At 73.6% G+C, this 111,766-nt stretch carries 116 protein-coding genes (2 of these 116 only partly in view); 61 read left to right on the forward strand and 55 right to left on the reverse strand.

What is annotated here, in order from left to right; all coding sequences use genetic code 11:
- Positions 1-385, forward strand: partial view of a crotonase/enoyl-CoA hydratase family protein gene (locus Ae717Ps2_RS22000; protein WP_075310374.1) — the 3' portion only. It extends 440 nt beyond the left edge of the window; the window shows 385 of its 825 coding nt (coding positions 441-825); its start codon lies off the left edge, out of view; its stop codon occupies positions 383-385.
- 14 nt (positions 386-399) lie between these two features.
- Here Ae717Ps2_RS22000 and Ae717Ps2_RS22005 read toward each other — a convergent pair whose 3' ends face one another.
- Together Ae717Ps2_RS22005 and Ae717Ps2_RS22010 are read right to left on the reverse strand one after the other, a co-directional pair.
- The gene (locus tag Ae717Ps2_RS22005; RefSeq protein ID WP_043276975.1) at positions 400-906 is read right to left on the reverse strand and encodes a hypothetical protein; all 507 of its coding nucleotides are present in this window, start codon (positions 904-906) and stop codon (positions 400-402) included.
- Between the two features lie 22 nt (positions 907-928).
- The gene (locus Ae717Ps2_RS22010; RefSeq protein WP_020622724.1) at positions 929-2,365 is read right to left on the reverse strand and encodes a wax ester/triacylglycerol synthase family O-acyltransferase; all 1,437 of its coding nucleotides are present in this window, start codon (positions 2,363-2,365) and stop codon (positions 929-931) included.
- On the opposite strand from Ae717Ps2_RS22010, the gene Ae717Ps2_RS22015 reads away from it, so the two are divergent.
- From Ae717Ps2_RS22015 to Ae717Ps2_RS22025, 3 genes are read left to right on the forward strand one after another with little or no spacing between them, the layout of a single operon-like run.
- Entirely contained in the window at positions 2,364-3,158 is a 795-nt protein-coding gene (locus Ae717Ps2_RS22015) for an RNA methyltransferase (RefSeq protein WP_075310372.1), read from the forward strand. The genes Ae717Ps2_RS22010 and Ae717Ps2_RS22015 overlap by 2 nt on opposite strands.
- A 22-nt stretch (positions 3,159-3,180) precedes the next feature.
- Positions 3,181-4,452 carry an alpha-hydroxy acid oxidase gene (locus tag Ae717Ps2_RS22020; RefSeq protein WP_075310370.1) on the forward strand — a complete coding sequence of 424 codons (1,272 nt, stop codon included), beginning with the start codon at positions 3,181-3,183 and terminating at the stop codon, positions 4,450-4,452.
- An 18-nt stretch (positions 4,453-4,470) separates the two neighbouring features.
- Positions 4,471-4,722, forward strand: a complete 252-nt coding sequence (locus Ae717Ps2_RS22025; protein ID WP_020622727.1) for an antitoxin — start codon at positions 4,471-4,473, stop codon at positions 4,720-4,722.
- A 126-nt stretch (positions 4,723-4,848) separates the two neighbouring features.
- Here Ae717Ps2_RS22025 and Ae717Ps2_RS22030 read toward each other — a convergent pair whose 3' ends face one another.
- The 4 genes from Ae717Ps2_RS22030 to Ae717Ps2_RS22045 form a co-directional block, all read right to left on the reverse strand.
- Positions 4,849-5,253, reverse strand: a complete 405-nt coding sequence (locus Ae717Ps2_RS22030; protein ID WP_020622728.1) for an HAD-IA family hydrolase — start codon at positions 5,251-5,253, stop codon at positions 4,849-4,851.
- Between the two features lie 183 nt (positions 5,254-5,436).
- Positions 5,437-6,201: an ABC transporter permease gene (locus tag Ae717Ps2_RS22035; protein WP_020622729.1), complete on the reverse strand. Its 765-nt coding sequence runs from the start codon at positions 6,199-6,201 to the stop codon at positions 5,437-5,439.
- Positions 6,198-7,184, reverse strand: coding sequence for an ABC transporter ATP-binding protein (locus Ae717Ps2_RS22040; RefSeq protein WP_075333849.1), 987 nt, complete (start codon positions 7,182-7,184; stop codon positions 6,198-6,200). The genes Ae717Ps2_RS22035 and Ae717Ps2_RS22040 overlap by 4 nt, the downstream gene beginning before the upstream one ends.
- Positions 7,185-7,200: 16 nt before the next feature.
- Entirely contained in the window at positions 7,201-7,704 is a 504-nt protein-coding gene (locus Ae717Ps2_RS22045) for a MarR family winged helix-turn-helix transcriptional regulator (protein WP_075333850.1), read from the reverse strand.
- 267 nt (positions 7,705-7,971) lie between these two features.
- On the opposite strand from Ae717Ps2_RS22045, the gene Ae717Ps2_RS22050 reads away from it, so the two are divergent.
- Complete coding sequence (locus tag Ae717Ps2_RS22050; protein WP_139318936.1) at positions 7,972-8,742, forward strand: Rv3235 family protein; 771 nt, start codon at positions 7,972-7,974, stop codon at positions 8,740-8,742.
- A gap of 140 nt (positions 8,743-8,882) precedes the next feature.
- Here the strand turns inward: Ae717Ps2_RS22050 and secA are convergent, their stop codons facing one another.
- From secA to ald, 14 genes are all read right to left on the reverse strand, one after another.
- Positions 8,883-11,708 carry a preprotein translocase subunit SecA gene (secA, locus tag Ae717Ps2_RS22055; RefSeq protein ID WP_139318935.1) on the reverse strand — a complete coding sequence of 942 codons (2,826 nt, stop codon included), beginning with the start codon at positions 11,706-11,708 and terminating at the stop codon, positions 8,883-8,885.
- A 211-nt stretch (positions 11,709-11,919) separates the two neighbouring features.
- Positions 11,920-12,579, reverse strand: a complete 660-nt coding sequence (hpf, locus tag Ae717Ps2_RS22060) for a ribosome hibernation-promoting factor, HPF/YfiA family (RefSeq protein WP_020622735.1) — start codon at positions 12,577-12,579, stop codon at positions 11,920-11,922.
- A gap of 324 nt (positions 12,580-12,903) precedes the next feature.
- On the reverse strand, positions 12,904-13,632 hold the full coding sequence (locus Ae717Ps2_RS40090; protein WP_075334345.1) for a ComF family protein: 729 nt from the start codon (positions 13,630-13,632) through the stop codon (positions 12,904-12,906).
- A 117-nt stretch (positions 13,633-13,749) separates the two neighbouring features.
- Entirely contained in the window at positions 13,750-15,474 is a 1,725-nt protein-coding gene (locus tag Ae717Ps2_RS22070; RefSeq protein WP_075310362.1) for an LpqB family beta-propeller domain-containing protein, read from the reverse strand.
- Complete coding sequence (mtrB, locus tag Ae717Ps2_RS22075) at positions 15,471-17,252, reverse strand: MtrAB system histidine kinase MtrB (protein WP_075312826.1); 1,782 nt, start codon at positions 17,250-17,252, stop codon at positions 15,471-15,473. The genes Ae717Ps2_RS22070 and mtrB overlap by 4 nt, the downstream gene beginning before the upstream one ends.
- Positions 17,253-17,283: 31 nt before the next feature.
- A complete protein-coding gene (gene mtrA / locus Ae717Ps2_RS22080) occupies positions 17,284-17,961 on the reverse strand; it encodes an MtrAB system response regulator MtrA (protein ID WP_020622190.1) in 678 nt (225 codons plus the stop codon).
- 25 nt (positions 17,962-17,986) lie between these two features.
- On the reverse strand, positions 17,987-18,631 hold the full coding sequence (locus Ae717Ps2_RS22085) for a dTMP kinase (protein WP_075310360.1): 645 nt from the start codon (positions 18,629-18,631) through the stop codon (positions 17,987-17,989).
- 18 nt (positions 18,632-18,649) lie between these two features.
- Complete coding sequence (locus Ae717Ps2_RS22090; RefSeq protein WP_075310358.1) at positions 18,650-19,129, reverse strand: NUDIX hydrolase; 480 nt, start codon at positions 19,127-19,129, stop codon at positions 18,650-18,652.
- Between the two features lie 176 nt (positions 19,130-19,305).
- A complete protein-coding gene (gene ahcY / locus Ae717Ps2_RS22095; protein WP_020622194.1) occupies positions 19,306-20,793 on the reverse strand; it encodes an adenosylhomocysteinase in 1,488 nt (495 codons plus the stop codon).
- Between the two features lie 264 nt (positions 20,794-21,057).
- On the reverse strand, positions 21,058-22,395 hold the full coding sequence (locus tag Ae717Ps2_RS22100; RefSeq protein WP_075333851.1) for a glutamate mutase L: 1,338 nt from the start codon (positions 22,393-22,395) through the stop codon (positions 21,058-21,060).
- Positions 22,396-22,581: 186 nt separating this feature from the next.
- Complete coding sequence (locus Ae717Ps2_RS22105) at positions 22,582-24,051, reverse strand: amino acid permease (protein ID WP_075333852.1); 1,470 nt, start codon at positions 24,049-24,051, stop codon at positions 22,582-22,584.
- A gap of 10 nt (positions 24,052-24,061) precedes the next feature.
- Positions 24,062-24,904: an IS5 family transposase gene (locus Ae717Ps2_RS22110; protein ID WP_075329730.1), complete on the reverse strand. Its 843-nt coding sequence runs from the start codon at positions 24,902-24,904 to the stop codon at positions 24,062-24,064.
- Positions 24,905-25,193: 289 nt separating this feature from the next.
- Positions 25,194-26,729 carry an amino acid permease gene (locus Ae717Ps2_RS22115; protein WP_075333853.1) on the reverse strand — a complete coding sequence of 512 codons (1,536 nt, stop codon included), beginning with the start codon at positions 26,727-26,729 and terminating at the stop codon, positions 25,194-25,196.
- Positions 26,730-26,823: 94 nt separating this feature from the next.
- Positions 26,824-27,924: an alanine dehydrogenase gene (gene ald, locus Ae717Ps2_RS22120; protein ID WP_075310350.1), complete on the reverse strand. Its 1,101-nt coding sequence runs from the start codon at positions 27,922-27,924 to the stop codon at positions 26,824-26,826.
- A 96-nt stretch (positions 27,925-28,020) separates the two neighbouring features.
- On the opposite strand from ald, the gene Ae717Ps2_RS22125 reads away from it, so the two are divergent.
- Positions 28,021-28,524 carry an Lrp/AsnC family transcriptional regulator gene (locus Ae717Ps2_RS22125; RefSeq protein ID WP_020623597.1) on the forward strand — a complete coding sequence of 168 codons (504 nt, stop codon included), beginning with the start codon at positions 28,021-28,023 and terminating at the stop codon, positions 28,522-28,524.
- 61 nt (positions 28,525-28,585) lie between these two features.
- On the opposite strand, the gene Ae717Ps2_RS22130 is transcribed toward Ae717Ps2_RS22125, so the two are convergent.
- A complete protein-coding gene (locus Ae717Ps2_RS22130) occupies positions 28,586-29,176 on the reverse strand; it encodes a TetR/AcrR family transcriptional regulator (protein ID WP_020623596.1) in 591 nt (196 codons plus the stop codon).
- Between the two features lie 75 nt (positions 29,177-29,251).
- Here Ae717Ps2_RS22130 and Ae717Ps2_RS22135 point away from each other — a divergent pair, with 75 nt between their 5' ends.
- On the forward strand, positions 29,252-30,481 hold the full coding sequence (locus Ae717Ps2_RS22135; RefSeq protein ID WP_075310348.1) for an NAD(P)/FAD-dependent oxidoreductase: 1,230 nt from the start codon (positions 29,252-29,254) through the stop codon (positions 30,479-30,481).
- Positions 30,482-30,521: 40 nt separating this feature from the next.
- Here the strand turns inward: Ae717Ps2_RS22135 and manA are convergent, their stop codons facing one another.
- The 5 genes from manA to Ae717Ps2_RS22160 all read right to left on the reverse strand — a co-directional run bounded on the left by manA (position 30,522) and on the right by Ae717Ps2_RS22160 (position 35,018).
- Complete coding sequence (manA, locus tag Ae717Ps2_RS22140) at positions 30,522-31,733, reverse strand: mannose-6-phosphate isomerase, class I (RefSeq protein ID WP_075329695.1); 1,212 nt, start codon at positions 31,731-31,733, stop codon at positions 30,522-30,524.
- Between the two features lie 28 nt (positions 31,734-31,761).
- Entirely contained in the window at positions 31,762-32,880 is a 1,119-nt protein-coding gene (locus Ae717Ps2_RS22145; RefSeq protein ID WP_139318934.1) for an SIS domain-containing protein, read from the reverse strand.
- Entirely contained in the window at positions 32,877-33,080 is a 204-nt protein-coding gene (locus Ae717Ps2_RS22150) for a Trm112 family protein (protein ID WP_020627721.1), read from the reverse strand. The genes Ae717Ps2_RS22145 and Ae717Ps2_RS22150 overlap by 4 nt, the downstream gene beginning before the upstream one ends.
- A gap of 110 nt (positions 33,081-33,190) precedes the next feature.
- On the reverse strand, positions 33,191-34,603 hold the full coding sequence (locus Ae717Ps2_RS22155; protein ID WP_075329696.1) for a phosphomannomutase/phosphoglucomutase: 1,413 nt from the start codon (positions 34,601-34,603) through the stop codon (positions 33,191-33,193).
- 64 nt (positions 34,604-34,667) lie between these two features.
- Complete coding sequence (locus Ae717Ps2_RS22160; protein WP_020627719.1) at positions 34,668-35,018, reverse strand: DUF3499 domain-containing protein; 351 nt, start codon at positions 35,016-35,018, stop codon at positions 34,668-34,670.
- 134 nt (positions 35,019-35,152) lie between these two features.
- Here Ae717Ps2_RS22160 and Ae717Ps2_RS22165 point away from each other — a divergent pair, with 134 nt between their 5' ends.
- Positions 35,153-35,638, forward strand: a complete 486-nt coding sequence (locus tag Ae717Ps2_RS22165; protein WP_170917003.1) for a metallopeptidase family protein — start codon at positions 35,153-35,155, stop codon at positions 35,636-35,638.
- 168 nt (positions 35,639-35,806) lie between these two features.
- Here Ae717Ps2_RS22165 and Ae717Ps2_RS22170 read toward each other — a convergent pair whose 3' ends face one another.
- A complete protein-coding gene (locus Ae717Ps2_RS22170) occupies positions 35,807-36,097 on the reverse strand; it encodes a WhiB family transcriptional regulator (RefSeq protein ID WP_043282017.1) in 291 nt (96 codons plus the stop codon).
- Positions 36,098-36,318: 221 nt separating this feature from the next.
- Between Ae717Ps2_RS22170 and Ae717Ps2_RS22175 the strand changes: the two genes are divergently transcribed.
- Entirely contained in the window at positions 36,319-37,086 is a 768-nt protein-coding gene (locus Ae717Ps2_RS22175; protein WP_139318933.1) for a site-2 protease family protein, read from the forward strand.
- A gap of 173 nt (positions 37,087-37,259) precedes the next feature.
- On the opposite strand, the gene Ae717Ps2_RS22180 is transcribed toward Ae717Ps2_RS22175, so the two are convergent.
- Genes Ae717Ps2_RS22180 through Ae717Ps2_RS22205 form a run of 6 tightly spaced genes read right to left on the reverse strand, consistent with a single transcriptional unit; the run spans position 37,260 to position 43,128 of the window.
- Entirely contained in the window at positions 37,260-37,790 is a 531-nt protein-coding gene (locus Ae717Ps2_RS22180; protein ID WP_020627715.1) for an NUDIX hydrolase, read from the reverse strand.
- Between the two features lie 4 nt (positions 37,791-37,794).
- Positions 37,795-39,171, reverse strand: a complete 1,377-nt coding sequence (locus Ae717Ps2_RS22185) for a coenzyme F420-0:L-glutamate ligase (RefSeq protein WP_075333854.1) — start codon at positions 39,169-39,171, stop codon at positions 37,795-37,797.
- A complete protein-coding gene (cofD, locus tag Ae717Ps2_RS22190) occupies positions 39,164-40,162 on the reverse strand; it encodes a 2-phospho-L-lactate transferase (protein ID WP_075333855.1) in 999 nt (332 codons plus the stop codon). Before cofD ends, Ae717Ps2_RS22185 begins: the two co-directional genes overlap by 8 nt.
- Before the next feature lie 19 nt (positions 40,163-40,181).
- On the reverse strand, positions 40,182-41,129 hold the full coding sequence (locus Ae717Ps2_RS22195) for a DNA-3-methyladenine glycosylase (RefSeq protein ID WP_233147656.1): 948 nt from the start codon (positions 41,127-41,129) through the stop codon (positions 40,182-40,184).
- A gap of 11 nt (positions 41,130-41,140) precedes the next feature.
- Entirely contained in the window at positions 41,141-42,211 is a 1,071-nt protein-coding gene (locus Ae717Ps2_RS22200) for a sugar phosphate nucleotidyltransferase (protein WP_020625544.1), read from the reverse strand.
- A gap of 38 nt (positions 42,212-42,249) precedes the next feature.
- On the reverse strand, positions 42,250-43,128 hold the full coding sequence (locus Ae717Ps2_RS22205; protein ID WP_233147657.1) for a glycosyltransferase family 2 protein: 879 nt from the start codon (positions 43,126-43,128) through the stop codon (positions 42,250-42,252).
- Positions 43,129-43,532: 404 nt separating this feature from the next.
- Between Ae717Ps2_RS22205 and Ae717Ps2_RS22210 the strand changes: the two genes are divergently transcribed.
- Genes Ae717Ps2_RS22210 through Ae717Ps2_RS22225 form a run of 4 tightly spaced genes read left to right on the forward strand, consistent with a single transcriptional unit; the run spans position 43,533 to position 47,574 of the window.
- The gene (locus Ae717Ps2_RS22210) at positions 43,533-45,191 is read left to right on the forward strand and encodes an LCP family protein (protein WP_083702467.1); all 1,659 of its coding nucleotides are present in this window, start codon (positions 43,533-43,535) and stop codon (positions 45,189-45,191) included.
- 17 nt (positions 45,192-45,208) lie between these two features.
- The gene (locus Ae717Ps2_RS22215) at positions 45,209-45,955 is read left to right on the forward strand and encodes a TIGR03089 family protein (RefSeq protein ID WP_083695264.1); all 747 of its coding nucleotides are present in this window, start codon (positions 45,209-45,211) and stop codon (positions 45,953-45,955) included.
- Positions 45,956-45,977: 22 nt separating this feature from the next.
- Positions 45,978-47,243 carry a threonine ammonia-lyase IlvA gene (gene ilvA, locus Ae717Ps2_RS22220; RefSeq protein ID WP_051050468.1) on the forward strand — a complete coding sequence of 422 codons (1,266 nt, stop codon included), beginning with the start codon at positions 45,978-45,980 and terminating at the stop codon, positions 47,241-47,243.
- Positions 47,244-47,301: 58 nt separating this feature from the next.
- Complete coding sequence (locus Ae717Ps2_RS22225; RefSeq protein WP_226360665.1) at positions 47,302-47,574, forward strand: MSMEG_0570 family nitrogen starvation response protein; 273 nt, start codon at positions 47,302-47,304, stop codon at positions 47,572-47,574.
- 9 nt (positions 47,575-47,583) lie between these two features.
- Here Ae717Ps2_RS22225 and Ae717Ps2_RS22230 read toward each other — a convergent pair whose 3' ends face one another.
- On the reverse strand, positions 47,584-48,762 hold the full coding sequence (locus Ae717Ps2_RS22230) for a benzoate/H(+) symporter BenE family transporter (protein ID WP_075310334.1): 1,179 nt from the start codon (positions 48,760-48,762) through the stop codon (positions 47,584-47,586).
- 234 nt (positions 48,763-48,996) lie between these two features.
- Between Ae717Ps2_RS22230 and Ae717Ps2_RS22235 the strand changes: the two genes are divergently transcribed.
- The 3 genes from Ae717Ps2_RS22235 to Ae717Ps2_RS22245 are packed head-to-tail and all read left to right on the forward strand — an operon-like array spanning position 48,997 to position 50,362.
- On the forward strand, positions 48,997-49,515 hold the full coding sequence (locus Ae717Ps2_RS22235; protein ID WP_075333856.1) for a DUF1097 domain-containing protein: 519 nt from the start codon (positions 48,997-48,999) through the stop codon (positions 49,513-49,515).
- Between the two features lie 25 nt (positions 49,516-49,540).
- Positions 49,541-49,780, forward strand: coding sequence for a MerR family DNA-binding transcriptional regulator (locus Ae717Ps2_RS22240; protein WP_083695266.1), 240 nt, complete (start codon positions 49,541-49,543; stop codon positions 49,778-49,780).
- A gap of 48 nt (positions 49,781-49,828) precedes the next feature.
- Positions 49,829-50,362, forward strand: a complete 534-nt coding sequence (locus Ae717Ps2_RS22245; protein ID WP_075312816.1) for a helix-turn-helix transcriptional regulator — start codon at positions 49,829-49,831, stop codon at positions 50,360-50,362.
- A gap of 17 nt (positions 50,363-50,379) precedes the next feature.
- Here Ae717Ps2_RS22245 and Ae717Ps2_RS22250 read toward each other — a convergent pair whose 3' ends face one another.
- Both Ae717Ps2_RS22250 and Ae717Ps2_RS39890 read right to left on the reverse strand, forming a co-directional pair.
- Positions 50,380-51,201: a squalene cyclase gene (locus tag Ae717Ps2_RS22250; RefSeq protein ID WP_233147658.1), complete on the reverse strand. Its 822-nt coding sequence runs from the start codon at positions 51,199-51,201 to the stop codon at positions 50,380-50,382.
- A 157-nt stretch (positions 51,202-51,358) separates the two neighbouring features.
- On the reverse strand, positions 51,359-51,508 hold the full coding sequence (locus tag Ae717Ps2_RS39890) for an acyl-CoA dehydrogenase family protein (protein ID WP_249265207.1): 150 nt from the start codon (positions 51,506-51,508) through the stop codon (positions 51,359-51,361).
- A gap of 134 nt (positions 51,509-51,642) precedes the next feature.
- Between Ae717Ps2_RS39890 and Ae717Ps2_RS22255 the strand changes: the two genes are divergently transcribed.
- The 3 genes from Ae717Ps2_RS22255 (at position 51,643) to Ae717Ps2_RS22265 (ending at position 55,512) form a co-directional block, all read left to right on the forward strand.
- Positions 51,643-52,800: a restriction endonuclease gene (locus Ae717Ps2_RS22255; RefSeq protein ID WP_143510442.1), complete on the forward strand. Its 1,158-nt coding sequence runs from the start codon at positions 51,643-51,645 to the stop codon at positions 52,798-52,800.
- Between the two features lie 246 nt (positions 52,801-53,046).
- Positions 53,047-54,390: a hypothetical protein gene (locus Ae717Ps2_RS36300; protein WP_143510444.1), complete on the forward strand. Its 1,344-nt coding sequence runs from the start codon at positions 53,047-53,049 to the stop codon at positions 54,388-54,390.
- Positions 54,391-55,008: 618 nt separating this feature from the next.
- A complete protein-coding gene (locus Ae717Ps2_RS22265; protein ID WP_233147659.1) occupies positions 55,009-55,512 on the forward strand; it encodes an NUDIX hydrolase in 504 nt (167 codons plus the stop codon).
- On the opposite strand, the gene Ae717Ps2_RS22270 is transcribed toward Ae717Ps2_RS22265, so the two are convergent.
- Positions 55,493-56,620 carry a helix-turn-helix transcriptional regulator gene (locus Ae717Ps2_RS22270; protein WP_075334348.1) on the reverse strand — a complete coding sequence of 376 codons (1,128 nt, stop codon included), beginning with the start codon at positions 56,618-56,620 and terminating at the stop codon, positions 55,493-55,495. The two genes, Ae717Ps2_RS22265 and Ae717Ps2_RS22270, sit on opposite strands and share 20 nt — an antisense overlap.
- A gap of 192 nt (positions 56,621-56,812) precedes the next feature.
- On the opposite strand from Ae717Ps2_RS22270, the gene Ae717Ps2_RS22275 reads away from it, so the two are divergent.
- The 13 genes from Ae717Ps2_RS22275 to Ae717Ps2_RS22330 all read left to right on the forward strand — a co-directional run bounded on the left by Ae717Ps2_RS22275 (position 56,813) and on the right by Ae717Ps2_RS22330 (position 65,221).
- Positions 56,813-57,142, forward strand: coding sequence for a hypothetical protein (locus Ae717Ps2_RS22275; protein WP_075298844.1), 330 nt, complete (start codon positions 56,813-56,815; stop codon positions 57,140-57,142).
- 44 nt (positions 57,143-57,186) lie between these two features.
- A complete protein-coding gene (locus Ae717Ps2_RS22280) occupies positions 57,187-57,513 on the forward strand; it encodes a hypothetical protein (RefSeq protein ID WP_075333860.1) in 327 nt (108 codons plus the stop codon).
- Between the two features lie 64 nt (positions 57,514-57,577).
- Positions 57,578-58,777 carry an IS701 family transposase gene (locus tag Ae717Ps2_RS22285; RefSeq protein ID WP_075332982.1) on the forward strand — a complete coding sequence of 400 codons (1,200 nt, stop codon included), beginning with the start codon at positions 57,578-57,580 and terminating at the stop codon, positions 58,775-58,777.
- On the forward strand, positions 58,774-58,941 hold the full coding sequence (locus tag Ae717Ps2_RS38410) for a hypothetical protein (protein ID WP_170917006.1): 168 nt from the start codon (positions 58,774-58,776) through the stop codon (positions 58,939-58,941). Before Ae717Ps2_RS22285 ends, Ae717Ps2_RS38410 begins: the two co-directional genes overlap by 4 nt.
- A 163-nt stretch (positions 58,942-59,104) precedes the next feature.
- Positions 59,105-59,920, forward strand: a complete 816-nt coding sequence (locus Ae717Ps2_RS22290; protein WP_075333861.1) for a hypothetical protein — start codon at positions 59,105-59,107, stop codon at positions 59,918-59,920.
- Positions 59,921-60,010: 90 nt separating this feature from the next.
- Positions 60,011-60,850, forward strand: coding sequence for an FtsK/SpoIIIE domain-containing protein (locus Ae717Ps2_RS22295; RefSeq protein WP_075333862.1), 840 nt, complete (start codon positions 60,011-60,013; stop codon positions 60,848-60,850).
- Between the two features lie 46 nt (positions 60,851-60,896).
- Positions 60,897-61,184: a hypothetical protein gene (locus tag Ae717Ps2_RS22300; RefSeq protein WP_139318930.1), complete on the forward strand. Its 288-nt coding sequence runs from the start codon at positions 60,897-60,899 to the stop codon at positions 61,182-61,184.
- On the forward strand, positions 61,181-61,504 hold the full coding sequence (locus Ae717Ps2_RS22305) for a hypothetical protein (RefSeq protein ID WP_198932224.1): 324 nt from the start codon (positions 61,181-61,183) through the stop codon (positions 61,502-61,504). The genes Ae717Ps2_RS22300 and Ae717Ps2_RS22305 overlap by 4 nt, the downstream gene beginning before the upstream one ends.
- Positions 61,501-61,878, forward strand: coding sequence for a hypothetical protein (locus Ae717Ps2_RS22310; protein ID WP_075310323.1), 378 nt, complete (start codon positions 61,501-61,503; stop codon positions 61,876-61,878). The genes Ae717Ps2_RS22305 and Ae717Ps2_RS22310 overlap by 4 nt, the downstream gene beginning before the upstream one ends.
- A gap of 80 nt (positions 61,879-61,958) precedes the next feature.
- Positions 61,959-62,279 (forward strand): hypothetical protein, encoded by a 321-nt coding sequence (locus tag Ae717Ps2_RS22315; protein WP_075310322.1) that lies wholly within the window; start codon positions 61,959-61,961, stop codon positions 62,277-62,279.
- A gap of 6 nt (positions 62,280-62,285) precedes the next feature.
- Positions 62,286-63,785 (forward strand): replication initiator, encoded by a 1,500-nt coding sequence (locus tag Ae717Ps2_RS22320; RefSeq protein WP_075310321.1) that lies wholly within the window; start codon positions 62,286-62,288, stop codon positions 63,783-63,785.
- A 20-nt stretch (positions 63,786-63,805) separates the two neighbouring features.
- Entirely contained in the window at positions 63,806-63,988 is a 183-nt protein-coding gene (locus Ae717Ps2_RS22325) for a helix-turn-helix domain-containing protein (protein ID WP_369804851.1), read from the forward strand.
- A 3-nt stretch (positions 63,989-63,991) separates the two neighbouring features.
- Positions 63,992-65,221 carry a site-specific integrase gene (locus Ae717Ps2_RS22330; protein WP_075333864.1) on the forward strand — a complete coding sequence of 410 codons (1,230 nt, stop codon included), beginning with the start codon at positions 63,992-63,994 and terminating at the stop codon, positions 65,219-65,221.
- Between the two features lie 47 nt (positions 65,222-65,268).
- Here Ae717Ps2_RS22330 and Ae717Ps2_RS22335 read toward each other — a convergent pair whose 3' ends face one another.
- Positions 65,269-66,423: an acyl-CoA dehydrogenase gene (locus Ae717Ps2_RS22335; protein ID WP_075310318.1), complete on the reverse strand. Its 1,155-nt coding sequence runs from the start codon at positions 66,421-66,423 to the stop codon at positions 65,269-65,271.
- Between the two features lie 60 nt (positions 66,424-66,483).
- Here Ae717Ps2_RS22335 and Ae717Ps2_RS22340 point away from each other — a divergent pair, with 60 nt between their 5' ends.
- Positions 66,484-67,191 carry a TetR family transcriptional regulator gene (locus Ae717Ps2_RS22340; protein ID WP_075310316.1) on the forward strand — a complete coding sequence of 236 codons (708 nt, stop codon included), beginning with the start codon at positions 66,484-66,486 and terminating at the stop codon, positions 67,189-67,191.
- A 127-nt stretch (positions 67,192-67,318) separates the two neighbouring features.
- Here the strand turns inward: Ae717Ps2_RS22340 and Ae717Ps2_RS22345 are convergent, their stop codons facing one another.
- From Ae717Ps2_RS22345 to Ae717Ps2_RS22355, 3 genes are all read right to left on the reverse strand, one after another.
- Positions 67,319-68,242 (reverse strand): hypothetical protein, encoded by a 924-nt coding sequence (locus Ae717Ps2_RS22345; protein ID WP_075334349.1) that lies wholly within the window; start codon positions 68,240-68,242, stop codon positions 67,319-67,321.
- Between the two features lie 462 nt (positions 68,243-68,704).
- Positions 68,705-69,220: a 5-(carboxyamino)imidazole ribonucleotide mutase gene (gene purE / locus Ae717Ps2_RS22350; protein WP_020625222.1), complete on the reverse strand. Its 516-nt coding sequence runs from the start codon at positions 69,218-69,220 to the stop codon at positions 68,705-68,707.
- On the reverse strand, positions 69,217-70,461 hold the full coding sequence (locus Ae717Ps2_RS22355; protein ID WP_255407942.1) for a 5-(carboxyamino)imidazole ribonucleotide synthase: 1,245 nt from the start codon (positions 70,459-70,461) through the stop codon (positions 69,217-69,219). The genes purE and Ae717Ps2_RS22355 overlap by 4 nt, the downstream gene beginning before the upstream one ends.
- A gap of 34 nt (positions 70,462-70,495) precedes the next feature.
- Between Ae717Ps2_RS22355 and Ae717Ps2_RS22360 the strand changes: the two genes are divergently transcribed.
- Positions 70,496-71,029 (forward strand): GtrA family protein, encoded by a 534-nt coding sequence (locus tag Ae717Ps2_RS22360; RefSeq protein WP_020625224.1) that lies wholly within the window; start codon positions 70,496-70,498, stop codon positions 71,027-71,029.
- Here the strand turns inward: Ae717Ps2_RS22360 and Ae717Ps2_RS22365 are convergent.
- The gene (locus tag Ae717Ps2_RS22365; protein ID WP_020625225.1) at positions 71,026-72,300 is read right to left on the reverse strand and encodes a HAMP domain-containing sensor histidine kinase; all 1,275 of its coding nucleotides are present in this window, start codon (positions 72,298-72,300) and stop codon (positions 71,026-71,028) included. The genes Ae717Ps2_RS22360 and Ae717Ps2_RS22365 overlap by 4 nt on opposite strands.
- Before the next feature lie 7 nt (positions 72,301-72,307).
- Entirely contained in the window at positions 72,308-72,964 is a 657-nt protein-coding gene (locus tag Ae717Ps2_RS22370) for a response regulator transcription factor (protein WP_043279754.1), read from the reverse strand.
- 65 nt (positions 72,965-73,029) lie between these two features.
- Here Ae717Ps2_RS22370 and Ae717Ps2_RS22375 point away from each other — a divergent pair, with 65 nt between their 5' ends.
- Entirely contained in the window at positions 73,030-73,848 is an 819-nt protein-coding gene (locus Ae717Ps2_RS22375; protein ID WP_051050249.1) for an inositol monophosphatase family protein, read from the forward strand.
- Positions 73,849-73,868: 20 nt separating this feature from the next.
- On the opposite strand, the gene Ae717Ps2_RS22380 is transcribed toward Ae717Ps2_RS22375, so the two are convergent.
- The 3 genes from Ae717Ps2_RS22380 to Ae717Ps2_RS22390 form a co-directional block, all read right to left on the reverse strand.
- Positions 73,869-74,777, reverse strand: a complete 909-nt coding sequence (locus tag Ae717Ps2_RS22380; RefSeq protein ID WP_233147660.1) for a hydroxymethylglutaryl-CoA lyase — start codon at positions 74,775-74,777, stop codon at positions 73,869-73,871.
- Positions 74,778-74,797: 20 nt separating this feature from the next.
- Complete coding sequence (locus Ae717Ps2_RS39895; protein ID WP_083702469.1) at positions 74,798-75,274, reverse strand: PH domain-containing protein; 477 nt, start codon at positions 75,272-75,274, stop codon at positions 74,798-74,800.
- A gap of 236 nt (positions 75,275-75,510) precedes the next feature.
- Entirely contained in the window at positions 75,511-76,359 is an 849-nt protein-coding gene (locus Ae717Ps2_RS22390; protein WP_075310308.1) for a biotin--[acetyl-CoA-carboxylase] ligase, read from the reverse strand.
- A gap of 145 nt (positions 76,360-76,504) precedes the next feature.
- On the opposite strand from Ae717Ps2_RS22390, the gene Ae717Ps2_RS22395 reads away from it, so the two are divergent.
- The 5 genes from Ae717Ps2_RS22395 (at position 76,505) to Ae717Ps2_RS22415 (ending at position 80,913) form a co-directional block, all read left to right on the forward strand.
- Entirely contained in the window at positions 76,505-78,145 is a 1,641-nt protein-coding gene (locus tag Ae717Ps2_RS22395; RefSeq protein ID WP_043280731.1) for an acyl-CoA carboxylase subunit beta, read from the forward strand.
- Positions 78,145-78,402 carry an acyl-CoA carboxylase epsilon subunit gene (locus Ae717Ps2_RS22400; protein WP_075310306.1) on the forward strand — a complete coding sequence of 86 codons (258 nt, stop codon included), beginning with the start codon at positions 78,145-78,147 and terminating at the stop codon, positions 78,400-78,402. Before Ae717Ps2_RS22395 ends, Ae717Ps2_RS22400 begins: the two co-directional genes overlap by 1 nt.
- Before the next feature lie 154 nt (positions 78,403-78,556).
- Positions 78,557-79,054 carry a hypothetical protein gene (locus Ae717Ps2_RS22405; RefSeq protein WP_075310304.1) on the forward strand — a complete coding sequence of 166 codons (498 nt, stop codon included), beginning with the start codon at positions 78,557-78,559 and terminating at the stop codon, positions 79,052-79,054.
- 39 nt (positions 79,055-79,093) lie between these two features.
- A complete protein-coding gene (locus Ae717Ps2_RS22410; RefSeq protein WP_075333866.1) occupies positions 79,094-80,266 on the forward strand; it encodes a sensor histidine kinase in 1,173 nt (390 codons plus the stop codon).
- Positions 80,263-80,913 (forward strand): response regulator transcription factor, encoded by a 651-nt coding sequence (locus tag Ae717Ps2_RS22415; protein ID WP_075333867.1) that lies wholly within the window; start codon positions 80,263-80,265, stop codon positions 80,911-80,913. The genes Ae717Ps2_RS22410 and Ae717Ps2_RS22415 overlap by 4 nt, the downstream gene beginning before the upstream one ends.
- A gap of 100 nt (positions 80,914-81,013) precedes the next feature.
- On the opposite strand, the gene Ae717Ps2_RS22420 is transcribed toward Ae717Ps2_RS22415, so the two are convergent.
- The 3 genes from Ae717Ps2_RS22420 to Ae717Ps2_RS22430 all read right to left on the reverse strand — a co-directional run bounded on the left by Ae717Ps2_RS22420 (position 81,014) and on the right by Ae717Ps2_RS22430 (position 83,621).
- Positions 81,014-81,493 carry a zinc ribbon domain-containing protein gene (locus Ae717Ps2_RS22420; protein WP_075312806.1) on the reverse strand — a complete coding sequence of 160 codons (480 nt, stop codon included), beginning with the start codon at positions 81,491-81,493 and terminating at the stop codon, positions 81,014-81,016.
- 62 nt (positions 81,494-81,555) lie between these two features.
- The gene (locus Ae717Ps2_RS22425) at positions 81,556-82,851 is read right to left on the reverse strand and encodes a hydroxyacid-oxoacid transhydrogenase (RefSeq protein WP_075310298.1); all 1,296 of its coding nucleotides are present in this window, start codon (positions 82,849-82,851) and stop codon (positions 81,556-81,558) included.
- Complete coding sequence (locus Ae717Ps2_RS22430; protein ID WP_233147661.1) at positions 82,851-83,621, reverse strand: N-acyl homoserine lactonase family protein; 771 nt, start codon at positions 83,619-83,621, stop codon at positions 82,851-82,853. The genes Ae717Ps2_RS22425 and Ae717Ps2_RS22430 overlap by 1 nt, the downstream gene beginning before the upstream one ends.
- Positions 83,622-83,800: 179 nt before the next feature.
- Between Ae717Ps2_RS22430 and Ae717Ps2_RS22435 the strand changes: the two genes are divergently transcribed.
- From Ae717Ps2_RS22435 to Ae717Ps2_RS22495, 13 genes are all read left to right on the forward strand, one after another.
- Positions 83,801-85,615: a helix-turn-helix domain-containing protein gene (locus Ae717Ps2_RS22435; RefSeq protein WP_075333868.1), complete on the forward strand. Its 1,815-nt coding sequence runs from the start codon at positions 83,801-83,803 to the stop codon at positions 85,613-85,615.
- A gap of 11 nt (positions 85,616-85,626) precedes the next feature.
- Complete coding sequence (locus Ae717Ps2_RS22440; RefSeq protein ID WP_075310292.1) at positions 85,627-86,244, forward strand: nucleoside triphosphate pyrophosphatase; 618 nt, start codon at positions 85,627-85,629, stop codon at positions 86,242-86,244.
- Between the two features lie 40 nt (positions 86,245-86,284).
- Positions 86,285-87,175 carry a sulfurtransferase gene (locus Ae717Ps2_RS22445; RefSeq protein ID WP_075310290.1) on the forward strand — a complete coding sequence of 297 codons (891 nt, stop codon included), beginning with the start codon at positions 86,285-86,287 and terminating at the stop codon, positions 87,173-87,175.
- Positions 87,172-87,636: a SufE family protein gene (locus tag Ae717Ps2_RS22450; RefSeq protein WP_020622450.1), complete on the forward strand. Its 465-nt coding sequence runs from the start codon at positions 87,172-87,174 to the stop codon at positions 87,634-87,636. The genes Ae717Ps2_RS22445 and Ae717Ps2_RS22450 overlap by 4 nt, the downstream gene beginning before the upstream one ends.
- Positions 87,637-87,804: 168 nt before the next feature.
- A complete protein-coding gene (locus tag Ae717Ps2_RS22455; protein ID WP_075312804.1) occupies positions 87,805-88,755 on the forward strand; it encodes a TIGR04222 domain-containing membrane protein in 951 nt (316 codons plus the stop codon).
- A gap of 93 nt (positions 88,756-88,848) precedes the next feature.
- Positions 88,849-89,742: a DUF692 family multinuclear iron-containing protein gene (locus tag Ae717Ps2_RS22460; protein WP_075333869.1), complete on the forward strand. Its 894-nt coding sequence runs from the start codon at positions 88,849-88,851 to the stop codon at positions 89,740-89,742.
- Positions 89,739-90,173, forward strand: a complete 435-nt coding sequence (locus Ae717Ps2_RS22465; RefSeq protein ID WP_139318929.1) for a hypothetical protein — start codon at positions 89,739-89,741, stop codon at positions 90,171-90,173. Before Ae717Ps2_RS22460 ends, Ae717Ps2_RS22465 begins: the two co-directional genes overlap by 4 nt.
- A 115-nt stretch (positions 90,174-90,288) precedes the next feature.
- Positions 90,289-92,067 carry an acetyl/propionyl/methylcrotonyl-CoA carboxylase subunit alpha gene (locus Ae717Ps2_RS22470; RefSeq protein WP_075333870.1) on the forward strand — a complete coding sequence of 593 codons (1,779 nt, stop codon included), beginning with the start codon at positions 90,289-90,291 and terminating at the stop codon, positions 92,065-92,067.
- Between the two features lie 4 nt (positions 92,068-92,071).
- Positions 92,072-92,656 (forward strand): GNAT family N-acetyltransferase, encoded by a 585-nt coding sequence (locus Ae717Ps2_RS22475; RefSeq protein WP_139318928.1) that lies wholly within the window; start codon positions 92,072-92,074, stop codon positions 92,654-92,656.
- A 312-nt stretch (positions 92,657-92,968) separates the two neighbouring features.
- The gene (locus Ae717Ps2_RS22480; RefSeq protein ID WP_051050033.1) at positions 92,969-93,475 is read left to right on the forward strand and encodes a hypothetical protein; all 507 of its coding nucleotides are present in this window, start codon (positions 92,969-92,971) and stop codon (positions 93,473-93,475) included.
- Positions 93,476-93,614: 139 nt separating this feature from the next.
- Positions 93,615-93,980: a hypothetical protein gene (locus Ae717Ps2_RS22485; protein ID WP_075310284.1), complete on the forward strand. Its 366-nt coding sequence runs from the start codon at positions 93,615-93,617 to the stop codon at positions 93,978-93,980.
- Positions 93,977-95,941 (forward strand): PPE domain-containing protein, encoded by a 1,965-nt coding sequence (locus Ae717Ps2_RS22490; RefSeq protein WP_075333872.1) that lies wholly within the window; start codon positions 93,977-93,979, stop codon positions 95,939-95,941. Before Ae717Ps2_RS22485 ends, Ae717Ps2_RS22490 begins: the two co-directional genes overlap by 4 nt.
- Positions 95,934-96,713 carry an ESX secretion-associated protein EspG gene (locus Ae717Ps2_RS22495; RefSeq protein ID WP_158071536.1) on the forward strand — a complete coding sequence of 260 codons (780 nt, stop codon included), beginning with the start codon at positions 95,934-95,936 and terminating at the stop codon, positions 96,711-96,713. Before Ae717Ps2_RS22490 ends, Ae717Ps2_RS22495 begins: the two co-directional genes overlap by 8 nt.
- Here Ae717Ps2_RS22495 and Ae717Ps2_RS22500 read toward each other — a convergent pair.
- Entirely contained in the window at positions 96,688-98,091 is a 1,404-nt protein-coding gene (locus tag Ae717Ps2_RS22500) for an NAD(P)H-quinone dehydrogenase (protein WP_020624004.1), read from the reverse strand. The two genes, Ae717Ps2_RS22495 and Ae717Ps2_RS22500, sit on opposite strands and share 26 nt — an antisense overlap.
- 143 nt (positions 98,092-98,234) lie before the next feature.
- On the opposite strand from Ae717Ps2_RS22500, the gene Ae717Ps2_RS22505 reads away from it, so the two are divergent.
- Positions 98,235-98,699 (forward strand): gamma-glutamylcyclotransferase, encoded by a 465-nt coding sequence (locus Ae717Ps2_RS22505; RefSeq protein WP_020624005.1) that lies wholly within the window; start codon positions 98,235-98,237, stop codon positions 98,697-98,699.
- Positions 98,700-98,803: 104 nt separating this feature from the next.
- On the opposite strand, the gene Ae717Ps2_RS22510 is transcribed toward Ae717Ps2_RS22505, so the two are convergent.
- Positions 98,804-100,051, reverse strand: a complete 1,248-nt coding sequence (locus Ae717Ps2_RS22510) for an amidohydrolase (protein ID WP_075312800.1) — start codon at positions 100,049-100,051, stop codon at positions 98,804-98,806.
- A 481-nt stretch (positions 100,052-100,532) separates the two neighbouring features.
- Here Ae717Ps2_RS22510 and Ae717Ps2_RS22515 point away from each other — a divergent pair, with 481 nt between their 5' ends.
- Genes Ae717Ps2_RS22515 through Ae717Ps2_RS22530 form a run of 4 tightly spaced genes read left to right on the forward strand, consistent with a single transcriptional unit; the run spans position 100,533 to position 105,127 of the window.
- The gene (locus tag Ae717Ps2_RS22515) at positions 100,533-102,209 is read left to right on the forward strand and encodes a serine/threonine-protein kinase (RefSeq protein ID WP_233147662.1); all 1,677 of its coding nucleotides are present in this window, start codon (positions 100,533-100,535) and stop codon (positions 102,207-102,209) included.
- A 37-nt stretch (positions 102,210-102,246) separates the two neighbouring features.
- Positions 102,247-103,050, forward strand: coding sequence for a purine-nucleoside phosphorylase (locus Ae717Ps2_RS22520; protein ID WP_075310278.1), 804 nt, complete (start codon positions 102,247-102,249; stop codon positions 103,048-103,050).
- The gene (locus Ae717Ps2_RS22525; protein ID WP_075310276.1) at positions 103,050-104,669 is read left to right on the forward strand and encodes a phospho-sugar mutase; all 1,620 of its coding nucleotides are present in this window, start codon (positions 103,050-103,052) and stop codon (positions 104,667-104,669) included. The genes Ae717Ps2_RS22520 and Ae717Ps2_RS22525 overlap by 1 nt, the downstream gene beginning before the upstream one ends.
- Positions 104,666-105,127, forward strand: a complete 462-nt coding sequence (locus Ae717Ps2_RS22530) for a flavodoxin family protein (protein ID WP_075310274.1) — start codon at positions 104,666-104,668, stop codon at positions 105,125-105,127. Before Ae717Ps2_RS22525 ends, Ae717Ps2_RS22530 begins: the two co-directional genes overlap by 4 nt.
- Positions 105,128-105,133: 6 nt before the next feature.
- Here Ae717Ps2_RS22530 and Ae717Ps2_RS22535 read toward each other — a convergent pair whose 3' ends face one another.
- Positions 105,134-105,883: a GDSL-type esterase/lipase family protein gene (locus tag Ae717Ps2_RS22535; RefSeq protein WP_075310272.1), complete on the reverse strand. Its 750-nt coding sequence runs from the start codon at positions 105,881-105,883 to the stop codon at positions 105,134-105,136.
- A gap of 7 nt (positions 105,884-105,890) precedes the next feature.
- Entirely contained in the window at positions 105,891-106,514 is a 624-nt protein-coding gene (gene upp, locus Ae717Ps2_RS22540) for a uracil phosphoribosyltransferase (RefSeq protein WP_020625437.1), read from the reverse strand.
- A 523-nt stretch (positions 106,515-107,037) separates the two neighbouring features.
- On the opposite strand from upp, the gene Ae717Ps2_RS22545 reads away from it, so the two are divergent.
- Both Ae717Ps2_RS22545 and Ae717Ps2_RS22550 read left to right on the forward strand, forming a co-directional pair.
- Positions 107,038-107,274, forward strand: coding sequence for a hypothetical protein (locus Ae717Ps2_RS22545; RefSeq protein ID WP_010230125.1), 237 nt, complete (start codon positions 107,038-107,040; stop codon positions 107,272-107,274).
- 85 nt (positions 107,275-107,359) lie between these two features.
- Complete coding sequence (locus Ae717Ps2_RS22550) at positions 107,360-108,622, forward strand: primosomal protein (RefSeq protein WP_075310270.1); 1,263 nt, start codon at positions 107,360-107,362, stop codon at positions 108,620-108,622.
- On the opposite strand, the gene Ae717Ps2_RS22555 is transcribed toward Ae717Ps2_RS22550, so the two are convergent.
- Positions 108,619-109,722, reverse strand: coding sequence for an adenosine deaminase (locus tag Ae717Ps2_RS22555; protein WP_020625439.1), 1,104 nt, complete (start codon positions 109,720-109,722; stop codon positions 108,619-108,621). The two genes, Ae717Ps2_RS22550 and Ae717Ps2_RS22555, sit on opposite strands and share 4 nt — an antisense overlap.
- A gap of 186 nt (positions 109,723-109,908) precedes the next feature.
- On the opposite strand from Ae717Ps2_RS22555, the gene Ae717Ps2_RS22560 reads away from it, so the two are divergent.
- Positions 109,909-111,234, forward strand: a complete 1,326-nt coding sequence (locus Ae717Ps2_RS22560) for a hypothetical protein (protein WP_075310268.1) — start codon at positions 109,909-109,911, stop codon at positions 111,232-111,234.
- A 273-nt stretch (positions 111,235-111,507) separates the two neighbouring features.
- On the opposite strand, the gene murJ is transcribed toward Ae717Ps2_RS22560, so the two are convergent.
- A protein-coding gene (gene murJ / locus Ae717Ps2_RS22565) for a murein biosynthesis integral membrane protein MurJ (RefSeq protein ID WP_075333873.1) crosses the window boundary here: on the reverse strand, positions 111,508-111,766 show its 3' end. Its footprint extends 1,727 nt past the window's final position; 259 of the gene's 1,986 nt are visible here — the last part of the coding sequence; its start codon lies beyond the right edge, outside the window; it ends in the stop codon at positions 111,508-111,510.

The following is a 111,766-nucleotide window of genomic DNA, read 5'->3' on the forward strand; positions in this document are numbered from 1 at the left end:
CTGGGGCCTGGTGCCCGACATGGGCGGCACGCTGCTGCTGCCGCAGCTGGTCGGGCGCGACGTCGCCCGCGACCTGACCTTCACCGGGCGCACGGTGTCCGGCACCGAGGCCGTCGCGCTGGGGCTCGCGACCCGCACCGCCGAGGACCCGCGGGCCGCCGCGCTGGCGACCGCGCGGCAGATCGCCGCCCGCAACCCGCACGCGGTCCGCGCGGCGAAGCGGCTGCTCACGACGCCCCGTCCGCCCGCCGAGCAGCTCGCCGCCGAGCAGGCCGAGATCGGTGCGCTGATCGCGAGCCCGAACCAGCGCGAGGCCGTCGCCGCGCGGCTGGAGGGCCGCGACCCGGTGTTCCACGACCCCGCGCCGGGGGCCGGAGCGGGCTGAGGGCCCGTCGGGGCTCAGCCCAGCTCGACCAGGAACGGCAGCTCGGTGCCGTCGTACCAGGCCAGCTCGTGGTCCTCGGCCTCGCCGACGAGGAACTCGGCGTCCATGTCGCCCAGGTCGGCCTTGTCGACCGCACCGGCCGCCTCCCGGACGGCGTGCTCGGCCTCCGGCAGGTCGACGTGCACGGCGGCGATCTTCGACAGCGGCACCGGGCCGGTCACCCGGACCGCGCCGTCGTCGAGGTCGGGGCGCAGGGTGACGTCGTCGGTGTCGGCGGACACCACGACCCGGCGGGCGGGGGTGTCGTTCTCGCCCAGGCCGAACTCGACCGCGAGCAGCCGCAGCGACGCCCGCGCTGCCTCGTTCATCGCGGCGTACTCGAGCTCCTCGTCGTCACCCGCGGTGTAGGACTCGCGCAGCTTCGGGGTGAGCGCGAAGGCGGTGCCGCCGAGCGGCTCGAAGTTCCCGGTCTTCACGGCGCGGGCCAGCATCGGCCAGGTTGCGGGGAGGTAGATCCTCAACGGTGTTCTCCTCTGACGGGGCTCACCCCGACTGTCGCAGTGTCTCGAGGAGCTCCTCGAGCGACTCGTCCACCATCCCGGCCAGCACGTCCAGGTCGCCCATGGCGTCCCGGTCCCCGTTCAGGCCGTAGTAGACACCGCCGTCGTAGCTGGTCAGGCCGATGGAGACGGCCTGGCCCTTCGCCAGCGGGACCACCGGGAACATCTCCAGCATCCGCGCCCCGGCCGCGTAGAGCGGGAACTGCGGCCCGGGGACGTTGGTGACGACCAGGTTGAAGAAGTGCCGTGCCATGCCGTTCGCGGCGCGGGCACCGACGGCGTGCAGCGTCGGCGGGGCGAACCCACCGATCCGGACCAGGGTGTCGGCACCGACGGCGTCGCCGGTGTCGGTGTGCTCGCGCATCTGGTGGGTGACCTGGTGCAGCCGCACCAGCGGGCTCGGCTCGCCGACGGGCAGGTCCACCAGGAACGAGGCCACCCGGTTCCCGAGCGACCCGCCGGCCGCCGAGCTGGGCACGTCGCCCTCGCCGCGCACCGACAACGGCACCAGCGCCCGCACCGACGACGACCCGGCGACCGGCTCGCCGCGTGACATCAGCCAGGTCCGCAGGGCACCGGCGATCACGGCGAGCACCACGTCGTTGACGTCGCAGCCGTAGGCGGCGCGGACCTTGCGGTAGTCCTCCAGGTCGGTGCGGGCAAGCGCGAACCGGCGCTGGGTGGAGATCTCGGCGTTCAGTGGCAGCCCCGGCGCGCGACGACCCGCGGTCCGGGCCATGTTCAGGACCTTGCCCGCGGCCCCGGCGAGCTTGCCGACGGTGGCCAGCGCGTCCCCCGCGGCGACCCGCACGTTGTCCACGATCTCGGTGGGGCGGGTGACGGCCTCGGAGATCGCGTCGAGCACGAGCTGCCCGTCGGTCGGCTCGGGGCGCGGCATCCACAGCTCGTCCGGGGTGGCCCGCGGCTCGGCGGAGACGTCGAGGATGACCTGGCCGATGTCGATCGCGGAGATCCCGTCGACCATCGCCTGGTGGGTCTTGGTGAGGATCGCGACCCGGCCGGTGTCGCCGTCCCCGGCGGGGCCGAGCCCCTCGATGAGGTACATCTCCCACAGCGGACGGGTGTGGTCCAGCGGCCGGGACATCAGCCGTCCGACCAGGTCGGTCAGCTGGTCCTCGCTGCCCGGACGGGGCAGCGCCGAGCGCCGCACGTGGTAGGCGATGTCGAACTCCGGGTCGTCCACCCACACCGGACGCGCGAGGTTGGCCGGGACGTGGCGCACCTTCTGCCGGTAGCGCGGCACCAGCGCGATCCGCTGCTCGATCAGCTCGACCAGGCGGTCGTAGTCGAACCCGTCGTCCGCGCGCTCGAAGACGGCGACCCCGCCGACGTGCATCGGGGTGGTCGCCTCCTCCAGGTACAGGAAGGACGCGTCGAGTGCGGAGAGCCGGGACGGCATGGCCGCGATCCTACGTGCGACGCTTCTCCCCGTGAGCGATGCAGGTGCGGTCTCCCCGAAGGACCGGTTCATCACGGTCTACGGCCGCAAGCCCGTCCTGGAGGCGCTGGCCGACCCCGACCTGGAGGTCGACAAGGTCGTGCTGGCCGACACGGTGCGCGGTGGCGGCGAACGCGAGATCACCGCGGCCGCCCGAGACCGCGGGGTGCCGGTGCAGCGTGCGACCGCGCAGCGGGTGAAGGTGCTGGCCGGCAACGGGCGCCACGACCAGGGCGTGCTGGCCGACGTCGTCGCCCCGCGGATGTCGCCGCTGGAGCACTTCCTGTCCGACCTGGGCACCCGGCGGCCGGCGTCGGTGCTGGTCCTCGACGCCGTCACCAACCCGTCGAACGTCGGGATGATCCTGCGCAGCGCGACGGCCGCCGGTCTGGACGGCGTACTCCTGCCCCGCCGCGGGGTGCCCGCCATCGACCCACTGGTGATCAAGGCCTCGGCCGGGGTGGCGTTCGCCGCGCCCGTGCTGCGCTGTGCCACCGCCGCCGAGGGCGTCGACCTCATGCACGCGGCCGGGTTCGGCGTGTTCGGGCTCGACGCCGGCGGCGACTCGCTGCTGGAGGCGTCGCTCCCGCCCCGGGTCGCCCTGGTGCTGGGCAACGAGACCGACGGCCTGACCGAGGACGTCCGCTCCCGGCTCGACGGGATCCTCTCGCTGCCGATGTACGGCGGGGTCGAGTCGCTCAACGTCGCCTCCGCCGGTGCCGTCGCCGCCTACGAACTGCTGCGCCGACGCTGAGCGGTCACCTAGTGTCGGGGCGATGGTGCGCCGTCGCATTCCCCGCCCGTCCGAGCTCGCGCCGCTGCTGCGGCCCGCCCCGTTCACCCTGGACCGCACGGCGGCCCGGCTGGCTCGCGCGTCGAGCATCGGGGACCTGCGCGAGCTGGCCCGCCGGCGGGCGCCGCGGGCGGTGTTCGACTACACCGACGGGGCCGCCGAGGACGAGGTGAGCCTGCGCCGGGCCCGCGAGGTGTGGGCCTCGGTGGAGTTCTCGCCGACCGTGCTCACCGACGTCTCCCGGGTGGACACCGGCCGGGACGTCCTCGGCGGACGCTCGTCGCTGCCGTTCGCGCTGGCCCCGACCGGCTTCACCCGCATGATGCACACCGAGGGCGAGCGCGCGGTCGCCGCCGTCGCCGCCCGGGCCGGGATCCCCTACGCCCTCTCGACCATGGGCTCCACGACGATCGAGGGCGTCGCCGAGGCGGGGCGCGGCGGGCGGCACTGGTTCCAGCTCTACCTGTGGCGCGACCGCTCGGTCGCCCACGAGCTCGTCTCCCGGGCACGGGAGGCCGGCTACGACACGCTGCTGCTCACCGTGGACACCCCGGTCGGCGGCAACCGGCGCCGCGACGCGCGCAACGGCCTGTCCATCCCACCGGCGCTGTCGCTGCGGACCTTCGTCGACGGCGCCCGCCACCCCCGCTGGTGGTTCGACCTGCTCACCACCGAACCGCTGACGTTCGAGTCGCTCGCCGCGGGCGGCGGCAGCCCGTACGAGGTGATCAACCGGGTGTTCGACCCGGCCCTCACCCTCGACGACGTCACGTGGCTGCGCGGCGCCTGGCCCGGGAAGCTGGTGGTCAAGGGCGTCCAGTCGGTCACCGACGCCCGCCGCGTCACCGACGCGGGCGCCGACGGCGTGCTGCTGTCCAACCACGGCGGACGCCAGCTGGACCGCGCCCCGGTGCCCGCCGAGCTGATCGAGCCGGTGGTGCAGGAGCTGGGCGACGACGCGGAGGTCCTGGTGGACACCGGGATCACCCACGGCGGCGACGTCGTCGCGGCGGTCGCGCTCGGCGCCCGCGCGGCGCTGGTCGGCCGCGCTTACCTGTACGGGCTGATGGCCGGGGGCGAGGCCGGGGTGGCGCGCGCCGTGGAGATCCTGCGGGCCGAGGTGGAGCGCACGATGCAGCTGCTCGGCGTCACCCGGGTCGACGACCTCCGCCCGGAGCACGCACGGCTCCGCTCGTCGACCAGCGGCCACCATCACCCGAACGAGCGACGTCCCGGCGCTGCGCCCCGGCGCTGACCGGGCCAGCATGGGCGCATGGGTTTCCTGGACAAGGCCAAGGAACTGCTCGGCCAGCACGACGACAAGGTCGACCAGGCGCTGAACAAGGCCGGTGACGCGGCGAAGCAGAAGTACGCCGGTCACGACGGCCAGATCGACGCGGCGACGAAGTTCGCCCGGGAGAAGACCGGCACCGGCGACACCACCGCCCAGCAGCCGGGCCCGGACGGGCAGGCCCCGCCGCCGCCCGCGCCGGGTGAGGCCCCGCCGCCGCCTCCGCAGCAGTAAGCCTTCGCAGCAGTAGGCAGAGCACGACCGACCCGGCCGACCGCCGGGCCGCCCACGAGGCGCCGTCCGCTCACCGCGGGCGGCGCCTCCGCACGTCACGCCCCCCCCGGCCCGGTCCCCGGCGGCTCAGCCCCGGGCGGGGACCCCGAGCAGGACCTCCAGCTCGCCGAGGGTGGTCTCGGCGCCGGTGTGCCGCACCCCGACCGCCCCGGCCGCGGCGGCGCCGCGCACACACGCCCCCATGTCGTCGACGACGACGCAGTCCCCCGCGGGCAGGCCCAGCTCCGCCGCGACGGCGGCGAAGGAGTCGGGACTCGGCTTGCGGGCGCCGCGGACCGCGCCGAGGAGCACCGTGCCGAACGCCGCGGCGACCTCGTCGGGCACCGCGTGCGCGCCGGAGAACAGCGCGGTGCGGATTCCCGCGGCCGCGGCGCGACGGGCGTAGGCGAGCAGCAGGGCGCCGTCGGCGGGGTCGTCGAGGACACCGCCGTAGTCGACGATCAGGCCGCGCAGGGTCCGGGTGTCCGCCACGCGACCGACGGTACCGAGTGTCGCGGCCGCCCGGGGCCCTCGCTCAGCACTGCCGCCTCGCCGCTCGACCGCCGCGGCTCAGTGCTGCTGCCTCGCCGCTCGACCGCCGCGGCTCAGTGCTGCTGCCTCGCCGCTCGACCGCCGCGGCTCAGTGCTGCTGCTTCGCCGCTCGACCGCCGCGGCTCAGTCCAGCGCGCGGCGCAGGAAACCGCGGATCCCCAGCAGGGTGAACAGCACGATCGCCGCCACCGGGACGAGCACGCACACCCACAGCGGGATGTGCGGGACCTGCGGCACCAGCGACGCGCGGATCCCCTCACTGACGTAGGTCAGCGGGTTGAGCGCCGACAGCACCTGGAACCAGCGCAGGTCCGCCAGTGTGAGCCACGGGTACTGCACCGAGCCGGTGAACAGCAGCGGCGTGAAGATCACCGCGAACAGGATGTTGATCCGCCGCGGCGGCACCGCGGTGCCGAGCGTGAGCCCCATCGCCGCACCGAGCAGGCTCCCCAGCACCACCATCAGCAGCGCGGGCGCCAGCCCCTCGACCGGCCACCGGATGTCGATCATCAGGAAGCCGATGGGCACCATCAGCAGGCTGGCGATCAGGCCGCGCAGCCCCGCGAAGACGACCTTCTCGACGGCGACGGCCCACACCGGCATCGGCGCGAGCAGCCGGTCGTCGATCTCCCGGGTCCAGGACAGCTCGAACACCAGCGGCAGCGTCACCGCCTGCAAGGCGCCGAACATCGCGTTCAGCGCGATCAGACCCGGCAGCATGATCTGCCCGTACTCGGGCGCGACGAAGCCGCCGCGGCCGAGTACCACGACGAACACCAGCAGGAAGAAGAACGGCTGCACCAGCGTCTGGGCGAGGAACGACGGCAGCTCCCGGCCGGTGACGAACAGGTCGCGGCGCAGCACCGCCAGGAAGGCGCGCCCGGTCATCGGAGGTCCCTCCCGGTCAGGTCGATGAACACGTCCTCCAGCGTCGCCTGCCCCAGGCTGACGTCGCGCACCGTGGCGCCGTGCCGCCCGAGCAGGTCGACGGCCGGTGCGAGCAACGCCGCCGGCTCTCCGGTGACCGACAGCCGGAACGCCGTCGCGGTGCCGCTCTCCCCCGGGCCGCGGCCCGGCGGGGTCTCGGCGCGGGCGACACCGCCCAGCCCGGCCAACGCCGCCCGCAGCGTCTCCGCCGCACCGGGGCCGTGGTCGGCGACGATCTCCACCGTCGCGCTCCCCGGCAGCGACCGGACCAGCGCGTCCGGGGTGTCCAGGGCGAGCAGCCTGCCGTGGTCGACGATCCCGATCCGGTCCGACAGCTTGTGCGCCTCGTCCATGTCGTGGGTGGTCAGCACGACGGTCACGCCCTCGTCGCGCAGGCCACCGATCTGGTCGTGGACGAACAGCCGGGCCTGCGGGTCCAGGCCGGTGGAAGGCTCGTCGAGGAACAGCACCTCCGGCCGGTGCATGAGCCCGCGGGCGATCATGACGCGTTGGGCCTGACCGCCGGAGAGGTCGTCGGCGACCGCCTTCGCCTTGTCGGTCAGCCCCATCCGCTCCAGCAGCTCGTCGGCGCGGCGGTTGCGCTCGGCCCGACCGACACCGTGGTAGGCGGCGTGGAAGATCAGGTTGTCGCGGACGCCGAGGGACCGGTCCAGGTTCTGGCGCTGCGGGACGACGGCCAGCTTCGCGCAGACGGCGACGGCGTCGGTGCGCACGTCGAGACCGGCGACCCGGGCCGTGCCCGAGGTCGGCACCACGCGGGTCGTGAGCACGCCGACGGTCGTGGTCTTCCCCGCGCCGTTGGGGCCGAGCAGCCCGAACACCTCGCCCTCGGCCACCGAGAACGACAGGCCGTCGACGGCGTTGCCCTTCGCCTTCAGATACCGCTTCACCAGGTCGACCACCTCGACCGCGGTCCGCCCCATCGCACTCCCCTGCCGATCACGTCGCGTCGGACCGATCCTGCTCCAGGTCGACGATCACCGCGACCAGATAGTCGCGGACGGCGGCGTCGAGTCCGTCCGGTGGTTCCCGCAGCCACGGCCCGCGACCGTCCGGACGGGCGGCGCGCCACCGGTCCCGTCCGGCGTCGGTGAGCGCGACGAGCCGGACCCGCCGGTCGGCCGGGTCGCCGCGGCGGGCCACCAACCCGGCCGCTTCCAGCGCGTCGACGACCGGGGTCAGGCTGGTCGGGGCGACCCGGACCCGGGCCACGAGCTCGCGCTGGGCGAGCCCGCCGCACCGCTGCAGCACGTCGAGGACGGCGAACCCGGTGACGCCGAGGCCGTGCGCCCCGGTCCGCCGGCGACGTTCGGCGAGCACCGCCGCCCCGGCCCGGACGACGAGGTCGGCCATCGACTCCGCGGGGCCCTCCACCGGGTCGGGCGCGGCGACGAGACGGGGCGGGGTGAGATCGATCCGTCCCGGTGGGCGGGGTGCGGGCATCGCGGGAGGGTAGGACGGGGCCGGGCCCGGCGGGCGCGGTCGGGCGCGGTCGGGCGGAGCCGGTCGCGTTCGCGAACACCGGCCGCCGTCGCCGTGGTGGGCCACACACGGCCACCCACGCCGATGGATCAGCCGCGGCCCGACCCGCCTCCCCCGGGTCGTGCTGGTCCGGATCATGCGGAGCCGGACCATGCGGAGCCGGACGGTCCGGTGGCGGACGCGGGCCGGTTCCCGCCGTGGCGTCGGGGCGCGCCGCAGTCTGACGCCGTGACCACGACGACGACCGACGCCGACCCGGATGCCGGTGCCCGCACCCGGACCGGTACCGCTCCGGGGAGCGGTACCCACGTGCGGGCCGACACCGCCCCGGATGCCGGAGGCCGGACGCGGACCGGAGCGGACTCCGGGGCCGGATCCGGTCCACGCACCGACACCGCCCGCCCCGGGGCCGCCGAGGAGCCGGCGCCGGCCCTGCCGTCCGGACCTGCACCGCTCCTGGCCCGGACCCCCGCCGACGTGCCCGAACCGCTCGCGCCGGGGGTGGTCGTCGTGCTGCCCGGTGGCTTCCGGATGTCCTCCGGACCGGCGCCCGCACCGCGCGAGGCGGTCCACCCCGTCCCGGTGCCGACGGTGCCCGAGGACGTCTCCCCGGCCGACCTCGCCCGGGTACGGGCCCCGGCCACCGGGATCGTCCGGCTGCTGACCGAGGTGCTCGCCGGGCGTCGCCCGCCGGAGGGGGTCGCGGCCGTCACCACCCCGGCGGTGCGTCGCTACCTGACCGCGGCCCGGTTCGTGCACTCGGGCCACCGGTCCCGTGGCCTCTCGGGCGTCGGAGGACGGGCCGGTGCCCCCGGCTGCGGGCGTCCGGGCGGACCGACCGCGCGCCGGGCGCCGCGGGTGCACGTGGGCCTGCCCCGGCCGGACGTGGCCGAGGTCTGTGCGACCGTCACCGTCGGCGGGCGGGTACGTGCCCTGGCGCTGCGGCTGGACCGCACCCCGGACGGCCGGTGGCTCGCGACCGCCGTCCGGCTCGTGTGAGACCCGCGTCCGGGTGCCCGCTCGTGCACGTCCTGCCGGTGGGATCGAGGGAGGCCTGCCGTCGGGCCTCCGCTCGTGAGGGCGTCGCGACCGCGGGAGCGGCGCCGCCGGCGGGAGGCCCCACCGGACGGCGCACGGTCTCAGCGCCGCCGGCGCGCCTTCTCCGCGCGGCGCCGCTCGGCGCGGTTGACGCCCTCGTCGCCGGTCGGGGAGGCCCCGTTGCCACGGGCCGGCACCTGGTGGCGGCCGGTACGACCGGTGCCCGGGGCGGCCGCCCCGCCGTCACCGCGACGCGCGACCCCGCCGTCCTCACCCGGACCGCTGTACTGCAGGTTCTGCGGCGGGCTGGTGCGGAACAGGTTGGGCAGGACCACGGTGGACTCGGCGGGGTCCTCGGCCGGGACCCGGCGCACGACCGGGATCTCGGTCGTCTCCGGCTCGGCCTCCTGGACGGGCGCGGCCGGCTGCTGCACCTGGACGACGACGTTGAACAGGTGTCCGATCGTCTCCTCCTTGATGCCCTCGAGCATCGCGGAGAACATGTCGAATCCCTCGCGCTGGTACTCGATCACCGGGTCGCGCTGGGCCATCGCCCGCAGCCCGATGCCCTCCTTGAGGTAGTCCATCTCATAGAGGTGCTCGCGCCACTTGCGGTCGATGACCTGCATCAGGACCTGGCGCTCGAGCTCGCGCATGCCGCCCTGCGGGCCGATGAGCGCGTCGATCTCGGCCTCACGCCGGGCGTAGGCGGCCTCGGCGTCGGCGAGGATGACCCGCTCGAGCTCCTCGGCCGACAGGTCGTCGATGTCCTCGGCGACGGTGCGCCAGTCGAGCTGGATCGGGTACAGACCCTTGACCGCCGTCCACAGCTTCTCGAGGTCCCAGTCCTCGGAGTAGCCCTCGGCGGTGGCCCCGACGACGTAGGCGTGGATCACGTCCTCGAGCATGTTGCGGGTCTGACGCTGCACGTCCTCGCCGTCGAGGACCCGGCGGCGCTCGTCGTAGATGACCTTGCGCTGCTGGTTGAGGACCTCGTCGTACTTGAGGACGTTCTTGCGGATCTCGAAGTTCTGCTGCTCGACCTGGGTCTGCGCGCTGCGGATCGCGCGGGTGACCATCCCCGCCTCGATCGGCACGTCGTCCGGCAGGTTGAACCGGTTCATGATCGACTCGACGACCTGGCCGTTGAAGCGGCGCATCAGCTCGTCGCCCAGGGACAGGTAGAAGCGGGACTCACCCGGGTCGCCCTGGCGGCCGGAGCGGCCGCGCAGCTGGTTGTCGATGCGCCGGGACTCGTGGCGCTCGGTGCCGAGCACGTAGAGACCGCCCGCGGCGCGGACCTCGTCGGCCTCGGCCTTGACCTGCTTGCGCATGCGGTCGAGGACCGCGTCCCACGCGGCCTCGTACTGCTCACGGGTCTCGACCGGGTCCAGCCCCTGGCTGCGCAGCTCCAGGTCGGCGAGGAACTCGGGGTTGCCACCGAGCATGATGTCGGTGCCGCGACCGGCCATGTTCGTCGCGACGGTGACGGCGCCCGCGTGCCCCGCCTGGGCGATGATCTGCGCCTCACGCGCGTGGTTCTTGGCGTTGAGCACCTCGTGCGGCACGCCGCGGCGCAGCAGCAGCTTCGACAGGTACTCGGACTTCTCGACGCTCGTCGTGCCGATCAGGACCGGCTGGCCCTTCTCGTGCTTCTCGGCGATGTCGTCGGCGACCGCCTCGAACTTCGCGGGCTCGGTCTTGTAGATCAGGTCGGACTGGTCGACGCGCACCCGCGGGCGGTTCGGCGGAATCGAGACGACCGACATCTTGTAGATCTCGTGCAGCTCGGCGGCCTCGGTCTGGGCCGTACCGGTCATGCCGGCGAGCTTGTCGTAGAGCCGGAAGAAGTTCTGCAGCGTGATCGTCGCCAGGGTCTGGTTCTCCGGCTTGATCTCGACGCCTTCCTTGGCCTCGATCGCCTGGTGCATGCCCTCGTTGTAGCGACGACCGGCGAGCACCCGGCCGGTGAACTCGTCGACGATCAGGACCTCACCGTCGTTGACGATGTAGTCCTTGTCCTTCTTGAACAGCTCCTTGGCCTTGACCGCGTTGTTGAGGTAGCCGACCAGCGGGGTGTTCGCGGACTCGTAGAGGTTGTCGATGCCGAGCTGGTCCTCGATCAGCGCGACACCCTCCTCGGTGATGCCGACGGTGCGCTTGCGCTCGTCGACCTCGTAGTGGATGTCCTTGGACAGCATCGGCGCGAGCCGCGCGAACTCCTGGTACCAGCGGGCGCTCTGCTCGGCCGGACCGGAGATGATCAGCGGGGTGCGGGCCTCGTCGATGAGGATCGAGTCCGCCTCGTCGACGATGGCGAAGTTGTGCCCGCGCTGGACCATGTCGGCGGTGTTCCACGCCATGTTGTCGCGCAGGTAGTCGAAGCCGAACTCGTTGTTCGTGCCGTAGGTGACGTCGCAGGCGTACTGCTCGCGCCGCTGCGCCGGGGTCATCTCCGACAGGATCACGCCGACGGTGAGACCCAGCCAGCGGTGGATGCGGCCCATGGTCTCGGAGTCGCGCTTGGCGAGGTAGTCGTTCGTGGTGACCACGTGCACGCCGTCGCCGGGCAGCGCGTTGAGGTAGACGGCCAGCGTCGAGGTCAGGGTCTTGCCCTCACCGGTGCCCATCTCGGCCACGTTGCCCATGTGCAGCGCGCCGGCACCCATCAGCTGCACGGTGAACGGGCGCTGGCCCAGCGTGCGCTGCGCGGCCTCGCGCACCGTGGCGAAGGCCTCGGGCAGCAGGTCGTCGAGCGACTCGCCGTCGGCGTGGCGACGACGGAACTCGTCGGTCTTGGCGCGCAGCTGGGTGTCGGTGAGGCCCTCGAACTCGGGCTCCAGTCCGTCGATGTGCGCGGCGATCTTCGCGAGCCGCTTCACCAGCTTGGTCTCGCCGGCCCGGAGGAGTCGACTCAGGAAGGGCACTGCCGACCTCATTCACGTCGCGGTCAGGACACGGGGCCTCCCACCACGGTCTCCGCGCCGCGTCCCGACGCCTCGGACGGCATCGGCGCGGCGCCGGCGCCGCGCGGCGGACCGACCCCGCCGACCATGGTACGGGCACCCGGGCGATGACCCGCGCCGCGGCGGGGAGGCGTTCCCCGCCGCGGTTCGGGGCACCGTCGGGCGCGGGTGCTCAGCCGTCGAGCCGGATCACGCCGTAGTCGTAGCCGCGGCGGCGGTAGACGACCGAGGCACGGCCGGTCTCGCTGCAGGAGAACATGTAGAAGTCGTGGCCGACGAGCTCCATCCGCGACAGCGCCTCGTCGACGCTCATCGGCGTGGCCGGGTGGGACTTCTCGCGGACGATGCGGCCGGGCCGGTACTCGGCCTCCCACTGCTCCTCGAGGCGGGCCAGCTCGTCGTCGGTCAGGGACTCGTCGTGGCTGCGCGGTGCGGGAATGGTGTCGGTCATCGGAGGAGCCGCTTCCATCAGCGCGACGGCCGAGGCGTCGGCGGCGGCGCGGGAGGCGGCGACGCGGTCGCGGCGGCTGGGCTTGCGACGGTCGTGGGAGCGGCGCAGCCGTTCGGCGAGCTTGCCGACGGCCAGGTCGAGTGCGGCGTAGAAGTCGGCGGCGGAGGCCTCGGCGCGGGCGACCGCTCCGCAGCCGCCACGTCCGGTGATCTCGACGCGCTGGCAGGACTTCTGCTGACGGCGGTTCGGCTCGTGGAAGAGCTCCACCTCCATTCCGACGATCTTGTGGTCGTGGCGCTCCAGACGGCTCAGCTTGTCCTGGACCAGGCCACGGAAGTGCTCCGGCACCTCGACGTTGCGGCCGGTGACGACGATCTCCACTCGAACATCCCTCGCTTCAGTCGTGCTGAACCCGGGACCCGACGACGGCCCCAGGGGGTGGGCTCGCGGTCGTTCCTCCTGATGTGGTAGCGGTCGGAGTTCGGCCGACGTTATCGGGAAATCTGCCTCCGGGACAGGTCGTTCGCCGACCCGTCGGGTGGACGGCCTGGCGCCGACGGACGCGGTGTGCGACGACTCCGCGGCACCCGGGTGATCCACCGCCCCGGACTGGCGCGCCGACCTCCGGATCGCGCGCCCGACGACCACAGTGGACCCCCGACAGGACCGGCACGCGACCGCCTCCCTATGTGACAGCCGTCACAATCAGTGGTTCGGTCGACGTCGCCGCGCCGAGGCGTCGGCGAGCACCACGGCGCCCACCGCGGGCAACCCGGCCCCGGCGAGCACAGCCCCGCAGGCGCGCAGCGTCGCCCCGGAGGTCACGACGTCGTCGACCAGCAGCACCGCCTCCCCCAGGGCCGCCGGAACCGGCTCGCGGGCGCGGGCCGGGTGCAGCGCCGAGGCCAGGTTCGCCGCCCGGCCCGCGCCGTCGAGCCCCACCGAGTCCCGGGCGCGGCGGTGCAGGGCCAGTACCGCGTCCGTGCGGGCCGGTAGCCCGGCCGCGGTCAGCAGCGGCGCCAGCGCCCGGCACAGCCGCACCACGTGGTCGCCGCCGCGGACCCGGGCCGCCGACGGCCGGGACGGGACGGGCACCAGGCGCACCGCGGTCGGGTCCGGCGTCCCGTCGGCCCGCGGCGCGAGCACCGCCGACACCGGTCCGACCAGCAGCCGGGCCAGGTCCGGCGCCAGGTCCCGCCGGCCGCGTTCCTTGTAGGCCAGCACCGCGCGGCGCAGCGGCCCGCGGTAGCGCCCGGCCGCCGCGACCCGGCCGGCGCGGGATACCCGGACCGGCACCGGACCCGGGGTGTCCTGCGCGCAGGCCGGGCACCAGCCCCCGCCACCGGGCGGCCCGGCACCGCAGCCGCCGCAGGTCCGGGGCAGCAGGAGGTCCAGCAGGGCGGCGGCCGGGGACGGGGCTCGAGTGGGGGTCACGACACCGATACTCGCCCCGGCCACCGTCACCGCGGCGCCGTCGGAGCCCGCCGAAGGCGGGTTGTCCACATGCTCCGGAGTTGTCCACAGGCCGGCGGTCCGGTCACCGGGACGGCGTCAGCCGGGGTAGAACGGCTGGGTGGCCGCCCCGGTCCCGCCCACCTGCTGCCAGGCGTCGAACTCGCTGCCGGTGTAGCTCCACAGGCCGGTCCGGTCGGTCACGTACAGCGGGCGCCCCTCGGCGGCGGCCAGTGCCCGCAGCGGCGCGGTCAGGTTCGTCCCGGGGATCTGGTCCAGACGGAGCCCGTCGGCGCTCACCTCGGACATGGGGCGGTCGGAGTCGGAGGCGACCACGATCCGGTCCGCCGAATGCCAGTCGACCGACACCACGTCGTCGAGGTCGCCGGGGCGCAGCCGGCGCAGCGGCCCGACGGCGACCTCGCCGGCCTCCAGCGGGACGATCGGGCCGACGAGCAGCGCACCGTCGGCGACGACGGCGATCCGGCCGCCCTCACGCGCCAGCGCGATGTCCCCGATCCGGCCCAGCGGCGCCAGCCTGCCCGCGTCCACCGCGCCCTCGACCGGTGGCCCGGTCCGCGGGACGAGGACCCGGCGCAGCCTGCCGTCCACGACCGCCCAGATCTCGTCGCCGGGCCCGTTCCAGCTCAGCGAGCGGACGTCCGCTCCGGACACCGGGGTGGCGGTCAGCTCGCCGCCCAGCGGGCCGGTGAGCAGCCGCTGGGTGCCCGTCGACTCCCGGGACACGACGGCGATCCGCCCGCTGCGCGCGGACGCGGCGGCCTCGGTGATGTCGAACGAGCCGTTCCCGGCCTGCCCGGCGACCGGCGAGCTGACGCCGGTCGCGCTGAGCTGGTGCACCCGGCCACCGTCGACGACGTAGGGGAAGGCGGGGGCCCGGCCCGGGCCAGCGACGAGGTCGGCCTGGTCCGCGGCGGCCACCGTCGGCCTGCCGGGGACCAGTGGTCCGCCGTCGGTCAGCAGCTCCACCCGCGGGACGCCCACCCCGCCGAGGGTCTGCGCGACCTGCGCGGCGAGCAGCTCCCGGTCCTGCACGGACAGCCCCGACACCCCGGTCAGGTCGATCGACGCGGTACCCGCCGCGGGGTCGGTGGTGGCCGACCGGATCCGGGCGGTCGCCGGGAACATCGTCACCGCGGCCCCGGCCAGACCGGTGGACGGCCCGCGCAGCAGGACGTCGACGGCGTCCATCGCGAGCTCGCCGGGACGCCCGCTGCGGATGTAGTGCCCGTCGGGGAGCAACATCCGGCGGACCGGGTCGACGAACCAGGCCTGCAGCTCCCTGTAGTACAGGCGGAAGTCCGCCAGCCGGACCATCACCCCGGGCGGCGGCCGGTCGATCCGCCAGTGCTCACCCTCCCGGACGACCCCGACGTCGACCTCGACCCGCTGCGGCGAGGACTCGAACGCCCCGCCGGGCCCGACCGTCCCCAACCGGGTACCCCGCACCCGCACCGTCATCCGGTCCGGGCCCGGGGTGCCGCCGTCCGGGGACACCACGGTGTCGAACCGGTCGTCCAGGACGGTCAGCGACGCCGCGTCGTCCCATCCCGACGCCGACGCCGTCAGGTAGCGGCGGGCCTGCGCGTGCCGGTCGTCGGGCGAGCCGGAACGGTAGACGAACCCGCGGACCAGGCCGAGCGGCTCGTCGTCCTCGATCGGGCCGCTCAGGTCCCGCTCGGCCGCCTGTTCGCCCTGGCGCAGCACCTGCACGTCGGACTGCTGGGGCACCGTCGCGCACCCGGCGACGACGGCGGCGACGACCGCCACGACCAGGGCCGCCCACGCGGGCCGGGCGGTCACCGGTCGCCACCCGGGTCGATGATGGCGCGCTCGGCGGGCTGCATCGGCGCGTGCTCCTCGGCCCGCAGCCGCCACAGGTCCTCCTCACGCAGCTCGCGGCCGATCCCCTGCGGCGGGGTCGGCACCGAGCTGCCGTTGCGCCGTTCCCCGGCGTCCGCGGCCGGTGGGCCGAGCGGCAGCGGCGAGGCGGTGATGTGCCCGCCGACCTCGCGCGGCAGGGTCAGCCGGAACGCCGAGCCGTTGCCCGGCTCCCCCCAGGCCTGCAGCCAGCCGCCGTGCAGCCGGGCGTCCTCGATGCTGATCGACAGCCCGAGGCCGGTGCCGCCGCTGCGCCGGGCCCGCGACTCCTCGGCCCGCCAGAACCGGTTGAACACCAGGTCGGCCTCGCCGGGGCGCAGCCCGACGCCGTGGTCGCGCACGACCACGGCGACCGCGGCGTGGTCACCGGCCACCGTCACCTCCACCGGGCGGCCCTCGCCGTGGTCGATCGCGTTCGCGACGAGGTTGCGCACGATGCGCTCCACCCGGCGCGGGTCGGCCTCGATCAGCTCGCCGGCCGGCAGGTCCAGGACGAGGTCGGTGCCGGCGTCGGCGGCGATGCCGCGCACCGCGTCGGTCGCCCGCCGCACCACCGCGGACAGGTCGACCCGTTCGGCACCCAGCTCGGCCACGCCGGCGTCGAGCCGGGAGATCTCCAGCAGGTCGGCGAGCAGCTCCTCGAACCGGTCCAGCTCGGTGACCAGCAGCTCGGAGCTGCGGCGCAGCGCCGGGAGCAGCTCGTCGCGGGAGGCGTAGAGGACGTCGGCGGCCATCCGCACGGTGGTCAGCGGCGTGCGCAGCTCGTGGCTCACGTCGGAGGTGAACCGCCGCTGCAACGCACCGAACTCCTCGAGCTGGGCGATCTGCGCGGCGAGGCTGCCCGCCATCTCGTTGTAGGACTCGGCGAGCCGGGCGACCTCGTCCTCGCCGCGGACGGCCATCCGCTCGTCGAGGTGTCCCCCCGCGAAGCGTTCGGCGACGTCGGCGGCGTGCCGGATCGGACGAACGACCTGCCGGGTGACGAGGCTGGCGATCGCGGCCAGCAGCACCAGCAGCACCAGCCCACCGACGATCAGCGTGCTCTGCACCAGCCCGAGCGTCAGCTGCTCACCGTTGAGCGGGAACAGCAGGTAGAACTGCATCTCCCGGCCCGCGGTGGCGATCTTCTGCCCGATGACGAGGTTCGGGACGCCGTCGACGGTCGTGTACTGGCGGTTCAGGCTGTCCAGCGACCCGCGGGCGGTGATGTCCTGCTGGCGCGCGGTGATCTGGCCGACGTCGCCCGCCGACACCTCCGGCCCGTTCGCCGACCCCGTGGTCAGCGCGGCGCTGAACTCCCCGGCCGACCCGGCCCGCCCGGGGCCGGTGGTGTCGGTCAGCCGCTCCAGGGCGCTGTCCAGGGTCTCCTGCACGCCCTCCCGGTCCGGGTCGACGCTCGCCAGCTGCCCCTCCAGGACCTGCCGGTTCGCGTCCGACTGGGAGATCGCGGCGTCGAGCTTGCTCTGCAGCAGCCGTTCGGCGATCTCGCTCTGCAGCACCAGACCGAGCACCAGCACCACCGCCGACGACAGCGCCAGCGTCGAGGTGACCACCCGCAGCTGCAGCGACCGCCGCCAGGCCGCGGCGGTGAGCGCGCCCAGCTCGCGCGCCTGCACCCGCAGCGGGCCCAGCACGCGGGCGACCCGCCGGGCGCCGGGCAGCCGGGCCAGCCGGGTGCGGAGTCCGCGGCGGCCGGTCACCACGGCCGGTGCACCACCCACGGCGCGCCGGTCACGGAGGACCGGCCTTGTACCCCACCCCGCGGACGGTCAGGACCACCTCGGGGCGCTCCGGGTCGCGCTCGACCTTCGACCGGAGCCGCTGCACGTGCACGTTCACCAGCCGGGTGTCCGCCGCGTGCCGGTAGCCCCACACCTGCTCCAGCAGGACCTCGCGGGTGAACACCTGGCGCGGCTTGCGGGCCAGCGCCACCAGCAGGTCGAACTCCAGCGGGGTCAGCGCGATCGGCCGGCCCTCCCGGGTGACCTGGTGCGCGGGCACGTCGATGTCGATCTCGCCGATGGACAGCTGCTCGGCGGGCTCGGCGTCGTTGCGGCGGACCCTCGCCCGGATCCGTGCGACGAGCTCCTTGGGCTTGAACGGCTTCACGACGTAGTCGTCGGCACCGGACTCCAGGCCGAGCACGACGTCGACGGTGTCGCTCTTGGCCGTCAGCATGACGATCGGGACGCCGGATTCCGCCCGGATCGCCCGGCACACGTCGATGCCGTTCATGCCGGGCAGCATCAGGTCGAGCAGCACCACGTCCGGCTGGGTGTCCCGGACGGCGGGCAGCGCCCGCGTGCCGTCGGACACGACCGCTGTCTCGAACCCCTCGCCCCGCAGCACGATGGTGAGCATCTCGGCCAGGGCCGGGTCGTCGTCGACCACCAGTACGCGCGACTTCATGGGCCCCACTATCCCAGTCGTCCGGTCAGGCCCCGTGCAGCAGGGCGGGAACCAGCGCCGATGGGGTGACGGCGGGGTCGTCGAGCACCGTCCACGGGCTCAGCCACGACCCGGCCGCGAGGGCCCGGTAGACGGCGTCGGTGCGGGTCTGCAGGCCGTCGTCGCTCTCGTAGGCGTCGCGGGCGCGGGCGGCGTCGGCGGCCGCCCGGGACCGTGCGCGCTCGGCCGCGACCTCGCGCGGCGGGGCGAGCAGCAGCTGGTGGTCCGGGACCGGCAGGCCGAACCGGTCCATCTCCAGCGCCCGGATCCAGGCGACGACCTCGCCCGCGGCGTCCTGCCCGAGCCGGGCGGCGCTGTAGGCCGCGTTGGAGGCGACGTAGCGGTCGACGAGCAGCACGTCGTGGGCGGCGAGCGCCTCGCGCAGGCCGGGGGCGGCCGCCCGCCGGTCGAGTGCGAACAGCACGGCCATCGCGTGCACCGAGGAGGCCAGGTCGCCCATCCGCCCGTAGAGCGCGTCGCGGGCCAGCTCCGCGTGCACGTCGTCGTCGTACCGGGGGAAGGCCAGCGTGGCGACCGAGGCGCCGCGCCCGCCCAGCTCGGCGACCAGCGCCGTGGTGAACGTGTGCTTGCCCGCGCCGTCGAGCCCCTCGACGACCACCAGTCTCCCCACGGCGGTCGAGCCTAGGGGTCAGGCGCCCAGGGTCGAGACCGTGGGCCAGCTCGTCGCGAAACCGGGGTGCAGCTCCAGCTCGCCCAGCCGGTCGGTACGCACCCAGCGCAGCTCGGTGCTCTCCGCGCCCCGCACCCGGACCGGCGGCGCGTCCGGTGTCCGCACGACGACGGTGGTGTAGCTCCAGCCGCCGTGGTCGTCGACGAACTCCCGCACCGGTGCCAGCCCGGCGACGTCGAGCGTGCTCTCCTCGGCCGCCTCGCGCAGCGCCGCCTGCACCGCGGACTCCCCCCGGTCCCGGGCACCGCCGGGGATCCCCCAGGTGCCTCCGTGGTGGCTCCAGGACGCCCGGTGCTGCAGCAGCACCCGGTCGACGCCCACCGGGTCGGCGTCGTCGTGGTGCCGCACGAGCAGCCCGGCCGCGCCGAACAGGCCCCAGTGCCGGTGCCCCAGGGCGCAGTGGACCCAGCCGTCACCCGACCCGGCCTCGATCGTCATCTCGACGGTGACCTCCTGGTACGCCGACGGCGCGGCGGCCCGGGAAGGGGCCGCCGCGCCGTCGGAGCGAGAAAACTGTACCGATGCGCGATCCGCGAGCTACTCGCTCGGTACCGATGCGCGATCCGCGAGCTACTCGCTCAGTACCGATGATGCGCGATCCGCGAGCTACTCGCTCAGTACCGGTAGTGCTCGGGCTTGTACGGACCCTCGACGTCCACGCCGATGTACTCGGCCTGGTCCTTGCTGAGCTTGGTCAGCTCGCCACCGAGGGCCTGCACGTGGATCCGCGCGACCTTCTCGTCCAGGTGCTTCGGCAGCCGGTAGACGTCGTTGTTGTACTCCTCATGCTTGGTGAACAGCTCGATCTGGGCGATCACCTGGTTGGAGAAGCTGTTGGACATCACGAACGACGGGTGACCGGTCGCGTTGCCCAGGTTCATCAGCCGGCCCTCGGACAGCACGATGATGGAGTGCCCGTCGGGGAAGATCCACTCGTCGACCTGGGGCTTGATGTTGATCTTCTTGATGCCCTCGACGCGGGACAGGCCCGCCATGTCGATCTCGTTGTCGAAGTGACCGACGTTGGCGACGATCGCCTGGTGCTTCATGCGCTTCATCAGGTCGACCGTGACGATGTCCTTGTTGCCCGTCGCGGTCACCACGATGTCGGCCTTCTCGATGACGTTCTCGAGGGTGTTGACCTCGTGGCCCTCGAGCAGCGCCTGCAGCGCGCAGATCGGGTCGACCTCGGCGACGATGACGCGCGCGCCCTGGCCGGCGAGCGCCTCGACCGAGCCCTTGCCGGTGTCGCCGTAGGCCGCGACGACCGCGACCTTGCCGCCGAGCAGCACGTCGGTGGCCCGGTTGAGGCCGTCGACCAGCGAGTGGCGGATGCCGTACTTGTTGTCGAACTTCGACTTGGTGACCGAGTCGTTGACGTTGATCGCCGGGAAGAGCAGCTCGCCGCGCTCGGCCAGCTGGTACAGCCGGTTGACGCCGGTGGTGGTCTCCTCGGTGACGCCGCGGATGTCGGAGTTGATCGTCGTCCAGCGCTGCGGGTCCTCGGCGAGGCTGCGGCGCAGGGTGTCGAACACGACCCGCTCCTCGTCGGAGACCGACAGGTCGTCGTCGGCGAAGCTCGGCACGACGCCGGTCTTCTCGAACTCGACGCCCTTGTGCACGAGCAGGGTGGCGTCGCCGCCGTCGTCGAGGATCATGTTCGGGCCGACGACGTTGCCGTCGGCGTCACGGAACTTGAACAGCTGCTCGGTGCACCACCAGTAGTCCTCCAGCGACTCGCCCTTCCAGGCGAACACCGGGACGCCCTTGGGCTCCTCGGGGGTGCCGTGCGGGCCGACGACGGTCGCGGCGGCCGCGTAGTCCTGGGTGGAGAAGATGTTGCAGGACACCCAGCGGACGTCGGCGCCGAGCGCGACGAGGGTCTCGATGAGGACCGCGGTCTGGGTGGTCATGTGCAGGGACCCGGCGATCCGGGCGCCCGACAGCGGCTTCGACTCGCCGTACTCCCGGCGCAGGTCCATCAGGCCCGGCATCTCGTTCTCGGCGAGCCGGATGTCCTTGCGGCCGTACTCCGCCTCGGAGATGTCGGCGATCGCGAAGTCCAGGCCGCCGGCGTGCTGCAGCTTCGGGTGATCGGTCATGGGGTGGGTGCGCCTCCTCAGGCGATCGAGTCGTACTCGTCGGCACGACGGGTGCGGTCCGACGGCGAGGAGGAGCGACGTGCACGGGGCACGGCGTCCTCCCTCCTCGTCGGAGACAGGCGCCCTTTCTCGTCCGTGCCGGCCGGGCCCGAGCGTGGCGGACGGACCGGTGACGGTCACGGCCGCTGCAGCGCCTCTCGGCGCCCGGCGATGTCGCGACCTCCATGGTCGCGAGCCGGTGCGGGGGTGTCAACTCATGCGTGATCAGCCCGTCAGGTGCTCGGCGAGCAGCCCGCTCGCCGCGACCTCGCGGCCGTGGGCGGCCAGCAGCCCGGCCGGGGCCAGCACGGACTCGCTGTCGACCCGCACCTCCGCCCGGGCCAGCAACGGGGCCAGGACGGCGTCGTGGCGCACCGTGCGGGCCGCGGCGGCCAGCCCGGCCGCGTCGCGCTGGCGGAACACGCCCCCGGTGAGGACGACGAGACCGATCTCACCTGCGTCGACGGGGGTGCCCGGGCCGGGCTCGGGCTGCGCGGGGTCGGCGAGGACGCCGGTGTGGCGCAGGTGCCTGCGCAGCGCGACCACCGCGGCGATCGCTGCCAGCCTGCGGTCCTCGGCCGCCGCGCCCCGGTCGGCGGGCACGGTGGCCCGCGACTCCTGCAGCGTGGCGACGGCCGGGCCGAGCAGATCGGCCTCGACCGGGTCGACGATGCCCTCGGTCTGGGCCTCCGTCAGGACGCCGACGGCGCCGTCGCGCACCCCGAGGTCGCCCTCCACGGTCGCGGCCGCCGGACCGGAGCCGGGGCCGTGGCGGTGCACGTCGGTGGTCGCCGACCCGACGTCGACGACGAGCACCCCGGTCCCGGTCAGCCGGGCCAGCACCCCGGCCCCGTCGCCGACGGCGGCGTGCGTGCCGGAGCGGACCAGCGCGCCGAACCGGCCGGTGCCCGCCCCGAGGACGTGCCGGGCGTAGAGCGCGGCGACGGCGTCCCGCGCGGGTCCGGCGACGATCCGGCCCGGCTGCGGCGTGACGTTGGGGCAGGTCGTCACGGCCCGCCCGCCGGCCAGCAGCAGGCCGAGCGCGTCGGCGCGGGCGTCCTCGCCGACCGAGAGCAGCACCGGCCAGTGCCCTCGGGTGCGGGCCAGCCTGCCCGCGTTGTGCAGCAGCACCGCCGGGTCGGCCCCGTCGGCCCCGCCGAGCAGCAGCACCGCGCCGGGACGACGGCTCGACAGCTCCAGCACCGCGTCGGGCTCCAGCGGACCGGGGTGCACCCCGACCACCCGGGCCCCCGCGGAGCGGCAGACCCGGTGCCCGGCCTCGGTCGCGGTCAACGTCTCGGCCCCGACCACGGCCAGGCGCAGGGCCCCGCCGGCCGAGGAGCAGGCCAGCACCCGCGGCGCGGCACGCCTGCGCCGGCCCGCGGCGGCCGCAGCGGCGGCGACCGCCGCGTCGACCCCGGTGAGCACGTCGGGGGTGGTGGGGTGCTCGGCGAACCCGGCCGGGGTCCCGTCGGGCAGCACCAGCACGGCCTTGGTCCAGCAGGAGCCGACGTCGAGGCAGACCGCAGGCGTGTGCGGGTCGTCCGGCGACGCGGCGGTCATGGAGGGCGAGCGTACTGCGGCCGGGCGGTTACAGGGAGTGGTCCGGGAAAGATCGGTTGCGACGCGCACCTGGCCGAGAGGTGGGTGCCCCGGCTCCACCATCGACCCCGTGATCAGCAGTACCTGAGCGCTGCCGCGGACCGGCCGGACAGCGCTCAGGTACTGATCGACTGCGTCTCGGATCGACTACTGCTCGGACTGCTGCGGGGCCTTGCGTCCGCGGGACTCGGCGGCGATCTCGGCCAGGGACTGGCCGGTGGCCAGCCGCGAGCGCCTGCGGCCGTAGACGAAGTACAGGACCGCGCCCAGCGCCATCCAGCCGAAGAACCGGATCCAGGTGTCGGCGGGCAGGAACAGTGCCACGCCGAAGCAGGCCACCGCCGACACGATCGGCAGCACCGGCATGAACGGCACCCTGAACGTGCGGGGCAGGTCCGGACGGCGCTTGCGGAGCACGATCACGCCGATCGAGACGAGCACGAACGCGGCCAGGGTGCCGATGTTGACCAGCTGGCCCAGCTCGGTGAGCTCCAGGAAGCCGCCCATCAGGGCCGCCGAGACACCGGTGATGATCGTCAGCCGGTACGGGGTGCGGAACCGCGGGTGCACCCGGGCCAGCCACGGCGGCAGCAGCCGGTCGCGGCTCATCGCGAACGCGACGCGGGTCTGGCCGAGCATCAGCGTCATGATCACGACGGTGAGGCCGATCAGGATGCCGAAGGAGATGATGAACTCCGCCGCGGGCAGCCCGGTCGCGGCCATCGCCGCCGCGGCCGGCGCCTCCACCCCGAGCTGCTCGTAGGGCAGGATCCCGGTGTAGACCAGCGACACGATGATGTAGAGCAGGGTCGCGATGGTCAGCGAGGCGATGATGCCGATCGGCATCGTGCGCTGCGGCTCCCGCACCTCCTCCGACAGCGTCGCGACGATGTCGAAGCCCAGGTAGGCGAAGAAGACCAGCGCGGCGGCGGTGAAGACGCCGGTCAGGCCGAACGCCGTGTCGATGCCGAACAGGTCCATGATCAGCGGGGTGCCCGCCGCGGTGGAGTAGTCGGCCGGCCGGGACTCGGGGACGAACGGGATCCAGTTCTCGCCCGAGACGAAGAAGACACCGATGCCGATGATCCCGGCGACGATGACGAGCTTGAGCGTGGTGACCGTGGCGTTGACCCAGGCCGACAGCTTGATGCCGACGATCAGCACGGCCATCATCAGCAGCGCGATGAACACCGCGGGCAGGTCGACGATCCCGCCGCCGCCGGGCCCGGCCGAGACGGCGTCGGGCACCGGGAGCCCGATGCTCGCCATCACCGTGTCGAAGTAGCCGCCCCAGCCCTTCGACACCGTGGCCGCGCCGAGGGTGAACTCCAGGACGAGGTCCCAGCCGATCATCCAGGCGATGAACTCGCCCATCGAGGCGTAGGAGAACGTGTACGCGCTGCCCGCCACCGGGACGCTGGAGGCGAACTCGGCGTAGCAGAGCGCCGCGAGCGCGCACACGATCCCGCTGATGAGGAACGAGAGCGACACCTCGGGGCCCGAGTAGAGCGCCGCCGCCTCCCCTGCCAGCACGAACACGCCGGTGCCGATCAGGACACCGATCCCCATGATCGTCAGCTGGACCGGGCCGAGGGCCTTCTTAGAGGTCGCGCGGATTGATGGATGATCATGGGCGGCGGTGTGGTCGGCTGTCCCAGCGGTGCGTGGTCCAGGCCTGCCGGATCAGGCTACGGAGTGTGATGATGGTGTCGGCGAGGTCGAAGAACGCGTCGACGACGGTTTCGCGGCGTTCGTAGCAGCGCTGCAGCCGGTTGAAGCTGTTGTGCCAGGCGTTGGTGCGCTCGATGTGCCAGCGTTGGGTGGCCTGGATCGGTGCTTTCTCGCCCTTGCGCGCGATCTCGCTGTGCAGGCCCCGTTCGGTGAGTGTGTCGCGGGTCTTACCGGAGTCATAGCCGGCGTCGAGGTGCACGGTGATGTCGTCGGGCAGCGGGCCGAGAGCGTCGAGGTGGTCGAGAGTGGGGCCCAGTAGCGGGGAGTCGTGGCGGTGTGCCCCGGCCAGGACCCGGCCCAGTGGGATGCCATGGCCCTCGACGAGCACCGATCGCTTCATGCCCTGTTTACGCCGGTCAACCGGTGACGGTCCGGCGACCTCACCGCCGCCGGGGGCCTTGGTGATGGCGCCGTCGACGGCAACGTCGTCAAGCAACAGGCCGACGATGCGGTCGTAGGCGTCCAGGGCGATCCGGCGTAGCTGGGCGAAGACCCCGAGCCGGATCCACTCGTCACGGCGATCGCGGATGGTGGTCGCCGAGCAGGTGCTGTCGGAGACGCCCTGATACGGGCAGCCGAACCGCAGCACCTGCAGGAGCTTGTCGAACACGACCCGATCCGCGATCCGGCGGCGGTGACAGCCCCACGGATGAGTGGGATCGAACTCGACCCGGGGCGGCAGCAGCGCGGCGAACTGGTCCCACAACGGCTCGGTCAACCATGATGGCAGGGCGGGCACGCGGCCTCCAGACGATCACGAAGAGTCAACAACTTCATGATCGACAGGCCCGTGCCCGCCCCTCACCATCGACACCCGGCCGCGACCCAGCTGTGATCAATCCGCGCGACCTCTTAAGCTGGAACTCCGGTTCCTCGGTGTCCCGGATCGCCTGCTCGACCGATTTCGTACGAAAGATACCACTGTTCGGGCTTCTGGCCGTCATGGCGGGAAAGATACGGAAAGTCCGTTTGATGCGGAACGGCGGCGCCCCCGGTCCAGGTGCGCCGCCGTCGTGGAGCGGGTCGGGTCAGTCCGAGGACGACGCCTGGGCGGGCAGGTCGCCGCGCTCGCGACGACCGAGGATCGAGTTCTTCCGCGAGTAGGCGAAGTACACGACCACACCGATGACCATCCAGATGATGAACCGCAGCCAGGTCTCGACCGACAGGTTCAGCATCAGCCAGACGCAGGCGAGCACGGCCAGGATCGGCACGAGCGGCACCAGCGGGGTGCGGAAGCCGCGCGGCAGGTCCGGCCGGGTCCGGCGCAGGACCACCACGCCGATCGAGACCAGCACGAACGCGAACAGCGTGCCGATGTTGACCATCTGCTCGAGGTCCTGGGCCGGGAAGAACGTCGCGACCAGGGCGATGACGACGCCGATCAGCCAGGTGGCACGGCCCGGGGTGCCGAAGCGGTTCGTCTTCGCCAGCGCGGTCGGCAGCAGCCCGTCGCGCGACATCGCGAAGATGACGCGGATCTGGCCGAGCATCAGCACCATGACGACCGTGGTGAGACCGAGCAGCGCACCGATGGCGATGATCGTCGCCGCCCAGTTGATGCCCAGCGAGGCGAAGGCGGTGGCCAGCGTGGCGCGGGTGCCGTCGGGCTTCGTGGCCAGGTCGGTGTAGGGCACCATGCCGGTGATCACGAGCGCGACGGCGACGTAGAGCACGGTGACGATCGCGAGCGAGCCGAGGATGCCGCGCGGCAGCGCCTTGGACGGGTTCTTCGTCTCCTCCGCGGTCGTGGCGACGGCGTCGAAGCCGATGAAGGCGAAGAACACGATCGCGGCGGCGGCGAACACCCCGTAGACGCCGAAGACGCTCGACGAGGCGCCCCCGAAGAACGACAGCAGCGACTGCTGGATGCCGGTTCCGGTGTCGACGCTGCCGGGCGTGGGCTCCGGGACGAACGGGGTGTAGTTCGCCGCGTTGATGAAGAACGCACCCAGGATGATCACGAACAGCACGATCGCGACCTTGATCGTGGTGATCACCAGGCTGACCCGGCTGGACAGCTTCGTGCCGCGGTAGAGCAGGAACGCCAGGACGACCACGAGCAGCAGCGCGCCCCAGTCGAAGGAGAAGAAGCTCCCCAGCTCGAACGAGGTCGACACCTCGATGCCGAGCAGGCCGAGGGTCTGGGCCAGGTACTCCGACCAGCCCTTCGAGACGTAGGCCGAGCCGACAGCGAACTCCAGCACCAGGTCCCAGCCGATGATCCAGGCGATGAACTCGCCCAGGGTGGCGCAGGAGAAGGTGTAGGCGCTGCCGGCGACCGGCACCGTCGAGGCGAACTCCGCGTAGCAGAGCGCGGCCAGACCGCAGGCGACCGCCGCCAGCACGAACGACAGCGACACCGCGGGTCCTGCGATGTTGCCGGCCGTGCTGGCGGCCAGGGTGAAGATGCCGGCGCCGATGACCACCGCGACCCCGAAGACGATCAGGTCGATCGTCCCGAGGTCCTTTTTCAGCCGGGTGTCCGGTTCGTCGGTGTCCCGGATGGATTGCTCGACCGTCTTGGTGCGGAACATGCCGCCACCACGGCTCGTGACCGTCATGGCCGGTGAAACTACGACCGCGGTGCGGCCTGCGTCACGAATCCGGGGCCGGATTTAAGGTCACGATGGTGTTGCGCCGTCGAACCGGTCCCGGTCAGACGGTGCCGTGCGGCAGTCCGTGGGCCTGCGCGACCTCGTGCGACAGCAGCGTCCCGGCGTGGGTCGACAGGCCGGCGGCCAGGTGCGGGTCGGCCTCGGTCGCGGCCCGCCAGCCCCGGTCGGCCAGGCGCAGCACGTGCGGCATCGTGGCGTTGGTCAGCGCGCGGGTCGAGGTGTGCGGCACGGCGCCGGGCATGTTCGCGACGCAGTAGAAGATCGTGTCGTGCACCTGGTAGGTCGGGTCGGCGTGGGTGGTCGGCCGCGAGTCCTCGAAGCATCCGCCCTGGTCGATCGCGATGTCGACGAGCACGGCGCCGGGCCGCATCTGGGAGACGAGCTCGTTCGACACCAGGGTCGGCGCCTTGGCCCCGGGCAGCAGGACCGCGCCGATCACGAGGTCGGCGGTGGTCACCGCCTCGCGCACGGACAGCGCGGTGGAGTACTGGGTGCGCACGGCCCCGCCGTACTGCTCGTCGATCGCGCGGAGCTTGTCGACGTCGACGTCGAGCACGGTCACCTTCGCCCGCATGCCGGCGGCGATGGCGATGGCGTTCGCCCCCGCGACACCGGCCCCGAGCACGACGACCTCGGCACCCGGGGCGCCCGGGACGCCGCCCAGGAGCATGCCGCGCCCGCCGGCCGAGCGCATGAGGTGGTAGCCGCCGGCCTGCGGGGCGAGCCGGCCCGCGACCTCGCTCATCGGGGCGAGCAGCGGCAGCCGGCCGCGGGAGTCGGTGACGGTCTCGTAGGCGATGGAGGTCGTCCCCGCCGAGAGCAGAGCGTCGGTGCAGGCGCGCGACGCGGCCAGGTGCAGGTAGGTGAACAGCGTCAGGTCGGGCCGGAGGAAGCCGTACTCGGACTCGATGGGCTCCTTCACCTTGAGCAGCAGCTCGGCCGAGCCCCACACCTCGGCGGTGTCGGACACGATGTGCGCCCCGGCCTCCTTGAAGTCGGCGTCGGAGATCGCGGACCCGGCGCCGGCGTCGTGCTCGACGAGGACCTCGTGCCCCCGTCCGACGAGCTCGTGCACCCCGGCGGGCGTGAGCGCCACCCGGAACTCGTTGTCCTTGGTCTCCTTCGGCACTGCGACGCGCATGTCCTTCTCCTCCGCTCGGGGCCCTGTCCTGCATCAATGGTGAAGAAACATCGATAAGCTGCCAACAGAACTGAACAAGATTCTCTGAGGTGACTCATGAACGACGATCCTTCGTCGACGCCACGGAAGAGGCCGCCGTCGTCGAACCCTGTTCGGCTCGACGGGGTCGACCGCGCCCTGCTGCGCCAGCTGGAGCGGGATGCCCGGACGCCGAACAACTCACTCGCGGCGGGGGCGGGAATCGCCCCGTCGACGTGCCTGGGCCGGGTCCGGGCACTGCGCGAGAGCGGGGTGATCCGCGGGTACCACGCCGACGTCGACCCGGCGGCGACCGGCCACCCCCTGCAGGCGATGATCTCGGTCCGCCTGCAGTCCGACGCCCGCGACCGGCTCGCCGAGTTCGTGACCCGGGTGTCCCGCCGCCCCGAGGTCCGCGACGTGTACTTCCTCGCCGGCGAGGACGACTACATGATCCGGGTCGCGACCGCCGACACCGTGGCACTGCGCGACCTGGTCGGCACGCTCAACGCGTGGGCCGAGGTCGCGGGCACCCGCACGTCACTGATCTTCGAACACCACCGGGCGCCCGACACCTACTGAGCAGCGTCACCACCTGAGCCGCGTCTCCTGCTGAGCTGCGTCTCCTACTGAGCCGCGTCTCCTACTGAGCGGCGTCGTAGCCGTGGCGGATCAACGCGAACGCGGCGTCGAGGTGCTCGCGGGCCCGACCGGCCTGCTCACGCAGCAGCGGCGGGATCCCGACGACGACGTGCGCGAGCACCCGGTCCGCCGGTGACGGTTCGTCCCGGCCTGCGTCGCGGGCCAGCTCCGCCGCGAGTGCGGCCTCGTGGCGGGCCCACATCCGTCGTGCGTGGTCGCGCAGGCTCGGCGCCGCGTCGGTGAGCCTGCGGAAGCGCTCCAGGTCCTCCGCGCTCGGCCGCCGGTCCGAGGGCGGCCCGTCGACGCGCCGGAGCAGCCAGGCCTGCAGCCCGTCGACGACGTCGGTCCCCGGCGCACGGTCGCGCACCGCGGCGACCAGCTCGGCCTCCTGCGCCCCGTCCTCGTCGAACAGCAACGCCTCCTTGCTGCCGAAGTGCTTGAACAGCGTGGTGACCGAGACGTCCGCGGCCTCGGCGACCTCGGCGACGGTCACCTCGTCGAAGCCCCGGTCGAGGAACAGCCGCAGTGCGGCGTCCGCGATGCCCTGGCGGGTGGCGGCCTTCTTGCGTTCGCGGCGTCCGGGCGTGGTCACGGCGACAGGTTAGCGCAGTCACTCTGAAAGTGAAGTTACTACATTTTTGTAGTCGCTTCATCTACAGTCGGCGTCATGACCGACACCACCAGCACCGCACCGCACGTCCTCGTCGCCGGGGCCGGCCCCGGCGGCCTGACCCTCGCCCGCGTCCTGCAGCGCCACGACATCGCCGTCACCGTCCTCGAGCGCGAGACCGACATCGCCACCCGCGACCAGGGCGGCACCCTGGACATGCAGCGCGACAGCGGACAGATCGCGCTCGACGCCGCCGGCCTGCTCGAGGAGTTCCTGCGCATCTCCCGGCCCGAGGGTCAAGACATGCGGATGCTCGCCCTCGACGGGACCGTCCTGCTCGACGAGCGCGCCGCGCCCGGCGAGACGTTCAACCCCGAGATCGACCGCGGCGACCTGCGCACCCTGCTCCTCGGGTCGCTCGGCCCCGGCACGGTGCGCTGGGGCGCCCGGCTCGACCACGTCGAGCACCGCGACGACGGACGACTCGACGCCGTACTCGACGGGGCACCCGACGGGGCCTCCGACGGCGACCGGATCACCGCGGACCTCGTCGTCGGGGCGGACGGGGCACGTTCCCGGGTCCGCCCGCTGCTGTCGGACGCGATGCCGTCCTACGCCGGGGTCACGTTCGTCGAGCTGCGGGTCACGCCGTCGGCGTTCCCCGGGCTCGACGACCTGGTCGGCCGCGGCTCCATGAGCGCCCGCGCCACCGGCCGGGCGCTGTTCTGCCAGCGGCTCGCCGACGGCTCCGCCCGCGTGTACGCCGGGTTCCGCCGGGAGCGCGGGTGGGCCGCCGCGCACGGGCTCGGCAGCACCGGCGGGGTGCTCGACGACCCGGCGGCCGCCCGCGCCGTGCTGCTCGACGCGTTCGGCGACGCCGCCCCCGAGCTGCGGGAGCTCATCGTCCGCTGCGACGACCGGATCATCGACCGGCCGCTGGAGATGCTGCCGGTCGGGCACCGGTGGGAGCCGGTCCCGGGCATCACCCTGATCGGCGACGCCGCCCACCTGATGTCGCCGTTCTCCGGGCAGGGCGCCAACTCCGCCATGCTCGACGCCGCCGACCTGGCCCGGGAGATCGCCGCCACCCCGGACGACCTCGTCGCGGCGGTCGCCCGCTACGAGGCGACCATGTTCCCGCGGGCCGAGGCCAACGCCGCCGCTGCGGCACAGGGGCTGGAGCGCTTCTTCTCGGCGGCCGCCGCCGCGGACCCGGTGGCGGCGTTCGCCGAGGTGGCGGCGGCCGTCGCCGCGGCAGCCGAGGGAGACCGGGCCCGCCGCGGATGAGCCGCCGGTGCGACAGCGCTGCGCGCGAGTGCGGGCGCGGTTACAGGGCGTCGCCCGCCAGGAAGACGGTGGCGCCGTGCTCGCCGGTGGTCAGGACGGCGCCGCTGTCGGTCGCGGAGAGGAACACCGCGCGGCCGCGGGGCAGCTCGACGCTGCCACCGTCGGCGTCGACCGCGGCGTCACCGTCGACGCACAGCAGGATGCGGGCGCCGGTGCCGGGCACGTCGAGCTTGTCCCGGCCGTCGGTGACCGCACGGCGGAGCAGGAACTCCTCCACCGGCACGTCGTAGCGCTGCCAGCCGTCGGCGCCCGGGTCGGGGACCGGGGTGCGGACCGGAGGCGGCGGGGCGGTGAAGTCGAGGACCCGCAGCAGCTCCGGCACGTCGACGTGCTTCGGCGTCAGGCCGCCGCGCAGCACGTTGTCGGAGTTGGCCATCACCTCGATGCCCGCCCCGGACAGGTAGGCGTGCAGGTTCCCGGCCGGCAGGTACAGCGCCTCGCCGGGGGCCAGGGTGATCCGGTTGAGCAGCAACGCGGCGAGCACGCCCGCGTCGTCGGGGTAGCGCTCGGACAGGTCGAGCGTGGTCTTCGCCTCGCCGGTCCACTCCGGGGCCGTACCGCGCTCCAGCAGCCTGATCGCGCCGTCCTGCAGGGCCGGGACGAGCCCGTCGAGCACCGACTGGGGCAGCGTGATCCAGGTGGTGAACAGTGCGCGCAGCCCGTCCGGGCACGGCTGACCGGCGAGCAGCTCGGTGTAGGTGGCGAGCTCGGGGACGTCGAGGGCGCGCAGCAGCTCCACCGTGCGGGCCGGCTCACGGAACCCGACCAGCGCGACGAACTCGGTCAGCGCGCAGATCAGCTCCGGCTTGTGGTGGGCGTCGCGGTAGTTGCGGTCCGGCGCGTCCACCGCGATCCCCGCGGCGTTCTCCCGCTCCCAGCCCTCGCGGGCCTGCTCCAGGCTCGGGTGGGCCTGCAGGCTCAGCGGCTCCTCGGCCGCCAGCACCTTCAGCAGGAACGGCAGCCGCCCTTCCCAGCGGTCGCGTCCCGGGCCGAGCGCAGCGACCGGGTCCGCGGCGATGAGCTCGTGCAGCGGGCAGGTGCCCCCGGCGACCGTCGACGGGGCGGCCGGGTGCGCGCCCAGCCACAGCTCCGCCTGCGGGTGCGGTGACGGGACGGGCTCGCCGAGCAGCTCGGCGATGACCGTCCGCGAACCCCAGGCGTAGGTGCGGATCGGGTTCTCCAGCAGTTCCACGGGTCTCCCGGTGTCAGGTGCGCGGGGGTCAGGTGATCAGGGTGGCGCCGGTCGCCAGGCCGAGGTACACGGCGGCGATGTCGGCACGCAGGGCGAGGACGCCGGCACGCAGCAGCGCCGCGTCGCGGGTGCCCCGCGGGATCTCGTCGACCGGGTGCGCCAGGTCGGCGTTCGGCCACTCCCGGCCGAGCACCCGGCGGCTCACCGCCTGCGGGTCCTCCTCACCCGTGCCGAGCAGCACCAGGCGCGGCGGCGGCGCGTCGCCACCGGGGGCCGGGTCGTCGAACGGGTCGTGGAAGATGTCGCCCCCGCCCCGCTCGGACAGGTCGACGGCGACGCGCAGCCCGGCCAGGGTGCCGGCCTGCGCGAGCCCGTCGGCGTGCGCGACGACACCGGCGTGGGTGGCCAGTGCCAGCGCGCCGTGCCGGGCCACCGCGGCGGCGGCCGGGTCCACCCCCCACAGCAGCGGGGTCCGCTCGGCCAGCCGCAGCGCGAGCGCCTTCGCCGGGTTCACGAACGGCTCGTGCGCGGGCTGGCAGCGCTCGGCCTCGGCGTCGAGCGCGTCGGCCAGCGCCTCGAGCCGGGCCGGGACCTCCTCGCTGCGCATCCCGGGCAGCAGGTCCAGCTCGGCGACGGCGACCAGCGCGACCGTCAGCGCCTGGGCGAACCCGAGGCCCTCGGGCAGCGGGATGCGCGGCTCGACCAGCCGGGCGCGCCCGGCGCCCGCCTGGGCGACCGGCCCGGAGTCCGGCGCGGAGAGCACGACCTCGGCGCCGCGGTGCACCGCGACGGAGACCGACTCGGCCAGCTCGGGGTCGGTGGGGTCGGTGGAGTGCGCGACGACGACGTCCAGCGGCCCGATCCAGCCCGGCATCCGCTCGGCGACCACGACCGGAACCGGACAGCGGTCGGTGAGCAGGGCCGTGACGAGGTCGGCCACCGCCCCGGAGACGCCGGGCCGGCGCAGCAGCACCAGCGCGCGGGGACGGTGCCCGCGCAGCCGGTCCAGACCGGCCTGGCCCGCGGTGTACAACGCGGACCGGACCTGGGCGCCCGCGGTCGCGGCGGCCCGCAGGACACCCGTGGTGTCCCGCGCCGCCAGCTCCTCGGGATCGGCCAGCAGCGTGTCGTCGAGCACCCCGTTCACCCGTCGTCCCGTCCGTCCCCCGCCGGCCCGGTACCGGGCAGCGCCTCGTCGAGGAGCAGCACCGGGATCCCGTCGGTCACCGGGAACGCGCGACCGCACGCCGTGCAGGTCAGCCGGTCCTCACCCGGGGTCAGGACCGCGTGCGCGTCGCACGGGCAGGCCAGGATCTCCAGCAGCTGGGGGTCGAGCTGTAGGGCCACGGTTCTCCTCGTCGTCATCTCGCGCTCTCGATGCTGCCACCCGGTACCGACACTCCGCGGCAGCCGACCGGGTACGGACGCCGTCACCGCAGGTGTGCGGGGTCGTGCGATCAGGCGCGCACGACCGCCAGCACCTCGTCGACCAGGGCACGGACGGCCGCGGCGTCCGCCGCCTCGACGTTGAGCCGCAGCAGCGGCTCGGTGTTCGAGGCCCGCAGGTTGAACCACGAGCCGTCCGGCAGCGAGACGGTCAGCCCGTCCAGCCGGTCGAGCTCGACCCCGTCGCGCGCGCCGAAGACGCGCTCGATCTCGGCGACCCGCCCCGCCTGGTCCTCGACCGTCGAGTTGATCTCGCCGGAGGCCGCGTAGCGGTCGTAGTCGGCCATCAGCCCGGACACCGTCGCGCCGTCGGCCGCCGCCCGGTGCTCGCCGAGCGCGGCCAGCAGGTGCAGCGCCGCGAGCATCCCGGAGTCGGCCTTCCAGAAGTCGCGGAAGTAGTAGTGCGCGGAGTGCTCGCCGCCGAACACCGCGCCGGTCTCGGCCATCGTCTGCTTGATGAACGAGTGCCCCACCCGGGTGCGGACCGCGCGGCCGCCGTGCTCGGCGACCAGCTCGGGGACCGCCCGCGAGGTGATCAGGTTGTGGATCACGACGACGTCGGACTCCCCCGCCGCGTGCGCCCTGGCGAGCTCACGGGCCGCGACCAGACCGGTGATCGCGCTCGGGCTCACCGCCTCGCCCTGCTCGTCGACGGCGAAGCAGCGGTCGGCGTCGCCGTCGAAGGCCAGACCGAGGTCCGCGCCCTCGGCGACGACCCGCTTCTGCAGGTCCACCAGGTTCGCCGGGTCCAGCGGGTTCGCCTCGTGGTTCGGGAAGTTCCCGTCGAGCTCGAAGTACAGCGGGACGACGCGCACGTTCAGGCCGTCGAACACGGTCGGGACGGTGTGCCCGCCCATCCCGTTCCCGGCGTCGACGACGACGGTCAGCTCCGGGGACGCGTCCAGCGAGGTCAGGTCGACCAGGCCGCGGAGGTGACGCGCGTAGCCGTCGAGCATGTCCTCGGTGCGCACCGCCCCCCGGGACGGGACCTCGGGGACCCCGGAGTCGAGGAAGCGGGCCGCCTCGTCGCGGATCGTCGCGAGACCCGAGTCCTGACCGACCGGGACGGCGCCGGCACGGCACAGCTTGATGCCGTTGTAGGCGGCCGGGTTGTGGCTCGCGGTGAACATCGCGCCGGGCAGGTCCAGCGAGCCGGACGCGTAGTAGAGCATGTCGGTGCTCGCGAGCCCGATGTCGACGACGTCGAGCCCCTGCCCGGTCACCCCGTCCGCGAACGCCGCCGCCAACGCGGGCGAGCTGTCCCGCATGTCCCGCCCGACGACCACCGCCGACGGCGCCGGGTCGTCGCCCGCCACGAGCCGCGCCGTCGCCGCACCCAGTGCACGCGCGGTGGGCTCATCCAGTTGGTCGCCGACGACACCGCGGATGTCGTAGGCCTTCACGATCGCCGAGAGGTCGGGCACGACGCACGACCCTAGCGCAGTCGTGTCACCCGTCCGCGCAGGTCTCCTCACCCCGTGGGGCGGCTCAGCCGTCCTCGGGCTTCGGGAGCACCCGCAGGTGCCCGCGCCGCCCCGTGCCACCCGGCCGTGCGACGACCTCGACCGGGCGGTCCACCCGGCCCGCCTCGCGGACGGCGTCGGCGAGCGCGGTGAGGTCCTCACCGCTGTGCTGGGGCTGGGCGAACTCGCCCTCGAACCGGACGACCTCCCACCCGCGGGGGGCCGTGAGGTTGTGCGCGTGCCCGGTGCAGAGGTCGTAGGAGTGCGGCTCGGCCTGCGTGGCCAGCGGGCCGACGACGGCGGTCGAGTCGGCGTAGACGTAGGTGAGCGTGGCGACGGCGAGCTCGGTGCAGCCCGTCCGTGAACATCTCCGCACACTCAACACGTCGTCGACGATAGCCCGTCGCAGGCCCGCCGCCGTACTGCGACGCGCACCCCGCTCGGCGGACGGTCCGCCCGCCGCGGTCGCGGGTCGCCCCTCGACGGGGCACGGGGTCCTAGAATGCCCTGGTGCCCACCGCTCGCCCCGAGAAAGACCGCCGGCCGCCGCGCAGCCCGCGCCGGCGGGACCGGCGCGGACGCGGCCTGCGCGGCCTGATGTACCCGGTGTCGACGCCGGCCTTCCGCACCCGCGCCGAACGCTTCGACGCGAAGGTGCTGGAGGCGCTCGAGCCGATCGAGGCGCGCTGGGGCCCGGAGCTGGTCGACCTCGACCTCGCCGTCGACGACGTGCCGTCGGTCGACCGCACCTCGCCCGACGAGATCGTGTGGGGCACCGGGGTGCTGGCCGACGTCGGCGTCCCGCTGGCGCACCTCGTCCCGGCCGGGGTCGACTCCGCCGGGATGCCGACCCGGGCGCGGATCGTGCTCTACCGCCGCCCGCTCGAGGCCAGGGCGCGCAACGGCGAGGACCTCGCCGACCTCGTGCACGAGGTGCTCGTCGAACAGGTCGCGGAGTACCTCAACATCGAGCCCGACGCCGTCGACGGCGGCTGAGCGGCGCGGTACGGCTGCCCGGCGACCACCGACACCGGGTACGACGACAGGCCGGTCACCGTGACGGCGACCGGCCCCGTGCTCGTTCCCCCGCAGGCGGATCTCAGACTGCGGTGCTGTCTGCGCTCTTCGCTCCGCTCAGACGGCGGTGCTGCCTGCGCTCTCCGCTCAGACGGCGGCCCGGCGGAGGCGACGACGCTCCCGCTCGCTCAGCCCGCCCCAGATGCCGAAGCGCTCGTCCTGGGCCAGCGCGTACTCCAGGCACTCGGCGCGGACCTCGCAGCCGGAGCAGATGCGCTTGGCCTCCCGGGTGGAGCCGCCCTTCTCGGGGAAGAACGCCTCCGGATCGGTCTGGGCGCACAGCGCGCGCTCCTGCCAGTCCGGGACCTCCTCGGCGGAGCCGTCGTCCAGCAGGCCCCTCAGGTCCAGGATCTGGGCGACCTGGTCGTAGTCGGCCATCTCCTGGCCGGGTCGTTCGACCGCCCCCACCGGCTCGGCTTCCACCGGCCGCAGCATCCGCATGAACCCCTCGACGTCGTCCACTCGCCCACCTCCCCGCAACGCACTGGCGAATGACACCGCTGTAAGTACAGCGCTGACACTAGCTCTGTGCAAGCCGGCTCTGCCGATTGAGTGAAGGGTCGCGCGCGGACGTTTCCTCCGGCATGGAGTATGGGTACGTGCCGTCCCTGACACGCCGCATCAGCCCCTGGTTCCTGCTGATCCTCGGCGTCACCCTGCTCGGTGGTGTCCTCGCCGCCGCCGTCCCCGCACAGTCGCAGGCCCTGGCGACCCTCGGGATCTTCGTCATGGTGCTCGGAGGCTGGGTGGTGTCGCTGTGCCTGCACGAGTACGGGCACGCCATCACCGCCTACCGTGGCGGGGACACCTCGGTCGCGGCGAAGGGCTACCTGACCCTCGACGTGCGGCGCTACACCGATCCCGGCCTGTCGCTGGTGCTGCCGCTGATCATCCTGCTGATCGGCGGGCTGCCGCTGCCCGGCGGCGCGGTGTGGATCAACCAGTGGGCGCTGCGGTCGCGGGCCCGGCGCAGCGCGGTCTCGCTGGCGGGCCCCGCGGCGAACCTCGTCCTGGGCATCGTGTTGATCATCACGGTGGCCGCGTTCCCGGAGATGCCGATCCCCGTCGCGGCGGGACTGTCCGCGCTCGCCTACTTCCAGATCATCGCGTTCGTGCTGAACATGCTGCCCGTGCCCGGCCTCGACGGCTGGGGCGTGCTGGAGCCGTACCTGTCCGTGCCGGCACTGCGTCTCGGCGAGCGGGTCCGGCCCTGGGCCCCGTTCGTGCTGCTCGCCCTGCTGCTGTTCGTGCCCGGGGTGGGCGCACTGTTCTTCGCCGTCACCCAGCTGCTCTTCGGCGCCGCCGGCGGCAACCAGCAGCTGTTCCAGCTCGGCTACTCCGAGCTGTTCTTCTGGCGCAACCTCTGAGCCCCGCTCACCGCTCCACGGTTCGCGCGCGAGTTCGGAGTCCGCGCGTGTCGTGACGCGCGCGAACCTCGGTCCCGCGCGCAAACCCCGATTCTGCGCGCGGACGTCGGTTTCCGAGCGGATGCCGGTCTCGCGAGCGGACGCCGCCGGGGTGGGGCGGGCGGGGCGGCAGGTCAGCGGGCGGCGGCGACCATCGTCGCGACGGTGTCGTCGTCGTCCGGGAGGGCGTCGACCGGCCACCAGCGCAGGTCGAGCGACTCGTCGCTGATCCGCGGGGTCGCCCCGGCCGGGGCGCGGACCAGGTAGCGCACGTCGAGGTGCCGGGTCGGGACGCCGAGCGAGCAGGTGACCGGGTGGACGTCGACGTGCAGCGGGTGCTCACCGATCTCCAGCCCCGCCATCCCGGACTCCTCGGTGGCCTCCCGCAGCGCCGCGGCGCGCAGCGAGCCGTCGCCGGGCTCGCAGTGCCCACCCAGCTGGATCCAGCGCCCGACCCGCGGGTGCAGGGTCAGCAGCGTGTGCTCGCCGGTCGCGTCGAGCAGCAGCGCCGACGCGGTGAGGTGGCCGGGCACGCAGGAGCGGTCGCAGGCGTCGTCCGGGCGCGCGTCCAGGAAGGCCAGCAGGGCGTGCTGCAGAGCCCGCTGACCGGCGTCGGGCGGGGTCCACGCAGCGAGCTCGCGGGCGGCCGTCGCCGGGGCTACCACGGGCTCACAGCTCCAGCAGGCCGTCGCCGACCGGCCGGGGCTCGCGCGGGGCGATCGGCTCGACCGGCACACCGACGGCGACCGCGCCGAGCGCCGCCCAGTCCTCGGGCAGGTCCAGGACCCGGCGGGCGACGTCCGCGGCGAAGATCGTCGAGCCGACCCAGCAGGACGCCAGGCCCTCCGCGGCCAGCGCGACCAGCAGGGACTGCACCGCCGCCCCGCCGGCGACGGTGAACATGTCCCGCTCGGCGGCGTTGCGGGCCGCGTCCGGGTAGCCGTGCATCCCCGCGGTGGACCGGAACGCCAGCACCAGCTCCGGGGCGCGGCGCAGCAGGTCCCCGCGGGCGAGGCGGCGCTCCACCTCGTCGGCCGGGCGCCCGTCGGCGACCAGGTCGGCACGCCAGCGCTCGCGCAGGGCGTCGAGCAGCGCGGTGCGCCGCGCCGGGTCGCGCAGCCACACGAACCGGAACGGGGTGCTGTGGTGCGGCGCGGGTGCGGTCAGCGCGACGCCCACCGCGCGGCGCACGGCGTCGGCGTCGACCGGCTCCTCGGCGAAGTCCCGGGTGCTGCGCCGCAGCAGGACCGCCTCGCGGCGTCCGCGGTCGATCGCCTCCTCGGTGCCCAGCCAGAACAGGTCCTCGGAGATCGGCCGGATCAGGTCACGGGCGGTCGACCCGTCGTCGGGCAGGGCCGCGCCGCGCAGCACCGCCACCGGCAGCCCGCCGAGCTTGCCCTTCACCAGGTCCGCGGCCGCGGCGATCTCGTCGGCGACGGCGATCTCGGTGACGACCAGGTCGTTGCCCTGGCCGTCGACGGCGCCGGAGTAGCCGTGCAGCACCGGCAGCCCGGCCGCGCCGATCGCGATGTCGGTCTGGCCGACCCGCCAGCTGCGCCCCAGGGTGTCGGTGACGACGACGCCGACCTCGACGCCGAGCCGCTCGGCCAGCCCCGCGCGCAGCCCGGCCGCGCTGGCGTCCGGGTCGACGGGCAGCAGGGCGAGCTCGTCGCGGCGGACATTGGAGCCGTCGATGCCCGCGGCGGCCTGCACGATGCCGAGCTTCCCGGCCACGATCAGCGTCCGGCCCTTGCGGGCCACCACCCGCTCGGTCTCCTGGTCGACCAGCCTGCGACGCAGCGCGTCGCGCTCCTCGTCGTCGGAGGGGGCCGGCACCAGCCTGCCCTCGACCTTGGAGAACACCTTGCTGGTGACCACCACGACGTCGCCGTCGCGCAGCCAGGTCATCCGCTCGGCCAGGACGGCGGCGAGGTCGTCGCCGGGGCTGAACTCCGGCAGCCCGGGGACCGGGAGGATCTCCAGCTTCTGCGACGCGTGGTCGGGGAAACCGCCGGCCCTGTCGGCCCTGTCGGCCCCGTCAGACACCGACGCCCGCCAGCTCGAACGCGGCGCGGGCCATGTCGGCGGTCGCCTCGTGGTCGGTCATCAGCAGCGGCACCTCGCGCACGGTCGCGCCGGGCACGGTCACGGCGTCACCGGTGTGCACCAGGTAGCCGTCGAGCAGGCCGCCCTCGCCGCGGCCGCCGTAGTGCCGGCCCACGCCCTCGGCGCTGGTCTCGACGCCGATCGCGGTCAGGCAGGCGTCGGCCATGCCGCGCACCGGCGCCCCGCCGACGATCGGGGACAGCCCCACGACCTTCGCGGGCGTCGCGGCGAGGGCCTGGGCGACCCCGGGCACCGAGACGACGGTGCCGATCGACACGACCGGGTTGGACGGGGCGACGAGCACGACGTCGGCCCCGGCGATCGCGGCCCGGGCGTCGGGCAGGATCGCGGCCTGGTCGGCGCCGACCGACGCGAAGCGGTACGCCTTCGGGGCGGCCCGGTGCCGGATCCACCACTCCTGGAAGTGGATCGCGACCTGCGGGGTCTCCTCGACCGCGGCCGGGTCGGGGTTGTCGATCACGACGTGGGTCTCGACGCGGTCGTCGGTGGCGGGCAGCAGCCGCACCCCGGGCTGCCAGCGGTGGCAGAGCGCCTCGGTGACCTGGGAGAGCGGGTAGCCGGCACGCAGCATCCGGGTGCGGACGAGGTGGGTGGCGACGTCGCGGTCGCCCAGCCCGAACCAGGTCGCGTCGGCGCCGTAGGCCTCCAGCTCGGCCTTGACCGACCAGCTCTCGTCCGACCGGCCCCAGCCCTTCTCGACGTCGATGCCGCCGCCGAGGGTGTACATGACGGTGTCGAGGTCCGGACAGACCCGCAGCCCGTGCAGCCAGATGTCGTCGCCGACGTTGACCACGGCGGAGATCTCGTGCTCGGACTCCCCCGCGCCGACCGCGGGCAGTCCGAGCGCGACCTTCACGCCTTGCAGGAAGCGGGCCCCGCCGACGCCGCCGACCAGTACGGTGACCTTCACGGGTACGACCCTACGTCGGTCAGAACGAGCGGTAGTCGCGCGGGGAGAACCGCGGCCCGAACCGGGGGCGGCGGAACCCGGACGCCTCGATGTAGCGCACCGCGCGCTGGCGTTGCGGGACGTAGGGGGCGAGCACCTCGAGCATCCCGGCGTCGTCGAGGTCGTGGCCCAGCAGTGCCCAGCCGTCGGTGTTCGGCACGTGGAAGTCGCCGAAGCTGACCGCGTCCGGGTCGCCCCAGGCGCGCTGGGCGGTCTCCGCGGCCGTCCACACCCCGATGCCGCGGACCCGGCGCAGCAGCACCCGGCCCTGCTCCCCGCCCAGCTCGGCGGCCCGTTCCAGCCGGTGGGCGACGACGGCGGCGTGCAGGATCGCCGTCCGGCGCGCGTGGTCGACGCCGGCCCGGTGCCACTCCCACTCGGGGATCGCCCGGACCTGCTCGGGCGTCGGCGGCACCCGCATCCCGGCGGGCACCACCCCGGCGGGCCCCGGTGCGGGGTCGCCGAAGCGCCGGGCGAGCTCGCGGAAGCTGCGGCGCGCCTCGGTGCCGGTGACCTTCTGTTCCAGCACCGCGGGCAGCAGCGCGTCCCACACCCGGCCGGTGGAGCCCAGCCGCAGGCCGGGTCGGCGCCGGTGCGCGTCGGCGACGAGCGGGTGGTGCGCCACGAACGCCGCCGGGTCGTCGTCGGCCCCCAGCAGCGACGGCAGCCGGTCGATCTCCCAGGCCGCGCCCGGTCCCCAGCCGGACGCCCGCACGGTGCCGTACGGGCCCCCGTCGGCCCGGCGGCGGATCGCGACGGTGGCGGGGCCGGCAGGCGTCGTCGAGACCCGCCAGATCACGGCACCGTCGACGGCGGTGCGCCAGGTGGGGTCGCCCCGGCCGCGGCGCAGCGGGGCCAGCACGCCGTGCAGGTCGAGCGGGAACGGCGGCCGCCATTCCCGGTCCACCACCACGGCGACCGCGTCCACGCCCCCGATGGTCACACGTCGGGCGAGAACCGGACCCCGTGGGGCGGCAGCGTGACGTCCGGCCACACCCGCATGTTGTGCCGCAGCTCGCAGTGCGCGCCGATCACGGCCCGGTCGCCGACCACGGTGTCGCGGATGCTCGCGCCCTCCTCGACGACCGCTCCGGCCCCGATCACCGAGTTCTCCACGACCGCTCCGGCCCGGACGACCGCGCCGTCGAACAGCATGGAGCCCTCGACCCGGGCCCCGGAGCCGATCCGGGCGCCGCGGCCGACGGTCGTCCCGCCGAACACGAACGCGTCGGCGGCCACCTCGGCCCCCTCCAGCACCATCGACTCGCCCGTCGGGCCGGGCAGCGCCGCCGAGGGCGCGACCCCGCGGACCAGGTCCGCCGAGCCGTGCACCAGGTCGCCGGGGGTGCCCATGTCGCGCCAGTACGCGACGTCGACGTGGCCCTGCACGTGCGCCCCGGAGGCGAGCAGGTCGGGGAACGTCTCGCGCTCCACCGACACCGGCCTGCCCGCGGGGATCGTGTCGATCACCTCGCGACGGAAGACGTAGCACCCGGCGTTGATCTGGTCGGTCGGCGGGTCCTCGGTCTTCTCGAGGAACTCCAGCACCCGGCCGGTCGGGTCGGTGGGGACGCAGCCGAAGGCCCGCGGGTTCTGCACCCGCACCAGGTGCAGCGTCACGTCGGCACCGGTGCTCCGGTGGGTGTCGGCGACCGCGGTCAGGTCGGTGCCCGCCAGCACGTCGCCGTTGAAGATCATGACGTGCTCGGCCGAGAGCTTGCCGGCCACGTTGCGGATGCCCCCGCCCGTGCCCAGCGGCTCGGTCTCGGTCACGTAGGTGAGGTCCAGCCCCAGCGACGAGCCGTCGCCGAAGTGCTCCTCGAAGGTCTCGGCCAGGTAGCTCGTACCCAGCACCGCCCGCCGGATGCCCGCCTCGCGGATCCGCGACAGCAGGTGCGCCAGGAACGGCACCCCCGCCGTCGGCAGCATCGGCTTGGGCGCCGACAGGGTCAGTGGCCGCAGCCGGGTGCCCTTGCCCCCGACCAGCACGACCGCCTCGACGTCCTGCAATGCAGGTTCCCCCTCAGGTTCCTTCTTCTCGTTCGCGCTCAGCCGGTCCGCCGCAGCAGACCCGAGCGCACGGCCAGGCCGGCACGCAGGGCCGCACGCAGCGGTGCGTGCACCGGACCGCGGTGGCGGTCGGCCAGGTACCGGTAGGCGCTGCGGTGGTGCTCGGCGAGCATCCGTGCCGACACCCCCGGCTTGCCCGTGGACGCTCCGCCCACGTGTACGACATCGGCACCGGGGACGTACACGTTTCGCCATCCGGCGAGCCCCAGGCGTTCCCCCAGGTCGACGTCCTCGAAGTACATGAAGTAGCGCGGGTCGAAACCGTCGACGGAGTCGAACGCGGCGCGCCGCAGGAGCAGGCACGACCCGGACAGCCAGCCGGCCGACCGCTCGGTCAGGTCCTCGCGGCTGCGCCGGTAGGCCGCGGTCCACGGGTTGGCGGGCCAGACCGGCGCGAGCGCGGCGTGCCCGGCGCCCGCGAGCAGCGACGGGACCTCACGCGCGGAGGGGTAGACCTCGCCGGACGGCTCGCGGATCAGCGGGCCGAGCGCCCCGGCACGGGGGTGCCGACGGCCGGCGTCGAGCAGGGTGTCGAGCGACCCGGCGCCCCACTCCAGGTCCGGGTTCGCCACGACGACCCAGCCGTAGCGGTCGGGCAACGAGGCCACCCCGCGGTTGGCGGCGGCGCCGTAGCCGACGTTCTCCCCGATCGGCAGGAACGTCACGTGGTCGCGCTCGCGGGCCGCGCGCTCCGGGGCGCCGTCGACGGATCCGTTGTCGGCCAGGACGACCGGCACGTCCGTGCGGGTCGTGGCACCGCGCAGCGAGTCGAGGAAGGTGTCCAGCAGCGCGCCCGGCGAGTAGGTCACCGTGACGATGGCGACCTCGTCGCCGTAGGACCGCACGTCGTCGGCCACCTGGCCTCCCCGTCCTTCTCCGTCCACCCGGCGCATGTCCGGCAACCTAGTCAGCACCGGTGCGGCCGGGCCCGGCGGCACCGCCCGTTCGCGCCAGCGAAGATCACACTCCGTCACCATATCGGAGATCGCGATACTGTAACCCTAATATTGGGACCGTCCCCGAGCTGCGGCGACACGCCACAGCCGTGCGTCACCCTCAAGTCCCGACCCCCTACGACGACCGGGCGAGCGGCCCGACACGCAGGCCCGCGCGGCCCGCGGCGCGGGTCCCGATGCTGCACCCTGGTCCCGACCGGGGTGTCCGGTCCTGGAGACGCACGGCGCGCGCCCGGGTTCACCGGACTCCCCCGTCCGGGTGAGACACGGCTGCGCGGACGAGACGGACCCCGAGGGGAGCGAGCATGGGCGAGAGCTACCGGGACCGCTCCCGCCCGTCGGCGGCCGAGCGCGCCGCCGCCCGGCGGTCCGGCCGCCCCACCGCCCCCGACGTCCGGTCCCGCTCACCCCGCGTCCGCCCCGACACCGGCGCCGCACGCGGGCGACCGGCGGGCTCCGTGGGCTGGAGCCGGGCCGGGACCGGCCCCGACGAGCACCCGCCGTACCCGGCGCGCGACGGGCGCACCGGCGGACGACCGCCCCGGGGCCGCGGGCTGCTGGCCCGGCTGCGCCTCGCCGTCGCCGTGCTGTCGGCGCTGACGGTGCTGCTCACCGGCGCCGCGTGGACCCTCTACCGCGACGTCACCGGCGGCATCACCACGACGAACCTGCTGTTCGGCGGCTCCGCCGGGGGCGAGCAGAACATCCTGCTGGTCGGTGTGGACAGCCGCACCGACGCGCAGGGCAACCCGCTGCCCGCCGACGTCCTGGCCCAGCTGCGCAGCGGCGCCGAGTCCGGCGTCCTCAACTCCGACACGATCATCGTCGTGCACCTGCCCGCCGACGGCGGCAGCGCGACCGCGTTCTCCATCCCGCGCGACTCCGAGGTGTCGATCCCCGGGATCGGCCGCAACAAGATCAACGCGGCGTACCCGCAGACGAAGGCGCAGACCGCGTCCCGGCTCGTCGCCGAGGGCGTGCGCGACCCCCGGCAGATCGACCAGGACTCCTCGCAGGCCGGCCGGCAGGCGCTGATCGACACCGTGCAGGACCTCACCGGGCTGGCCATCGACCACTTCGCCGAGGTCAACCTGCTCGGCTTCTACAACCTCACCAACGCCGTCGGCGGCGTCGACGTCTGCCTGAAGGCCCCGGCCAAGGACGCCTTCTCCGGCGCCGACTCCCCCGCGGGCCCGCAGACGATCTCCGGTGCCGACGCGCTCGCGTTCGTGCGGCAGCGGCACGGCCTGGCCGGCGGCGACCTGTCACGGATCAACCGCCAGCAGGTGTTCCTCGCGGCCGTCGCCAACAAGGTCCTCTCCTCGGGCACGCTCACCGACCCCCGCAAGCTCGGCGCGCTGGTCGAGGTGATCCAGCAGTCGGTCGTCATCGACAGCGGCTGGGACCTGCTCGGCTTCGCCCGCGAGGCGTCGTCGATCGCCGCCGGGAAGATGGACTTCCTGACCATCCCCACCGGTGGCCCGGAGACCACCGGCGGCAAGGACGTGCTGCTCGTCGACCCCGCCGAGGTCCGCGACTTCGTCGCCCGCCACACCGAGCCCGAGCCCGAGGAGGCCGCCGCGACCTCCACGGAGGCGGCGCCGCCGGTCGTGGCCGACGTGGCGAACGGGTCCGGGGTGACCGGGCTCGCGGCGCAGGTCGCCGACACCCTGGGCCGCAACGGGTTCACCCCCGGCGAGGTCGGCAACGCCCCGGACCGCACCACCTCGGTGGTCCGCTACAGCCAGGCCGACGGCGACGCCGCCGCCCGCCGGGTCGCCGACGCGCTGGGCGGGATCGGCGTCGAGCAGTCCGACGCCGTCGCCCAGGGCCGGGTGCAGGTCCTGCTCGGCACCGACCGCGCGAACGGCGGCCGGACCAGCGCCGCGGCGGCCGCGCCCGCCGCCGCCCCGGCGCCGTCGACCCCGCCGATCACCGCGGGCGGGGTCCCGTGCATCGACTGACGTAGCGTTCCGGGGCGATGGACACCGTCTTCGGCTCCGGCCTGTTCCTCACCGACGCACTGCTCGGCCCGGCGCTCGGCGCCGCCGCCCCGCGCCCGCTGGTCACCCACTACGACGACGCGACCGGCGAGCGGACCGAGCTGTCCGGCACGACGACCGCGAACTGGACCGCGAAGGCGGCGAACCTGCTCCGCGACGAGGTCGACGTCGAGCCGGGCACCCGGGTGGCGGCGCTGCTGCCCGCGCACTGGCAGACCGTCGCGGCGCTGCTCGCCGTCTGGTCCTGCGGCGCGGAGCTCGTCGGCGACCCGGCGGGCGCCGACGTCGTCCTCGCCGACGCGGCGCGGCTCGACGTGGCGCTCGCCGCCGGCGCGGGCACGGTCGTCGCGTTCTCGCTGGACTTCTTCGGCCGCGGCATGGGCGACCTGCCCGGCGGGGCCGTCGACTTCGCGACCGAGGTCCGGGCGCACGGCGACGAGTTCGTCCCCTGGGACCCGGTCGACGGCGCGGCCCCGGCCTGGGACGGCGCGAGCGGCGAGCAGGTGCTGGCCACGGCCCGGGAGCGGGCGGACGCGCTGGGCATCACCGCGGGCGCCCGGGTGCTGTCGGTCATCGGCTGGGACAGCGCCGACGGCCTGCGCGACGGGCTGCTCGCCGTTCTCGCGGCGGGGGCGTCGCTGGTCCAGACGGTGAACCCGGCCGCCGACCCCGCCGCCCTGGACCGGCGCGCCGAGACCGAGCGGGTCACCCTGCGCCTGGGGTGAGCGGCGGCCCCGGCCGGGGGTCATGACACCCTGGTCGACCGTGACCCCCTCTGTGAGCGCCCGGGACGTCGACGACGCGGCGGCCCGGCTCCGCGCCGTCATCGGCCCGACCCCGCTGCAGCTCAACCCCCGCCTGTCCGACGCGCTCGGCGGCGAGGTCTGGGTCAAGCGCGAGGACCTCCAGCCGGTCCGCTCGTACAAGATCCGCGGCGCCTACAACCTAATCGCGCAGCTGCCCGAGGCCGACCGTCTCGCCGGCGTCGTCTGCGCCAGCGCCGGCAACCACGCCCAGGGCGTCGCGTTCGCCTGCCAGCGCCTCGGTGTGACCGGGCGGGTCTACCTGCCCGGCACCACCCCGCGCCAGAAGCGGGACCGCGTCGCGCGGCTGGGCCGCGACGCCGTCGAGATCCGGGTGGTCGGCAACACCTACGACGAGGCCGCCGCGGCCGCCCGCGCCGACGCCGAGTCCACCGGCGCCACCCAGGTCCCCGCCTTCGACGACCCGCGCACCGTCGCGGGCCAGGGCACCATCGCCCGCGAGATCCTGTCCCAGCTGGCCGACCCGCCGGACGTGCTGGTCGTCCCGGTCGGCGGCGGCGGACTGCTCGCCGGGGCCATCACCTACCTGCGCGAGCACGCGCCGTCGACCCGGATCGTGGGCGTCGAACCCGCCGGGGCGGCGAGCATGGCGGCCGCGGTGGCCGCGGGCGAGCCGGTGGACCTGGGCACGCTGGACCCCTTCGTCGACGGCGCCGCCGTGCGCAAGGTCGGCGCGGCCACCTTCGACGTGGTGCGCGATGCGGGCGTGGAGCTGCTCGCGGTGCCCGAGGGCCGGATCTGCGTCGAGATGCTCGCGCTCTACCAGTCCGACGGCATCATCGCCGAGCCCGCCGGGGCGCTGTCCCCCGCGGCGCTGGACCGGCTCGGCATCCCCCGCGACGCGACGACGGTCTGCCTGCTCTCGGGCGGCAACAACGACGTCTCGCGCTACGCCGACATCGTCGAGCGCGCCCTGGTCTTCGAGGGACGCAAGCACTACTTCCTCGTCGAGTTCCCGCAGGAGCCGGGCGCGCTGCGCCGCTTCCTCGACGACGTCCTCGGCCCGGACGACGACGTCACCCTGTTCGAGTACACCAAGCGTTCCAACCGGGAGACCGGCCCGGCGCTGGTCGGCATCGAGCTGGGCTCCCCGGACGACCTGCCCGCGCTGCTCAAGCGGATGCAGGAGGCTCCCCCGCACATCGAGCCCATCCCGCCGGACAGCCCGCTGTTCGGCTTCATCCTGTAGACGTCGCGCGCAACACGGTGGCAATCCGGGCCGCCTACCGTGCACGACCGTGCCCGAGATGATGTTCGACGTCCGCTGGCCGGACGGCACCGAGGTCAGCTACTACTCGCCGTCGCTGGTGGTGACCGAGCACCTGGACACCGGCACGACCTACCCGGTGGCGGAGTTCGTCACCCGCAGCCGCACCTGCATGGAGATCGCCGACTCGCGGGTCCGCGCGAAGTACGGGTTCGGCTGCGCGCAGTCGGCCCGCACGATCGCGCTCATCGACGCCGCCGCGGGGCGGTTCGCCCCGACCGACGAGGTGCGGGTGCAGGGCTTCCGCCGCTGATCCCGCGCCTCACGCGGCCGCCGCGCGTCGGCGCAGCGCCAGGTGCAGCACCACCCCGGCGAGCAGCCCCCAGAACGCCCCGCCGATCCCGGCGATCGTGACCCCGGCCGCCGAGACCAGGAACGTGGCCGCCGCGGGCACCCGCGCGACGGCCGGGTCCGGCGTCCCGTCGGCGACGGCGAGGGCCCCCGCGAGCGCGGCACCGAACGTGCCGAGCAGGGCGAGCCCCGCGACGGACTCCACGACCCCGGGCGGCGCGGCCGCGACGAGGGCGGCCAGCGTCGTCGCGAGCGGGGCCAGCAGCAGGCAGGTGACGCCGTTGGCCTGGCACGCGATCCAGCGCCGGGCCGGGTCGGGATGGGCCTCGGGCGAGGCGGGCAGGGCCGCGGTGATCGCGGCCAGGTTGATCGCGTGCGCCCCGGCGGGGGCGCCGAGCGCCGTGCCGGCGCCGGTGAGGACCATCGCGTACCGCCACGGCACGCGGTAGCCCGCCGCGCCGAGCACCGCGACGCCCGGCACGTTCTGCGAGGCCATCGTCACCACCCACAGCGGCAGCGCCACCCCGACCACCGCGGCGAGGGAGAACGACGGCAACGTCAGCGCGATCCGCGGGGCCTGCAGCCACCCCCAGCCGTCGGCGAGTGCCATGACGATCACCAGTGCCAGCCCGAACGCGGCCGGCGAGGCCCAGCGCGGCGCGACGCGCGACAGGACGACCCACAGCACCACGATCGGCGCGACGAGCAGCGGCCGCTCCACCAGCGCCCGGACCGGCGCCAGGCAGAGCGGCAGCAGCACCCCGGCCAGCATCGCCTGCGCGATCGGCGCCGGGATCGCCCCGACGAGCCGCCCGAGCGGGCGCACGAGCCCCGTCGCGACGACCAGCAGGCCGACGACGACGAACGCGCCGACCGCCGCGGGCCACCCGCCCGCTACGGCGCCGGTGGACGCCAGCAACGCGGCACCGGGCGTGGACCAGGCGATCGTCAGCGGGCGGCGGAACCGGCGGGACAGCCAGATCGTCGCCAGCCCCATCAGGGCGGTGAGCACCACCAGCCCGGACGCGGCCTGCGCCGGGTCGGCACCGGCCGCCGACAGCCCCGCGAGGACGACGGCGAAGGAGCTGGTCACCCCGATCACCGCGGAGACCACACCGACCGACACCGGTTGCGCCCAGGAACGATCCACGGGCCCACTCTAACCGCGTCGTTCTGTAAACAGAACTCTCGTCGGGCGGTAAGCAGGATGTTCTGCAGCCGATACACGGGACGCCCTCTGCGGGACCAAAGATGACCGAACCGTGTCGTCCGGAAAACAGGCGGTGACGTCCGGCCCGGCGATCTTGGAACGGGCACCGGCGGCGGCCCATCCTGCGTGGGTCGCCGCGCCTGCCGGGTGCGGCCCAACCGGGAGGACCGTCCCATGAAGCTGCCCGTCGCTCTGGCCCTGGTGATCGGCGTCGCCGGGGCGGTGATCGCGTACCTCTACCTCGGCCCGCTCTCCGGTCTCGGCCTGTTCGTGCCCGCCACGTTCCTGGGTGCCGCGACCTTCTTCGCGGCCGGTGGTGACCGGCCCGCGCTGGTCACCACCCTCGCCACGAACATCTGGGGGATCGTCACCGGCACCGTCATGCTGATCCTGGCGGGACTCACCACGAACCCCGCCCTGCTGGGCCTGATCATCGGTGGGATGACCGCGGTGTTCATCCTCGGTGCGCTCGTGCCGGCGCTCGGGTTCGTGCCCGGGTCGGTCGTCGGGTTCGCCACCACGGCGGCGTTCGGCCTGCTCAGCGGCGCCTCCGGCACGGACTTCTCGCTGCCCACCGGCCCGTTCACGGTGATGCTGCTGTCGTTCGTGGTCGGCTCGGTCGCGCTCGGCTACGGCTGCAGCCTGATCGTCGGCCGCCTGACCGCCCGCGCCACGGCACCCGCCGCGGCCTGACCGGCGGCGGCACCCGGTGCGACTGGTGACCACCGGCGAGGCCGCGACCAGGCTGGCCCTGAGCCCGCGGGCACTGCACCGCTGGGCCAGGGCCGGTCTGGTGACGCCGGCCTTCCGCGAACCGGACGGCAGAGATCTCTGGGACGTGGAGGATCTGCGGGACCAGGTCACGGCGCTCCCGGCACGCTTCTCCGCGGCCACCGCGGTGCGCGACCCCGGAACACCCGGCCCGCCACGTGGTGGTCCGGACACCCCGGCCCGGTAGCCCGGGCGCAGGGGCCTCGTGTCGACCGGCCCCGGCTACAGTCGCCCGGTGGACGACGGGGCGCTGCGCACGGCCCTCGGCGCACGGGTGCGGGCGGCCCGGACCGCACGCGGTCTCTCCCTCGGGGTCCTCGCGGAGCGGGCCGGGATCGGCAAGGGGTCGCTGTCCGAGATCGAGAACGGCAGCCGCAACCCGACCCTGTCCACGCTGTACGCCCTCGCGGACACCCTCGCCGTGCCGCTGTCCCGGCTGCTCGCCGAGCACCCCGGGGCCGAGCTCGCCGGCCCCGGCATCACCGTGCGCCTGCTGGAGACCACCACCGACGACCACGGCACCGTCGAGGTGTACGCGCTGGCACTCGTCCCGGGGGCGGTGCACGTGTCCCCCGGGCACGGTCCCGGGGTGGTGGAGCACCTGCTCGTCACCCGCGGTGCCGTCCGGGCCGGACGCAGCGGGCACGAGGCCGAGCTCGGCACCGGCGAGGCCACACGCTGGCCTGCGGACGGCGAGCACACCTACGCCGCCCTCGCCGGGGAGCCGGCCGCTGCCGTGCTCGTCATCCGCACCCCACCGACTCCATGATCATCAGTACCTGAGCGTCAGGCCACCGCGTCCCACCAGGCGAGGATCCGGGTGCCGTACAAGGTCAGCCACGGTGACGGCTCCCCCGGCGGCACGTCGACCTCGAACCACATCTCGCCGGGATCGCGACGGCCCTGCACCCACCACCCGTCCGGACGGCGCGCCGCACGCAGCACCGCGACGGCCTCCGCCAGGCGCGGGTCGGGCGCCGCGCCGTCGAGCTCCGCGGCGCGGCGGAAGTACTCGGTGCCACGCAGCACGTCGAGCCGCCAGCGCAGCGGGTACGCGAGCTCGGCGGGGTCCCGTTCGAGCGGCAGGCGGTCCCCGGTGGACAGCCGGTAGAGCAGGCGTCGGGACAGCAGGTACTCCTCACCGGAGCGGCGGGCGGCCCGGGTCCCCGACGTCCCTCCGGTCGCCCGCTCGTGGGCCAGCAGCCCGTGCAGGGAGTTGAGCGTCGAGTGGACCGACGACCGGGTGGCACCGTCCACCCAGTCGCAGTTCCAACCGCCGTCGGGGAGCTGGTGCTCGGCGAACCAGGCGGCGAGCGCATCCATGTCGCGGCCGAGCCAGAGCCCGTTGGCGACGGTCCAGGCGTTGATGCAGGCGTCGACCTCGCCGTCCCAGTAGGGCAGGTCGTCGTACTCCCAGCGGCACGATTCGAGCTTCTCCGCGGTGCCCGCGAGCGCCGCGGGATCCAGGCCCCACTCCCGCAGGGCGTTCAGCGACCAGGTCGTCGCCGTCCACGGCTGGCCCTCCACCGTCGACGGCTCGGCCGGGAAGTACGCGCCGCCCGCCCAGGTGCCGTCGGGATCCTGACGGGCGAGCAGCCGCGCGCCCATCCCCCGGTCGCGACCCGAGCACGGGTGGCCTCCCAGACCTCGGGAGGCGCACCCGCCAGGTCGCGCTCGACCTGCCAGCGCAGCGCCGGATCGGTGTCGAGCAGCCGGTCGAGCAGTGCTCGGTCCACGACAGCCCCGTCCATGGGCGGTCAGAGTGTCACTTCAGGAGGTTGCGCGCCATCACCATGCGCTGGATCTGGTTGGTGCCCTCGTAGATCTGCGTGATCTTCAGGCTGCGAGCTGTCGACCTACAGCCTTGCCGTCGATTGGCGGCCTGAGCTGCTTTGATTCGCTCGTCACCAGTCATCAGCCGTGATGAGCCGTCCACCTCTCACGGCCTGCAGACGGCCTGCGCAGAGTGAGGCACCAGTGATGTAACGGATTGCCTACCCAGCGCCGACCTACCAACGAAGGTCAACGTTACCCAACGCGGGAGCTCGAGTGCGTAGTGTGAAGCCAACCGACGCCAGTGTGCTTGTCGTCGCCGAGGGTGACACAGACGGCGCTCGGAACCACACCCGTGGCCACCTTTTTGAGATGTTCATCGGACGCCTCTTCAATGCGTTCGGCTATCAAGACCCTTCTTGGCGCGAACGTAACGTAACATCAAATGGGATTGAACTAGACCTTAAGGTCTCACATACGCTCTCGAATAAGCCGGCGATAATCGAGTGCAAGGCATACACGTCTGCCGTCAAAATTGGCCCTCTTACACAGTTCTACGGGAAGTTCTCAGCCCTGCGACGGCGCAGTCCAGAACTTCACGCATTTATGGTGGTGACGCCACGCTTGACCGCAGAGGCCAATGAGTTCTACGAGACAATCCGACTCGATGACCCCGACTTCCGGGTACTGGACGCTAACGACGTATACGAATCCCTAGTTGATCGACAAATCATCCATCCTTTTCACGATAACGATAGCTACACCGACCCGACAATAGTAGTGGCCGAGCATGGCGTCTATTCGGCCGCAATCGAGTTAGGTGAAGGCGCCCGCGCGGCTCGGGTCGTCCTCAGAGCCACAGGCTCTCTGAGCGTTCCCGAGTTAGTTCTTGACCTAGTTCGCGAAACCGAGTTTGCACGCGGCCTAGACGTTTCCGATTGGCATGTCGCTTCGACATCAGACCTGAAGCGCACAATCGAGACTCCTCCAGATGCCGAGGATTTCATCGCCGTGGTCGCAGGAAGTACGAACAACTTTGAGTATCAACTGCCCGCTTCACCTAAGTTCTTCGTGGGGAGACGCGAGGCCATACGACAGGCGGGTGAGGCCTTCGCCAAGTCGGGAAGTGTCATCGTTCTCAACGCACAATCTGGCTGGGGAAAAAGCTCCTTGGCGCTAAGACTTAAGAAGATGACAGAAGATTCAGGAGGTGCCGCGCTTGTCGTAGACACAAGAACCGTCGCTACGACCCGGTTCGTCAGCAGTGTGCTACGAAAGTTTGGCGAGCAGGCCGCTATCGACGGCTACGTAGAGCTACCTTCGAAGCCGTCGTGGGCGTCGCTTACCAGTAGCCTGCGGACGCTATCCGACAGCACCTGGCTTAACCGCGGGCCATTGTTCCTAATGTTCGACCAGTTCGAAAACGTCTTCTGAGATGAGGCCCTCACCAGGCAATTCCGCGATCTCGCTCTCGGCGTACAAGAGCTAGACATTCCACTTACCGTTGGCTTCTCGTGGAAAACCGACTATGTTGGATGGACAGAAGGTTACCCGTATCAACTTCGTGATGAGATCCGCGGATCAGCGCACGTCATTACGCTCCCGACGTGGGGGCCACGAGACGTCGAGACGCTTCTCAGGAGACTAGAGAAGGAATCCGGTCAGCGACTAAGTCGCGAATTGCGTCAGCGCCTGCGCGAGTATTCGCAGGGCCTGCCCTGGCTGTTCAAGAAGCTCGCAGGACATCTCCTGCGAGAGATTGAGTCAGGCGTAACGCAGGAGCAACTATTGTCTGAAGCCCTAAATGTTCAAACCCTGTTCGAAGCCGACATGGCGGAGCTAAGCCCTCACGAACGCGAAGCCCTAAAGTATATCGCCCGCTTTGCTCCAGTCAATGTAACCGATGCAATGGATCGAGTTTCGGCAGATATCGTTCAGTCCCTAATCAATCGCCGCCTTATCGTGTCAGTTGGTGAACATCTAGATACCTATTGGGACATCTTCCGAGACTTCATCACAAGCGGTCGAGTACCAATTGAAGACTCCTACATCCTGCGACAGGCTCCCGTTTCAGTAGCCCGTCTCCTACGAGAGCTCGAAAAAGACGGGGGCGACAGCTACGTTGTTGAGGTCGCCGAACGATTCGGGACAAGCGAGAATGCAGTCTGGAATCTCGTACGAGAACTTCGCCTGATGGGCATTAGCTCCTACGAGCCCAACCGGGTGAGCTTCGTCGATAGCGTCCGAAACGCAAGCAACCGCGACTCAGCCATTCGGACGCTGGTCGGCCAAGCACTTCGGCGGCACCGCGCTTACACTACTTTCCTAGAGGCAGCTGAGCGCTCCGGCGGGCGACTCACATTTGAAGCCTTCGCCAGGAAACTTCAGGATGTATTCCCAGCGGTCGCTGTTTCTCGCGACACGTGGGTATCCTACGCGCGCGTGTTCACTTATTGGTTCGAGGTTGGCGGCCTGGCTGTAATTGAAGGCAAGTCGGCAAAAGTGCCCACTGATGGCCATGTGGCGCAAACTGAGCTTCTGAACCGTGTCAGCAAAATGAAGACACGTGGCTCGTTCCCAACCAGCAGCCCAGGACCTGGCGTAGCGCTCCTGAAGGCGCTTAAAGAAGCGCCTAGGCCCGTCACTCAGCTATCTAAGAGAGAATTGGTATCGCTGCGTGACCTACTCCGGCTCGGTGCGATAACCGAGGGACTTGATGGACTCCTTGAAGTGTCGCGCCCTGAGCTGATCGAGAACGGCAAGATTCATGAAGAGGCACTCCAGAACCTTCTTCGGCAAATGCCTGGCGGTGACGCAGCATGGATACATCTGGCAGACGACCCTGCGGCGACACCCCAATTGATCGGCGAACACATAAAGAAGGCGCTTGGCGCCGCGTGGTCGAGAGCAACGACCATCTCGGTTGGTAAACACTTTCGCGGCTGGGTCAGGTTTGCAGGTTTGGTGACGTCGACACGGCGTAAGCCTCAGGCGATTAACCCTGACCGAGAGGGACTCTTCTAGCGGAAACGCAACGCCTTCTCGCATAGTCCTGTCATCCCGCTGTCCTGGCCAGCACTTTGCGGGAGCGTGCGGTGTCAACCCGGAACCCTCGATCCCGCAAGTTGACCACTACACAACAGATGGCGGCGCAGGGGGCAACCACCGGCGGGATCGAGGCGCGCGGAGCGCGGGGTTGACGCCGTTCGTGCCCGTGAAGACGATTGCGGCCAGCGGGGACGACCACTCACACCGTCTCATTCCCACCCTGCCGGCGCGTAGCCGGCGGCCCCGAGGTCCGCTCCGCCCGGAGGCCGTCAGGCCGGAGGTCGCGGAGCGGTTGCCGTCCGGCCGAGTCCGGCCCCGCGCCCCGGTGGGGCGCGGCTTGAAGACGTATAGAAAGTTCTCACCACCCGCACACCGCACCCGCCCGACCAGGCCGAACCCGCCCCGCGCTCCCGCGCCGAGTCTCAGCTGATGCTTGACACCAACGCTGCCTGAGACCGGCTCAACCGGTAGCGTGTCGAGAGTCAGCAAGGACTCCTGCACGCTCTAGAATTGGTGTCAGTGGAATCGTCAGAATCGCCACCGCGCACGACCAAGCGTGGTGAGCGCACGGTCTATGACAGCGAATGGCTCCAAGTGAGCCTCGCTGATATCGAGCCGCCCGACGGACGACGATTCGAGCACCACGTCGTGCACATGAAGCCTGTCTCCATCGCCGTCCTCGTCGATGACTCGGACCGTGCCCTGATGCTGCACCGGCACCGTTGGGTCACCGACGAGATCGGGTACGAGTTCCTGGGTGGCCTGATCGAGCCCGGTGAGGACCCGGCCGACACTGCACGCCGCGAGGCCGAGGAGGAGGGCGGTTGGCGTCCCACCGGCCCCCCGCAGCACCTCGCCTCGTTCCAGCCGCTGCCCGGGATGGTCGACTCCCCCACCCACCTTTACCTGTGGCGCACCTTCGACCACATCGGAGAACCGTCCGACCTGGAAGAAGCCGGCCTCCTGGAGTGGGTCCCGCTGACCGAGCTGCCCGCTCTCGTGGCAGGGAACCGGCTCCTCGGTGCAGGCACGTTGATCGCCGCACTCCAGCTCCTCGCCCGGCAGGCCGGGGTGGAGTTCACGCCAGGAGCCGAGTGACCCGGTCGATCCTGCGGAGCTGCCGGATCGAGCCCGTCCGCCGCGCCAGGTCCCGCGCCACCCGTGCGTGCTCCAGGGACGACACCCGCTCTCCCCGCACCGCGTAGGACTGCGCAACGTCGCAGTGCAGGGACGCAGTCGCCCGCACCGACATCCCCGGCGTCCTCCCCAGCGCGCTCAACAGGGCGTCCAGCGCCCCGGAGTCACCGAGACCGGCCAGGACGTTGCCCCGCCACCTCGCGAGCTGCCAGTCGTCGAGGGACACGTACGGGACAGCGCTGTTGTCCGGCTCCGCCGGCATCGCCTGCTCGGCCAGCCTCAGCGCCTCTCGGCAGCCCACCTGATCACCCGTCGCGGCCAGGGCCTCCGCCTCGGCTGCGTGCAGCCACGCCCCCAGCAACCCCGGCACCTTCGACCCTGCGGCTGACCTCGCCGCCTGCACGAGCTGCAGAGCAAGCTCCGGACGCTCGACGTCGAGCAGGTCGTAGGCCTGTTCGCCCATCGCGTGCGAGAGCAGCGCAGGATCTCCGGACTCCCGGCCCGCGGTCTTGGCGAGATCGTGCAGCGTCCACGCCCCGCTGGTGTCGCCGGAGTTGAGCACCTGCCAGCCGTGCAGCGCCGCGACATCGGCCAGCACCCCGGCGAGCTGCTGCCGTTCGGCCTCGCTGATCACGTGGGACATCAGGTCACGCACCGTCGTGACCAGGGTGCCGGTCTGCTCGATCACCATCTGCGACCCGAGCTGCTGGTCGAGCCGACGCAGCCCGTCCACCTGCTGCTGGAGCCCGGACACGGTGACAACGTCGACGACCGCCGCCTGGTCCAGCATCAGTTCGAGCCCCTGGGCCGGGGCCACCGACAACGGCGCAGGCGCCGCATCCGGGAACCCGAGTTCATCGGCGGTCCGTCCGAACAGGTCGCAGAGAAGCTGCCGGTAGTGCCCGGGCTTGCGCTTGCCGCGCTCCCAGTCCGACACCATCTGCTTCAAGCTCGCCCGGCTGACGCTCAACGCCGCCCCGCGCGACTCGGCCAGACGCAACAGACGTCCCGCGAGCTGGTCCTGTGTCCAGCCCTGGGCCTCACGCGCTCCCCGCAGCGCTGAGCTCATCACCGGTCTCCCTCGTCTTCGGGTTCCGCGCTTCTCATTGTGCCTGGTCAACGCGGTAAACGGAACGGTAAACACGAAGCTGTTCACTATCGTGAATTTACGGCCCTACGTGCTCGCTGGTGTTCTTGTCTGGCACACCCCGTCCGGGGTGAGCGAACTGCCAAGTTGATCCCCAGAAGGAGCACAGCAGTCATGCAGTTGATTCTCGACACCAATGCCATGCGTTTCCAGGCGTCCGGCGGATTCGAGCCGCGTCTGGACAAGGACGGTGTCCACCGTCGGGACAAGAGCGGTGGCACGAACCACCCCCTGTGGGCCGTCAAGCTCGTGGCCTGGAGTGACGGCGACGCGGAGACGATCCTGGTCACGGTGGCGGCCGACAACCCGCCCAAGGTCGATCAGGGTCAGTTCGTGTACGTGGACCGTCTGCAGGCGATGCCGTGGGTTCAGAACGGCAACTCGCGGGTGGCGTTCCGTGCCAAGTCCGTCCTTCCCGAGGGAAACACCGGCGCGTCCAAGTAGGCCGCGATTCCGGTCCCGATCTCTGCGGAAGGGATGAGTGAACGATGTCCGACAACAACGGCACCACGGTCACCGTGACTCCGATGGCGGAACGGCACGAGCCGTACCGCGCACCGGAAGCAAACATCTCGAAGGTGCACGACGCGATCTGCGGATCGCACTATTCCGTCGTGTTCGAGGCCGCTCACCAGGCCTCCAAGTTCGCCATCGAGGCGAACTCCTCGCAGGTCGACACGGCCACGAGGCTCGGGCACCTGGTCGACATGACCGAGTGCCTGGAGATCGCACTGACCCACGTCGGTCAGTGGAAGGCGGCGATGTCACACCGCCTGCACGTCGAGGACGAGCGCAACTCCGGCTCCGGCTTCTAGTACTGCAACGGCAGTTCGGCGTGTGGTGAGAGGCTGACGGCCGTTCGGCGGTGATGATCACCGCGTGGTTGATCTTGCCGGGTGGGTGGCCTCGTTGGACGCGGTGGTGGAGCTGATCTCTGGCCGTTTCCGCAGGGTCGAGCCGCGCCGGCGGGTCGGAACCTACCTGCGAGGCCTGCTCGCGGGGCTCGAGCGGAAGAACGGCTGGACCCTCGCCGAACACGCCGGGGCGATGTCGCCGGACGGGATGCAGCGGCTGCTGCGCACCGCGGACTGGGACGTCGACGGGGTCCGCGACGACCTGCGCGGCTACGTCCTGCAACATCTCACCGACACCGCGTCGGGGGTGTTCATCGTGGACGAGACCGGGTTCATCAAGAAGGGCCTGTGTTCGGCCGGGGTGCAGCGCCAGTACACCGGCACCAGCGGGAAGATCGACAACTGTCAGCTCGGTGTGTTCCTGGCCTACGCCTCGAAGCGGGGGCGGGCGTTGATCGACCGGGAGCTCTACCTGCCGACCTCGTGGACCGAGGACCGCGAACGCTGCGAGCGCGCGGATGTCCCCGATGACGTCGAGTTCGCCACGAAACCGCAGCTGGGGACGGCGATGCTGGCCCGCACGTACGCCGCTGGGGCACTCACGTCCGGGTCGTGGGTGACCGCGGACGAGGTCTACGGGCAGAACCCGGGCTTTCGCGACTGGCTCACCGAGCGGGAGATCCCGTTCGTGTTGGCCACCCGCAATGACGACATGCTCACCAGCCCGGACGGGAATCGTCGCCCGGCCAAGGCCCTGGCCACGATCGCCGGGGCGCGTGATCTCGACACCGGGCACGACGGGTGGGAGCGCCGCGCGATCGGGCCGGGCGCGCACGGGATGCGGGTCTATGACTGGACCGCGGTTGCGCTGGCCATCGACGGCCTCCCGGCGGGTTGGGGGCACTGGCTGCTGGTGCGCCGCCAGACCGAGCCCGCAGAGGGCAAGACCATCCGTGAGCTGGCGTTCTACCGCTGCGCCGCCCCGGCGAACACGCCGCTGCGCGACCTCGTTCGAGTCGCCGGGGCGCGGTGGGCGATTGAGGAATGCTTCCAGACCGCGAAGAACGAGGCCGGCCTCGACCACTACCAAGTCCGCTCCTACCGAGCCTGGCACGCCCACATCACCCTGGCCATGCTCACCGCGGCCTACCTCGCCGTCACCCGCGCCGCCGAACACGCACGCGAGGCCGAAAAGGGGGATCCTCAGCCAGCCGGCGCGCATTGATTCAGCTGTCGGGCAACGAGATCCGCCGTCTCCTCGCCGCGCTCGCCTTCACCCCGCTCACCTGCATCGACCACGTCATGCACTGGTCGACCTGGCGCCGTGAACGCCAACAACAGGCCCGCGACTGCCACTACCGCCGACGCGGCGAACGACCCCCGAGCTGATCAACTGCCGTTGCAGTACTAGCCGGTCTACCCGGACTCGCCCGATGAAGGGCAGAGGTGGACACGGGACCGCCGAGGTTTCCCGACCACATACGCGGCCCCGCGTCCGCCTCTGTTCGCCCTTCCACCCCGGTTCAGCCAGAGCAGTCGGAAGGACTGATCGATGATGGCACGCACCTCACGTGCGCAAGGCCGCTCCGGCGGCCGGAACTCGTCCCGGACCTCGTACCGGAGCGGGACGATCGAGATCTTCACCCGCCCACACCAGAACCCGTACCTGCGGGTCGTGGGCTGGATCATCCGCTTCCGAGCGGAACTGACCTGCATCGCCGTGATCCTGACGATCACGTTGGTCCTGCGGGACCACATCGGCCCCGCGAACACCGCCCTCGCACTGGGCTTCGTCACCGTCATGGTGATCGGTATCCCGGCATCTCGCCGGTACATCACCGCCCGCTGCTGGGCCGTGACGACTCGCCATCGGATGCGGGCCTGCTTCGGCCAGACCCGGACCATGACCCACGACGGCAAGATGCCGCTGCTGCTGTGGTCACGGCCGTCCCCGGTCGGGGAACGCGTGCGAGTGTGGCTCCCGGCCGGGCTCTCGGTCAAGGACATCGACCAGGTCACCGACCGGATCTCCACCGCCTGCTGGGCCCGCACCACCCGGGTCACCCCGGTCCGCGCCCAAGCAGCACTCGTCGTCGTGGACGTCGTCCGCCGCGACCCGCTCACCGTCGGAGACATCGTTCCGACCGGTATCCACGACCTCGCCGACCTCGCTGCGGTCGACGCTGACGAGCACATCACGCCCGAGGACACCGGCAACGTCGTCGCCCTGCCCTCCCGCGACACCCTCACCGGCGCCCGCACCACGGCGCCCACCCCACCGGCCGAGAAGAAGCCGGGACGCACCAGCGGCAAGAACGCCACCGCGCGTCGGCCCGCCGACGACGAGGACGCCGACCCGAGCCTGTAGCGCTCACCTGACCCGCCGCCCGGCGGGCCGGACCTCGGCGACCACACCCGCACACGCACCGCGCATCCACGCCGAGTGAAGGACACCGCCATGACGATCCTCAACCGCCGGCGCACCCGCCGGAACCGACCTGGCGGCCCGCGCTCGATCTACGACCCGATCAGCTTCGGCATCGACGAGAACGGCGACCCGGTCGAGGTCACCCTGATGTACCGCAACCTGCTCGACGGCGGCGAACCCGGCTCCGGGAAGTCTTCGCTGCTCAACACCATCATCGGCCACGCGGCACTCTGCACCGACGCCCGGCTGTGGCTCTTCGACGGCAAGATCGTCGAACTCGGACTCTGGCGCCCGGTCGCCGACGTGTTCGTCGGCAACTCCATCGGCCTCGCACTCGACAAGCTCCGCGAACTCCAGTCCGAGATGGACATCCGATACACCCAGCTCGACGCCGCCGGACGACGCAAGATCGTCCAGACCGACGGCCTCGACGTCATCCTCTGCGTGATCGACGAACTCGCCTACTACTCGGTCACCATCGGCACCAAGGACGAGCAGGAAGAGTTCCGCACCCTCGTCCGCGACCTCGTCGCCCGGGGCCGCGCCGCCGGAATCATCGTCGTCGCCGCCACCCAACGCCCGTCCGCCGACATCATCCCGACCAGCCTGCGGGACCTGTTCGGCTACCGCGTCGCCTTCCACTGCACCACCGATTCCAGCTCCGACATCATCCTGTCCGTCGGCTGGGCCAAGGAAGGCTTCTCCGCCAAGGACATCCGCCCCGAGGACCGGGGCGTGGGCTGGCTGCTCGCCGAAGGCGGAATCCCTCGCCGGTTCAAGGCCGCGTACCTCACCGATGCCCACATCCGCGCCGTCGTGAACGCCGCCCGTCGCCTCCGCGACAACGCGCCCGGCGATCCCGCCGCATAAGCGCGATCCCGCAATTCCACCCACCCGCCGAATAGCACCGCTATTCGTGACCCAGGAGAAGTGTGCCCAGATGAAGAACGACATCCGTCACCTGCTCATCGCCATTCCGTTCGTCGCCGCCACGACCGGCCTCGTCCTCGCCGCCCGCAACACCCTCGGCGAAGCCGCCCCGCTGGTCCTGCTGATCGGCTTCCTCATCACCCTGCCCGTCCTGCTGACCCTGGTCGCCCTGACCGACCGGCTCACCTCGTCGCACCGGACACGCATCGCCCTGAGCGACCGCCACGACACCGAGGCAAGCACCCGGGCCCCCTACGCCGGAGCCCTCCGGTGACCGCGCCGACCGTCAAGACCGGCTTGACACCCGAGCGCCCCACCCACCGCCCCGGCAGCCGCACCCGCCGGATCTGCGAGAACGACGACTACGCCGCCTTCACCCGCTGCATCGTCACCGCCCACGGCCGCCGCATCGGCCACGGCGACATCGAGGGACTCACCGACCTCGCCCGCCTCGCCGAGGACATCGACACCGCCATCCGCCACGCCGTCACCGGACTGCGCGCAGCCGGCTTCTCCTGGGCCGACATCGCCACCCGCCTCGGCACCACCCGACAGGCCGCCCACCAGCGCTACGGCACCGGAGGTGCACCGTGATCCGCGCCGTCACCTGCTACGCGATCACCTGCGACATCTGCTCGTCTGAGTACGACACCGACGGCATCGAGGAACGCCCGCTGCACTTCGAGACCGCCGAGCAGGCGATACAGCACATCACCACCGACGGCTGGACCGCCGACGACGGACGCCTCATCTGCCGGTCCTGCGTCCTGGGACGCAACCGCGCCCGCTGCGTCTTCGAGGGCCACATCTGGTGCCACTGGACCCCCTGCCACTGCCGGGGCCTCATCCCCGACCACGCCCTGTTCGGCTGCGACCTCTACCGCTCGTGCCTGCGTCCCGGATGCGACGCCCACGAGACCACCACCCTCGCCGCACTCCCGACCACCGACGACGCACCTGGTCGTTGACGGCGACCCCGCACCCCCGACCCGCCCGGCCGGGGGTGCCCGGTGACCGCCAACCACCCACCAGAGCAAGGAGAACCGCCATGACCGCCACCCTCGACACCCCGACCGACCGCCACGACGTCAGCACCGAGCAGCCGTTCCTGACCGCCGCCGAGTACGTCCTCACCGCCCGACAGCTCGTCCTCGCCCTGGCCGCACACCTCGCCCGCTACGGCGACACCCTCGCCGTCAAGGTCGTCGACCCGCTCTCCGCCATCGACGCCGTCATGCGGTTCGACGGTGGGGACCTCCACACCTGGACCACCAGCCGCACCCCCGACGACATCGCCGCCATCCGCGCCCGCGCCGAGCACATCGCCCGCGACTACTTCGGCCACGCCTTCCCGGCCGTCCCCTGGTAGCCGCCCATGACGACCACGACGACACCCCGACCACCAGGATTCACCACCACCCGCACCGCACTCCTGCGCCGTGCCGGATCCCGCGACCACCGACGCTGGCTCGACCACACCGCCGCCACCCGCGGATGCGTCCGCCCCGTCCGACTCACCGGCGAACTCCACGACGTCGACACCACCACCGGCGCCATCACCCGCACCCGCCACACCAACGAGCTGCCCGACGGAGTCATCTACGTCCCCTGCGGCGACCGCCGCGCCAGCGTCTGCCCACCGTGCGCCGAGACCTACCGCGCCGACACCTACCAGCTCATCCGCTCCGGCCTCGTCGGCGGCAAAGGCGTCCCCGACACCGTCGCCGGACACCCCGCCGTGTTCGCCACCCTCACCGCACCGTCCTTCGGCCCCGTCCACACCCGCGTGGTCAACCCCCGCACCGGACAGGTCCGCCCCTGCCGCCCGCGCCGCAACGCGACTCCCTGCCCTCACGGGCGCCTGCTGACCTGCACCCAGCGCCACACCGAGTCAGCGGCCTGTCTCGGCCGGCCGCTGTGCCTGGACTGCTACGATCACGCCCACCACGTCGTCTGGAACGGCTGGGCCGGCGAACTCTGGCGCCGCACCATGATCGCCCTCAACCGGGCGCTGCGGCCCCTCGCCAAGCCCCACGGCACGAAGCTGCGCGTCTCCTACGGCAAGGTCGCCGAGTACCAACGCCGCGGCGTCGTCCACTTCCACGCCCTCATCCGCCTCGACACCGTCGACCCAGACGACCCCGATGCGATACTCCCGCCGCCGGACACCATCACCCCGGCCCACCTCGCCGAGCTCGTCGCAGGCGCCACCCGGGCCACCGGCTTCGACACCCCGTCCTATGCCGACACCGGCCACACCTGGCCGATCACCTGGGGCCCACAGACCGACATCCGCGCCGTCACCCACGGACTCGACTCCGGCGCGATCACCTCCGACGCCGTCGCCGCGTACCTCGCCAAGTACGCCACCAAGGCCACCGAACCCGCCGGCCTCCCCATCACCGGACGGCTCACCGCCGACCTCGTCGAGCATTACGCCGACGCCCACACCCACCTCGGCCGCCTCATCGCCTACGCCCGCCAGCTCGGCACCCGACCCGCCGACTGGACCAGCGACGACGACCGCGCCACCTGGCACGACACCTACGGCCGGCTCGAGCGCTGGACCCACATGCTCGGCTTCGGCGGCCACTTCGCCACCAAGTCCCGGCGCTACTCCACCACCCACACCCGGCTGCGCGCCGAACGCCGGACCTGGCGCCGCACCAGCCGCACCGACCACTGGCGCCGCCACCACGGCGACGACGACCAGGACCTCGACGACACCACCCTCGTCGTCTGCCGCCTCACCCTCGCCGGGATCGGCTGGAACAGCACCGCTGACGCCCAGCTCGCCGCCGACGCCGCAGCACGCGCCCGCGAGCACCGCGCCCTGGCCCGCGAGGAACGCACCACCAGCAGGGAGAGCCACTAGCAACCACCAGGAGGACAACCGTGAACGACCAGCCCGAACCCATGTGGACGATCGAGGACGTCTCGCGCTACCTGCGCATCCCCGTCGAAACGCTGTACCAGTGGCGCCGCAAGAAGCAGGGCCCGCTGGCCTGCAAGATGGGCAAGCACCTGCGCTACGACCCAGCAGGTGTCCGCGACTGGTTCACCGCTCACGCGGCCTGACCCGTGGGGCACGTCCAGGACCGCTGGTACCGCCCGGAGGTCGACCCCACGACCGAGAAGGTCCGCAAGGTCAAGACCTCGATCCACGGCAAGGGCCAGCGCTACAAGGTCCGCTACATCGACCCGGATGGCGTCGAACGCTCGCGCACCTTCCCCGACCGCTGCAAGAAGGAGGCTGACGACTTCCTCGTCGAGGTCGAGTCGGCCAAGCGCGAGGGCAAGTACGTCAGCGTCAGCGCAGGAAAGATCAGCTTCAAAGCTCACGCCGAGAACTGGCTGAAGGGCCAGTCGACCGACCGGGCCACCCGGGGCGCGCTCCGCAGCCGTCTCGACGCCCGCATCTACCCGTTCTTCGAGAAACGCCCGCTCAACTCGATCACACCCGCGATCGTTCGGAACTGGCTCGGAGAACTCGACGACCGCGGCTACAGCGCCAACTACCGGACCGTGCTGTTCACGATCGTCTCGTCGGTGCTCGACTCCGCCGTCGAGGAACGACTGATCACCCACAACCCGTGCAAGGCGCAGACGATCAAACGCCCGACCTCGTCGGCGAGCAACATCGTCATCTGGCCTCGCACACGGCTCAACGCGATCGAGCAGCACATCAGCGACCGATTCCGGCTCGCCGTGATCATCGGAGCGGGTTGTGGTCTGCGCCAGGGCGAGATCCTGGGACTCAGCACCGAGGACATCGACCGCGACTCCATGGTCGTCCATGTCCGCCGTCAGATCCGGATGGTCGAACGACGAATCGTGTTCGCGCTTCCCAAGGGCGGAAAGACGCGTGTCGTCCCGCTGTCCGGCGCGGTCCTCGACCACATCACCGCGCACCTGGACGGCTTCCCGCCATCAACGATCACGTTGCCGTGGGATAACCCCGACGGGGAGCCGGTCACCACCGACCTACTGATCACCGGGGAAGACGGCCGTCTCTACAGCGGAGACCTCTTCAACAAGGTCGTCTGGCAGGGCGCCTTCCGGTCCGCCGGCCTCGTCTACCGCAAGCGTGCCGACGGGATGCACGCACTGCGCCACTTCTACGCCTCGACCCTGCTCTCGCAGGGCGTGTCCGTCAAAGAGCTGGCGGCCTACCTCGGCCACAGCGACCCTGGCTTCACACTGCGGACGTACACCCACCTCGTGCCGTCCAGCTACGAGCGCGCCCGTGCCGCCATCGACGGGGTCCTCGGTCGTTCGTCGTCGACCTCGGACGGCCCCGAGACGGCCTGATCATGGTCGCCCCGGGGTCCGCAGCAGGGCTCAGGGCCCCGTACACCTCACTTGAGCAGCGAACGCGCCATCACCATGCGCTGGATCTGGTTGGTGCCCTCGTAGATCTGCGTGATCTTCGCGTCGCGCATCATGCGCTCGGCCGGGAAGTCACGGGTGTAGCCCGCGCCGCCGAGCAGCTGGACGGCGTCGGTGGTCACCTGCATCGCGGTGTCGGAGGCGAAGCACTTGGCGGCCGAGGAGATGAAGCCGAGTCCGGGCTCGTCGCGCTCGGCGCGCGAGGCGGCGACGTAGCAGAGCTGGCGGGCGGCCTCGACCTTCATCGCCATGTCGGCGAGCATGAACTGCAGGCCCTGGAACTCGGCCAGGTGCTTGCCGAACTGCTTGCGCTCCTTCATGTACTGCGTCGCGACGTCGAGCGCGCCCTGGGCGATGCCGACGGCCTGCGAGCCGATGGTCGGACGCGTGTGGTCCAGGGTGCGCAGCGCGGTCTTGAATCCGGTGCCCTCGGCACCGATGATCCGGTCCGCCGGGATGCGGGCGTCCTCGAAGTGGATCTCACGGGTGGGCGAGCCGTGGATGCCGAGCTTGCGCTCCTTGGTCCCGACGACGAAGCCCGGGTCGTCGGAGTGCACCACGAACGCCGAGATCCCGTTGGCCTTCTTCTCCGGGTCGGTCACCGCCATGACCGTGTACCAGGTCGACTCGCCGGCGTTGGAGATCCAGCACTTGGTGCCGTTGAGCACCCACTCGTCGCCGTCGCGGCGGGCGCGGGTCTTCATCGACGCGGCGTCGGAGCCGGCCTCGCGCTCGGACAGCGCGTAGCTCACCATGGCCTCGCCGGAGGCGACCGACGGGAGAACCTGCTTCTTCAGCTCGTCCGAGGCCGACAGCAGGATCGGGGTCAGCCCGAGCCCGTTGACCCCCGGGATCAGCGACGACGACGCGCAGACCCGCGCGACCTCCTCGATCACGATGCAGCCGGCGAGCTCGTCGGCGCCCTGGCCGCCGTACTCCTCGGGGATGATCACGGCCTGGAAACCGGCCTTGACCAGCGCGTCGCGCGCCTCGACGGGGTACCGGCCCTGCTCGTCGACCTCGGCGGCGTGCGGGGCGATCTCCTTCTCCGCCAGGTCCCGGACCGCCTCGCGGAGGGCCATGTGCTCGTCGCTGAGCCGGTAGCTGTCGAACTCGCTGTTCATACCGCCCATGCTAACGGCACTCCGTGCCACAGGCCAGGGGACCTTGCTACCCTCCGTGCCATGGCGACCAGCACGCGGCGCGGGCGTTCCCCCGAGGGGCGCGCCGAGGTGCGGAGGGACCTGGTCGCGGCGGCCGCGCGGCTGTTCACCGAACGCGGCTACGACGACACCACGGTGGACGACATCGCCGCCGCCGCGGGCGTCGGCCGCCGGACCTTCTTCCGCTACTTCCGCGGCAAGGAGGACGCGCTGTCCCCCGACCACGAGCGCGGGCTGGCCCGGATCAGCGAGGTGTTCGACGGCGCGCACCCCGACGAGCCGCTGCCGTCGCTGGCACTGCGTGCCGCGGAGACGGTGTTCGAGCTCTACACCGAGGACCCCGAGGTCGCCCGGCTGCGGTTCGCGCTGGTCGGCTCGGTGCCGGCGCTGCGCGACCGCGAGGCCGCGTCGGTGCACCACTACCGGCGGCTGTTCACCCGCGAGCTCACCGCGCGCCTCGGCGACCGCCCCGACGGCGAGCTGCGCGCCGCGGTGACGGCCGCGGCACTGGTCGCGGCGCACAACCAGGCGTTGCGCCGCTGGCTGGTCGACGGCGCGCGCGACGCCGACCTGCCCGGCGCCGTCGACCACTTCCGGCGGGTCGCGCCGATGCTGCCGCTGGAGGACGCGGACGAGCCGGCCGCGGCGCCCGACCTGGAGGACGTGACCCGGCGCCTGGAACGCGCGGCACGGACCCTGGAGCGGGAGTCGACCCGGCGGACGGGCTGAGCGGCCGCCGGGGCCCGCGATCGCGCGCCGGCCGGGAGTGCGCGGTCACCAGCACCCGCCCCGCAGTACCGCCACGTCGAGCACCACACCGGCGGCGCACGCCCCGGGGCATCGCCGTGGGGACCGGTCACGCCCGGACCAGGTCCGGACTCGGTGGTCCGACCCGCCGCCGGGCGTCCGCGACGACGGCCAGGGCGAGCCCGCCGGTCAGCACGGCCAGCAGTCCGACGGCACCCCAGGTGAGCCCGTCCGGGTGCACCAGCGGCTGCCCCCGCAACGCCTGCCACGTCGTGATCGCGAAGACACCGGTCACCCCGAGCACGGACACTCCCGTGAGTCGGGCCCGCACTCCCGGGTCCCGCAGCCAGACCACCCGGGCCGCCGCGAACCCCAGCGCCGACGCGAACAGCACCAGCACCTGGATCGCATGCAGGCCGACGAAGTGCGGCACCCGCAGGTCGCCCCCGGTGACGCTCCAGTTCGTCAGGGGCATGCCACCTCCGTCGGGCGTCCCCACCCCGTGCGCACCCGCGAGGGTGACCGGGCGGCCGTACGCGTCGGGCACCGTCCGGCTCGGACCGGCACCGGCGATCCCGAACGCGACCGCCATCCCGCCCGTCGCGAGCAGCAGCCCGGCCCGCAGCGCCCGGGTCAGCGCGACGTCGCCGACCCGCTGGAACAACAGCATCACCGCGATCACCAGGCTGACCCCGAACAGTCCGACGACACCGCTGGAGAAGACCTGTTGACCGATCGCGTTGACCGGGTCGGTGTTCTGGTTGAAGTGGCTGTAGGTGCCCCGCGCCGCGGCGAGGACGATGAACCCGACGTCGACGACGCCGGTGGCGGCGAACGCCGTACCGAGCCACCACATCGTGCGGCGGGCCCGCGGCAGCATCGGGACGAGTGCGCCGAGCGTCAGACCGTAGACGGCGAACGAGACGCCGAACTTCAGCGGCTTGGCCCAGACGGACTCAGCGAGCAGGGTGCGGTCGTCGACGACGAGGCCGACCGCGGCGACCGCGGCGACGGCGGCCATCAGAACGGACATGACGAGCAGTGGCCGGTGCCAGGACGGCGGTTGCGGCTCGGTGGTGTGGCGCACGGATCCCCCTCGGCCGGCACGGTGTGTGCCGTGTCACCGAGCGTGTCGGAGCCCGTAGCCGGTCTCATCGGGGACCACCCCGAACCCGGGCCGGGGTAGCCGATCCGGGACCCCGGGAGTGTCGATCCGGACGAACCCCGGACATGCGTGATCCCCGGGCCGCACCGGGAGTGCGTCGACCGAACCGGACAGCGTTCGGACCCGGGGATCACGGGTGACCGTCGGGAACTCGCCGGCACCACACCGGCTTCCACGACCGCCTCTCCGACGGGTTCTCCCCGCCGGAGCAGAACGTGGTGCTAGCTGACGGCCACCTCACGTGTCCTGCTGTAGCTCATCTGCTGGACCACCTCCTCTCCCGTGTGCCCACACCGTACGCACGGGGTCCAGCGGCCCGCCACCGCAATTTCAGCGGCTCTCGCGGGCGGTCACGCGCAGCGCCGCGTCCTTGTCCAGGACGCTGCGTTCGAGGTCGGCCTGGAACTCCACCATCGCCTGCCGGAGCCGCTCGTCGCCGGCGCCGAGGATGCGTACCGCGAGCAGCCCGGCGTTGCGCGCGTTGCCGACCGCGACGGTCGCCACCGGCACACCGGCGGGCATCTGCACGATCGACAGCAGCGAGTCCAGACCGTCGAGGTACTTCAGCGGCACGGGCACGCCGATGACCGGCAGCGGCGTCGCGGCGGCGACCATGCCGGGCAGGTGCGCGGCGCCGCCCGCCCCGGCGACGATCGCCTGCAGGCCGCGGTCGGCGGCCGAGGCGGCGTAGTCGAGCATCCGCTGCGGAGTGCGGTGCGCGGAGTAGACGCCCACCTCCCACGGCACGCCGAACTCGTCGAGCGCGGCGCCCGCGGCGCCCATCACCGGCCAGTCGGAGTCGCTGCCCATGATCACGCCCACGCGCGGGGAGCCGGTCTGCGTCATCGAGGTCCTTCCGGGGAGTGCGGGGAGCGGGGATCACCGGTGTGGGCGGACCAGCCGTCCGCCCACGTCGCGGTGGCGAGCCACCCCGCGGCGAGCTCCGCGCGGGTGCGCACGTCGCTCTCGTCGCGACCGAGGATCGTCACGTGGCCGATCTTGCGCGCCGGGCGGCCGTCCTTCGCGTAGAGGTGCACCTTCGCCTCGGGGAAGCGCGCGAAGCAGTGGTGCAGCCGCTCGTCCATGCCCATCGCGGGCTCCTGCGCCGCGCCGAGCACGTTCGCCATCACCGCGACCGGGGCGACCGAGGCGGTCGAGCCGAGCGGGTAGTCCAGCACCGCGCGCAGGTGCTGCTCGAACTGCGAGGTGACCGAGCCCTCGATCGTCCAGTGACCCGAGTTGTGCGGGCGCATCGCCAGCTCGTTCACGACGACCTCGCCGGGCGCGGTCTCGAACAGCTCGACCGTCATCAGCCCGACGACGCCGAGCTCGGCCGCGATCCGCAGTGCCAGCTCCTGGATCCGCGCGGCGTGGTCCGGGTCGAGCCCGGGGGCGGGCGAGGTGACCCGGGCGCACTGGCCGTCGACCTGCAGGGTCTCGACGACCGGCCACGCGGCGGCCTGGCCGAAGGGCGAGCGGGCGACGCTCGCGGCCAGCTCCCGGGTCATCGGGACCGCCGACTCGACGAGCAGCGGGGTGCCGGCGTCGAGCAGGTCGGCGACCAGCCGCTCGGTGTCGTCGCCACCGGCGCGCAGGAACCAGACCCCGCGGCCGTCGTAGCCGCCGCGGGTGGCCTTGAGCACGACCGGCCAGCCGTGTTCGGCCCCGAAGGCGGCGACGTCGCCGGGCGCGGCCACCTCGGCGAACGCCGGCACCGGCAGGCCCATCTCCGACAGCCGTCGGCGCATCACCAGCTTGTCCTGCGCGTGCACCAGCGCCGAGGGCGGCGGCCGCAGCGGCACCCCGGCCTCGGCGAGCGGGACCAGCACCTCCTGCGGGACGCCCTCGTGGTCGAACGTGACGGCCGAACAGCCCGTCGCGAGCTCCCGCAGCGCGGCGGCGTCGTCGGGGTCGCCGAGGACCACGTCCGGCGTCACCCGGGCCGCCGGGTCGGTCGGCGACCCGGCCAGCACCCGCAGCGTCTGCCCCAGCGCGACGGCGGCCTGGGCGGTCATCCGGGCCAGCTGGCCACCGCCGACCATGCCGACGACGGGCAGGGCGGTCTTCTGCGCGTCAACCCTCTCCACGAGACCGGGAGCCTAATCTGGCACGATCGATCCCGTGACGGTGGTGGAGGCGACGCTCGCCAGGATCCCCCAGCCGTACCGCGACAAGGCGATCAAACACCGTGAGCTGATCAAGTTCCTGATGGTCGGCGGCAGCACCTGGGTCATCGACACGGTGGTGTTCCTGGTGCTGAAGGCCACGGTGCTGGCCGACAAGCCGGTGACCGCCAAGGTGATCGCGGTGCTGGTGGCGACGATGGTGTCCTACGTGCTGAACCGCGAATGGTCCTTCCGGACCCGCGGCGGGCGGGAGCGGCACCACGAGGCCCTCCTGTTCTTCGTGATCAGCGGGATCGGGGTCGCGGTGTACTCGGCACCGCTGTGGGTCTCGCGCTACGTCTTCGAGCTGCAGGTGCCGTTCGTCTCGCTGGTCGCCCAGGAGTCCGCGGACTTCGTGGCCGGGCAGATCGTCGGCACCCTGGTCGGGATGGCCTTCCGCTGGTGGGCCTTCCGCCGGTTCGTGTGGCCGGACCAGTTCGTGCGGCGTCAGCCCCCGCCCGCCCCGGTGGACCAGGAGCCGCGCCCCTAACGGGGTCCGGTCCGGTCCGGGACCGGCGCGGCGGCGGCGACGTCGTCGGTGCGCGCCGCTGGCAGGTACAGCCGGAACACCGGCGGCCGGGCCCGCGACAGCTCCAGCCGCCCGCCGTCGGCCTCGACCAGCGTCCGGGCCAGCGCGAGCCCCAGACCGGTCGAGGACTGCGCGGAGATGCCGCGGTCGAACACGTGCGGGACCAGGTCCTCCGGGACCCCCGGGCCGGTGTCGGACACCTCGACCAGCAGCGCGTTCTCGCCCTCCCGGGCCGCGATCGTGACGGTGCCCTCACCGTGCTGCAGGGCGTTGTCGACCAGCACCCCGATCGCCTCGCGCAGCCGGGCCGCGGTGACCCGCGCGAGCAGCCCCTCGGGCACCCGCACCCTGAGCGACCGGCCGGCCGCGGTGAGCGGACCGCGCCACTCCCGCTCGGCGTCGGCGACGGCCTCGGCCAGGTCGACCGGCTCGGCCCCGACCGCCCGTGCGGCGCGGGCGGACTCCAGCAGGTCGTCGAGGACGGCGGTGAGCCGCTCGGTCTGCTCCAGTGCCGCGTTGGCCTCGCGGCGGGCGTCCGGGTCGGGGTGGCAGGCCAGCTCGTCGAGGCGCAGCTGCAGCGCGGTGATCCGGCTGCGCAGCTGGTGGGACACGTCCCCGACCAGCGACCGTTCGCGGTGCAGCAGCTGGGACAGCGCGGTCGCCGAGGAGTCCAGCACCTCCGAGACCCGGTCGAGCTCGGCGATGTCGTAGCGGGCCGGGGACCGGCGGAAGTCGCCCGCCCCGAGGCGGGCGGCACGGGCCGCGAGGTCACGCAGCGGGTCGGACAGCCGGCGGGCGGTGTACACCGCGACCCCGGTGCCGACGGTGACGGAGAACCCGACCAGCAGCACGACGACCGCCACCACCTGGGTCTGCTGGGAGCGCATCACCGAGGTCGGCTGGGACAGCTCCATGATCCCGCCGGGCCCGAACGGCAGCGACTCGGTCACCGGCTCGTCGACCCGGTCCACGCCGTAGACGATCGGGGCGGAGTCCGGCGGCACGACGACCAGCCGCGAGTTCGGCGGGATCGCCGCCTCCACCAGCTGTTGCGACTGCGGCCCGGTGCCGTACTCCTCGACGGTCTCGGTGACCTGCTCCAGGCGCTGGGTCAGCTCGGCACGGGTGAAGTCCTCGACGAGCTGCCAGGTCGCGAGCGCGAGCGGACCGCCCAGGAACAGCGCGGTCAGCGCCACCGTCAGCAGGGTGGAGATCAGGATCCGGCGGCGCACGGCGACCTCAGTCCGAGTTGTACCGGAAGCCGACGCCCCGGACGGTGGCGATCCGCTTCTCGCCGCCGATCTTGCGGCGCAGCCACGACATGTGCATGTCCAGCGTCTTCGACGACTTCATGTCCGCGTCGCCCCAGACCGCGTGCAGGATCTCCTCACGCGTCACGACCTGACCGGCGTGGATCATCAGCACCCGCAGCAGCTCGAACTCCTTGTTGGCCAGCGAGACCTCCTCGCCGTCGAGCAGGACACGGCGGCCGGACAGCTCCATCCGCAGCCCGTCCACCTCGACGACGTCCTGGGTGCGGCGGCGCAGCAGCGCCCGCACCCGGGCCAGCAGCTCGGCCAGCCGGAACGGCTTGGACACGTAGTCGTCGGCGCCGGCGTCGAGCCCCACGACGAAGTCGACCTCGTCGGTACGGGCGGTGAGCATGAGGACCGGCAGGTCCGGCAGGGTCGCGCGGACCCGCCGGCAGACCTCCAGGCCGTCCATCCCGGGCAGCCCGAGGTCGAGCACGAGCAGGTCGACCTGGGCACGCGTGACGCGGTCGACGGCGCCCACGCCGTCGGCGACGACGTCGACGTCGTACCCCTCGCGCTGCAGGGCCCGCGACAGCGGCTCGGCGATCGCCGCGTCGTCCTCGGCCAGAACCACTGTGGTCATTTCACCGAGCATAGGGCTCCGGGCCCCGGGCACGGTGGCGGTGCGAGCTGGCATGCTCGCCCAACGTGAACCCCGAGCGATGCGTGCCCGCCGAACCCGGTGACCTGGATCTCGCCCTGCGCCTGGCGGACCTCGCCGACGCGATCACGCTGCCCCGGTTCCGGGCCGCCGACCTGCGGGTGGAGCGCAAGCCGGACCGGACCCCGGTGACCGACGCCGACACCGCCGCCGAGGACGCGATCCGGGCCGCGCTGGGTCATGAGCGCCCGGGCGACGCGATCCTCGGCGAGGAGCGCGGCGGGTCCACCGACACCGCGCACGGCCGCGGCTGGGTGATCGACCCGATCGACGGGACGAAGAACTTCTCCCGCGGGGTGCCCGCGTGGGCGACCCTGATCGCGCTCGTCGTCGACGGCGTGCCGACGGTGGGTGTGGTGAGCGCGCCGGCGCTGCACCGCCGCTGGTGGGGCTCGGCGGGGGCCGGGGCCTGGGCGCGCGACCTGCCGTCGGGGACGCCGAAGCGGATCGCGGTGTCGGGGGTGGCCGACGTCGCCGACGCCTACGTGTCGACCACCAACACCGAGACCTTCCGCACCGACCCGTCCCCGGCGTCGCGGGAGGGTTGGATCGCGCTGACCGAGGCCTGCTGGGAGTCCCGTGCGTTCGGGGACTTCTGGCAGCACGTGCTCGTCGCCGAGGGGGTCGTCGACGTCGCGGTCGAGCCCGCGGCGAACCCGTGGGACCTGGCCGCGCCGGCAGCCGTCGTCGCCGAGGCCGGCGGGCGGCTGACCGACCTGGCCGGGAACCCGACCTGGTCCGGGGGGCACGGCCTGACCAGCAACGGGCTGCTGCACGACGCGGTGCTGGGAGTGCTGCGCGGCTGAGCCCGAGCGGGTGCCCGCGGTCAGGCCGACAGCGCCGTGACCACCCGCGACGGCGACGGCCGGCCCAGGTGCCCGGCCATCCACACGCTGGTGTCGACCAGCTTCGCCAGGTCGGCGCCGTGGTCGATGCCGAGCCCGTCGAGCATCCACACCAGGTCCTCGGTGGCGAGGTTGCCGGTCGCGGACCCGGCGTAGGGGCAGCCGCCCAGGCCGCCCGCGCTGGCGTCGACGGTGGTCACGCCGTGCCGCAGCGCGGCGAGGGTGTTGGCCAGCGCCTGGCCGTAGGTGTCGTGGAAGTGCACCGCGAGCCGTTCGACGCCGACCCCGCGGGCGATGCAGGCGTCGAGCACCGCGCCGACGTGCGCCGGGGTGGCGACGCCGATCGTGTCGCCGAGGGAGAGCTGGTCGCAGCCCATCTCCATCAGCCGGGCCCCGACGGCGGCGGCCTGGTCCGGGTCGACGCCGCCCTCCCACGGGTCGCCGAACACCATCGACACGTAGGCGCGCACCCGCAGGCCCTCGCGCACCGCGCGGGTGACGGTGGGCTCGAACATCGCGAACTGCTCGTCGAGCGTGCGGTTGAGGTTGCGCTTCGCGAACGTCTCGGTGGCCGAGGCGAACACCGCGACGTGGTCGCAGCCCGCCTCGATCGCACGGTCCAGGCCGCGCTCGTTCGGGGTGAGCACCGGGTAGTCGAGGCCGGCGCGGCGGTCGAGCACGGCCAGCAGGTCGGCGGCATCGGCGAGCTGGGGCACCCACCTCGGGTGCACGAAGCTGGTCGCCTCCAGCGTGCGCAGGCCCGCGTCGGCGAGCCGGTCGAGGAACTCGGCCTTCACCGCGACCGGGAGGACGGTCTTCTCGTTCTGCAGCCCGTCGCGGGGGCCGACCTCGTAGATCTCGACGCGTTCCGGGAGCGCAGGGTCGCGCACCGTCGTGGGTAGACCGTTGCTCACAGGGACGCCCTCTCTCGCTGCGGTGCGGGAGCCTCCATCCTGCCCCGCACGGCCGCGTCGGCGTGAGCGCGGCGGGCCGTGTGCTCGCTCGCCTTCTCGTGGCTGCGGCGCCGCTCGGCGAGCAGACCGATCTCGCGGTGCAGCCGGGCCTGGACCCGTTCCACGCCCGCGACGTCGGTGAACCGCAGCCGCTCCCCGGCGACGTCGAGCAGCAGGGTGCCGTGGCCGAACAGCCGTCCCGCGGCGCCGGTCCGGACGCGGACCGAGTCGATGCGGTCGATGGGCACGTCGAGACCGTCGCGGACGAGCCCCCCCCCCCCCCCCCCCCCGGACGAGGAACCGCCGGTCGGTGACGACCAGCAGGGTGGCGCGCCAGCGCGCGATCGGCAGCAGCGTCCAGCGCACCGCGACGAGCGCGGCGAGCACCCCGAGCACGAGCCAGGCCCACGGTGCCCACGGCTGCAGCCGGACAACGGCGGCGCCGAACCCGGCGGCGGCGCTCACCCCGACCAGCACCGCGGCCGGGCGCAGACCCAGCCGCCAGTGCGGGTGCCCGAGCAGCACGACGCGCTCGCCCTCGTCGAGAACCCGGTCCAGTGCCCGGTCCAGAGCGCTGTCGGGGGACGCCATGTCCCCACGGTAGGGCGAAGGGCGCCCGCCGCCACCGCGACGCGCGGGGGCTGCGTCGCAGGTCAGCGCAGTGGGTGACTCAGGGCTGGTCGGCCGCGCGCAGATGGACGATGTCCCCGGCCGCCACCGCGACGCGGGCTCCGCCGTCCGGGTGGACCAGCAGCCGGCCCTGCGGGTCGACGTCCTCGGCCGTCCCGACGAGATGGTCCCCGGCCGGGCGCTCCACCCGGACCCGCGAGCCGAGGCTGGCGCAGGCCGACCGGTAGTCGCGGCGCAGGCCGCAGACGTCGGCGTCGCCGTGGGCGTCCCGCCACTGCGCCTCGCGCCGGTACAGGTGCCCCAGCAACACGGTCGCGGTCTCGGCGCGGGTCGCGGTGAACCCGTGCGCGGCCAGCGAGGTCGCGCCCCACGGCAGGTCGGTGGCCGGGGTGGAGACGTTGAGCCCGATGCCCAGCACGATCCCCGGGCCGCCGCCGGAGACCGCGGTCATCTCGGCGAGGATCCCCGCGGCCTTGCCCCGCGTCGTCCCGACGAGCAGGTCGTTGGGCCACTTCAGGGCCACCGGCACGTCCGGGGCGAGCTCGGTGATCGCGTCGGCGAGCGCGACGCCCGCGAGCATCGGCAGCCAGCCCAGCCGGTCGGCGGGCACGCCCTCCGGGCGCCACAGCACCGAGAGCGTCAGCGCCGCCCCGGGCCGCGAGAGCCAGGTACGGTCGAGGCGGCCGCGGCCGCGCACCTGGTCCTCGGCGATCAGCACCGAGCGGTCCGGGGCACCGCGCACGGCCTCGGCCAGCAGGTCGGCGTTGGTGGATCCGGTGGAGGCGACGACGTCGAGCGCCGTCCAGCCCCCGGCGGGACGGAGCACGGCAGTCCGCAGGGCGTACGGGTCCAGCGGATCCCCGTCACCGTGATTCGTCCCGGTCGTCATCACCGCGCACCGTAACGGCACCGCGACCCGCCGGGGCCCGCGGAGGGTGCACGGATCGGTAACGGTGTCCGGGGACGGCCACCCGGTCGGCTGCGTCGGACGTCACGCCCGGACCGACGCTACTTGCGGGTTAGGCTCCGATCTCATGAGCGCCGCAACGGAGCCGATGGCGACCCCGGAAGACGGAAGCGCCGAGCCGGACGTCCACACCACGGCCGGCAAACTCGCCGACCTCTACCAGCGTTTCGAGGACGCGGTCCACGCCGGTTCGGCGTCCGCGGTCGAGAAGCAGCACGCGAAGGGGCGCCAGACCGCCCGTGAGCGGATCGACCAGCTGCTCGACCCCGGCTCCTTCGTCGAGCTGGACGCCCTGACCCGGCACCGGTCCACGAACTTCGGGATGGAGGCCAAGCGCCCGTTCGGCGACGGCGTCGTGACCGGCACGGGCACCATCGACGGCCGCCCGGTCGCAGTGTTCTCCCAGGACGCGACCGTCTTCGGCGGGGCGCTGGGCGAGGTCTACGGCGAGAAGATCGTCAAGGTCATGGACGTGGCCGCGAAGATCGGCTGCCCGGTCGTCGGCATCAACGACGGCGGCGGCGCCCGCATCCAGGAGGGCGTGGTCGCCCTCGGCCTCTACGGCGAGATCTTCACCCGCAACGTGTCGAGCTCCGGCGTGATCCCGCAGATCTCGCTGATCATGGGCCCGTGCGCGGGCGGCGCGGTGTACTCCCCCGCGATCACCGACTTCACGGTCATGGTCGACGAGACCAGCCACATGTTCATCACCGGACCGGACGTCATCAAGACCGTCACCGGCGAGGACGTCGACATGGAGGAGCTCGGCGGCGGCCGGGCCCACAACACCAAGTCCGGTGTGGCCCACTACCTGGCCGGCGACGAGGCCGACGCGCTCGACTACGTCAAGCAGCTGCTGAGCTTCCTGCCGTCGAACAACCTGTCCGAGCCGCCGTCGTTCCCGGCGAGCGAGCCCGTCGAGGGGTCGATCGAGGACGGGATCATCGACTCCGACCGCGAGCTCGACACCCTCATCCCGGACTCGGCGAACACCCCGTACGACATCCGCGAGGTCATCAACCGGGTCGTCGACGACGAGGACTTCCTCGAGGTCCAGGAGCTCTGGGCGCCGAACATCGTGATCGGGTACGCCCGCGTAGAGGGCCGCAGCGTCGGCATCGTCGCGAACCAGCCGACCCAGTTCGCCGGCTGCCTCGACATCGACGCCTCGGAGAAGGCCGCGCGGTTCGTGCGGACCTGCGACGCGTTCAACATCCCGGTCCTGACCTTCGTCGACGTGCCGGGCTTCCTGCCGGGCACCGAGCAGGAGTGGAACGGCATCATCCGCCGCGGCGCGAAGCTGATCTACGCCTACGCCGAGGCGACCGTCCCCAAGGTCACCGTGATCACCCGCAAGGCCTACGGCGGCGCCTACGACGTCATGGGCTCCAAGCACCTCGGCGCCGACGTCAACATCGCCTGGCCGACCGCGCAGATCGCGGTCACCGGCGCGCAGGGCGCGGTGTCGATCCTCTACCGCAAGGAGCTCAAGGGCCTGGAGGGCGACGAGCTCGCCGCCAAGCGCGCGGAGCTGCAGCAGGACTACGAGGACACCCTCTGCAACCCCTACATCGCCGCCGACCGGGGCTACATCGACGCGGTCGTGCCGCCGTCGCACACCCGCGGCTACGTCGGCCGGGCGCTGCGGATGCTGTCCACCAAGCGGGAGCAGGGCCCGACCCGCAAGCACGGGAACATCCCGCTCTGATGGGCGAGCCGCAGGAGACGCAGGAATCGGCCGAGGCCACCCCGGAGGAGCGCCGCGCGCTGTTCCGGGTCGTACGGGGCACCCCGGACGCCCGCGAGCTCGCCGCGCTGACCGCCGTGGTCGCCGCGGCGGCGAGCGCCGGTGGGCCGCCCGCCCCGCCGCGGACGCCGGACCTGTGGTCGCACCCCGCGGTCCAGCTCCGCGCCCCGCTGCACGCGGGCCCCGGCGCGTGGCGCGCCTCCGGCCTCCCCCGCTGACCCACCTACGCACCACCGGCCGACGCCCGGTCCCCGGCACACCACGGTGCCCGGGGCCGGGCGCGGTCCACCCGGGGGTGGAGGGCGCGCGTCCACCCGGGATCGACCCCGGCGCCGACGCGACGACCGGCCCCGCGGAGAGATCGTTCTCCCCATGGACGCCACCTCCCTCGTCATCACGGTCGCGATCGTCGGCCTGGTCCTCTACAAGCAGTTCCGCGGGCAGTTCGTCGGCGGATCACGGGACGTGAAGCTCCCGCTCATCCTGGTCGGTATCGGGGTGCTCACCCTCGCCCAGGCCCGCCCCGAGGTCACCGCGGCCGGGGTGGGCCTGCTCGCCGCCGAGCTGGTGCTGACGGCCGGGCTCGGGGTGCTGCGCGGGTACGCCTTCCGTCTCGGCACCCGCGACGGCTGGGCGTACCGCAGCGGCTCGGCCGCGTTGCTGGTCGCCTGGGTGCTGACCATCGGGGTGCGGGTCGGTGCCGGGGTGCTCGGCGGGGCCGTCGGCGCCGGACTGTTGCTGTCGACGTCGTCGGCGCTGGTCTTCGGCGGGAGCCTGCTGGTCCAGAGCCTGGTCCTGCGTCACCGGGTGGACGCGGCCGGGCTGCCGGTCCGGCCGGCCGAGCCGCGCCGTGCCCGCACGGTGGCCTGACCGGCCCGCCTGGCCCGGCTGCTGTGTCAGAGTGAAACGGTGAGCACGCCCACCGCCCGCGCGGCCCGTCGCGTCGAGGCCGACCGGTCGCCGCTGTTCGGGGTCCCCCGACGGCTGCTGTCACTGGTGTGGCTGCCGATCGTGCTGTACTGGTCGCCGGGCCAGCAGGTCTCGCCGCCCTGGCTCTACGCCGGGCTCGTCCCGGCCGTCGCCGGGTGGGTGGCCTTCGCCCTCTACCGGAACATGCCGCCGGTCGCGACGGTGCTGACCAGCGTCGCGCTCGGCGGAGGCGGGATCGCCCTGCTGGCCGGGTCCGACGGCTGGACCACCTCGGCGGCCTTCCCGATGCTGGCGGTGTTCGTGGCCGCGCTGCGGCTGCCCTACCGGACCGCGCTGTTCGTCGACGTGCCGCTCATCGCGGCCACCACGATCGCCGTCGGTCCCTACGACTCCCTCTGGGAGGCGCTGCTGGTGGTCACCGCGCTGACCGCGATGGTGCTGTTCGGGCTCGGCCGCCGCGACTCGACCCGGCGCCTCGAGGAGCACGAGCAGGCGCTCGTCGCCGATGCCAGGGCCCGCGAGGAGCACGCCCGCGCCGAGGCCATCGCCGACCGCGCCCGGGTCGCCCGCGACGTCCACGACGTGCTGGCGCACTCGCTGTCCGCGCTGGCCGTCCAGCTCCAGGGCGCCCGGCTGATGGCGCTGCGCGACGGCGCGGCGCCGGACACGGTCGCCCAGATCGAACGGGCCCAGCGGCTCGCCTCCGACGGGATCACCGAGGCCCGCCGCGCCGTGCGGGCGCTGCGCGAGGGACCGGCGCCGGTCGACGTCGCCGAGGAGCTGCGCGAGCTCGGCCGGGCGCACCCGGACGCGACCGTCGAGGTCGCCGAGGGGCTGCGGCTCGGCGCGCGGGAGGGCGAGACCGTGCTGCGCACCGCGCAGGAGGCGCTGTCCAACGCCCGCAAGCACGCCCCCGGCGCCCCCGTGACGGTGCACCTGCGCCGCGACGGCGACGGCGCCGAGCTGGAAGTCGTCGACGTCGCCGGGGCGCCGCCGGCGCCCGGTGACGGCGAGGGCTCCGGGCTGACCGGGATGGCCGAGCGCGCGGCGCTCGTCGGCGCCGAGCTGCAGACCGGCCCCACCCCCGACGGCTGGCGGGTCCGGCTCCGGCTGCCCGCCCGTTCCCCGGACCGCGAGAGGATCACGACGTGAGCGACCTGCGGGTGGTACTGGCAGACGACCAGCGGATCGTGCGCGACGGCCTCGCCACCGTCCTGGGCCTGCTCGACGGCATCGAGGTCGTCGGCACCGCCTCGGGCGGCGACGAGGCCCTCGCCCGGGTCGCCGAGCTGGCCCCGGACGTGCTGCTCACCGACCTGCGGATGCCCGCGGGCGACGGCGTCTCCGCGACCCGCCGGGTCCGCGACGAGCACCCGGGCACCGCCGTCGTCGTGCTCACCACCTACGTCGACGACGACGCCGTGGTCGACGCGATCGCCGCGGGCGCCTCGGGCTGGCTGTCCGAGGACGCCGACGCCGAGGCCATCGGCCGGGCCCTGCGCTCGGCCGCCGACGGCGTGTCCACCGTCGACGCCGGCGTGCTGTCCCGGCTGGTCGCCGCCCGCGCGACGACCGCACCGCCGGCGCCGGTCGACCCGCCCGACGGGCTCACCCCGCGCGAGGTCGAGGTGCTCGGGCTGATCGCCGACGGGCTGTCCAACACCGAGATCGCGAGGCGGCTCGTGGTCGGCGAGGCGACGGTGAAGACCCACGTCAACCACCTGTTCGCCAAGACCGGGCTGCGCGACCGCGCCCAGGCCGTCGGCTACGCCTACCGCCACGGCCTGACCGGCCGCTGACCCGGACACCCTCGTGTCCACACCCCCTGGCCGGTAGCCACACCCGTTGCAACGGGTGTGGCTACCGGCCAGGGGGTGTGGATGCCGACGGGGGTCGGGGTCAGTCGGAGGTGCCCGTGGTGGGGGGTGCGGGGGTGTGGCCGTGTCCGTGGCCATGTCCGTGGCCGTGGCCATGGGCCTGTTTGGCGACCACGCCGGCGCCGGGCATCGGGGCGGTACCCCCCAGCTGGATGTCACCGGCCCGCAGCGGGACGTCGTGGTACTTGCCCTCGTGCGCCAGGATCGGCCGCTGGTCCCCGGCGATCTCCGGGTACTTCTCCTCCAGCCGTCGCCGCTGGTCCCAGGTCCGGCGCATCGAGTCGATGTACTCGGAGTTGCCGTTGTAGACCCCGCGCCAGGTCTGGGGCATCTCGTCCTTGGACAGGCCGGGGCTGGCCTGACCGCCGAGCGCGAACCCGGCCGGGACCTTGCTCGTCGCGCCGTCGCCGCAGACCGGGCACGGCGGGGTGTGGGAGTCCGACATGGACGCGAGGTGCTCGAAGCGGGCTCCGCACCCGCACCGGAAGACGTAGATCGGCATCGTGCCGCCTTCGGATCGGCGTCCGCCGGCGGCCCCGCTCGGGAACCGCCGGCGGACGGGGGTCACCAGTTCTGGACGGACTTCGTGAGGATGTCGGCGATGTCGTCCTCGGTCGGGGTCCGCGGGCAGGTCGCGAGCAGCCGCTGCTGCTTCATCGTGCCGGGGACCAGGTCCGGGACGTCGGCCTCGGTGTACCCGACGCCGCCGATGCCGTTCGGGATGCCGATGTCGCGCATCAGCCGGGTCAGGACCCCGGGCAGCTGCTCCCGCGGGTCGTTCACCTTGTCCGCCCGCGGGTCCATCAGCTCCGCGGCCCGCAGGTGCCGCTGCGGCGCGGAGTCGAAGGAGAACCGGAACGCCTCCGGCGCCGTCAGCGACACCGACTCCCCGTGCGGCACCATCGCCTCGTCCTGCGGGTAACCCTGCGGCCGGTAGTCCTTGACCATGCCCGCGATGGGGTAGGCGTTGGCGTGCGGGATGTGCACCCCGGAGTTGCCGAAGCCCATGCCCGCGAACGTCGCGGCCATCATCATGTCCGAACGGGCCTCGACGTCCTCGGCGCCGCGCTGCACCGCCGCCCGGAACGACTTCGCCAGCAACGACATCGCCTTCTCGCACCACAGGTCCGAGACCGGGTTGGAGCCGCAGTAGGTGACCCGCTCCTCGGGCTTCTTCCGGTCGAAGGTCGTGTAGTACCGCGCCGTGTAGCTCTCCAGCGCGTGGCAGGTGATGTCCATCCCGGCGGCCGCGGTGACCTGCGGCGGCAGCGTCATCGTCAGCAGCGGGTCGATGACGGCCAGGGTCGGCCGCAGCCGCCAGTGGCTGATCCCGGTCTTGACCTTCATCGACAGGATGTCCAGCACGCACATCGCGGTGGACTCCGAGCCGGTGCCCGCCGTCGTCGGGATGGCGATCAGCGGCTTGAGCTGCCCCGGCGGCACCTTGGCGTTGCCGATCGGCTTGTTGATGTAGTCCATCAGCTCGCCGGGGTGGCTGGTCAGCAGGTTGATGGCCTTGGCGGTGTCGATCGCCGACCCGCCCCCGACGGCGACGAAGCCGTCCCACGGCCCCTGCGCGCGGGCGTACTCGGTCGCCTTGTTCATCGAGTCGTCGGTCGGCTCGACGTGCACGCCGTCGAAGATCTCGGACTCGATGCCGTAGCGGGCCAGGTTGTCGGCCAGCCGCTGCGGGGCGCCGAGCGCGTTCACGCCCGGGTCGGTCACGATCAGGACCCGCGACACGTCGTAGGCCGACAGCTCGAAGCCGACCTCGTCGATCGCGCCCGCGCCGAACTTCAGCGGCGGCGCGCCCCAGGTGAAGATCGTCTCCTCGGTGAACTCCGGAACCTCGAACGTCATCAGGTGTACGACCCCTCGGGCGCCTTGCGCAGCTGGTGGATCTGCTCGGCGTCGTGGCCGAACACCATCTGCGCGTTCGTCCGTTCCTGGATGCCGCGCAGCTTCTCCACCGAGGAGAACCAGTCCTCCAGGTTGTTCACGATCGCCGCGGGGGCGGCCGGCGGGCCGTAGCTCTCGCCCATGTAGACCGCGTCCGAGGTGAAGATCATCGTGCCGGTGTCGGGGAGGTCGACGCGCATCGACATGCACCCCGGGGTGTGCCCGGGGGTCTGGATCATGCTGACGCCGGGGAGCAGCTCGACGTCGCCGGAGACGATCTCCCAGTCGATGCCCTCGTAGTCGGCCTTGAGGTGGGCGCCGTTGAACGGGCCCTCGAAGCCGAGCGCGAACTCCTTCTCCTTGTCCGAGCAGATCATCTTCGCGTTGGTGTTCGTGAACATCTGGGCGTTGCCCGCGTGGTCGAAGTGCAGGTGCGAGAGCACCACGTAGTCGATCTCGTCGAGTCCGACGCCCATCTTGTGCAGCTGCTTGTCCAGGTACTCGTCGTCGGCGACCTGGTCGTAGGGGAAGAACTCCTGCAGACCGGTCGGCGCCCAGCGCGTCTCCCAGTCCGACGGACAGCTGGTGTCCCACAGCAGCTTGCCCTCGTCGGTCTCGACGAGGACGCAGTGCGTCGGCACCTCCACCCAGTCGATCGGGGAGTCCTTCTCGGACCGTGGCTTGATGCTGACACCGGGCTTGAGGAGCAGGAACGGGAGATTGGTGTGCATCGCCCCGCAGGGGATGACACTGAGCTTGTTCGCCGTGGCCATGAGGAGTCCCTTCGTCGATGGAGGGTTCTGGCAGTTCGTCGCCGGGCCAGTCTCGGGAAGCCGGGGTCGGGCGTCCATGGTCGTATGCGCCTGTCTTGATCGCAGGACATGGCGCGGACAGACATAGGGTCGGGCGCATGAAGCCGGCTCCGCCGTTCCCCGAGCCCAGCCAGGACGCGATCCTGCAGGCCGTCGGGCAGACGGCCGTGGACCTCGCGAACGTCGGCGACCGGGACGTCATGCTCGGCGCCGTCCTGCGCCGCACCCGGGCGCTGCTCGGCGCGGACATGGCCTACTTCAGCCTCAACGACCTGCACTCCGGTACGACCTACATCGAGCTGACCGACGGCGTCCGCACCCCGGAGTACCGCGCGATCCGGATGCCGTTCGGCACCGGGGTGCTCGGTCGCGCGGCGGCCGGCGCGGGCACCGTCGCGACCGCGGACTACCTGGCCGACCGGGCGCTCAACCACCTGTCCGGGATCGACACGATCGTGCGCGGCGAGGGTGTGCGGGCCATCGCGGGCGCCCCCATGCGCCTGGGCGGCCGGGTGGTCGGGGCGCTGCTGGTGGCCCACCGCGCGCCCCGCGTCCTCGGCCCGGCCGCGGAGGCGGCGCTGGAGCACATGGCCGTCCAGGCCGCCGTCGCACTGGAGCAGACCCGGCGCGGCGAGGAGATCCGCCGCCTGCGCACCACCCGCGACGACGGCTCCGCCCCCGGCGCCCGGCTGCGCCTGGAGCACCTCCTGCACCTCGACGAACGCCTGATGGGGGCGATGGCCGGCTCCACCGCCGAGGCGGCCGGGGTGTTCGCGGTGCTCGCCGAGTCGGTCGGGCACCCGCTCTCCCTGCACGACCCGTCCGGGGCGTTGCGCACGGGGCGGCGGCTGCTCACCCCCGAGGAGCTGGCCGGGTGGCGGCTGCGGGCGGCGGTCCGCACCTCCCAGCAGGCCGGCGGCGTCGCGATCGCGCACCTGCCCGGCGGCGGGACCTACGCGCTGCTCGCGATCACCACCGCGGGCGAGCACCTGGCGACGCTGGTCATGGAGGGCGCCGACGACGACGCCGTCGCCCGGCTGGCGCACGCCTCGGCGTTCATGACGGTCGCGCTGCTGGTCGAGCGGGCGCTGGCCCAGGCCGATGAGGCCGCCCAGACCACACTGGTCGAGGAGCTCGTCGACAGCCGGGTGCCGCCGCGGCCGACGCTGGGGAGCCGGCTCGCGCAGTACGGCATCTCCCCCGACGTCCCGGCGACGGTGCTGGTCGTCGACGTCGACCCGGCCGGTGCGGTGACCGCGGCGCGGGCGGTCCGGGGCCTGGACGGGGCGGGCCGCTGGCTGGTGTCGGTGCACGACGGGCACGTGTGCGTGATCGCCTCCGCCGGGACGACCGGTCCCGGCTGCGCGGGGACCGGGGCGGCCGCACTCGTCGCCGACGGGCTCGCCGCGGCCGGGACACCGGTGCTCGTCGGCGCCGCGCACAGCCCCTCGGGCGGGCCGTCGGACCTGCGCCGGGCGCACACCGAGGCCGCCGACGTCGCCGCCGCGGCCCGCGCCCTGGGCCGCACCACCGGGCACGCGGACTTCGCCTCGCTCGGCGCGGTCGGCGCGGTGATCCGGGACCGGACCGGCACCACGTCGCGGGAGATCGTCGGGCGCCACCTCGGGCCCGTCCTCGACTACGACCGGCGCCGGCGGACCCGGCTGGCCGACACGCTGTGGCACTGGTTCGCCGCGGGCGAGCTGCTCGCCCCGGCCGCCGACGCGCTGTCGGTGCACCCGAACACCGTGCGCCAGCGCCTCGAACGCGTCGACGACCTGCTGGGCCCGGACTGGCGCACCCCGGAGGGGCGGTTCCACCTGCACCTGGCGCTGCGCCTGCACCGGGTCGCCGGGCCGGACCGCAGCGCCGACCCGGCGACGGACCACGGCGCCGCGACGGCGGGCCGGTAGCGTCTGCCGGCGTGCGTCTGGTTCTGGCCTCCGCCTCCCCCGCCCGCCTGTCGGTCCTGCGCGCCGCCGGGGCCGACCCCGCCGTGGAGGTCTCCGACGTCGACGAGGACGCCCTGCTCGCCGCGCACCCCGACGCCGACCCCGCGGCCGTGGTGACGCTGCTGGCCGCGGCCAAGGCCGCCGCCGTCGCCGAGCGGCTGACCGGTGACTGCGTGGTCGTGGGCTGCGACTCGATGCTGCTCGTCGGCGGCGAGCTGGTCGGCAAGCCGCACGACCCGGAGACGGCGCGGCGGCGCTGGAAGGCCATGGCCGGGCGCACCGGGGAGCTGCTGACCGGGCACGCGGTGCTGCGCCTGGCCGGCGGCGCGGTCGCCCAGGAGGCCGAGGGACACGCCGGCACCGGGGTGCGCTTCGCCGAGCCGACCGACGCCGAGCTGGAGGCCTACCTCGCCACCGGCGAGCCGCTGGCGGTCGCGGGTGCGTTCACCCTCGATGGGCTGGGCGGCTGGTTCGTCGAGGGCATCGACGGCGACCCGTCCAACGTGATCGGGATCAGCCTGCCGCTGCTGCGCCGCCTGCTGGGCGCGGTCGGGGTGTCGGTCGTCGACCTCTGGGCGCCGCGCGGCTGACCCGTGTGTGGGTGTCGGGGCACGTGGTTACCCTGCGGCCATGACTGTCGGACACGACCCCGACCCGAAGCTCGCCGAGTACGCCCACCCCGAGCGCCTGGTCACCACCGCCTGGCTGGCGGAGCATCTGGACGACCCCGGGCTGGTGGTCGTGGAGTCGGACGAGGACGTCCTGCTCTACGACACCGGGCACATCCCCGGCGCGGTGAAGGTCGACTGGCACACCGAGCTCAACGACCCGGTCACCCGGGACTACGTCGACGGCACCCGCTTCGCCGAGATCATGTCCGAGCGCGGCATCGGCCGGGACACCACGATCGTCGTCTACGGCGACCGGAACAACTGGTGGGCCGCCTACGCGCTGTGGGTGTTCTCCCTGTTCGGCCACGCCGACGTGCGACTGCTCGACGGCGGCCGGTCCACGTGGGTCGCCGAGGGCCGCGAGATGGTCACCGAGAAGCCCACCCCGGCCCGGGCCGACTACCCGGTCGTCGAGCGTGACGACTCCGGCATCCGCGCCTTCAAGGACGACGTCCTCGCCCACCTGGGCAAGCCGCTGGTCGACGTGCGGTCCCCGCAGGAGTACACCGGCGAGAAGCTGCACATGCCGGACTACCCGCAGGAGGGCGCGGTCCGCGGTGGGCACATCCCGGGCGCCGCGAGCGTCCCGTGGGCCCGCGCCGCCGCCGAGGACGGCTCGTTCCGCAGCCGTGCCGAGCTGTCGGCCATCTACGAGCAGGAGCAGGGGCTGTCGGCCACCGACGACGTCGTCGCCTACTGCCGGATCGGCGAGCGTTCCAGCCACACCTGGTTCGTGCTGACCCACCTGCTGGGCTTCGACCGGGTCCGCAACTACGACGGCAGCTGGACCGAGTGGGGCAACGCCGTGCGCGTGCCGATCGTGCAGGGACAGGAGCGCGGGTCCGCGTGAGCGGCGATCCCGGCACACTGCCCCCCGACCTGGCCGAGCTGGTCGAGGACTTCGCCGCGGTCGGCCCGAAGGACCGTCTCCAGCTGCTGCTGGAGCTGTCCCAGGAGCTGCCGGACCTGCCCGAGCGCTACGCCGACACCGCGGACACCATGGAGCAGGTCCACGAGTGCCAGTCGCCGCTGTTCCTCGCGGTCGAGGTGGCGGGCACCCCGGGCGACCCGCCCAGCGAGCGGCCGGTCCACCTGTTCTTCTCCGCGCCGAAGGAGGCGCCGACCACCCGCGGGTTCGCCTCGATCATGGTGACCGGGCTCGACGGGCAGCCCGCCGCGACGGTCCTGGCCGTCCCGGACGACTTCTACACCGACCTCGGCCTCGCCGAGGCCGTCAGCCCGCTGCGGCTGCGTGGCATCGCCGCGATGCTGGCGCGCATCAAGAACCAGGTGCGGGCCGCCACCGGCTGAGGCCCCACGAGCTCACTCCCGCGACAGCCGGGGTCACCGTCGGTGACCCCGGCTTTCCCCGTGCGCGGACCTTCCTCAAGTCCACCTCAAATCGATCACTCTCCAGGGGTGAGCGGGCGCACACTGCTTCGAACGACGAAGTGTCGCTCACCGCAGGGGGTGGTGGAGATGGGCACGAACCTCACCGGGGACACCTGGGGCATCCCGGGCCAGACCTTCCTGGTCCTCTACGTCGTCGCGCTGGTTCTGGTGTCCGGGATCGTGCTGCGCCGGCGGCGGGCGATCGCGCAGGGGGATCCGCGCGGCGCCGGCACCCTCGACAGCAGGCCCGAGGACGTCGCGTACCTCAACGGCGGGCCCGAGCTGGCCGTGTACGCGGCCCTGTCGGCCATGCACGTCGACGGCAGCCTGGTCACCTCCGGCCGCACCACGGGCCAGGTGCGGGCGGGCCGGGTCCCCGGGCACGGCGCGTCGGCGCTGCAGCGCGCGATCCACCGCTGCGCGCAGCGCCTGACCCCGGGCCGGATGCTGGGCACCCACGAGCCGGTCCGCACCGAGCTGACCCGGGCCGCCCAGCGGCTGGAGACCGCGGGGCTGCTGCTGTCCCCTGCCGACCGGGCCCGCTACCGGGCGACCGCCTGGCCGGTCGGGGCGCTCGCCCTCGTCGGTGCGGTCCGGATCGCCGCCGGGCTGGGCGGTGGGCGCCCGGTCGGGTTCCTGCTGGTGCTCGTCGCCGCCACCGCGGTGTTCGCGGCGGTCCTCGCGACGCAGGTGCCCGCCCGGACCCGGGCCGGGGACGCCGCGCTCGCCGCCGTGCGGTCCCGCCACGACGCGCTGTCGCCGTCGATGCGCCCGGACTGGACGGCCGTCGGGCCCGCCGCGGCCGCGCTGTCGGTCGGGGCGTTCGGAGTGGGCGCGATGCTGGCCGCCGAGCCTGCCTTCGCCGAGGAGCTCGCCGCGCAGAAGCTCGGCACGCTCGGCGGGGCGCCCGCCGCGACCGGGGGCAGCTCCTCCGACGGCGGGGGCGCCGTCGGCTGGTCCGGCAGCGACAGCGGCGGCGGGACCAGCTGCGGCGGAGGCGGGAGCAGCTGCGGCGGAGGCGGCGGCTGCGGCGGCTGAGCCTGCGACGGGGGAACCGGATCTGCCGTTCCCGCAGCTGCACCGTGGGGGGTGTGAAGCTGCGGGAACGGCTCGTACGGCGGAGGTGACCGGATGACGGGTGTCCCGGGCGGGACCGGGGTCGGCTGGCGCAGCGGCATCGCGGCCGTCCTCGACGACGTCGACGGCCTCGCCTTCCACGAGGTCGTCGCCGAGTCGCTGCACCCCGACGCGGTCCCGGCGTCGCTGCTGCGCAGGCCGGTCGTCGTGCACGGGGTGCGACTGTCGCCCGGCTCCCCCGAGGGCGTCGACCCGGGGCGGGTCGCCCACCTCGCGGCCTGCGCCGCCGCGACGGGTGCGGCACTGGTCAGCGAGCACATCGCGTTCACCCGGGCGGGCGGGGTCGAGGCCGGGCACCTGCTGCCGCTCCCCCGCACCCGGGAGGCGCTCGACGTGCTCGTCGCGAACGTGGCGGCGACCCGGCCGGAACTGGACGTCCCGCTGGCGCTGGAGCCGATCGCGGCGCTGTTCGACTGGCCCGACGACGAGTTCGACGAGGCGGAGTTCCTGCACCGGCTGCACGACAGGACCGGGGCGCCGCTGCTGCTCGACATCGCGAACACCTACGTCAACGCCCGCAACCGGGGCCGCGACCCACGGGCCGACGTCGACGCGCTGCTCACCGGGCTGCCACCGGGGGCGGTGGCCTACTGCCACGTCGCCGGGCACGCCGCCGACGCGACGGGGCTGCTGCACGACACCCACACCGACCCCGGCCCGGACGCGGTGCTGGCGCTGCTGACCCACACCGTGGCGCAGCTGCCGGTGCCGCCGCCGGTGATGCTGGAGCGCGACGGCCGCTACCCGCCCGCCGCGGAGCTGTGCGCGGAGCTGGACGCCGTGGCGGCCGCGGCCGGGCACGCGTCGCCGTGCCGGACGGGTGCGGACTCCGGCCACGGGGCCGGGACGGTGACCGCGCCCGCCGCGGACGGGACGGGCACGACGTGAGCGGGGACCTCGCGCAACGGCAGGCCGAGCTGGTGGCGGCGCTCGTCGCGGGCGGGGCGAACCCGGCCGGGTTCGACGAGGCGCGGCTGGCCGCGGCCCGGGCCGCCCTGCTGCGCAAGCGGGCCGGGCTCGTCGCCGCGGCGTGGCCGCTGCTCGCCGTCGACGCCGGGACGGACTGGCAGGCCCGGTTCGCCGCCCGCTTCGACGGCGTCGCCCCCTACGGCGCCCAGCGGGAGGGCTGGGACCTGGCCCGCGAGCTGGCGGCCGCCGGTCGGCTCGGTGCGGGCGCCCGACGTGAGCTGGCCGCGCGCGAGGCGGCGCTGCACTACGACGGCCGGACCGCCCCGCGGCCCCGCGGCCGGGTCGCACGGTGGTGGCACCGGTCACGCCTGGACCGATCACGAACGGGGTCTCGGGGCTCGGACGGGTGAGGGCGTTGCCATCACCACATTCCCCACCGGTAATTTCCCGGCCCGCGGCTCCTACACTCCCCGGTAACCCTGCGCCGGAGCATCGGGCCGGCGCCGTGACCGGAGGAGTTCGACCGTGCCCGCACTGCGCAAAGTGCTCGTCGCCAACCGGGGAGAGATCGCCGTACGCGTGATCCGAGCAGCGAAGGACGCGGGACTGGAGAGCGTCGCCGTCTACGCCGACCCGGACCGGGACGCGATGTTCGTGCGTCTCGCCGACGAGGCCTTCGCGCTGGGCGGCTCCACCGCCGCCGAGTCCTACCTCGACATCGAGAAGGTCATCGGTGCCGCGAAGCAGTCCGGCGCCGACGCGATCCACCCCGGCTACGGCTTCCTGTCGGAGAACGCCGACTTCGCCCAGGCCGTGATCGACGCCGGCCTCACCTGGATCGGCCCGTCGCCGCAGTCGATCCGCGACCTCGGCGACAAGGTGACCGCGCGGCACATCGCCCTGAAGGCCGGCGCCCCGCTGGTGCCCGGCACCAAGGACCCGGTCAAGGACGCGGACGAGGTCATCGCCTTCGCCGACGAGCACGGCCTGCCGGTCGCGATCAAGGCCGCCTTCGGCGGTGGCGGGCGCGGCATGAAGGTCGCCCGGGAGCGCTCCGAGATCGCCGAGCTGTACGAGTCCGCGGTCCGCGAGGCCACCGCCGCGTTCGGTCGCGGCGAGTGCTTCGTCGAGCGCTACCTGGACAAGCCGCGCCACGTCGAGACCCAGGTGCTGGCCGACCAGCACGGCAACGTGGTCGTCGTCGGGACGCGTGACTGCTCGCTGCAGCGCCGCTTCCAGAAGCTCGTCGAGGAGGCGCCCGCGCCGTTCCTGACCGACGAGCAGCGCACGACCCTGTACGAGGCCTCGAAGGCGATCTGCAAGGAGGCCGGCTACTACGGCGCCGGCACCGTCGAGTTCCTCATCGGCCAGGACGGCATGATCACCTTCCTGGAGGTGAACACCCGGCTGCAGGTCGAGCACCCGGTCTCGGAGGAGACCACCGGGATCGACCTGGTCCGCCAGATGTTCCGGATCGCCGAGGGCCAGGAGCTGGACTTCGACGGCGACCCGGAGCCGCGCGGGCACGCCATCGAGTTCCGCATCAACGGCGAGGACGCCGGGCGGAACTTCCTGCCGGCGCCGGGCACCGTCGAGCGGATCTGGTACCCGGCCGGGCCGGGCGTGCGGATGGACGCGGGCGTCGAGGACGGCTCGGTCATCGGCGGCCAGTTCGACTCGCTGCTGGCGAAGCTGATCGTGTGGGGCAGCGACCGGCAGCAGGCGCTGCAGCGGGCCCGGCGCGCACTCGCCGAGTTCAAGGTCGAGGGCATGGCGACCGTGCTCGAGTTCCACCGTCTCGTCGTCGAGGACCCGGCCTACGCCGCCGAGACCCTCGAGGACTTCACCGTGCACACCCGCTGGATCGAGACCGAGTGGAACAACACCGTTCCGCCGTTCGAGGGCGGTGCGGGCGCCGAGGACACCTCCGGCGAGCGGCAGACCGTCGTCGTCGAGGTCGGCGGGCGACGCCTGGAGGTCTCGCTGCCCGGCGACCTCGCCCTCGGCGGAGGCGGCAACGGCGGTAGCCCGGCCAAGGCGGCCCCGCGCAAGCGCGGCGGCAAGGGCGGCGGCGGGGCGAAGGCCTCGGGCGACGCCGTCACCGCGCCGATGCAGGGCACGATCATCAAGGTCGCGGTCTCCGAGGGCGACACCGTCGAGGTGGGGGACCTGATCGTCGTCCTCGATGCGATGAAGATGGAGAACCCGGTCACCGCGACGAAGGCCGGTACCGTGACCGGCCTGGACGCGGAGCAGGGCTCCTCGGTCACCCAGGGCACCGTGATCTGCGAGATCAAGGACTGACGCGGTGCCCGTCCCGGTGCTCGACCCGGTGCTCGACCCGGTCGAGATCAACGCCGGGGCCTGGTACCTGCGCGGGCTGCGGCACGACGGCCGGGTGGACGACCGCCCGGCCGTCGCCGCGTCCTGCCGGGACCCGGAGATCCGGCGCTGGCGCAACCGGCCCGACCCCGCGGCCCCGGACTTCGACGCACGGGTGACCGCGCACGTCGCCGACCGGATCGACGGCTGGGCCCGCGGCACCCGCTGCGCCTGGGCCGTCGCCGAGCCGACGACCGGGGAGATGCTCGGCGAGATCACCCTGGAGCACCTCGACCTGGCCCACGGCACCGCGGAGCTGCGCTGCTGGACGCTGCCCGCCGCCCGCGGACGCGGCCTGGCCCGCACCGCGGCCGGGGCGGTCGTGCGCTTCGCCTTCGGCGGGCTCGGGCTGCACCGCGTCACCTGGTGCCACGCCGAGCCGAACCGGGCCTCCGCCGCCGTCGCCGCGGCGCTGGGGTTCGTGCCGGAGGGCCGGCTGCGGGAGGCGTGGACCGTCGACGGCGAGCGGGTCGACGTCGTCGTGCTGGGGCGGCTGGCGGACGAGGGCTGACCCGGTCCGGCACGCTCACCCTCCGCGGTCCGTGGCGACGGGGCCGTGGCGACGGGCGGTGCCGAGCGGGTCACGGCCCGTTGACCGGCACGCCCGGCCGTTCTAGCGTCCTCGGTGTGTCGCGCACGCCGTCCGGCGCCCGCGGCATGCACCGAGCAGTACCCACGACAACTCCACAGCCGACCCGTGTGCCCGATCCACGGGGCCCGGAACTACCGCCACGCGGAGTACCGCGCCGCGGATCCGCTCACCACGCAGGCCCTGCCGCGCCGTGAGCCGTCCCAGTTCGACCGAGACGTCACAGGATCCGTCATGCCCCCAGAGTTCGACCCCGCGTCGCCGACGTTCCACGTCACGACGCACGTCCACACCGACGGCCCGATCCCGGGCCCGCACTCCCTGCTCACCCTGACCTCCTCCGCGTACGGCGCGGGCGGGGTCCTGATCGGCACCTTCACCGCCAACCTCCGGGAGCTCCCGGGGGCCACCCTGCACCCGACCGCGCTGGCGACCTGGCGCACCCGGGCGGAGGACTGGCTCCTCACCCGGCGGGCCTCGCGCCCACCGGGCCAGGTCTCGAACGAGTACGCCGCCTGGGTCACCGACCTGGGCGGACGCGCGTTGTTCGTCACCGCCCCGGAGGACCCGGACCACCTGTTCGTCTACTGGTACCTGCAGCGTTTCGCAGGCCGGTGGCCGTTCGCGGGGACCGTTCCCGCCCACGACGGGACACCACGGCCCTGGGCCCCACCGCCGTGCCCGCTCCGCGGGTGCGCTCCGGTCGAGGTCCCGGCCCCGGCCGAGGTGACGGCGGCCTGACCGCGACGCACACCCCCGTCCGCACCGGTACCGACCGGCCGCGGACGGGGGTGTCGTCGTGTGCGGGCTTCGCGATCGCGACCGGGCCCCGCCGAACCCCCGCGGCGACGACCGGTGCCGGCCTAGCGTGTGCCCGTCCGTGATCCGCCCGTCCGCACCGGAGGCCGACGTGCCCAACATCTCCCCGGACCTGCGCGTCGACCCGGCGGCCCCGGCCGGGGCGGCGGAGGCTCTCGACCGGGCCGCGTCCCGGCTGGCCGCCGCGCTGCGCACCCTCGACGCCGACGCCCGCCGGGTCGAGCCCTGGCTCGGTGACCCGGCCAGCGCCGAGGCCGCCGCCCGCTACGCCGTCCACGCCGCGGACGGCCCGGACGCGGCGATCGGCCGGCTGCACACGGTGCACACGGAGCTGCTGCGGGCACGCGACGCGGCCGCCGCCACCGGTCGCGCCTACACCCGCACCGAGGAGTCGACGACGGACGCGCTGAACGGCAGCGCCCGGTGACCGCGCCGCGCTGGGCGGGGCTCGGCCACGCCGAGATCGCCGCGATGGTGGCGGCCGGTCCGGGCCCCTCGGCGTCGGCCGGGGCGGAACGGGCGTGGCGCGACGCCGCGGCCGCGCTCGCCGACGTCCACCGCGAGCTGTCCGGCCAGGTCCGCGGTCTGCCGGGGGGATGGTCCGGCACGGCCGCGGACGGCGTCACCGTGGCGCTCGGGACCCTCGACGGCTGGGTCGTCTCCGCCACCGCCGACGCCGAGCGCACCGCCGACGCACTCGCCACCCAGGCCGGGCTCGCCGCGGACCTGCGGGCCCGGATGCCGGCCGCCGCGGCCCCGACACCGCCGGAGACCGCACCCGTGGGCCCGGCCCTGCTCGACGACTGGGCGGCCGCCGACCTCGCCGCGGGCAACTCGGCCGGTCGGGCCGCGGAGCTCATGATCCGCTACGACGACACCCACGCCACCGGCGCACCGTGGACCGGCTGGGGCGCGGCCCCGGTCGTGACCCACGACGGCACCGCGGCCGCCTCCCCCGCCGTCCCGGCCCCGCCCCCCGGCGGGCCCCCGCACGGCACCGGCGGCGCCGGCGGCGACGCGGGTCCGGTCCCGGTGGACGGCGCGGGGTCGGGGACGACGGTGTTCGCGGGGATCGGCTTCGGCGGGCTCACGGCGGCGGTGCTGACCGGGAACGGACGGGCCGGGGTGCCCGGTGCGCGACCGATCGACGTCGGCGGGCCCTCCGCCGGGCGGGACCCCGCGGACGCCGCCGCGACCGACGACCCCCGCACCGGCGGCACCCCCGCACCGGACACCGCCCCCGGGACCGGTGACCCCGAGACCGGTGACTCCGGGGCCGCTCCGGCGTCCCCGGCGGGCGACGCCGGCACCCCGGGCGACCGCGGTGGCCCCGACGACGGCGGCACGGCCGTGACCGCCGCGGTGCTCGCGGGCGGGGCGCTCGGTGGCGCCGGGATCCTGATCGGCGCCACGATCCGTGGGGAGCGGCAGGCCCGGGACGGGCGGAGCCCCTCCGGCGACGGCGACACCACCGGCCGCGGGACGCCACCCGGCAGCGCCGCCGACCACGGGGCACCGCCCGGCAGCGCCACACCGCCCGGTGACGGCACCCCACCACCCGGTGGCAGCACACCACCCGTTGGCAGCACACCACCCGGTGGCGACACTCCGCCCGTTGGCGACGCACCACGTACGGGCGACACACCACACCCTGACGACGCCCGGGACCGACCGGGCGACACGACGCCCAGCGGAGCCGAGCACCGCCCGCCCTCCGGCGACGCGACGACCAGCGGCACCCGCGCCCCCAGCGGCGTGCCGGCCACGGGTGCCGCGGACGGGGTGCCGCCGTCGACGCACGACGGCCCCGTCCCGGACGCCACCGGCGATCCCGCCCCGCACGGCGCGACGCCCACCGGGCCCGACGACCCCACGGCCGGCGGCGGCGCGCCGGACCGGCCCACGACCGACGGCCCGACCCCCGGGAGCCCGGCGGGCGCCCAGCCCACCGGCCCCGACACCACCCACCCCCACGTCACCGAGCCCCACGTCACCGAGCCCCGCATCGCCGACCACGCCGTCGCCCCGCACTGCCCCACTCCCGCGGGGCCCCCGGGCCCGGCCCACCACGCCGTCACCACCGGCGACCTCGCCGTCCCCCACCTCGACGCCACGCACGGTGCCGCCACCCACGGCCGCTACGCCCTACCGCCGGTGCCGCCGCACGGCGACCCGGCCGTCACCCCGGCCGGCGTGCCGGTGGGCGCGGTTCCGGCCGCCCCGCCGCCGGTCGCGGCTGCCGTAGGCGCGCCCGCCGACCTCCGGGTCCCGGCCTGGCGCCTCGTCGCCGACCGGCACGCCGTCCCCGACGACCCCCTGGAGCAGCCCGATGCCCGACCCGACCCCGGCGTCCTGCGTCCCGAGGCCCGGTGGAGGGGCCGTGGCTGAGCCCGCGCCCTGGATCCCGTCGGTGCCGTTCGTGCTCACCGGCACCGAGTTCGACGTCGTCTGGGAGCACCTGGGACTCGGCGCCACACCGGTGGCGCTGCGGCTCCCCTCCCCCGGGCGCACCCGCGAGGAGCGGCGCCGGGTCGTGGCGGCCGGCGTCGCCGGGCTGCGCGCCCGCGGCCTCGCCGGTCCGGCCGGACCCGACCCCGCGCTGGTGCGGCTGCTGACCCTGCTCGCCCGCCCCGACCGTCACCTGGAGGTGCGCGGCCGGTTCGACGACGGCCCGCTGCGCGCGGTCGCCGCCGAACGCGACGGCGACGGCGTCCTCGCCGTCCACACCGGAACGGCCGTCACCGTGACCGCGGCGGGATCACCGGCGTTCGCCGCGGTGTCGGCCCTGCCCCGGCGCGCGCCGGGCCCCGGGCCCGCCGTGACCCTGCCCACCGCCGAGCTGGCCCGCGTCCTCGACGGGGACGCACGCACCGACCCCGGCACCGCCGGGGACGACGAGCAGCGGGCCCGGCTCGCCTCCCTGCTCGCCGGGCCCGCGCACCGTGCGCAGATCTGTGCCGTCCGGCACGACCACTGGGGCAGCCCGGCGCGGCTGCCGGGGCACGTCGCCGTCGTCGACACGCCGCGGGGTCGCTACCGGCTGACCCGCGGGACCGGCGCGCACGGCGGACCCGAGTGGTCCACCCTCGCCCCCGCGGGCGACGGCGAGCTGCGCGACCGGTTCGCCGAGCTGTTCAGTCCAGGTCGGAGTGCTGCATGAGCTGACGGCCCGCCTCGGTGATCGACCCGGACAGCGACGGGTACACCGAGAAGGTGTGGGCCAGGTCGTCCACGCCGAGCCCGTTCTGGACCGCCATCGCGATCGGCAGGATCAGCTCGCTCGCGACCGGCGCGACCACGACACCGCCGATGACCACACCGGACGCCGGACGGCAGAACAGCTTCACGAAGCCGCGGCGCAGTCCGCGCATCTTGGCGCGCGGGTTGGTCGACAACGGCAGCATCACGGTGCGGGCCGGGACCTCGCCGGAGTCGATCGCGTTCTGGCTGATCCCGACGGTCGCGATCTCGGGCCGGGTGAACACGTTCGCCGCGACGGTCCGCAGCCGGATCGGGGACACGCCCTCCCCGAGCGCGTGCCACATCGCGATCCGGCCCTGCATGGCCGCGACCGAGGCGAGCATGAGCACGCCGGTGCAGTCGCCCGCCGCGTACACACCCGGCTCGGAGGTGCGCGAGACCTTGTCGACCGGGACGAACCCGCCGCGGTCGGTCTCGACGCCGATCTTCTCCAGGCCGAGCTCGGCGGTGTTGGGGATCGACCCGACGGTCATCAGGGCGTGCGAACCCTCCACGACGCGACCGTCGGACAGGGTGACCCGGACGCCGTCGCCGGTGTTCTCGACGGAGTCGGCGCGCGCGTGGGCGAGGATCTCCACCCCCCGGTCGGCGAACACCTCCTCCAGCACCGCGGCGGCGTCGGCGTCCTCGTGCGGGAGGACCCGGTCGCGGCTGGAGACCAGGCTGACCCGGCAGCCGAGCTCGACGTAGGCCGAGCAGAACTCGGCGCCGGTCACGCCCGAGCCGACGACGATCAGGTGCTCGGGCAGCTCGTCGAGGTCGTAGAGCTGACGCCAGTCGAGGATCCGGTCGCCGTCCGGACGAGCCGAGTCCAGCACCCGCGGGGTGGCCCCGGTCGCGATGAGGACGACGTCGGCGACGAGGTCCTCGACGGTCCCGTCGGCGTGCGTGGCGGTCACCTCGTGCGCGGCGCGGGCCTCCGCGGGCCCAGCGAACCGCGCGGTGCCGGCGATGATCCGGACGCCCTCGTTCTCCAGCCGGGCCCGCACGTCGGCGGACTGGGCGAGGGCGAGGGACTTGACCCGCTCGTTGACCGCGGGCAGGTCGACCGCGGAGTTGCCGCGGTCCACCAGGACGCCGAGGTCCTCGGCACGGTGCAGGTCGACCCGGACGGCCGCGGAGGAGATGAAGGTCTTCGAGGGGACGCAGTCGTAGACGACGCAGGCGCCGCCCATCCCGTCCCGCTCGACGACGGTCACCTCGCTGCCGTGCTGTGCCGCGACGAGTGCGGCCTCGTAACCGGCCGGTCCGCCGCCCATGATGACGATGCGGGTCACGGGAGATCCCCCTGGAGAAGTCGGTGGTGGTGGACCGGCAGGCGGTCCCGCCCGCCAGCGTCGACGGGGCTCACAGTACGCGTGTCCCATCGTTACGACCGGGCGGGTCGAGGCCCCGTCGGGCTCCCCACTACCCTGCATGCGTGCCGCTGTATGCCGCGTACGGGTCGAACATGGACCCCGAGCAGATGAAGGAGCGCGCCCCGCACTCGCCGATGGCCGGGACCGGGTGGCTCCAGGGCTGGCGGCTGACGTTCGGCGGCGAGGACTACACCTGGGAGGGCGCGCTCGCCACCGTGGTGGAGGAGCCGGGCTCGCAGGTGTTCGTCGTGCTCTACGACGTCCCCGAGCACGACGAACGCCAGCTCGACCGCTGGGAGGGCGGCGAGCTGGGCATGCACAAGAAGCTCCGGCTGCGCGTCGCCACCCTCGACGGCAGCGTCCTCGCGTTCATCTACGTGCTGAACGCCTACGAGGGCGGGGAGCCCTCGGCCCGCTACCTGGGCGTGATCGCCGACGCCGCGGAGACCGCGGGCGCCCCGGACGACTACGTGAACGAGCTGCGCAGCAGGCCCAGCCGCAAGTCCTCGCCCGGCAACCACTCCTGACCGGGCCCACCGGCCGACGAGAACGGCCCGGCCTCCGCACGTGCGGAGGCCGGGCCGTCGTCGTTCACCGCGGGAGGCGGTGGGTCGGTGGGTGCGTCAGTGGCTCAGGAGGCCGCCTGTGCCAGCGCGGACAGCGCGGCCTGGACCAGCACCCGCGAGCCGAACGGCAGGGCCCGCTCGTCGAGGTCGAAGGTCGGCTGGTGGATGTCGCGCTGCTTGCCGGTGCCCGACCACACCCCGAGCCGCGCCATGGCGCCCGCGGAGTGCTCCAGGTACCAGGCGAAGTCCTCGCCGCCGGAGGACTGCTCGGTGGAGGCGTCGGCGGCCTCGCCGCCGACGGTCACCGCGGCGTCGCGCAGCATCCCGGTGGACACCTCGTCGTTGACGACCGGCGGGACACCGCGGACGTGGTCGAGCACGTAGCCGACACCGGTGGGGGCGAGCACGGCCGCCACGAGCGCCCGCAGCTTCTCCTCGAGCTCGGTCCAGGTCGCGTGGTCGGCGGTGCGCAGGGTGCCGCGCAGCAGCCCGGACTGCGGGATCGCGTTCGCCGCGTCCCCGGCGTGCACCGCACCCCAGGTCAGGACGGTGCCCGAGCGCGGGTCGACGTGGCGGGTCAGCAGCAGCGGCACCTGGGTGGCCAGCAGCCCGAGCGCCTGCACGAGGTCGGCGGTCAGGTGCGGGCGCGAGGTGTGCCCGCCCGGTGAGGTCAGCCGGACCTCGATGAGGTCACAGGCCGAGGTGATCGGCCCGACCCGGGTGCCGAGCCGCCCGACCTCCAGACGCGGGTCGCAGTGCAGCGCGAAGATCCGCTGCACACCCTCCATCACGCCCTGGCCGACGGCGTCGAGCGCGCCGCCCGGCTGCACCTCCTCGGCCGGCTGGAACACCAGCCGGACCCGGCCGGGCAGCGACGGCGCGGACTGCAGCGCCAGGGCCGCACCCAGCAGCATCGCGGTGTGCGCGTCGTGCCCGCAGGCGTGCATGACACCGGGCACCTCGGAGGCGAACGGGAGACCGGTCTGCTCCTGCAGCGGCAGCGCGTCCATGTCCGCGCGCAGGGCGACCAGCGGCTCGCCGTACCCCACCTCGCAGACGACGCCGGTGCCGTCGGCGAGGGTGCGCGGCTCCAGGCCCGCCCGCACCAGGGTCTCCGCGACCCGCGCGGTCGTGAGGTGCTCGCGACGGGCCAGCTCGGGCTGGGCGTGGATGGCGCGGCGCCAGCCCACGATCTCGCCCTTGTGCGCCCGCATCCACGACTCCAGCCAGGCCGGACCCGTGCCGACGCCGAGATCGTCGACCGCGAGATCGGTGATCTCCGGGAGCTCGGTGCGGGTCTGCAGCGCAGTCACCTTGTCCTCCTCGTACTGGCCTCCGGCCGGAACGGCCCGCCTGCCCGCGGTCGACGCGGACGGCGATCGGTCGTGTCCCACCACTCATGATGGTGCTCACCCGTCCGGCGGTGTTCCAGTCGAAATCGTCCGTTCACGCCTCCGCGCGGCAAGGGGTCGACGGGGTGCTGCCAGCGGGTTCACCTCCCCAGGTGAACGGGCTCGGGCGACCGCTCCTCCCGTCGGCGAACGGGCGTCCTCGCCGTTCACCGGCGGTTCGGGCGCCCGTCACGGGACGCGTGGCCGACGACGACACCGGACCGCGGCCGGAACGCCACCGGACCGTGACCGTCGGCACGCCCGGCCCGCCGTGGCCGCCGTCCGCCGTCCGGACCGGCCGGCGCCGTCACCTACCGTCACTCCTGCGCACCGGCGGTGACGATCACGGCCGGAGGCGGTGTGCGGGGACGGGCCGCGCGGGCACGATGGAACAATCGGCGCCGTGTCCGTTCCCGAGGGCGAGGTCCAGCGCCGACAGTTCGCCGGGCGGTACCGCGTCGACGGTCCGCTCGGGAGCGGCGCGATGGGCACCGTCTGGTCGGGTTTCGACGAGGTCCTGCACCGCCGCGTCGCGCTCAAGGAGCTGAAGATCCCCGACGGCATCCCGGCCGGGGAGAAGCTGGAGCTGCGGGAACGCATCATGCGGGAGGCCCGGGCGCTGGCCGGGCTGTCGCACCCCAACGTCGTGACCGTCTTCGACGTGCTCGACTCCGGCGGCGACGAGCCGCTGGTGGTCATGGAGCTGGTGCCGTCGAAGAACCTGGCCGCGGCGATCACCGAGCTGGGCAGGCTCGACGCCGCGCAGGCCGGCGTCGTCGGGCACGGCACCGCGGCGGCGCTGCGGGCCGCGCACCGGGCCGGGATCACCCACCGCGACGTCAAGCCGGGCAACGTCCTGATCTCCGACGACGGCCGGATCAAGCTCACCGACTTCGGCATCGCCCGCAACGAGTCCGACGCGCCGATGACCTCCGCGGCCCTCGTGCTCGGCTCGCCCGCCTACATCGCCCCCGAGGTCGCCGCGGGCCAGCCGGTCACCCCGGCCGCAGACCTGTGGGGCCTCGGCGCGACGCTCTGGGCCGCCGTCGAGGGCCGCCCGCCCTACGACGTCGACGGCGACCCGGTCCGCACCATCACCGAAGTCGTCGACGGCCCCGTCCCCGTGCCGACGGTCACCGGCCCGGTCGCCGAGGTCATCGCCGGGCTGATGGTCAAGGAGCCCGCCGCCCGCATGCCGCTCGACGAGGTACGGGCCCGGCTGCGCCCGCTGCTCGCCGACCCCGACGACCCGATCTTCCCCGGCTCCCCGGACGTGCCGACCGTCATGGCGCGGGTGCCGGCACCGCCCGGTGGGACCGCGGCCCCGCCGCGGGTGCCCGCACCGGCACCGCCCGGCCCGCTCGGGCCCACCGGGACCGGCACCTACGGCCGCTCCCCGGTCGCCGACCCCGTGCCCGCACCGGCACCGCCGCCCGCGGAGCGCCCGCGTCCGGCCCGGCCGTCGTCGCGGGGGGCCGCGCCCGCCCGGGTCGCGGCGACCGGCCCGACCACCGTGCTCGGTGCCGTCCCGCTGGTGCTCGGCGGCGCGCTGCTCGTGCTGCTCGGCGCACTCGCCGGGTTCACCGGGGTCCGCGCGCTGGCCGGCCAGGAACCGCTGTCGACGGTCACCGTCGCCACCGACCGGTCGCTGCGCACCACCTACCCGGACCCACTCGGCTTCACCGTGCCGGTCCCCGACGGCTGGACGCAGTTCCGCTCACCCACCCCGGACGGGTCGGTCGTCGTCCGCTTCGTCAGCCCGGACGGCCGTCAGGAGCTGTCGGTCCGCGCGGCCACCTCGGTGCAGGCCGTCACCGACGCGCTCACCCCCGAGGCGCTGGGCGTCGACCCGGTCGAGGCCGGGCCGGTCGAGCAGCTGCCCGACGGCTCCAGCCAGGTCGCCCTCACCACCGGCAGCGGCAGCGCGCAGCGCAGCACGCTCATGCGCATCGTCCCCGGCCGCGACCGGCAGGGCGGGGTCTGGGTCCTGCAGCTGACCTCCCCCGCCGGGCGCGCCGAGGACGCCGTCGCGGGCCTGTTCGACGCCGTCGCCTCGGGCTTCCGCGCCACCCCGGGCTGAGCCGGCCACGGCGCCGGCGCCCCCTAGGCTGGCGCCCATGGCCGACACCGCCGACCCCACCGCTCGCGCCCACGACGCCGCCGCCGAGCTCGCCCGCCGCACCGGCACCGACACCCACGACGTGGCGGTGGTCCTGGGCTCCGGCTGGCGCCCGGCCGCCGACGTGCTCGGCACCCCCGACGCCGAGGTCCCGATGGCCGAGCTGCCCGGCTTCGTCGCGCCGTCCGCGGTCGGCCACGGCGGCACCGCCCGCTCGCTGCGCATCGGTGACACCCGGGTGCTGGTCCTGCTCGGGCGCACCCACCTCTACGAGGGCCACGGGATGGACCCGGTCGCGCACGGCGTCCGCACCGCCGCGGCGGCCGGTGTCCGCACGGTCGTGCTGACCAACGCGGCGGGCGGCATCACCGAGGGCCTGTCGGTCGGGCAGCCGGTGCTGATCGCCGACCACCTCAACCTCCTCGCCCGCTCGCCGCTGCAGGGCGCGCACTTCGTCGACCTCACCGACGCCTACTCCCCCCGGCTGCGCGCCGCCGCCCGCGAGCTGGACCCGTCGCTGGTCGAGGGCGTCTACGCCGGGCTGCCCGGCCCGCACTTCGAGACCCCGGCCGAGATCCGGATGCTGCGCACGCTGGGCGCGGACCTGGTCGGCATGTCCACCGTCGCCGAGACGATCGCCGCCCGCGCCGCCGGCCTGGAGGTCGCCGGGATCTCGCTGGTCACCAACCTGGCCGCGGGCCTGTCCGGGCAGCCGCTGAACCACCAGGAGGTCCTCGACGCCGGCGCCGCCGCTGCGACCCGGATGGGCTCGCTGCTGCGCGACCTCGTCGGCCGCGTCTGATGGTGCTCCCGGGACCGCTGCGCGACGCGGCGCTGCGCTGGATCGCCGACGACCCCGACCCGGCCACCCGCACGGAGCTGCAGCGCGTCCTGGCCACCGCGATGGCCGGGGGCGACGGCGCCAGGGAGGCGGTCGACGACCTGGCCGACCGGCTGTCCGGGCCGCTGCGCTTCGGCACCGCCGGGCTGCGCGGGCCGGTGCGGGCCGGGCCGTCGGGGATGAACGTCGCCGTCGTGACCCGGGCGACCGCAGGGCTCGCCGCCCACCTGGCCCGGACCGCGGGCACCGGCCGGGTCGTCGTCGGCCGGGACGCCCGGCACGGGTCCGCCGCGTTCGCCGAGGCCACCGCCCGCGTGCTGACCGGCGCCGGGTTCACCGTGACCCTGCTGGACGGCCCCGTCCCCACCCCGCTGGTGGCGTTCGCGGTGCGGCACCTCGGCGCGGTCGCCGGGATCGCCGTGACCGCCTCGCACAACCCGCCCGCGGACAACGGCTACAAGGTCTACCTCGCCGACGGCGCGCAGCTCGTGGGCCCCGACGACGCCGCCATCGAGGAGGCGATCACCGCCGCACCGCCCGCGGTGTCGGTCCCGCTCGGTCCGCTGCCGGACCCGGCGGAGGTCACCGGCGCCTACCTCGACCGGATCGCGACGCTGCCGGCGAACACCGGGTCGCCCGCGCCGCGGATCGCGCTCACCCCGATGCACGGGGTCGGCGGCGCGACCGCGGTCGCCGCGCTCGCCAGGGCCGGGGTGCACGACGTCGCCGTCGTCGCGAGCCAGGCCGTGCCCGACCCCGACTTCCCGACGGTCGCCTTCCCGAACCCGGAGGAGCCCGGCGCCACCGACGCGCTGCTCGCGCTGGCCGCCGAGAGCGGCGCGGACCTCGCCGTCGCGCTGGACCCGGACGCGGACCGGTGCGCGCTCGGCGTCGCCTTCGGTGACGGCTGGCGGATGCTGTCCGGCGACGAGACCGGCGTGCTGCTCGGCGACCACCTGCTGCGGACCGGGACCACGCCGGACCCGCTGGTCGCGACGACCGTGGTGTCGTCGTCGATGCTCGCCCGCATCGCCCGGGCCCGCGGGGCCCGGTTCGCCGAGACCCTCACCGGCTTCAAGTGGATCGTGCGGGCCGGTGCCGGGCTGGTCTTCGGCTACGAGGAGGCGATCGGGCTCTGCGTCGACCCCGACGGCGTCCGGGACAAGGACGGCATCTCCGCCGCCGTCGTCGCCGCGGACCTGGTGCGCGGGCTCGCCGCGGCCGGGTCGTCGGTGCCACGGCGGCTCGACGAGCTGGCCGCGGAGTTCGGCGTGCACGCCACCCGGGGCGTCTCGATCCGGATGGCCCCCGCCGAGCGCGACGCCGCCGTCGCCCGGCTGCGCGCCGCGCCCCCGGCCGGTTGGGAGGCCGACCGCCCGGCCCCCGACGTGCTGCGGCTGCGCCGCCCCGGGACCCGGGTGGTGATCCGCCCGTCGGGGACCGAGCCGAAGCTCAAGGCCTACCTGGAGGTCGCCCTGGACCCCACCGGCGACGTGGCCGCGGTGCCGGCGTCGCGGGCCGTCGCCGCGGAGCGCCTGGCCGCGGTGCGCGCCGAGGTCGACGGGATGCTCGCCGAATGAGCGCCCGCCTGCTCCTGGTCCACCACACCCCGTCCCCCGCGACCGCGGAGCTGCTCGCCGAGGTCCGCGCGGGAGCGGCCGACCCGGACATCACCGGGGTCGAGGTCGTCGCACGCGCCGCCCTGGCCGCGACGGCGAGCGACCTGCTCGCCGCCGACGCCGTCGTCCTCGGGACGCCGGCGAACATCGGCTACATGTCCGGCGCGCTCAAGCACTTCCTCGACCAGGTCTTCTACGTCTGCGCCGACGACACCCGCGGCCTGCCCTACGGGCTGTGGGTGCACGGCGGCTCGGACACCTCGGGTGCGACCCGCTCGGTGACGACGATCGCCGAGGCGATGGGCTGGACCGCGGCGGCCGTGCCGGTCGAGGTCGCCGGCCCCCCGGACGCCGCCGCCCGGGCCGCGTGCCGCGAGCTGGGCGCCGTCGTGGCCGCGACCGTCATGCCGGAGGACTGACCCCGGTCACCGGCGCCCGGTGGCGGGCCGGACCCCGAGGTGCGCCTCGATCCGGTCGGCCCACATCGACGCGATCGTGCGGTAGGCGTCCGGTCCGGCGTGCAGGCCGTCCGCGGTCCGCCCGGCGGGGAACAGGGCGGCGGTGTCCACGAACTCCACCGAGTGGCCCGCCGCCCGGTGCGCCGCGGCGACGCGGGGCAGGTACTCGGCCAGCCGCGCCCGCTCGGCCCGCTGCTTCGGCAGCGGTGCCCACACCCCGGCCATGATCACGTGGGTGTGCGGTGCGGCCGCGAACACGCGGTCCAGCAACCGGTCCAGGCTCGCCGCCGTCGCCCGTGCGCCGGCCCCCTGCAGCAGGTCGTTGGTGCCGGCGTGCAGCAGCACGACGTCCGGCTGCGCGGCCAGCACCCAGCCACCCGTCATCGGCACCATCCGGGCCGCCGTCCAGCCGGAGCGGCCCTCGTGGTCGGTGTCGGGCAGCGCGTCCGGGCCGGAGCTGCGGGAGCCGACGTAGTCGACGCGGACGCCGTCGGCAGCGAGGCGCTGCCACAGCGGGAGGCGGTAGCCGGCCGTCGCCGGACTCCCCACCCCGACCGTCGACGACGCGCCCAGCGGCATCACCCGCACCACCCCGGGATCGTCGACGGCGGCGGGCACCTCGACGTCCTCCGGCCGGTCCGCCGCGGGCAGCGCGGACAGCGCGACCGCCACCACCGCCGCCACGACCCCGGTGAGGACGCGCCGGGAGGGCCTCACGGCCGGCTCAGACCGCGCCGAACTGGCGGTCCCCGGCGTCGCCGAGGCCGGGGACGATGAACGCGGAGTCGTTGAGCCGTTCGTCGATGCTGGCGGTCACCATCCGGACCGGCAGCCCGGACGCGCGCAGCCGCTCCACCCCCTCCGGCGCGGACAGCGCGCAGAGGATCGTCACGTCGTCGGCGCCGCGGCGGGTCAGGAGCTCCACGGTGTGCACCATCGAACCGCCGGTGGCCAGCATCGGGTCGAGCACGAACACCGGCCGGCCGACGAGGCTGTCGGGGAGCGACTCCATGTAGGGCACCGGCTGGTGGGTCGTCTCGTCGCGGGCCATGCCGACGAAGCCCATCTGCGAGTCCGGGATCAGGTTCAGCGCGGCCTCGGCCATCCCCAGCCCGGCCCGCAGCACCGGGACCAGCACCGGCGGGACGGCGAGCCGGTGGCCGACCGTCCGCGAGACCGGGGTGTGGATCCGGTCCTCGGTGAGCGGCGCCGCGCGGGTGGCCTCGTAGACCAGCATCAGGGTGAGCTCGCGCAACGCCGCCCGGAAGGTGGCGTTGTCGGTGCGGGCGTCCCGCATGGTGCTGAGCCGGGCCCGCACGAGCGGGTGGTCGACGACGATCGTGTCCACGGGCGCACAGCCTACGGCGGTCCGGCCCCCGGGAGATCCCCCGTGCGGAGGCGCCCGGCCCACCGATCCGGTGCCGTCACCCGCTGCGGGCGGACCCCGCCCGCCGGGACGCGCCGCGCATCCTGCGACGATGCCGTCCCGTGACCGGAAGGACACCGGGACGTCATCCACGAACGTTGACACTGGTTCGTGTCACGGTTCACGAAGCGTGAGAAGCAGCCGCTCACCGACGAGTGACGCCAGAACCGGCCGGATGCACCCTCTCGTCCTGCCGGGTGAGGCCGGGGACACCCTCGCAGACCTTGCGTGACAGCCGATCTCCGCACCGACCCGTGATCACCAACGGTGTCCGGCCGAGCACGTCTCGTTCCCCGGATCGCGTGACCGACCGCGAGGAGTGCCACGATCAGCACACGCGGTCGCCGATCTCGCGATTCACCTGACCCGAACGGGTGGTATGGCCGAAACGGTGTCACATCGAGGGCACCGCCGACGCTGTACTAGACAACAAGGAGGTGATCCGATGCCGGAGAACACGACTTCCGAGGAGCAGACGTTGATCGCTGCTGCCGAGAAGCTCACGCAGTGCGACGGATACGTCGTTCTGGCGGTGGACCCGCAGACCGGGGAGGTGGACGCACACGGCCCGTTCGACGGGATGACGGCGACCATCAAGGCCGATCAGCTGCGCCGCGACTTCGACCGGGGTGGACTCGAGGACGTGTCCATCGGAGTGGTCCGACTGCACTCCCAGGCCTGACCCCGCAGGACCGTGATCCGCCGGGCCGGCGACACCCGAGGTGGTGGGACCGGCCGGCGGAAGGACGCGACGATAGGCTCGCCCCGTGGCAAGCGACATCGTCCCGATCCGGCTCGCTCTCACCCGGGGCGACGTGGTCACCCTGTGGGCTCCCCCCTGGCGCGAGGACGGCGAGGAGTGGGAAGCCTTCCTCGGCGACGACGAGCACGTGTTCGTCTTCGACGAGGTGGCCGGTCTCGCCGCGTTCGTCCGGACCGCGCCCGAGCACGACCTGGTCGACCACCCCGCGTGGTCCGCGGTCCCCGGTCTCGCGGTCGCCGAGCTGACCCCCGACGCCGTGCACCGGTACGACCTGGTGGGTCTGCCGGAGCTGGCCGCCGCCGACCCCGACGCGGCGACCGTGCAGGAGCTGCACGAGACCGTCTCGATCGTCCGGTCGCTGGCCGACGTCTGCGACCTCACCGACGTGATCGCCGCGCTCGACGGCGAGCCCACGTTCGCGCTGCTGCGCGAGGGCGAGCAGGCCTTCGCCGGGCGTGACGGGGCCCGGCGCTGGACCGCGCTGTCCGAGGCGATCGCGACGCACTGGGACGGGATCGTGGACGCCGTCGACGACCTCGTCGCCACTCCGGAGATCGACGCCGGCGCGCTGGACAAGGCGCGGGCCGAGGAGCAGGAGCTCCGCGACCGCCTCGCCGAGCAGCCCCTCGACGACGACGAGGCCCTCGAGGCCGCCGCGCTCGCCGCGGGCACCGACGACGCCGACGCCGCCGAGGACGAGCCGACCGGCTTCTGGGCCGAGGTCGGCATCGACCCGATCCGCATCGAGATCGGCGACCGCTCCGTGGTCAGCCTGCGCTGCTACCTCGACGACAAGCCGGTCTTCCTCGGCTCCGACGGCCGGATCGACGTGTTCGACTCCGAGCGCGCGCTGTTCCGGGCGCTGGCCGACCGGGAGCACCCCGCCGTCACCGGGACCGACCTGACCGCGGCCGTCACCTTCGCCGAGGTGCTCGACGCGGCCGCCGTCGGCGAGCTCGACGGCGGCGTCGAGGACATGAACACCTACGTGCTGACCGGGATCGGCCAGGACCTCGCCGACGGCGTGCTCGACCTCGACCCGGTCCAGCTCGACCTGGCCACGGAGCTGCTGACCGACGTCGGCGAGTGGGCCGGGGACCCCGAGCCCGCCGAGGCCCTCGCCGAGTCCAGCAGCCTCGGCTGGCTCGTGTCGTTCGTCGTGCGGCCGGACCCGACCCGGATGGCACCCAGCCCGCCGTTCACCCAGGAGGCGCAGGCCTGGGGCGAGCTCGTCGCCGGGCTCGAGGCCCGGCTGCGGGAGCACTAACGGGACAGGGCGTCGTACCCGGGCTTGATGACGTCCTCGATCAGCGCCAGCCGCTCGTCGAAGCCGATGAACGCCGACTTCATCGCGTTGACGGTGAACCAGCGCAGGGTGTCCCAGCCGTAGCCGAAGGTCTCGGCCAGGTCGTACATCTCGCTGGTCATCGTGCAGCCCGACATCAGCCGGTTGTCGGTGTTGACCGTGACCCGGAACCGCAGCGCGGTGAGCAGCCCGATCGGGTGCTCGGCCAGCGACGTCGCGGCCCCGGTGTGGACGTTCGACGTCGGGCACATCTCCAGCGGGATCCGGCTGTCGCGGACCCAGGCGGCCAGCCGGCCCAGGCGCGGCGGCTCGCCCTCGCGGACCTCGATGTCGTCGACGATCCGCACGCCGTGGCCGAGGCGGTCGGCGCCGCACCACTGGATCGCCTCCCAGATCGACGGCAGCCCGAACGCCTCACCGGCGTGGATGGTCACGTGCGCGTTCTGCTGGCGGACGTACTCGAAGGCGTCGAGATGGCGGGTGGGTGGGAAGCCCTTCTCGGCGCCGGCGATGTCGAAGCCGACGACGCCGGCGTCGCGGTGCCGAACCGCCAGCTCCGCGATCTCCCGCGACCGCGCGGCGTGCCGCATCGCGGTGAGCAGGGTGCCGATCCGGATGGTGTTGCCGGCCGCCGCGGCGCGGGCGGTGCCGATCCGGAACCCGTCGAGGACGGCGGCGATGACGGTGTCGAGGTCCAGGCCGCCCTCGACGTGCAGCTCGGGGGCGAAGCGGACCTCGGCGTAGACGACGCCGTCGGCGGCCAGGTCCTCGGCGGCCTCGGCCGCCACCCGGGTCAGTGCCTCGCGGGTCTGGAGCACCGCGACGGTGTGCCCGAAGGTCTCGAGGTAGCGGACCAGCGAGCCGGAGTGGGCGGCGCCGAGGAACCAGGCCGCGAGCTCGCCGGGGTCGGTGGTGGGGAGCTTGTCGTAGCCGTACTCGCGGGCCAGGTCGATGACGGTCCCGACGCGCAGGCCGCCGTCGAGATGGTCGTGCAGGAGCACCTTGGGAGCGCGGCGGACGGTGTCGGGGGTGACCGGGGCGGGACCGGTGGGATCTGCCACTCGCGCACCGTACCGAGCGGCGTGGCGCGCGACGACCGGCGCCCGGACCTGCCATGATCGGCACTCGATCCGGGCGCGGAGACATGCCCCGAACGGCTCAACACAACACCGTCCGTCGACCCTCGTCCGGCGGTCGCTACCCTCTGGGCACTCCCCACTTGGCTCAGAGGAAGCGCAGCAGGTGCCATGAGCGACACTTCGAACCTCTCGTTCGACCGGATGCGCGGCATGCTCATGCGGGCGGCCGAGATCCGTGACAGCGAACAGCAGCAGATCTTCGACTCCCTCGACGAGATCCACGCCCGGCTGGCGGCCCTGGACGCCATCGGCACCGTGCGCAAGAAACTCACCGAGCTCCCCGACCGGACCGAGCTGAACGTCCTGGCCGAGCGCCTCGACGAGACGGTCTCCAAGCTCGACAACACCGAGATCGTGCTCGGCGCGATCACCCGGGCCATCGAGTCCCTGCCGGACAAGCTGGCCAAGCCGATCGCCCAGCTCGACGGGCGGCTGGACGGCATGGGTGGGCGCCTCGAGGGCGTCTCGGGCCGGATGGACGGCCTGGACGACCGCCTGGGCGGCCTGCACAAGCGCCTCGACGACCTCGACAACCGGCTCGACCGGCACGAGATGCGGCTCGACGCGATGCCCAACGCCGTCGCCTCCCCGATCAAGGAGCGCATCGACGGCGTCGAGCGTCAGGTGCGCGAGCAGCTCGACGCGGCCGTGCACTCCTTCGAGGAGACCGGCGAGGGCCTGCGCAACCTGCTGGGCGACACCTCGGTGGGCCTGCACCGCCGCCTGGAGGACCTGGCCCAGCGCCCGGCCGTCGACCCGACCCCCGCGTTCGACGCCCTCACCGAGCGGCTGGAGGCCCTCTCCGCCCGTCTGGAGGAGGTCGGCACGCGGCTCGACTCGGTCGAGTCCGGGCTGGACGGCAAGCTGACCGACCTGGACGGGTCGGTCAAGGAGCGGGTCGGCAAGCTCGGCGGGTCCCTCAAGGACCGCCTGGGCGAGCTCGACGGCTCGGTCACCGAGCGGCTGACGTCGCTGTCGGAGGCCGTGGACGGCCGGTTCGACGCGCTCGGCGAGAGCGTCGACGGGAAGCTCGACAAGCTCACCGGCGACGTCGACACCCGCCTCGACAAGCTGACCGGGGAGGTCGACACCCGCCTGGAGAAGCTGACGGGCGACGTCTCCACGCTCTCCGCCGGCGTCGACGACCGGCTGGCCGGCATCGACACGGTGCTGCGCGACCGGCCGGACACCGGCGCGGTCACCGACCTGGTCACCAAGGCCAACGCCGAGTCCGAGCGCCGCAACGCCAGCCAGCTCGACGAGGCCATGGCGACCTTCGCGGAGCTGATCATGGGCCGGGGTGGGCAGTACGCCCAGCAGGCCCCGCCGCCCCCGCCCCGCCCGGCCCAGCGCCGTGGGCGAGCGAAGGTCGCGGTGAAGAGCCAGAACGGTGCCTCCGCCGCCGACCTGGTCGGCGACGACCCGGACGACTGAGCCCGCGCGCCGTCCGCGCGCACGACGACCACGGCGACGCCGCGTCCCGCTCCGGGGCGCGGCGTCGCCGCGTCCGGCCCCGGCATCCCCGCCGGGCTCTTCTCTGTCCCCCGGCCTGGATCTCGGCCCCGCCCGGCACCCGGCCCCGCGCCACGGCCGTAGGCGCACCGGAGGGACGCGGCGGGGGACGTACTGGAGAGGACGCGCCGGGGACATGCCCGGGACACGCGCGCCGGGGACGAGGGCGCGCCGGGGAACGGGTGCCGCCCCGGGTCAGCGGCGGGCGAAGCGCCGGAAGACGGCGTCGAGTTCCCGGACCCTCAGCACCCGCATCGCGACCACGGCCAGGGGCAGGGCGATCAGCGTGCCCCCGACCAGCAGCGTCCAGGCCCGGGCGACGTCCGGCCAGTCCGCGAGCGCCGGGTCCACGAGCCGGGTGATCCCCCAGGCGACGACGGCCGCGGCGGCCGAGGCGAGGGCCACCCTCGCCAGGCAGGCCAGCACCTCACCGGAGCGGGCCCGGCCGAGGCGA

This window comes from Pseudonocardia sp. Ae717_Ps2 (assembly GCF_001932475.1).
GTDB lineage: Bacteria > Actinomycetota > Actinomycetes > Mycobacteriales > Pseudonocardiaceae > Pseudonocardia.

Coding starts and splice junctions, on each gene's coding strand:
- Ae717Ps2_RS22015 (WP_075310372.1), top strand. CDS start 2,364: ATGGCCGCGATCCTACGTGCGACGCTTCTCCCCGTGAGCGATGCAGGT.
- Ae717Ps2_RS22010 (WP_020622724.1), bottom strand. CDS start 2,365: ATGCCGTCCCGGCTCTCCGCACTCGACGCGTCCTTCCTGTACCTGGAG.
- Ae717Ps2_RS22020 (WP_075310370.1), top strand. CDS start 3,181: ATGGTGCGCCGTCGCATTCCCCGCCCGTCCGAGCTCGCGCCGCTGCTG.
- Ae717Ps2_RS22025 (WP_020622727.1), top strand. CDS start 4,471: ATGGGTTTCCTGGACAAGGCCAAGGAACTGCTCGGCCAGCACGACGAC.
- Ae717Ps2_RS22035 (WP_020622729.1), bottom strand. CDS start 6,201: ATGACCGGGCGCGCCTTCCTGGCGGTGCTGCGCCGCGACCTGTTCGTC.
- Ae717Ps2_RS22040 (WP_075333849.1), bottom strand. CDS start 7,184: ATGGGGCGGACCGCGGTCGAGGTGGTCGACCTGGTGAAGCGGTATCTG.
- Ae717Ps2_RS22045 (WP_075333850.1), bottom strand. CDS start 7,704: ATGCCCGCACCCCGCCCACCGGGACGGATCGATCTCACCCCGCCCCGT.
- mtrA (WP_020622190.1), bottom strand. CDS start 17,961: ATGAAGTCGCGCGTACTGGTGGTCGACGACGACCCGGCCCTGGCCGAG.
- Ae717Ps2_RS22090 (WP_075310358.1), bottom strand. CDS start 19,129: ATGACGATCGAGGCCGGGTCGGGTGACGGCTGGGTCCACTGCGCCCTG.
- ahcY (WP_020622194.1), bottom strand. CDS start 20,793: ATGACCGATCACCCGAAGCTGCAGCACGCCGGCGGCCTGGACTTCGCG.
- Ae717Ps2_RS22100 (WP_075333851.1), bottom strand. CDS start 22,395: ATGACCGCCGCGTCGCCGGACGACCCGCACACGCCTGCGGTCTGCCTC.
- Ae717Ps2_RS22115 (WP_075333853.1), bottom strand. CDS start 26,729: ATGACGGTCACGAGCCGTGGTGGCGGCATGTTCCGCACCAAGACGGTC.
- ald (WP_075310350.1), bottom strand. CDS start 27,924: ATGCGCGTCGCAGTGCCGAAGGAGACCAAGGACAACGAGTTCCGGGTG.
- Ae717Ps2_RS22125 (WP_020623597.1), top strand. CDS start 28,021: ATGAACGACGATCCTTCGTCGACGCCACGGAAGAGGCCGCCGTCGTCG.
- Ae717Ps2_RS22135 (WP_075310348.1), top strand. CDS start 29,252: ATGACCGACACCACCAGCACCGCACCGCACGTCCTCGTCGCCGGGGCC.
- Ae717Ps2_RS22170 (WP_043282017.1), bottom strand. CDS start 36,097: ATGGCCGACTACGACCAGGTCGCCCAGATCCTGGACCTGAGGGGCCTG.
- Ae717Ps2_RS22210 (WP_083702467.1), top strand. CDS start 43,533: ATGGGCGAGAGCTACCGGGACCGCTCCCGCCCGTCGGCGGCCGAGCGC.
- Ae717Ps2_RS22215 (WP_083695264.1), top strand. CDS start 45,209: ATGGACACCGTCTTCGGCTCCGGCCTGTTCCTCACCGACGCACTGCTC.
- ilvA (WP_051050468.1), top strand. CDS start 45,978: ATGACACCCTGGTCGACCGTGACCCCCTCTGTGAGCGCCCGGGACGTC.
- Ae717Ps2_RS22225 (WP_226360665.1), top strand. CDS start 47,302: ATGATGTTCGACGTCCGCTGGCCGGACGGCACCGAGGTCAGCTACTAC.
- Ae717Ps2_RS22235 (WP_075333856.1), top strand. CDS start 48,997: ATGAAGCTGCCCGTCGCTCTGGCCCTGGTGATCGGCGTCGCCGGGGCG.
- Ae717Ps2_RS22250 (WP_233147658.1), bottom strand. CDS start 51,201: ATGGGCGCGCGGCTGCTCGCCCGTCAGGATCCCGACGGCACCTGGGCG.
- Ae717Ps2_RS39890 (WP_249265207.1), bottom strand. CDS start 51,508: ATGACTGGTGACGAGCGAATCAAAGCAGCTCAGGCCGCCAATCGACGG.
- Ae717Ps2_RS22270 (WP_075334348.1), bottom strand. CDS start 56,620: ATGAGCTCAGCGCTGCGGGGAGCGCGTGAGGCCCAGGGCTGGACACAG.
- Ae717Ps2_RS22275 (WP_075298844.1), top strand. CDS start 56,813: ATGCAGTTGATTCTCGACACCAATGCCATGCGTTTCCAGGCGTCCGGC.
- Ae717Ps2_RS22280 (WP_075333860.1), top strand. CDS start 57,187: ATGTCCGACAACAACGGCACCACGGTCACCGTGACTCCGATGGCGGAA.
- Ae717Ps2_RS22290 (WP_075333861.1), top strand. CDS start 59,105: ATGATGGCACGCACCTCACGTGCGCAAGGCCGCTCCGGCGGCCGGAAC.
- Ae717Ps2_RS22295 (WP_075333862.1), top strand. CDS start 60,011: ATGACGATCCTCAACCGCCGGCGCACCCGCCGGAACCGACCTGGCGGC.
- Ae717Ps2_RS22315 (WP_075310322.1), top strand. CDS start 61,959: ATGACCGCCACCCTCGACACCCCGACCGACCGCCACGACGTCAGCACC.
- Ae717Ps2_RS22320 (WP_075310321.1), top strand. CDS start 62,286: ATGACGACCACGACGACACCCCGACCACCAGGATTCACCACCACCCGC.
- Ae717Ps2_RS22335 (WP_075310318.1), bottom strand. CDS start 66,423: ATGAACAGCGAGTTCGACAGCTACCGGCTCAGCGACGAGCACATGGCC.
- Ae717Ps2_RS22340 (WP_075310316.1), top strand. CDS start 66,484: ATGGCGACCAGCACGCGGCGCGGGCGTTCCCCCGAGGGGCGCGCCGAG.
- Ae717Ps2_RS22345 (WP_075334349.1), bottom strand. CDS start 68,242: ATGTCCGTTCTGATGGCCGCCGTCGCCGCGGTCGCCGCGGTCGGCCTC.
- purE (WP_020625222.1), bottom strand. CDS start 69,220: ATGACGCAGACCGGCTCCCCGCGCGTGGGCGTGATCATGGGCAGCGAC.
- Ae717Ps2_RS22370 (WP_043279754.1), bottom strand. CDS start 72,964: ATGACCACAGTGGTTCTGGCCGAGGACGACGCGGCGATCGCCGAGCCG.
- Ae717Ps2_RS22390 (WP_075310308.1), bottom strand. CDS start 76,359: ATGACGACCGGGACGAATCACGGTGACGGGGATCCGCTGGACCCGTAC.
- Ae717Ps2_RS22395 (WP_043280731.1), top strand. CDS start 76,505: ATGAGCGCCGCAACGGAGCCGATGGCGACCCCGGAAGACGGAAGCGCC.
- Ae717Ps2_RS22400 (WP_075310306.1), top strand. CDS start 78,145: ATGGGCGAGCCGCAGGAGACGCAGGAATCGGCCGAGGCCACCCCGGAG.
- Ae717Ps2_RS22405 (WP_075310304.1), top strand. CDS start 78,557: ATGGACGCCACCTCCCTCGTCATCACGGTCGCGATCGTCGGCCTGGTC.
- Ae717Ps2_RS22420 (WP_075312806.1), bottom strand. CDS start 81,493: ATGCCGATCTACGTCTTCCGGTGCGGGTGCGGAGCCCGCTTCGAGCAC.
- Ae717Ps2_RS22425 (WP_075310298.1), bottom strand. CDS start 82,851: ATGACGTTCGAGGTTCCGGAGTTCACCGAGGAGACGATCTTCACCTGG.
- Ae717Ps2_RS22430 (WP_233147661.1), bottom strand. CDS start 83,621: ATGCACACCAATCTCCCGTTCCTGCTCCTCAAGCCCGGTGTCAGCATC.
- Ae717Ps2_RS22435 (WP_075333868.1), top strand. CDS start 83,801: ATGAAGCCGGCTCCGCCGTTCCCCGAGCCCAGCCAGGACGCGATCCTG.
- Ae717Ps2_RS22445 (WP_075310290.1), top strand. CDS start 86,285: ATGACTGTCGGACACGACCCCGACCCGAAGCTCGCCGAGTACGCCCAC.
- Ae717Ps2_RS22455 (WP_075312804.1), top strand. CDS start 87,805: ATGGGCACGAACCTCACCGGGGACACCTGGGGCATCCCGGGCCAGACC.
- Ae717Ps2_RS22460 (WP_075333869.1), top strand. CDS start 88,849: ATGACGGGTGTCCCGGGCGGGACCGGGGTCGGCTGGCGCAGCGGCATC.
- Ae717Ps2_RS22480 (WP_051050033.1), top strand. CDS start 92,969: ATGCCCCCAGAGTTCGACCCCGCGTCGCCGACGTTCCACGTCACGACG.
- Ae717Ps2_RS22520 (WP_075310278.1), top strand. CDS start 102,247: ATGGCCGACACCGCCGACCCCACCGCTCGCGCCCACGACGCCGCCGCC.
- Ae717Ps2_RS22525 (WP_075310276.1), top strand. CDS start 103,050: ATGGTGCTCCCGGGACCGCTGCGCGACGCGGCGCTGCGCTGGATCGCC.
- Ae717Ps2_RS22530 (WP_075310274.1), top strand. CDS start 104,666: ATGAGCGCCCGCCTGCTCCTGGTCCACCACACCCCGTCCCCCGCGACC.
- Ae717Ps2_RS22545 (WP_010230125.1), top strand. CDS start 107,038: ATGCCGGAGAACACGACTTCCGAGGAGCAGACGTTGATCGCTGCTGCC.
- Ae717Ps2_RS22560 (WP_075310268.1), top strand. CDS start 109,909: ATGAGCGACACTTCGAACCTCTCGTTCGACCGGATGCGCGGCATGCTC.